The sequence below is a fragment of the Shimia sp. FJ5 genome (assembly GCF_032918335.1).
Classification (GTDB): domain Bacteria; phylum Pseudomonadota; class Alphaproteobacteria; order Rhodobacterales; family Rhodobacteraceae; genus Shimia; species Shimia aestuarii_A.
Map to the genome: position 1 here is coordinate 562,520 of NZ_JAWJUV010000002.1, position 109,907 is coordinate 672,426.

Annotated in this window: 115 protein-coding genes (2 of these 115 running past the window's edge); 53 read left to right on the plus strand and 62 right to left on the minus strand. The window is 63.1% G+C overall.

Translation table 11 applies throughout. From position 1 onward, the window contains the following. Window positions 1-416 carry the 3' portion of a hypothetical protein gene (locus R1W01_RS09205; protein ID WP_243614537.1) on the plus strand. It extends 142 nt beyond the left edge of the window, so the window shows 416 of its 558 coding nt (coding positions 143-558); its start codon lies beyond the left edge, outside the window; the stop codon is at window positions 414-416. 6 nt (window positions 417-422) lie between these two features. Here the strand turns inward: R1W01_RS09205 and R1W01_RS09210 are convergent, their stop codons facing one another. The 8 genes from R1W01_RS09210 to R1W01_RS09245 form a co-directional block, all read right to left on the minus strand. Next, the gene (locus R1W01_RS09210; protein ID WP_243614536.1) at window positions 423-989 is read right to left on the minus strand and encodes a DUF805 domain-containing protein; all 567 of its coding nucleotides are present in this window, start codon (window positions 987-989) and stop codon (window positions 423-425) included. Between the two features lie 110 nt (window positions 990-1,099). Further along, window positions 1,100-1,975, minus strand: coding sequence for a DUF6625 family protein (locus R1W01_RS09215; protein ID WP_297758375.1), 876 nt, complete (start codon window positions 1,973-1,975; stop codon window positions 1,100-1,102). 3 nt (window positions 1,976-1,978) lie between these two features. Continuing rightward, the gene (gene plsY / locus R1W01_RS09220; protein ID WP_243614534.1) at window positions 1,979-2,587 is read right to left on the minus strand and encodes a glycerol-3-phosphate 1-O-acyltransferase PlsY; all 609 of its coding nucleotides are present in this window, start codon (window positions 2,585-2,587) and stop codon (window positions 1,979-1,981) included. Beyond that, window positions 2,587-3,867: a dihydroorotase gene (gene pyrC / locus R1W01_RS09225; protein ID WP_297758379.1), complete on the minus strand. Its 1,281-nt coding sequence runs from the start codon at window positions 3,865-3,867 to the stop codon at window positions 2,587-2,589. The genes plsY and pyrC overlap by 1 nt, the downstream gene beginning before the upstream one ends. A gap of 3 nt (window positions 3,868-3,870) precedes the next feature. Next, the gene (locus R1W01_RS09230) at window positions 3,871-4,419 is read right to left on the minus strand and encodes an aspartate carbamoyltransferase catalytic subunit (RefSeq protein WP_243614532.1); all 549 of its coding nucleotides are present in this window, start codon (window positions 4,417-4,419) and stop codon (window positions 3,871-3,873) included. Further along, a complete protein-coding gene (locus R1W01_RS09235) occupies window positions 4,416-4,859 on the minus strand; it encodes a hypothetical protein (RefSeq protein ID WP_243614531.1) in 444 nt (147 codons plus the stop codon). The genes R1W01_RS09230 and R1W01_RS09235 overlap by 4 nt, the downstream gene beginning before the upstream one ends. A gap of 9 nt (window positions 4,860-4,868) precedes the next feature. Next, on the minus strand, window positions 4,869-5,444 hold the full coding sequence (locus R1W01_RS09240; RefSeq protein ID WP_317275206.1) for a hypothetical protein: 576 nt from the start codon (window positions 5,442-5,444) through the stop codon (window positions 4,869-4,871). Window positions 5,445-5,543: 99 nt separating this feature from the next. Next, window positions 5,544-6,500, minus strand: a complete 957-nt coding sequence (locus tag R1W01_RS09245; protein ID WP_243614529.1) for an aspartate carbamoyltransferase catalytic subunit — start codon at window positions 6,498-6,500, stop codon at window positions 5,544-5,546. 145 nt (window positions 6,501-6,645) lie between these two features. Between R1W01_RS09245 and R1W01_RS09250 the strand changes: the two genes are divergently transcribed. The 6 genes from R1W01_RS09250 to R1W01_RS09275 all read left to right on the plus strand — a co-directional run bounded on the left by R1W01_RS09250 (window position 6,646) and on the right by R1W01_RS09275 (window position 14,138). Continuing rightward, window positions 6,646-7,437, plus strand: coding sequence for a uracil-DNA glycosylase family protein (locus R1W01_RS09250; protein ID WP_297758384.1), 792 nt, complete (start codon window positions 6,646-6,648; stop codon window positions 7,435-7,437). After that, window positions 7,434-8,036, plus strand: a complete 603-nt coding sequence (locus R1W01_RS09255; RefSeq protein WP_297758387.1) for a metallophosphoesterase family protein — start codon at window positions 7,434-7,436, stop codon at window positions 8,034-8,036. The genes R1W01_RS09250 and R1W01_RS09255 overlap by 4 nt, the downstream gene beginning before the upstream one ends. Beyond that, window positions 8,033-8,650 (plus strand): LysE family translocator, encoded by a 618-nt coding sequence (locus R1W01_RS09260; RefSeq protein ID WP_297758390.1) that lies wholly within the window; start codon window positions 8,033-8,035, stop codon window positions 8,648-8,650. Before R1W01_RS09255 ends, R1W01_RS09260 begins: the two co-directional genes overlap by 4 nt. After that, entirely contained in the window at window positions 8,650-9,192 is a 543-nt protein-coding gene (gene moaB, locus R1W01_RS09265) for a molybdenum cofactor biosynthesis protein B (RefSeq protein WP_243614525.1), read from the plus strand. The genes R1W01_RS09260 and moaB overlap by 1 nt, the downstream gene beginning before the upstream one ends. 104 nt (window positions 9,193-9,296) lie before the next feature. Further along, on the plus strand, window positions 9,297-10,766 hold the full coding sequence (locus R1W01_RS09270; protein ID WP_297758392.1) for an efflux RND transporter periplasmic adaptor subunit: 1,470 nt from the start codon (window positions 9,297-9,299) through the stop codon (window positions 10,764-10,766). Window positions 10,767-10,772: 6 nt separating this feature from the next. Further along, window positions 10,773-14,138: an efflux RND transporter permease subunit gene (locus R1W01_RS09275; RefSeq protein ID WP_297758396.1), complete on the plus strand. Its 3,366-nt coding sequence runs from the start codon at window positions 10,773-10,775 to the stop codon at window positions 14,136-14,138. A gap of 44 nt (window positions 14,139-14,182) precedes the next feature. On the opposite strand, the gene R1W01_RS09280 is transcribed toward R1W01_RS09275, so the two are convergent. Next, window positions 14,183-15,007 carry a protein-disulfide reductase DsbD domain-containing protein gene (locus R1W01_RS09280; protein ID WP_297758398.1) on the minus strand — a complete coding sequence of 275 codons (825 nt, stop codon included), beginning with the start codon at window positions 15,005-15,007 and terminating at the stop codon, window positions 14,183-14,185. A gap of 193 nt (window positions 15,008-15,200) precedes the next feature. Here R1W01_RS09280 and R1W01_RS09285 point away from each other — a divergent pair, with 193 nt between their 5' ends. Then, the gene (locus R1W01_RS09285) at window positions 15,201-15,755 is read left to right on the plus strand and encodes a YqgE/AlgH family protein (protein WP_243614549.1); all 555 of its coding nucleotides are present in this window, start codon (window positions 15,201-15,203) and stop codon (window positions 15,753-15,755) included. 76 nt (window positions 15,756-15,831) lie between these two features. Here R1W01_RS09285 and R1W01_RS09290 read toward each other — a convergent pair whose 3' ends face one another. After that, window positions 15,832-16,773, minus strand: coding sequence for an L-threonylcarbamoyladenylate synthase (locus R1W01_RS09290; protein ID WP_317275207.1), 942 nt, complete (start codon window positions 16,771-16,773; stop codon window positions 15,832-15,834). A 133-nt stretch (window positions 16,774-16,906) separates the two neighbouring features. Here R1W01_RS09290 and R1W01_RS09295 point away from each other — a divergent pair, with 133 nt between their 5' ends. The 5 genes from R1W01_RS09295 to R1W01_RS09315 all read left to right on the plus strand — a co-directional run bounded on the left by R1W01_RS09295 (window position 16,907) and on the right by R1W01_RS09315 (window position 21,047). Then, window positions 16,907-18,625 (plus strand): acyl-CoA dehydrogenase, encoded by a 1,719-nt coding sequence (locus R1W01_RS09295; protein WP_297758404.1) that lies wholly within the window; start codon window positions 16,907-16,909, stop codon window positions 18,623-18,625. An 11-nt stretch (window positions 18,626-18,636) separates the two neighbouring features. Continuing rightward, window positions 18,637-19,668, plus strand: coding sequence for an MBL fold metallo-hydrolase (locus tag R1W01_RS09300; RefSeq protein WP_411028154.1), 1,032 nt, complete (start codon window positions 18,637-18,639; stop codon window positions 19,666-19,668). Between the two features lie 4 nt (window positions 19,669-19,672). Next, entirely contained in the window at window positions 19,673-20,131 is a 459-nt protein-coding gene (locus R1W01_RS09305; RefSeq protein WP_243614518.1) for a DUF6173 family protein, read from the plus strand. An 87-nt stretch (window positions 20,132-20,218) separates the two neighbouring features. Then, entirely contained in the window at window positions 20,219-20,353 is a 135-nt protein-coding gene (locus R1W01_RS09310) for an aa3-type cytochrome c oxidase subunit IV (RefSeq protein ID WP_297758410.1), read from the plus strand. 34 nt (window positions 20,354-20,387) lie between these two features. Next, window positions 20,388-21,047, plus strand: coding sequence for a hypothetical protein (locus R1W01_RS09315; RefSeq protein WP_317275208.1), 660 nt, complete (start codon window positions 20,388-20,390; stop codon window positions 21,045-21,047). Between the two features lie 110 nt (window positions 21,048-21,157). Here the strand turns inward: R1W01_RS09315 and R1W01_RS09320 are convergent, their stop codons facing one another. Together R1W01_RS09320 and R1W01_RS09325 are read right to left on the minus strand one after the other, a co-directional pair. Further along, window positions 21,158-21,484, minus strand: a complete 327-nt coding sequence (locus R1W01_RS09320; protein ID WP_297758413.1) for an AzlD domain-containing protein — start codon at window positions 21,482-21,484, stop codon at window positions 21,158-21,160. Next, window positions 21,481-22,194, minus strand: a complete 714-nt coding sequence (locus tag R1W01_RS09325) for an AzlC family ABC transporter permease (protein WP_297758416.1) — start codon at window positions 22,192-22,194, stop codon at window positions 21,481-21,483. Before R1W01_RS09325 ends, R1W01_RS09320 begins: the two co-directional genes overlap by 4 nt. 54 nt (window positions 22,195-22,248) lie before the next feature. Between R1W01_RS09325 and fdhD the strand changes: the two genes are divergently transcribed. Genes fdhD through glp form a run of 4 tightly spaced genes read left to right on the plus strand, consistent with a single transcriptional unit; the run spans window position 22,249 to window position 25,518 of the window. Then, window positions 22,249-23,142, plus strand: a complete 894-nt coding sequence (fdhD, locus tag R1W01_RS09330; RefSeq protein WP_297758419.1) for a formate dehydrogenase accessory sulfurtransferase FdhD — start codon at window positions 22,249-22,251, stop codon at window positions 23,140-23,142. A 6-nt stretch (window positions 23,143-23,148) separates the two neighbouring features. Further along, the gene (gene mobA / locus R1W01_RS09335; RefSeq protein ID WP_297758422.1) at window positions 23,149-23,766 is read left to right on the plus strand and encodes a molybdenum cofactor guanylyltransferase MobA; all 618 of its coding nucleotides are present in this window, start codon (window positions 23,149-23,151) and stop codon (window positions 23,764-23,766) included. Between the two features lie 4 nt (window positions 23,767-23,770). Further along, window positions 23,771-24,262, plus strand: a complete 492-nt coding sequence (gene mobB / locus R1W01_RS09340) for a molybdopterin-guanine dinucleotide biosynthesis protein B (protein ID WP_297758425.1) — start codon at window positions 23,771-23,773, stop codon at window positions 24,260-24,262. Next, a complete protein-coding gene (gene glp, locus R1W01_RS09345; protein WP_297758428.1) occupies window positions 24,259-25,518 on the plus strand; it encodes a gephyrin-like molybdotransferase Glp in 1,260 nt (419 codons plus the stop codon). Before mobB ends, glp begins: the two co-directional genes overlap by 4 nt. 3 nt (window positions 25,519-25,521) lie before the next feature. Here glp and R1W01_RS09350 read toward each other — a convergent pair whose 3' ends face one another. Both R1W01_RS09350 and R1W01_RS09355 read right to left on the minus strand, forming a co-directional pair. After that, window positions 25,522-26,274: a tRNA1(Val) (adenine(37)-N6)-methyltransferase gene (locus R1W01_RS09350; RefSeq protein WP_297758431.1), complete on the minus strand. Its 753-nt coding sequence runs from the start codon at window positions 26,272-26,274 to the stop codon at window positions 25,522-25,524. After that, window positions 26,271-26,486, minus strand: coding sequence for a DUF2007 domain-containing protein (locus R1W01_RS09355; protein WP_243614509.1), 216 nt, complete (start codon window positions 26,484-26,486; stop codon window positions 26,271-26,273). Before R1W01_RS09355 ends, R1W01_RS09350 begins: the two co-directional genes overlap by 4 nt. A 56-nt stretch (window positions 26,487-26,542) precedes the next feature. On the opposite strand from R1W01_RS09355, the gene R1W01_RS09360 reads away from it, so the two are divergent. Next, the gene (locus R1W01_RS09360) at window positions 26,543-27,544 is read left to right on the plus strand and encodes a polyprenyl synthetase family protein (RefSeq protein ID WP_297758435.1); all 1,002 of its coding nucleotides are present in this window, start codon (window positions 26,543-26,545) and stop codon (window positions 27,542-27,544) included. 86 nt (window positions 27,545-27,630) lie between these two features. Here R1W01_RS09360 and R1W01_RS09365 read toward each other — a convergent pair whose 3' ends face one another. The 4 genes from R1W01_RS09365 to R1W01_RS09380 form a co-directional block, all read right to left on the minus strand. Continuing rightward, a complete protein-coding gene (locus tag R1W01_RS09365) occupies window positions 27,631-28,446 on the minus strand; it encodes a 4-(cytidine 5'-diphospho)-2-C-methyl-D-erythritol kinase (RefSeq protein WP_297758438.1) in 816 nt (271 codons plus the stop codon). Further along, window positions 28,436-30,145 carry a tetratricopeptide repeat protein gene (locus R1W01_RS09370; protein WP_297758440.1) on the minus strand — a complete coding sequence of 570 codons (1,710 nt, stop codon included), beginning with the start codon at window positions 30,143-30,145 and terminating at the stop codon, window positions 28,436-28,438. The genes R1W01_RS09365 and R1W01_RS09370 overlap by 11 nt, the downstream gene beginning before the upstream one ends. A gap of 154 nt (window positions 30,146-30,299) precedes the next feature. Next, window positions 30,300-31,514: an MFS transporter gene (locus tag R1W01_RS09375; protein ID WP_297758443.1), complete on the minus strand. Its 1,215-nt coding sequence runs from the start codon at window positions 31,512-31,514 to the stop codon at window positions 30,300-30,302. A gap of 140 nt (window positions 31,515-31,654) precedes the next feature. Continuing rightward, window positions 31,655-33,304 carry an electron transfer flavoprotein-ubiquinone oxidoreductase gene (locus R1W01_RS09380; protein WP_297758446.1) on the minus strand — a complete coding sequence of 550 codons (1,650 nt, stop codon included), beginning with the start codon at window positions 33,302-33,304 and terminating at the stop codon, window positions 31,655-31,657. Between the two features lie 372 nt (window positions 33,305-33,676). Between R1W01_RS09380 and greA the strand changes: the two genes are divergently transcribed. From greA to R1W01_RS09395, 3 genes are all read left to right on the plus strand, one after another. After that, window positions 33,677-34,147: a transcription elongation factor GreA gene (gene greA / locus R1W01_RS09385; protein ID WP_243614503.1), complete on the plus strand. Its 471-nt coding sequence runs from the start codon at window positions 33,677-33,679 to the stop codon at window positions 34,145-34,147. 26 nt (window positions 34,148-34,173) lie between these two features. After that, a complete protein-coding gene (locus R1W01_RS09390; RefSeq protein ID WP_243614502.1) occupies window positions 34,174-35,196 on the plus strand; it encodes a hypothetical protein in 1,023 nt (340 codons plus the stop codon). Between the two features lie 305 nt (window positions 35,197-35,501). Then, window positions 35,502-35,666: a YdcH family protein gene (locus R1W01_RS09395; RefSeq protein WP_297758453.1), complete on the plus strand. Its 165-nt coding sequence runs from the start codon at window positions 35,502-35,504 to the stop codon at window positions 35,664-35,666. Window positions 35,667-35,749: 83 nt separating this feature from the next. Here R1W01_RS09395 and R1W01_RS09400 read toward each other — a convergent pair whose 3' ends face one another. Together R1W01_RS09400 and R1W01_RS09405 are read right to left on the minus strand one after the other, a co-directional pair. Next, on the minus strand, window positions 35,750-36,628 hold the full coding sequence (locus R1W01_RS09400) for a DMT family transporter (protein WP_297758768.1): 879 nt from the start codon (window positions 36,626-36,628) through the stop codon (window positions 35,750-35,752). Then, the gene (locus R1W01_RS09405) at window positions 36,628-37,578 is read right to left on the minus strand and encodes a transcriptional regulator GcvA (RefSeq protein ID WP_297758456.1); all 951 of its coding nucleotides are present in this window, start codon (window positions 37,576-37,578) and stop codon (window positions 36,628-36,630) included. Before R1W01_RS09405 ends, R1W01_RS09400 begins: the two co-directional genes overlap by 1 nt. Window positions 37,579-37,688: 110 nt before the next feature. On the opposite strand from R1W01_RS09405, the gene R1W01_RS09410 reads away from it, so the two are divergent. Then, a complete protein-coding gene (locus tag R1W01_RS09410; protein ID WP_243614499.1) occupies window positions 37,689-37,841 on the plus strand; it encodes a hypothetical protein in 153 nt (50 codons plus the stop codon). A gap of 86 nt (window positions 37,842-37,927) precedes the next feature. Here R1W01_RS09410 and phbB read toward each other — a convergent pair whose 3' ends face one another. The 3 genes from phbB to R1W01_RS09425 all read right to left on the minus strand — a co-directional run bounded on the left by phbB (window position 37,928) and on the right by R1W01_RS09425 (window position 41,035). Beyond that, window positions 37,928-38,650: an acetoacetyl-CoA reductase gene (gene phbB / locus R1W01_RS09415; RefSeq protein WP_243614498.1), complete on the minus strand. Its 723-nt coding sequence runs from the start codon at window positions 38,648-38,650 to the stop codon at window positions 37,928-37,930. A 200-nt stretch (window positions 38,651-38,850) separates the two neighbouring features. Next, window positions 38,851-40,026: an acetyl-CoA C-acetyltransferase gene (locus tag R1W01_RS09420; protein ID WP_243614497.1), complete on the minus strand. Its 1,176-nt coding sequence runs from the start codon at window positions 40,024-40,026 to the stop codon at window positions 38,851-38,853. A 151-nt stretch (window positions 40,027-40,177) separates the two neighbouring features. Further along, entirely contained in the window at window positions 40,178-41,035 is an 858-nt protein-coding gene (locus R1W01_RS09425) for an EAL domain-containing protein (protein WP_297758772.1), read from the minus strand. A 111-nt stretch (window positions 41,036-41,146) separates the two neighbouring features. Between R1W01_RS09425 and R1W01_RS09430 the strand changes: the two genes are divergently transcribed. Then, window positions 41,147-41,731 carry a DNA-3-methyladenine glycosylase I gene (locus R1W01_RS09430; protein WP_297758462.1) on the plus strand — a complete coding sequence of 195 codons (585 nt, stop codon included), beginning with the start codon at window positions 41,147-41,149 and terminating at the stop codon, window positions 41,729-41,731. Window positions 41,732-41,800: 69 nt separating this feature from the next. Continuing rightward, the gene (locus R1W01_RS09435) at window positions 41,801-42,673 is read left to right on the plus strand and encodes a glycosyltransferase family 2 protein (protein WP_297758465.1); all 873 of its coding nucleotides are present in this window, start codon (window positions 41,801-41,803) and stop codon (window positions 42,671-42,673) included. Window positions 42,674-42,682: 9 nt separating this feature from the next. Here the strand turns inward: R1W01_RS09435 and R1W01_RS09440 are convergent, their stop codons facing one another. From R1W01_RS09440 to R1W01_RS09450, 3 genes are all read right to left on the minus strand, one after another. After that, window positions 42,683-43,606: a sterol desaturase family protein gene (locus tag R1W01_RS09440; protein WP_243614493.1), complete on the minus strand. Its 924-nt coding sequence runs from the start codon at window positions 43,604-43,606 to the stop codon at window positions 42,683-42,685. After that, window positions 43,603-43,992, minus strand: coding sequence for a hypothetical protein (locus R1W01_RS09445; protein ID WP_297758470.1), 390 nt, complete (start codon window positions 43,990-43,992; stop codon window positions 43,603-43,605). The genes R1W01_RS09440 and R1W01_RS09445 overlap by 4 nt, the downstream gene beginning before the upstream one ends. 75 nt (window positions 43,993-44,067) lie before the next feature. Further along, window positions 44,068-44,670 (minus strand): TlpA family protein disulfide reductase, encoded by a 603-nt coding sequence (locus R1W01_RS09450; protein ID WP_297758473.1) that lies wholly within the window; start codon window positions 44,668-44,670, stop codon window positions 44,068-44,070. A 21-nt stretch (window positions 44,671-44,691) separates the two neighbouring features. On the opposite strand from R1W01_RS09450, the gene argH reads away from it, so the two are divergent. Together argH and R1W01_RS09460 are read left to right on the plus strand one after the other, a co-directional pair. After that, entirely contained in the window at window positions 44,692-46,080 is a 1,389-nt protein-coding gene (argH, locus tag R1W01_RS09455) for an argininosuccinate lyase (protein WP_297758476.1), read from the plus strand. Between the two features lie 38 nt (window positions 46,081-46,118). Beyond that, window positions 46,119-46,292: a hypothetical protein gene (locus tag R1W01_RS09460; protein WP_243614489.1), complete on the plus strand. Its 174-nt coding sequence runs from the start codon at window positions 46,119-46,121 to the stop codon at window positions 46,290-46,292. A 111-nt stretch (window positions 46,293-46,403) separates the two neighbouring features. Here R1W01_RS09460 and R1W01_RS09465 read toward each other — a convergent pair whose 3' ends face one another. From R1W01_RS09465 to R1W01_RS09475, 3 genes are all read right to left on the minus strand, one after another. Continuing rightward, on the minus strand, window positions 46,404-49,001 hold the full coding sequence (locus R1W01_RS09465) for a TIGR02302 family protein (protein ID WP_317275209.1): 2,598 nt from the start codon (window positions 48,999-49,001) through the stop codon (window positions 46,404-46,406). Between the two features lie 33 nt (window positions 49,002-49,034). After that, a complete protein-coding gene (gene lysA / locus R1W01_RS09470; RefSeq protein ID WP_297758482.1) occupies window positions 49,035-50,300 on the minus strand; it encodes a diaminopimelate decarboxylase in 1,266 nt (421 codons plus the stop codon). Window positions 50,301-50,384: 84 nt separating this feature from the next. After that, entirely contained in the window at window positions 50,385-51,500 is a 1,116-nt protein-coding gene (locus tag R1W01_RS09475) for a zinc-ribbon domain-containing protein (protein WP_297758485.1), read from the minus strand. 143 nt (window positions 51,501-51,643) lie between these two features. On the opposite strand from R1W01_RS09475, the gene R1W01_RS09480 reads away from it, so the two are divergent. Genes R1W01_RS09480 through R1W01_RS09495 form a run of 4 tightly spaced genes read left to right on the plus strand, consistent with a single transcriptional unit; the run spans window position 51,644 to window position 54,549 of the window. Further along, entirely contained in the window at window positions 51,644-52,321 is a 678-nt protein-coding gene (locus tag R1W01_RS09480) for a cell division ATP-binding protein FtsE (protein WP_243614485.1), read from the plus strand. Beyond that, window positions 52,318-53,220, plus strand: a complete 903-nt coding sequence (locus R1W01_RS09485) for a cell division protein FtsX (protein ID WP_411028155.1) — start codon at window positions 52,318-52,320, stop codon at window positions 53,218-53,220. The genes R1W01_RS09480 and R1W01_RS09485 overlap by 4 nt, the downstream gene beginning before the upstream one ends. Beyond that, window positions 53,217-53,957, plus strand: a complete 741-nt coding sequence (locus tag R1W01_RS09490; protein WP_243612686.1) for a lysophospholipid acyltransferase family protein — start codon at window positions 53,217-53,219, stop codon at window positions 53,955-53,957. Before R1W01_RS09485 ends, R1W01_RS09490 begins: the two co-directional genes overlap by 4 nt. Further along, a complete protein-coding gene (locus R1W01_RS09495) occupies window positions 53,944-54,549 on the plus strand; it encodes a pyridoxamine 5'-phosphate oxidase family protein (protein ID WP_297758489.1) in 606 nt (201 codons plus the stop codon). Before R1W01_RS09490 ends, R1W01_RS09495 begins: the two co-directional genes overlap by 14 nt. Window positions 54,550-54,668: 119 nt before the next feature. On the opposite strand, the gene lpdA is transcribed toward R1W01_RS09495, so the two are convergent. From lpdA to mdh, 11 genes are all read right to left on the minus strand, one after another. Further along, on the minus strand, window positions 54,669-56,066 hold the full coding sequence (gene lpdA, locus R1W01_RS09500; protein WP_317275210.1) for a dihydrolipoyl dehydrogenase: 1,398 nt from the start codon (window positions 56,064-56,066) through the stop codon (window positions 54,669-54,671). Window positions 56,067-56,113: 47 nt separating this feature from the next. Next, a complete protein-coding gene (locus R1W01_RS09505; RefSeq protein WP_243612683.1) occupies window positions 56,114-56,506 on the minus strand; it encodes an MAPEG family protein in 393 nt (130 codons plus the stop codon). 35 nt (window positions 56,507-56,541) lie between these two features. Further along, entirely contained in the window at window positions 56,542-56,811 is a 270-nt protein-coding gene (locus R1W01_RS09510; protein ID WP_243612682.1) for a hypothetical protein, read from the minus strand. A gap of 76 nt (window positions 56,812-56,887) precedes the next feature. Next, window positions 56,888-57,298 (minus strand): MAPEG family protein, encoded by a 411-nt coding sequence (locus tag R1W01_RS09515; protein ID WP_243612681.1) that lies wholly within the window; start codon window positions 57,296-57,298, stop codon window positions 56,888-56,890. Between the two features lie 118 nt (window positions 57,299-57,416). After that, entirely contained in the window at window positions 57,417-58,907 is a 1,491-nt protein-coding gene (gene odhB, locus R1W01_RS09520) for a 2-oxoglutarate dehydrogenase complex dihydrolipoyllysine-residue succinyltransferase (protein WP_243612679.1), read from the minus strand. A 3-nt stretch (window positions 58,908-58,910) separates the two neighbouring features. Beyond that, the gene (locus R1W01_RS09525) at window positions 58,911-61,871 is read right to left on the minus strand and encodes a 2-oxoglutarate dehydrogenase E1 component (protein WP_297758497.1); all 2,961 of its coding nucleotides are present in this window, start codon (window positions 61,869-61,871) and stop codon (window positions 58,911-58,913) included. Further along, complete coding sequence (locus R1W01_RS09530) at window positions 61,868-62,368, minus strand: DUF805 domain-containing protein (protein ID WP_297758500.1); 501 nt, start codon at window positions 62,366-62,368, stop codon at window positions 61,868-61,870. The genes R1W01_RS09525 and R1W01_RS09530 overlap by 4 nt, the downstream gene beginning before the upstream one ends. Window positions 62,369-62,462: 94 nt before the next feature. Further along, window positions 62,463-63,350 carry a succinate--CoA ligase subunit alpha gene (gene sucD / locus R1W01_RS09535; RefSeq protein ID WP_243612676.1) on the minus strand — a complete coding sequence of 296 codons (888 nt, stop codon included), beginning with the start codon at window positions 63,348-63,350 and terminating at the stop codon, window positions 62,463-62,465. A 63-nt stretch (window positions 63,351-63,413) separates the two neighbouring features. Then, window positions 63,414-63,926: a hypothetical protein gene (locus R1W01_RS09540; RefSeq protein WP_243612675.1), complete on the minus strand. Its 513-nt coding sequence runs from the start codon at window positions 63,924-63,926 to the stop codon at window positions 63,414-63,416. Further along, complete coding sequence (sucC, locus tag R1W01_RS09545) at window positions 63,926-65,119, minus strand: ADP-forming succinate--CoA ligase subunit beta (RefSeq protein WP_243612674.1); 1,194 nt, start codon at window positions 65,117-65,119, stop codon at window positions 63,926-63,928. Before sucC ends, R1W01_RS09540 begins: the two co-directional genes overlap by 1 nt. 294 nt (window positions 65,120-65,413) lie before the next feature. Continuing rightward, window positions 65,414-66,376, minus strand: coding sequence for a malate dehydrogenase (mdh, locus tag R1W01_RS09550; RefSeq protein ID WP_243612673.1), 963 nt, complete (start codon window positions 66,374-66,376; stop codon window positions 65,414-65,416). Window positions 66,377-66,538: 162 nt separating this feature from the next. On the opposite strand from mdh, the gene R1W01_RS09555 reads away from it, so the two are divergent. Beyond that, a complete protein-coding gene (locus R1W01_RS09555; protein ID WP_297758504.1) occupies window positions 66,539-67,279 on the plus strand; it encodes a sulfite exporter TauE/SafE family protein in 741 nt (246 codons plus the stop codon). Here R1W01_RS09555 and R1W01_RS09560 read toward each other — a convergent pair. Then, on the minus strand, window positions 67,276-67,596 hold the full coding sequence (locus tag R1W01_RS09560; RefSeq protein ID WP_243612671.1) for a hypothetical protein: 321 nt from the start codon (window positions 67,594-67,596) through the stop codon (window positions 67,276-67,278). The genes R1W01_RS09555 and R1W01_RS09560 overlap by 4 nt on opposite strands. 187 nt (window positions 67,597-67,783) lie before the next feature. On the opposite strand from R1W01_RS09560, the gene R1W01_RS09565 reads away from it, so the two are divergent. From R1W01_RS09565 to R1W01_RS09625, 13 genes are all read left to right on the plus strand, one after another. Beyond that, window positions 67,784-68,638, plus strand: coding sequence for an HpcH/HpaI aldolase/citrate lyase family protein (locus R1W01_RS09565; RefSeq protein ID WP_297758508.1), 855 nt, complete (start codon window positions 67,784-67,786; stop codon window positions 68,636-68,638). A gap of 32 nt (window positions 68,639-68,670) precedes the next feature. Then, entirely contained in the window at window positions 68,671-69,219 is a 549-nt protein-coding gene (locus R1W01_RS09570) for an NnrU family protein (RefSeq protein WP_243612669.1), read from the plus strand. Window positions 69,220-69,223: 4 nt separating this feature from the next. Next, entirely contained in the window at window positions 69,224-69,427 is a 204-nt protein-coding gene (locus R1W01_RS09575; protein WP_243612668.1) for a DUF1737 domain-containing protein, read from the plus strand. Beyond that, window positions 69,427-70,458 (plus strand): MaoC family dehydratase, encoded by a 1,032-nt coding sequence (locus R1W01_RS09580; protein ID WP_243612667.1) that lies wholly within the window; start codon window positions 69,427-69,429, stop codon window positions 70,456-70,458. The genes R1W01_RS09575 and R1W01_RS09580 overlap by 1 nt, the downstream gene beginning before the upstream one ends. Before the next feature lie 237 nt (window positions 70,459-70,695). Beyond that, entirely contained in the window at window positions 70,696-71,079 is a 384-nt protein-coding gene (gene sdhC, locus R1W01_RS09585) for a succinate dehydrogenase, cytochrome b556 subunit (protein WP_243612666.1), read from the plus strand. Window positions 71,080-71,093: 14 nt separating this feature from the next. After that, a complete protein-coding gene (sdhD, locus tag R1W01_RS09590) occupies window positions 71,094-71,465 on the plus strand; it encodes a succinate dehydrogenase, hydrophobic membrane anchor protein (protein ID WP_243612665.1) in 372 nt (123 codons plus the stop codon). An 18-nt stretch (window positions 71,466-71,483) separates the two neighbouring features. Then, window positions 71,484-73,289, plus strand: a complete 1,806-nt coding sequence (sdhA, locus tag R1W01_RS09595; protein ID WP_243612664.1) for a succinate dehydrogenase flavoprotein subunit — start codon at window positions 71,484-71,486, stop codon at window positions 73,287-73,289. Window positions 73,290-73,382: 93 nt separating this feature from the next. Then, a complete protein-coding gene (locus R1W01_RS09600; protein WP_297758515.1) occupies window positions 73,383-74,267 on the plus strand; it encodes a hypothetical protein in 885 nt (294 codons plus the stop codon). A 122-nt stretch (window positions 74,268-74,389) separates the two neighbouring features. Then, complete coding sequence (locus R1W01_RS09605) at window positions 74,390-75,169, plus strand: succinate dehydrogenase iron-sulfur subunit (protein WP_243612662.1); 780 nt, start codon at window positions 74,390-74,392, stop codon at window positions 75,167-75,169. A 196-nt stretch (window positions 75,170-75,365) separates the two neighbouring features. Next, complete coding sequence (locus tag R1W01_RS09610) at window positions 75,366-75,524, plus strand: hypothetical protein (RefSeq protein WP_243612661.1); 159 nt, start codon at window positions 75,366-75,368, stop codon at window positions 75,522-75,524. A gap of 122 nt (window positions 75,525-75,646) precedes the next feature. Then, a complete protein-coding gene (locus tag R1W01_RS09615) occupies window positions 75,647-77,287 on the plus strand; it encodes an FAD-binding dehydrogenase (protein ID WP_297758520.1) in 1,641 nt (546 codons plus the stop codon). A gap of 185 nt (window positions 77,288-77,472) precedes the next feature. Further along, window positions 77,473-78,648, plus strand: a complete 1,176-nt coding sequence (locus R1W01_RS09620) for a type III PLP-dependent enzyme (protein WP_297758523.1) — start codon at window positions 77,473-77,475, stop codon at window positions 78,646-78,648. A 69-nt stretch (window positions 78,649-78,717) separates the two neighbouring features. Continuing rightward, window positions 78,718-79,566 (plus strand): urea carboxylase-associated family protein, encoded by an 849-nt coding sequence (locus R1W01_RS09625; protein WP_297758526.1) that lies wholly within the window; start codon window positions 78,718-78,720, stop codon window positions 79,564-79,566. A 115-nt stretch (window positions 79,567-79,681) separates the two neighbouring features. Here the strand turns inward: R1W01_RS09625 and R1W01_RS09630 are convergent, their stop codons facing one another. The 3 genes from R1W01_RS09630 to cobU are packed head-to-tail and all read right to left on the minus strand — an operon-like array spanning window position 79,682 to window position 81,726. After that, window positions 79,682-80,563 (minus strand): glutathione S-transferase, encoded by an 882-nt coding sequence (locus R1W01_RS09630; protein WP_297758529.1) that lies wholly within the window; start codon window positions 80,561-80,563, stop codon window positions 79,682-79,684. 57 nt (window positions 80,564-80,620) lie between these two features. Further along, window positions 80,621-81,196 carry a histidine phosphatase family protein gene (locus R1W01_RS09635; RefSeq protein WP_297758531.1) on the minus strand — a complete coding sequence of 192 codons (576 nt, stop codon included), beginning with the start codon at window positions 81,194-81,196 and terminating at the stop codon, window positions 80,621-80,623. Next, entirely contained in the window at window positions 81,193-81,726 is a 534-nt protein-coding gene (gene cobU / locus R1W01_RS09640) for a bifunctional adenosylcobinamide kinase/adenosylcobinamide-phosphate guanylyltransferase (protein ID WP_317275211.1), read from the minus strand. Before cobU ends, R1W01_RS09635 begins: the two co-directional genes overlap by 4 nt. Before the next feature lie 65 nt (window positions 81,727-81,791). On the opposite strand from cobU, the gene R1W01_RS09645 reads away from it, so the two are divergent. From R1W01_RS09645 to R1W01_RS09670, 6 genes are all read left to right on the plus strand, one after another. After that, window positions 81,792-82,670 (plus strand): RNA polymerase factor sigma-32, encoded by an 879-nt coding sequence (locus tag R1W01_RS09645; RefSeq protein ID WP_243612655.1) that lies wholly within the window; start codon window positions 81,792-81,794, stop codon window positions 82,668-82,670. Further along, window positions 82,667-83,467, plus strand: coding sequence for a ChaN family lipoprotein (locus R1W01_RS09650; protein ID WP_297758540.1), 801 nt, complete (start codon window positions 82,667-82,669; stop codon window positions 83,465-83,467). The genes R1W01_RS09645 and R1W01_RS09650 overlap by 4 nt, the downstream gene beginning before the upstream one ends. 75 nt (window positions 83,468-83,542) lie before the next feature. Further along, a complete protein-coding gene (coaBC, locus tag R1W01_RS09655; RefSeq protein WP_297758543.1) occupies window positions 83,543-84,742 on the plus strand; it encodes a bifunctional phosphopantothenoylcysteine decarboxylase/phosphopantothenate--cysteine ligase CoaBC in 1,200 nt (399 codons plus the stop codon). Between the two features lie 19 nt (window positions 84,743-84,761). After that, a complete protein-coding gene (gene dut, locus R1W01_RS09660; protein WP_297758546.1) occupies window positions 84,762-85,223 on the plus strand; it encodes a dUTP diphosphatase in 462 nt (153 codons plus the stop codon). Continuing rightward, complete coding sequence (locus R1W01_RS09665; RefSeq protein ID WP_297758549.1) at window positions 85,223-86,263, plus strand: HesA/MoeB/ThiF family protein; 1,041 nt, start codon at window positions 85,223-85,225, stop codon at window positions 86,261-86,263. Before dut ends, R1W01_RS09665 begins: the two co-directional genes overlap by 1 nt. 58 nt (window positions 86,264-86,321) lie before the next feature. Next, window positions 86,322-88,334 carry a M3 family metallopeptidase gene (locus tag R1W01_RS09670; protein ID WP_297758551.1) on the plus strand — a complete coding sequence of 671 codons (2,013 nt, stop codon included), beginning with the start codon at window positions 86,322-86,324 and terminating at the stop codon, window positions 88,332-88,334. On the opposite strand, the gene R1W01_RS09675 is transcribed toward R1W01_RS09670, so the two are convergent. From R1W01_RS09675 to R1W01_RS09710, 8 genes are all read right to left on the minus strand, one after another. Beyond that, window positions 88,331-89,029 carry an NYN domain-containing protein gene (locus tag R1W01_RS09675; protein WP_297758553.1) on the minus strand — a complete coding sequence of 233 codons (699 nt, stop codon included), beginning with the start codon at window positions 89,027-89,029 and terminating at the stop codon, window positions 88,331-88,333. The two genes, R1W01_RS09670 and R1W01_RS09675, sit on opposite strands and share 4 nt — an antisense overlap. Before the next feature lie 8 nt (window positions 89,030-89,037). Continuing rightward, the gene (locus R1W01_RS09680; RefSeq protein ID WP_297758555.1) at window positions 89,038-90,534 is read right to left on the minus strand and encodes a phosphomannomutase/phosphoglucomutase; all 1,497 of its coding nucleotides are present in this window, start codon (window positions 90,532-90,534) and stop codon (window positions 89,038-89,040) included. 20 nt (window positions 90,535-90,554) lie between these two features. Further along, complete coding sequence (gene kdsA / locus R1W01_RS09685; protein WP_243612648.1) at window positions 90,555-91,388, minus strand: 3-deoxy-8-phosphooctulonate synthase; 834 nt, start codon at window positions 91,386-91,388, stop codon at window positions 90,555-90,557. Between the two features lie 22 nt (window positions 91,389-91,410). Continuing rightward, window positions 91,411-93,099: a capsule biosynthesis protein gene (locus tag R1W01_RS09690; RefSeq protein ID WP_297758558.1), complete on the minus strand. Its 1,689-nt coding sequence runs from the start codon at window positions 93,097-93,099 to the stop codon at window positions 91,411-91,413. After that, a complete protein-coding gene (locus R1W01_RS09695; RefSeq protein WP_243612646.1) occupies window positions 93,077-93,736 on the minus strand; it encodes an ABC transporter ATP-binding protein in 660 nt (219 codons plus the stop codon). The genes R1W01_RS09690 and R1W01_RS09695 overlap by 23 nt, the downstream gene beginning before the upstream one ends. Before the next feature lie 188 nt (window positions 93,737-93,924). After that, entirely contained in the window at window positions 93,925-95,172 is a 1,248-nt protein-coding gene (locus R1W01_RS09700) for a Na+/H+ antiporter NhaA (RefSeq protein WP_243612645.1), read from the minus strand. A 149-nt stretch (window positions 95,173-95,321) separates the two neighbouring features. After that, the gene (locus R1W01_RS09705; protein WP_243612644.1) at window positions 95,322-96,356 is read right to left on the minus strand and encodes a permease; all 1,035 of its coding nucleotides are present in this window, start codon (window positions 96,354-96,356) and stop codon (window positions 95,322-95,324) included. After that, window positions 96,349-96,693, minus strand: a complete 345-nt coding sequence (locus tag R1W01_RS09710; protein WP_297758565.1) for an ArsR/SmtB family transcription factor — start codon at window positions 96,691-96,693, stop codon at window positions 96,349-96,351. Before R1W01_RS09710 ends, R1W01_RS09705 begins: the two co-directional genes overlap by 8 nt. A gap of 107 nt (window positions 96,694-96,800) precedes the next feature. On the opposite strand from R1W01_RS09710, the gene R1W01_RS09715 reads away from it, so the two are divergent. Next, a complete protein-coding gene (locus tag R1W01_RS09715) occupies window positions 96,801-97,388 on the plus strand; it encodes a uracil-DNA glycosylase family protein (protein WP_243612642.1) in 588 nt (195 codons plus the stop codon). Next, window positions 97,385-98,176 carry an SseB family protein gene (locus R1W01_RS09720; RefSeq protein ID WP_297758569.1) on the plus strand — a complete coding sequence of 264 codons (792 nt, stop codon included), beginning with the start codon at window positions 97,385-97,387 and terminating at the stop codon, window positions 98,174-98,176. The genes R1W01_RS09715 and R1W01_RS09720 overlap by 4 nt, the downstream gene beginning before the upstream one ends. Before the next feature lie 144 nt (window positions 98,177-98,320). On the opposite strand, the gene R1W01_RS09725 is transcribed toward R1W01_RS09720, so the two are convergent. The 9 genes from R1W01_RS09725 to R1W01_RS09765 form a co-directional block, all read right to left on the minus strand. Continuing rightward, complete coding sequence (locus R1W01_RS09725) at window positions 98,321-99,250, minus strand: 2-hydroxyacid dehydrogenase (RefSeq protein ID WP_297758572.1); 930 nt, start codon at window positions 99,248-99,250, stop codon at window positions 98,321-98,323. Continuing rightward, window positions 99,247-99,657 (minus strand): VOC family protein, encoded by a 411-nt coding sequence (locus R1W01_RS09730; protein WP_317275212.1) that lies wholly within the window; start codon window positions 99,655-99,657, stop codon window positions 99,247-99,249. The genes R1W01_RS09725 and R1W01_RS09730 overlap by 4 nt, the downstream gene beginning before the upstream one ends. Before the next feature lie 232 nt (window positions 99,658-99,889). Next, a complete protein-coding gene (gene rodA, locus R1W01_RS09735) occupies window positions 99,890-101,029 on the minus strand; it encodes a rod shape-determining protein RodA (protein ID WP_243612638.1) in 1,140 nt (379 codons plus the stop codon). After that, the gene (gene mrdA, locus R1W01_RS09740) at window positions 101,026-102,972 is read right to left on the minus strand and encodes a penicillin-binding protein 2 (protein WP_243612637.1); all 1,947 of its coding nucleotides are present in this window, start codon (window positions 102,970-102,972) and stop codon (window positions 101,026-101,028) included. The genes rodA and mrdA overlap by 4 nt, the downstream gene beginning before the upstream one ends. Further along, window positions 102,969-103,511: a rod shape-determining protein MreD gene (locus R1W01_RS09745; protein WP_243612636.1), complete on the minus strand. Its 543-nt coding sequence runs from the start codon at window positions 103,509-103,511 to the stop codon at window positions 102,969-102,971. Before R1W01_RS09745 ends, mrdA begins: the two co-directional genes overlap by 4 nt. After that, window positions 103,504-104,424, minus strand: a complete 921-nt coding sequence (gene mreC / locus R1W01_RS09750) for a rod shape-determining protein MreC (protein WP_243612635.1) — start codon at window positions 104,422-104,424, stop codon at window positions 103,504-103,506. The genes R1W01_RS09745 and mreC overlap by 8 nt, the downstream gene beginning before the upstream one ends. A 55-nt stretch (window positions 104,425-104,479) precedes the next feature. Then, on the minus strand, window positions 104,480-105,520 hold the full coding sequence (locus tag R1W01_RS09755) for a rod shape-determining protein (protein ID WP_243612634.1): 1,041 nt from the start codon (window positions 105,518-105,520) through the stop codon (window positions 104,480-104,482). 250 nt (window positions 105,521-105,770) lie between these two features. Beyond that, complete coding sequence (locus R1W01_RS09760) at window positions 105,771-106,706, minus strand: asparaginase (protein ID WP_317275213.1); 936 nt, start codon at window positions 106,704-106,706, stop codon at window positions 105,771-105,773. 104 nt (window positions 106,707-106,810) lie between these two features. Then, window positions 106,811-108,385: a 2-isopropylmalate synthase gene (locus tag R1W01_RS09765; RefSeq protein ID WP_297758582.1), complete on the minus strand. Its 1,575-nt coding sequence runs from the start codon at window positions 108,383-108,385 to the stop codon at window positions 106,811-106,813. Between the two features lie 277 nt (window positions 108,386-108,662). Here R1W01_RS09765 and R1W01_RS09770 point away from each other — a divergent pair, with 277 nt between their 5' ends. Then, window positions 108,663-109,331 (plus strand): SDR family NAD(P)-dependent oxidoreductase, encoded by a 669-nt coding sequence (locus R1W01_RS09770; RefSeq protein ID WP_317275214.1) that lies wholly within the window; start codon window positions 108,663-108,665, stop codon window positions 109,329-109,331. A 134-nt stretch (window positions 109,332-109,465) separates the two neighbouring features. Here R1W01_RS09770 and R1W01_RS09775 read toward each other — a convergent pair whose 3' ends face one another. Next, a protein-coding gene (locus R1W01_RS09775) for an MORN repeat-containing protein (protein ID WP_297758781.1) crosses the window boundary here: on the minus strand, window positions 109,466-109,907 show its 3' portion. The gene runs 935 nt beyond the window's last position; the window shows 442 of its 1,377 coding nt (coding positions 936-1,377); the start codon falls outside the window, past its right edge; it ends in the stop codon at window positions 109,466-109,468.

Consider the following 109,907-nt stretch of genomic DNA (forward strand, 5'->3'; position numbering starts at 1 on the left):
AGGCGCTGACGCTTTGTTCCTCTGGCGGCGGGTTCGGGGGGATTGCCCTGTCGATGGCGGCAGGGATCGAGACCATCGCGGGCTATTCGGCCTTTACGACGCTCGACACAGCGGCGCGTGAGATCGACGGGCGCGGCAAGCGGTTGCACCGGTGGTTCGACAAATGGCTGCCGGACCCGGAGACGCAGAACCTCAAATGGCATATCGCGGAACAGGCCTTTGAGGGCCAGATCGTGCTGCACTACCCGGCGGAGAGTCCGAAGGATTCCTATCAGGCCGAGAACCTTCGGGGCTGTCCGGGGGTGACTCTCTTGCCGATGCCGACGAGCAAGCACGGGATGCGCGAATGCAAGGGCATGCCGTTCAGTGCGCTTGAGGCGCGGGGCCTCATCGCGCCGAAGGCCAAGCAGGACTAAGCCGGATCAGGATTGTAGCACCCGGCTGCGATAGTAGTCGCGGATTTCCTCTTTGCGGGCGGCGATGGCGGCCTCGTCGGGTTCGTCATGCAGACGGTCGAGGATCGCGTAGGCCTGCATGGGATCGCGGCGCTTGCGGGCGATTTGGGGCATGGTCGTGCCGTCCTCGTCCGAGAAGGCCGGGGCATGGCGCAGATAGGGGGCGGGGCCGTAGATGTTGTCGTCGCGTTCGGACGGCAGGAGCATCAGGATCAGGAACCAGATGCCGCCGATCAGGGGCACGAGGGTGATGAGATACCAAAAGCCCGAGCGGCCGCTATCGTGCAGGCGGCGGATGGTGACGCAGAAGTTGGCGGGAAGCGTCACCATGGCGAAAACGAAAGAGGCGTATTCGATCGGGTTCAGCGGCGGCGTTTGGGTCGCGAAATGGCGTGTGAAGTCGAGCCAGACGCAGGCGGTCAGGGCGCAGAACTGTACAAGACCCCACCACCAGTATTCGGCGCGCGTCGCGCGGCCACGGGTCTGAAAGGATTTGAAGACAACGGATTCAGCGGCGGCAATCGGACCCATCATGGGCGGCAACTCCTTGGGGCATGCGCGGGCAGGCGCAGGGTAAATGACCCGGCCAGAATTGCGGGGGAAGGCGGCACAAATGGGGCGAAGCGGGGACCGCTGCGGGGCGTTTAGACGGAATTGTGCGGCAAGAAACCTTGGCGTGTGATGTCAAAGCCGGTTTCGGCCGCTGCGGGCCATGCCACATGCATGAGTGTGTCGAGCGAGTCCCAAGGCGCAGGGCCCATGGCCTCGGAGCGGTAGCGTCCGGAGCGCCAGAACATGAAATGCAGGTAGGCGTATTCTTCCTTGGCGCCGCGCGCGTCGGTCAGGCGGCCCTTGTGCCAGTGATAGTGCTGCGGGCTTTTGCCGCCATCGGGCCATGTGCCGCCCCGGTCGGGCATGGAGAACATCTCGTGCCAGAGCACGGAAAAACGGCGCCACGGAGGATGCCAGCGGTTCGGATCAATGCGGCGACCAAAGGCGCGTTCGTCAAAGCCGGTATGGTCCGGTCTTTGGAGATGACGACGCCATTTCGGCGTGTGCCGCCATGCACGGCAGACGCGGCGCGTGTTCTGCATCACGGTCAGGTGACCGGCCTGTAGGTTGGCGTGGCTCGAGATGATTTCGTAGGTGGCGAGGCGTTCTGGGGTGAGTTCGCAGGCGAGCCGACCGTAGATGATGTCATTGTCGGTATAGCCAAAATGCGTGAAGGCGCGGAGTTCATCGGCAAACATCTCACCGGTCAGCGGTTTGAAGTCGCAAATCTTGTAGGGGTCACTTGGGACAAGAGGCAGGCCTGTCACGGCGGCGGCGCGGGCGGTGAACTCGGCCAGCGTCATGGACAGGAAGGTGACATTGGGCGGCTGGCAGGCAGGCGGATCTTGGTCCGTGGGGATGAGCCACGTGATCTCGGGGTTCCAGCGACAGCTTTCGAGGTAGAGGTTGATCCAGACGGGCCAAGGGCCGAACCACGGAGCAACGAGGGCCAGGCGCGGGTCAGGCATGGATCAGGATTTGGTGCCGAACTTGGGCTCGGTCCCGGCGCGCAGGCGGCTGATGTTGTCGCGGTGGCGCCAGAACACGAGCAACGTCGTGGCGACCGAAAGGAAGAAGATCGACGGGTGGCCGAGCAGCAGCACCCAGAAGGACGAGGCCGCGGCTGCGACGAGCGCGGCAAAGGAGGAGATGCGGGTGATGACGCCGATGACGAGCCATGTCAGGCAGGCGGCAATCCCGACAGGCCATGCCAGCGCCAGCAGCAGGCCGAGGAAGGTCGCCACGCCCTTGCCGCCCCGAAAGCGGAGCCAGACGGGATAGCAATGGCCGACAAAGGCGAGAAGGCCGGCGATCTGGGCCGCGTCTTCGCCTGCGAAATGGCGCGCGATCAGGACGGCGACCGCCCCCTTGCCACCATCGAGCAGGAGCGTCGCAACGGCCGCCGGTTTGGAACCCGTGCGCAGGACATTGGTGGCCCCGATATTGCCCGAGCCGATCTCGCGCAGGTTGCCGAGGCCGAAAACCTTGGTGATGAGCATGCCGAATGGCACCGCGCCGAGGAGATAGCCGAACAGCGCCCATGCGAGCAGGGCGGGAAGGGTATGGGCGATCTCGGGCATCAGTCTCTCCGGTATACGGCCGCGCCGGCCACGTAGGTCGCGAGCACCTTACCTTGCATGCGCGCGCCGTCAAACGGGGTGTTCTTGGATTTCGAGCGCAGGGCGAAACGGTCGAGGACGAAGGGCGCATCCGGGTCAAAGAGCACGAGGTCGGCGGGCGCGCCCGCATCGAGGCGGCCCGAAGGCAGACCAAGGCGATTGGCCGGGTTGAGGGCCATGGCGCGGAACAGGTCGGGCAGGGTCAGGAAGCCGTTGTGATAGAGCTGCATCGCGGCAGGGAGCAGGGTTTCGAGCGCCACCGCGCCGGAAGCGGCCTCTTCAAAGGGGAGGCGTTTGCTTTCTTCGTCCTGCGGTGTGTGCATGGAGGAAATGATGTCGATCAGGCCGGATTTCACCGCGCCGATGATGGCGAGGCGGTCGTCCTCGCTGCGCAGTGGGGGCTTGATCTTGAAGAAGGTGCGGTAGTCCGCCACGTCGAGATCGTTGAGCGTCAGGTGATGGATCGAGGTGCCTGCGGTGACGTCGAGGCCGTTCTTCTTGGCCCGTTCGAGCGCGGGCAGGGCGCGTGCGGCGGTGATCTGGTCGGCGTGGTATTTGACGCCGGTCATCTCGACGAGGGCGATGTCGCGGTCGAGCCCCATGCGTTCGGCCATCGGCGACACGGCGGGCAGGCCGCGCAGCGTTGCGACCTTGCTCGAGGTGGCGGCGGCGCCCGCAGAGAGGCCGGGTTCCTGCGGGTGGGAAATCACCAGCGCACCGAGGGCGCGGGCATAGGTCATGGCGCGCGAGAGCACCTTGGTGTCGGTCACCACGTGGTCGCAGTCGGTAAAGGCGACGGCGCCAGCATCGAGAAGAAAGCCGATCTCGGTCATCTCGCGCCCTTCGCGGCCCTTGGTCAGCGCAGCCATGGGCAGGACATTGACCGGCGTGGCCTCGTTTGCGCGGCGTTCCACGAATTCGAGCGCCTCGGGCGTGTCGATGGCGGGGAGAGTGTCGGGGCGGGTCACCATGGTTGTGACGCCCCCGGCGGCGGCGGCAAGGCCTGCGGTTTTGTAGCTTTCCTTGTGGCGCTCGCCCGGCTCGCACACTTTCACGCCGATATCGACGATGCCCGGCGCGAGGCACTGCCCGCCGCAATCGATCACCTCGGCCCCTTCCGGCACCTCGACCTCGGCACCGTGGGCGGCGATCTTGCCATCGACGATCAGCAGGCTTCCGAGCGTGTCGCTATCGCGTTCGGGATCAATCAGGCGGGCGTTGGTCAGGAGCAGGGAAGTCATGGGTCAGTGTCCTTTGCGGTTGCCGCGCGGCGTGTCGTCGGATTGGATTTGGCGCATCATGCGAAAGACCTCGCGGCCCTCAGCGATGCGTTCAAAACCGATCTTGGTATGGCGCTTCTTGCCATTGGAGCCCCGGCGCAGTCCAGCGGCGAAATAAATCGTCGTCGGTGGACCGTCGACAAGGCTCAGCGGTGTGTCGTTGGTGATTGGGTAACTGTCGAGGGATCTGCCCTTGAGCGGCAGGTCGGTGGCGATAAAGGCGCGTTGGTTGGTCAGGGTGTACCATGTGTGGCGGCGGCGGTAGGCGTCCCAGAAGAGCGGCCCGGCAGCGAGGCCGACACCGACCGAGAAATGCAAGAGGCCGAACATCCAGAAAAAGCCCCCCGCCTGCGAGGCCATGACCATCCAGAACAGGGCGAAGCCGGCAAAGGCAAGACCAAAGAGCGAAGTCATCACGCTGGCGACGCTCAGGGTCAGCGCGCCATCGGGGCGGCCTTGCCAGAGGATCGTCTCGCCATCGTCGAGGATACCTGCCCAGGGGTCGTGGCTCATACGGCGCCCCCGAGTTTGGCGGCGTTGATCTTACGGATCGTCTCCTGCGGATCGCCTTGGTATTTCACGAGATACTTGTTGCCGCTGCTTGTCACCACCTGCACCACCGAGCCGAGCTTGTTCAGCTCTTTGATCTCGCCAAGGCGGATGGCGCGGTCCATCGGGCCGAGAAGGCGCTGGTTGGTAAGATCCCAGCGCACGGAGAGTTCTTCGCTCATCAGGTAGAGCGCGCGCACCGAGACGGCGAGAAGCCCGCCCACGGCCCCCGTCCAGATATGGGCGTTGCCCATGAACCAGAGCACGGCCATGCCTGCGATCATGGCGATGGCGGCCATCCATGTGTTGGTGCGGATGTAGGTTGCGCGGTCGGCGCTGAACGAGGTCAGCACCTCTTCGCCGTCGGCGAGCGGGCTGTTGGGGGTCATGCGGTGTTCAGACATGGGGCGGTCCTAGTTCAGGTAGATGAAAAGCGCATAGAGCGTGCCGCCGAGCCCGAGAAGCAGGATCGGCAGGGCGAAGATCGCAAAGAGCACGCGGGTATGCGGCGTCATCTCGGGGCGGGTTTCGCCGCGCGGCTCCAGATGGGCTTCTGGGTCGGGGTTGGGCAGGGGTTTGTACTGCACCGGGGGTTTGTCCTCGGACCAAGTGCCGATCCAGCGCAGGGGCGCGGTGGGCGTCAGGGTCTGGGCGATGCCGTCGAAGGCGTTGGAATGGACGATGAGAACGTGGCCTTCGATCTTGGACAGGCGCGCGGCGTCGGCGGCGACATCGGCTTCGGCAATGCCAAGGCCTTCGGTCATGTAACCGGTGAGGCCGATTTCCTCGAGGTCGGCGACGTCGAAATATTCGATGAAATCCTCGTCGAGATAGCCCGCGCCGAGCGCGTCCCGAAGGGGCCAGCCGCTGTCGTCGTTGTCTTCGTCAAGACTACGGCTATTGAAGGCCGCGAGTTGCGCGGGCGGAAGATCGACCGAGAACAGCCGGATCAGGCCGTGTTCCCCGGATTTCACCTCCATCCGCGTCATCCCCCGATCCACACGATCAGGCCGACCATCGCGAACATCACGATCAGGGCCAGCATCGCCGCCCGTCCGCTCATCTTGGGGTCTTTGGGGTCTTCCATATCAGGCCTCCACAGGGGCGTTTGCCGCCTCGGCGCGCAGGTTGCGGGCGAGGAGGTCCATCGCGGCCATGCGCACGGCGACGCCCATTTCGACCTGTTCCTGAATGACCGAGCGGTTGATGTCGTCGGCGATCTCGCCGTCGATCTCGACGCCGCGGTTCATCGGGCCGGGGTGCATGACGATGGCGTCGGGCTTGGCGTAGGAGAGTTTCTCGGCGTCGAGGCCGTAGCGGTGATAATACTCGCGCTCGGAGGGGATAAAGCCACCATCCATGCGCTCTTTCTGAAGTCGGAGCATCATCACCACGTCCACATCGCGCAGGCCCTCGCGCATGTCTTCGTAGACCTCGGCCCCGAACTCGGCGAGATGCGGCGGCACGAGGGTCGGTGGGCCGACGAGGCGGATGCGGTTTTCCATCTTGCCGAGAAGGATCAGGTTTGAGCGGGCGACGCGGGAATGGGCAACGTCGCCGCAGATCGCGATATTGAGGCGATGCAACCGGCCCTTGGCGCGGCGGATTGTCAGCGCATCGAGAAGCGCCTGTGTCGGGTGTTCGTGGCGACCGTCGCCCGCGTTCAGCACCGCGCAGTTGACCTTTTGCGACAGCAGATCGACCGCACCGGAATGGGGATGGCGCACCACGAGGAGGTCAGGGTGCATCGCGTTGAGTGTCATTGCGGTGTCGATCAGGGTCTCGCCCTTTTTGATCGAGGAGGCCTGCATCGCCATGTTCATCACATCCGCGCCGAGACGTTTACCTGCGAGCTCAAAGCTCGCCTGTGTGCGGGTGGAGTTCTCGAAGAACATGTTGATCTGCGTCAGGCCGGTGAGGGCGTCGGCATGTTTCATGTCGCGCCGGTTCAGATCGACATATTGATCGGCAAGATCAAGGATGGCGGTGATTTCCTCGGGGTGAAGTGGCTCGATCCCCAGAAGGTGTTTTTGCCGGAAGCTCATGGCCCGCTCCTTTTGACGCCGCGTGTCCTGCTTATAGGTAGAGCGCCGGGTCGGGGCAATCCCGGCTGGGGGGTGTGGCTGTGACAAATCGGCGGGCGGCATGGGGCAACTTCCCCCGGTTCACGCGACAGGGTAGGGTAACGACATGGAATCGCACGCGCTTGACTCTCTCGACTTTCACACCGCCCGCGCCCTGCTTGAATGGCAGGTCGAGCTTGGGGCGACGGAGGCGTGTCTCGATGCGCCGGTGAACCGATACGAGACACCGAAGGCCGCGCCGAAACCGAAGGTGCAGGCCGAGGCCCCGGCCCCTGTCACGCGCCCCAAGGTCGATCCTGTTGCCATCGCGCGCGAGGCGGCGGGCGGGGCCAAGACGCTCGACGATCTGCGCGAGGCGATGGGGCGGTTCGATCATTGCAACCTCAAGAAGGGCGCGCGGAATCTTGTCTTTTCCGACGGCAACCCGGCGGCGCGCGTCATGCTTATCGGCGAAGCGCCGGGGCGGGACGAAGACCGCGAGGGCAAGCCCTTTGTGGGCCGTGCGGGGCATCTTCTCGACAAGATGTTCAGCGCGATCGAGATGGGCCGCACAGTGCCGCTTTCGGCGCAGTCGATCTATATCACCAATGTCTTGCCGTGGCGCCCGCCACAGAACCGCGACCCGGAGGCCGAGGAAATCGCCATGCTCAAGCCGTTTCTTGAGCGGCATGTGGAGATCGTCGCGCCAGAGGTCATCGTTCTCATGGGCAATATCGCCTGTCAGGCAGTGCTTGGGCGCAAGGGGATCACCCGGCTGCGCGGCAATTGGCAGGAGGCGTTCGGCAAGCCTGTGCTGCCGATGTTCCACCCGGCCTATCTCTTGCGTCAGCCTTCGGCCAAGCGCGAGGCTTGGGCCGATCTTCTAAGCCTTCAGGCCAAGCTACGAGATCTCGCATGAAGGTCTTGGCCTTTTCGGACCTGCATCTTGCCCGTGCCTATGCCGCCCGCATCGTCGAGAAGAGCCGGGAGGCCGATCTTGTTATTGCAGCAGGGGATTTCGCCCATGCGCGCACGGGGCTTGCGGCGGCGATGGCGCTTCTTGAGGGGATCGCCGCGCCGGTTGTCGCGGTGCCGGGCAATGGCGAGAGCGTTGACGAGTTGCGCGCGGCCGCGCCAGAGGGCTGGCACGTGCTGCACGGGCAGGGGTGCGAGATCGACGGGGTGCGGATTTTCGGGCTTGGCTATGGCGTGCCGGTGACGCCTTTCGGGGCGTGGTCCTGTGATCTGAGCGAGGCGCAGGCAGAAGAGATGTTTGCCGCCTGTGAGGATGTAGACCTGCTCGTGACCCATTCGCCGCCCAAGGGCATCGCGGATCGCACCAGCCGGGGGTTATCGGTCGGGTCTACCGCGATCCTTGCCGCGATTGAACGGCTTCAGCCGCAGCTTGCCGTCTTTGGGCATGTGCATGAGGGGCAGGGCAAGGAGGGGAGGGTCGGCGCGACACGGGCAGTCAACCTTGGCCCCGCAGGGCTTTGGTTCGAGGTTTCGCGGCAATGATCGACTGGCCGGTTCTGCTTGCCTTTGTGCCGGCGGCGCTGGCGCTGAACCTCACGCCGGGGGCGGATATGATGTTCTGCGTCGGTCAGGGATTGCGGGCCGGGCCACGGGCAGCACTCGCGGCGGATATCGGCATCGCGCTGGGCGCATTCGTGCATGTGACGCTGGCGGGGCTTGGCCTTGGGGCGTTGGTTGCGGCGCATCCGGGGCTGTTTCACCTGATCCGCTGGGTTGGTGTTGCCTATCTTCTTTGGCTTGCGGTGCAATCGGTGCGCGGCGGGGCGGTTCCGACCGAGATTCGCCCGGCCAGTGCGCGGCGCGCGCTTCGGGCGGGGTTCATCGTCAACCTGACCAATCCCAAGGTGATCCTCTTCGTGCTTGCCTTTGTGCCGCAATTCGTTGATCCCGCGCGTCCAGTTCTGCCGCAGTTCCTTGTCTTTGGTCTCGTGCTGGCCCTAGGTGGGCTTGTCATCAACGGCGCGGCGGGGGTCTTTGCGGGCGGGATCGGACGGCGTTTTGTCGCGGCAGAGGGGCCAAGGCGCGTCCTCGGCTGGATTTCTGCCGGAATTTTCACGAGTCTGGCCCTACGACTGGCCCTATTGGAGAAAACATGATGCCGCGTTTCGACGAGAGCAAAGACTTCATCCCTGTGCGCATTGCCGTTCTGACCGTTAGCGATACGCGCGGGTTGGACGAGGATCGGTCCGGCGATACGTTGGTGGGCCGGATCGAGGCGGCGGGGCATGTCCTTGCCGATCGCAAGATCATCCGCGACGAGCGCGACGAGATCGCGACGCAGCTGCGCAACTGGTGCGCCAACAAGGAGATCGACGTTATCATCTCGACAGGGGGCACGGGGCTCACGGGGCGCGATGTCACGGTCGAGGCGCATCGCGATGTCTATGAAAAGGAGATCGAGGCCTTTGGCACGGTCTTTACCATGGTGTCGATGCAGAAGATCGGCACCAGCGCGGTTCAGAGCCGCGCGACGGGCGGCGTTGCGAATGGCACCTATCTCTTTGCCTTGCCCGGATCGACCGGGGCCTGCAAGGATGCTTGGGACGAGATTTTGCAGTATCAACTCGATTACCGGCACCTGCCTTGTAACTTTGTCGAGATTTTCCCGCGTCTTGACGAACATTTGCGACGGAAATGATTGTCTGCGCCGTATTATGCGGGATGCCCTATATAAAGGGGTAGGCCGTGCTGCGGTGATGTGACGACATAGGTGCGATCAAGCCAGCTTAGGAAAGGCGAGCGATGCGATTTTTGAGACAGAGCCTGACCGGGGTGTTCCTTGCGGCCGTGATCGCCGGGGTTCTGATCTTTGCCGTGCAGATCCTTGTCGGCGCGATTTCCGAGAGCATGGCCAAGGATAGCCGCGCGCCGCAGGGGCGGGAGCGAATCCTGACGGTGCAGGTTCAGGAAGCCGTGCCGCGCCAGATCACGCCGCATCTCATTGCGTTCGGTGAGGTGCAGAGCCGCCGGAGCCTTGAATTGCGGGCGCGCACCGGCGGGATCATCGTCGACCTTTCGGAGAGTTTTGTCGAAGGCGGCGCGGTCGAGGAGGGCGAATTCCTTGTGCAGGTCGACCCGACCCGCCCGCAATATGCGCTCGATCGGGTGCGCAATGACCTTCTTGATGCCGAGGCCGAACAGCGCGACGCGGAGCGGGCCTTGGCCCTTGCGCGAGACGAATTGGCCGCGGCGGAAGATCAGGCAGCGCTGCGCCAGAAGGCCTTGGCACGTCAGACCGATCTTCAGGACCGCGATGTCGGTACTGCGGCGGCTGTCGAGACGGCGGAACTGGCCTTGTCTTCGGCGCGGCAGGCCGTTGTCACACGGCGCCAGGCGATTGCCAGCGCCGAGGCGCGGATTGATCAGGCGACGACGCAGATCGAACGCGCGCGGATTGCCTTGGCCGAGGCAGAGCGGACCCTCGCGGATACGGAAATCCGCGCCGACTTTGCCGGGATGCTTGCGGATGTGAATGTGGTGGAAGGCGGGCTTGTGTCGGCCAATGAGATGCTTGCGACGTTGATTGATGCGGATGCGCTCGAAGTGGCGTTCCGGGTCTCGACGCCGCAATATGCGCGCCTGATCGACGACGCGGGGGTGTTGCGACCGGCGGAAGTCAGCGTGCGGCTTGATGTGATGGGCGGCGATCTTGTCGCCGATGGCGTCATCTCGCGCGAGGGGGCGGTTGTCGGCGACGGCCAGACCGGGCGTCAGATCTTTGCGCGGCTCAATGCGCCGGGCGGCTTGCGACCCGGCGACTTTGTAACCGTACGTGTCGAGGAAGCGCCGCTTGAGGGTGCGGTCGAATTGTCGGCCAGCGCGCTTGATGCGACGGGGCGGGTTCTTGTCGTGGGCGAGGGCGAACGGCTTGAGGCGCTTCCGGTGACGCTCTTGCGGCGGCAGGGGGATCGTATCCTTGTCACCGGAGAGGGCCTTGCCGGGCGGCAGGTCGTGGCGCGCCTGACGCCGTTGCTTGGCCCCGGTATTCGGGTCAAACCGCTTAGCCTTGATGCCGTGCAGACCGAGGCTGCGGCACCGGCAACACAAGAGTTGATCGATCTCAGCGATGCGGATCGTGCACGCCTTGTCGCCTTTGTCGAAGGCAATGCGAAGATGCCAAAGCAGATGAAAGAGCGGCTTTTGGCGGCGCTCGCGGAGCCGAAGGTTCCGGCCGGTCTTGTGCAGCGGATCGAAAGCCGGATGGGGGGCTAGGGCACCATGCGGGGCATCACCGGGCCAGTTGGCGGACTGCTTTCCTATTTCACGCGCCATGGCACGGCGGCGAACCTGCTACTTGTGGTGCTTATCACCCTTGGCAGCCTCGCTTTTCCCAATATGCGGGCGCAGTTTTTCCCCGATGTGATCGTGGACAATGTCACGGTCTCGGTCGTCTGGGAGGGCGCAGGTCCGACGGATGTCGATGATGCGATCGTGCAGGTGCTTGAGCCTGCGCTACTGAGCGTCGAAGGCGTCGAAAGCACCGAGGCACGATCCACCGAGGGGTTCGCCAGTATTTCGCTCGAGTTCGAGCCGGGCTGGGACATGGGACGCGCCGCCGACGATGTGCAGACGGCCGTCGATGCGATCACCACCTTGCCGGAAGAGGCGGAAGAGCCGAGCGTGCGGCGCGGTGCGTGGCGGGACCGTGTGACGGATGTGGTCGTGACGGGACCGGTCGATCCCGAACAGCTTGGGCAATATGTTGATGAATTCGTGGTGCGCCTATTTGCAGAAGGCGTGACGCGGGCGACGATCCGGGGGCTGGCAGCGCCGGAAACCGTTGTCGAGGTCGCCTCGGTCGACCTCATGTCGCATGACGTGAGCATTGCCGAGATCGCTGAGGCGATTGCGCAGGAGGTCGATGCCGACCCGGCCGGCGATGTGGAGGGGGCGAACGCACGGGTGCGCACGGGCGTCGAAAAACGCGCCCCGGACCAGATCGCGGGGATCGTGCTTCGGTCGAACCCGGATGGGTCGGAATTGACCGTGGGCGACGTGGCGACGATCCGCATCGAGGGAGTCACCCGCGACCGGAGCTATTTCGTCGGTGAGGAACCGGCCATTTCCCTGCGCGTGGACCGCAGCGACAAGGGCGATGCGATCGCCATTCAGCGCACCGTCGAAGAGGTTGCGGCGGCGATGGAGGCGACCCTTCCGCAGGGTGTCGAGATTCAGTTAATCCGCACGCGGGCCGAGATGATTTCGGATCGTCTCAATATCCTTCTCGACAATGGCGCGGTGGGGCTTGTCCTCGTTGTGGTGCTTTTGTTCCTGTTTCTCAACGCGCGCACGGCGCTTTGGGTTGCCGCGGGTATTCCGGTCGCCATGCTGGCGACCATCGCGATCATGTTTGCCATTGGTTTGACGCTCAACATGATCTCGCTTTTCGCGCTCATCATCACTTTGGGGATCGTCGTCGATGATGCCATCGTGGTCGGCGAACATGCCGATGCGCGGGCGAGACGGCTTGGCGAGCCGCCAGTGATCGCCGCAGAGAACGCGGCACGGCGTATGGCGATGCCGGTCTTCTCGTCAACGCTCACCACAGTTATCGCGTTCTTTGGGATCACTGCCGTGGGAGGACGGTTTGGCGATCTGATCTCTGATCTGCCAATTACCGTTATTGTCGTCCTGTTGGCGTCGCTGGTCGAATGTTTCCTGATCCTGCCCAACCATATGTCCCACGCACTTGCCCACACGGCCAAGGAGCATTGGTATGACTGGCCGAGCCGGACGGTGAACAAGGGGTTCCGCTGGTTTCGGGAAACGCTCTTTCGCCCCTTCATGGCGGGGGTGCTTCGGTTGCGTTACCTCGTGATGGCTCTGGCGGTGCTGGTGCTTGCGTCGCAAGTGGCGCTTGTCATCAAGGGGGATGTGACATGGCGGTTCTTCAACGCGCCGGAGCGTCCCTCGGTGACGGGAAACTTCTCGATGCTGCCCTCGGCAACGCGGGAGGATGCGCTGGCGATGATGCGCGAGATGCAACGCGCGACGGAAGAGCTCGGCAAAGAGTATGAGGAGCGTTATGGCCGCAACCCGCTTGATTTCGTCATGGCCGAGGTGGGGGGCAATTCGGGCCGCGCGCTTCCGGGGGCCGAAAGGCTTGATCCGGACCTCCTTGGCGGAATCGCGATTGAGTTGATCGACCCGGACCTGCGGCCCTATGCGAGCTTTCAGTTCGTGGGCGAGTTGCAGGAAAAGGTTGGGCGCCATCCGCTCGCCGATACGATCAGTTTCCGTGGCTGGCGGTCAGGGCCGGGGGGCGATGCGCTTGACGTGCGGTTCTATGGCGCGGAGGCGGCGACGCTCAAACAGGCGTCCGAGGCGCTTAAATCCGCGCTTTCGGCCTATCCGGAAGTGTCGGCCATCGAGGATAACCTTGCCTATGACAAGGAGGAGCTTGTCCTTGAGTTGACGGCGCAGGGCCGGGCGCTCGGGTTTTCCATCGATACGCTTGGCCGTGTCCTGCGTCACCGTTTGAACGGGCTTGAGGCGGCGACCTACCCGGTTGGCCCACGTAGCGCGGAAATCCGGGTCCAGCTTCCGAAAAGCGAGCAGAGCGCGGATTTCATCGACGGCAGCATGATGCGCACGCCGGAGGGCACCTATGTGCCGCTCGCCGATATTGTCACCGTGTCGCGCAGCACCGGGTTCTCGACCGTGCGGCGCGAGAACGGCGTGCGGCTTATCAACGTCACGGGGGATATCTCAGAGGATGACCCGGTGCGGGCGCAGGAAATCACCGACACGCTTGTCGAGTCGATCCTGCCGGACATTGCCTCGCGGCTTCAGGTGAGCTGGGAGCTTGCGGGTCTGAAAGAGCAGGAAGAGGCGTTCTTCAAGGACTTGCGCGTTGGGCTGATCCTCTGTCTTGGCGGGATTTATGTCGTGCTGGTCTGGGTCTTTGCGAGCTGGACGCGGCCTGTGGTGGTGATGTCGGTCATTCCCTTTGGCCTCGTTGGGGCGATCTATGGCCACTACCTCTTCGACATACCGCTTTCGATCTTCTCGGTGGTCGGTTTGCTTGGCATGTCGGGGATCATCATCAACGACTCCATCGTTCTTGTTTCGACCGTCGATGAATACGCCAAGGAGCGGGGAGTCCTGCCGTCGATTATCGACGGGGCGGCGGATCGTTTGCGACCGGTGTTCCTGACGACGGCGACGACGGTGCTTGGCCTGACGCCGCTCCTCAGCGAAAAGAGCCAGCAAGCGCAGTTCCTCAAGCCGACGGTGGTCACGCTGACCTTTGGGCTTGGGTTCGGGCTTGTGCTTGTGCTGTTGGTGGTGCCGGCGCTGATGGCGATCCAGAGCGACGTGAGCCGCCAGATCAAGGCGCTGCGCTATGCGCGCCGGTTCCCGAAGCTGGCGCGGGTCGTGGTGCCAAGCATCGCCGGGGTCGGGCTTTGGGGCGTGATTTGCCTGCGCATGGCGTGGAGCGAGGGCGGCATGGGATCGTTCGGGGCGCTTGGCGTCTTTATCCTTGGCGCGGGGGCGATCTGTCTTCTGGCCTATGGGATCGGGGCCTACCTTCTTCTGCGGCAGGGCGCGGGCGCGTTGGCCGATGACCAAGGCGGCGCTTAAAGCGTTCTGAGAAAAACCAGTGGCTCTGTTTCGGGCGACGCGCTTTAGCGGGCGCTACAGCCACGGATATCGACAGCGTGTTTGCGGCCAATCACCGTCACCCGCAAGGCGGAGCGATCAAGCATGAACGGTTCGCCTGCAACATGCTGCATCCGGGTTTCGGCGAAGAGTGTCCCACCAGAGCGGCGGGTCTTGGCCTCGGCCACCCAGACACCGGACAGGCCGGTCTCGACTACGGCAACCTCGGGGGCGCCGGAGCTTGGCATGTCGATCTCGAGCGCGAGAGACAGGCCCTTGGGCGTTGGTGCAATACGGCAGCGCATGGTCTGTACCCCGGCCTCTCCGGCCGAGAAGGGGCGTTCGGCAAGCGCGGCGGCGATGCGCGCATCGCGGGTCGTCACGTCGGCGGGCAAGGTCGCGCGGACCTTGAGATGTTGTGGCACGCAGATGTCCTTGCAAACGCCGATATCCAGCGCGCCGCGCAGTTTCACCGCCCGTCCGTCCCGTTTGGGCGTGATGGCGAGCGGTAAGATGACCTCGTTCTTGTAACCGATGGAGCGCATGCCGTTCTGGTCAAAGACCACAGGTGTCGGCCAGGTGATCCGCGCCCCGGCAAGGTTGCCGGAATAACCCCAGTCGAGCCGCGGCGGGATGCCTGCATCGCCCGGCGCCCGCCAATAGGTTTTCCAGCCGTCCTGCAGCCGGATGCGCAGGGCCGCAATATGCGTGCCGTCCGGCGCGCGCCAGCCGGGCAGGATATCGGCCTCGGCAATGGCCCCAGACGTGGCATCGGCACGGGCCGAAAGAGGCACGGTAAGCGCCAGACCCAGCGCGACGAGAGAGGACAGGACGTATTTCTTAAGTTGCATAGTTTGTAGATGGGCGATTGCGCGGTGAAAGCCAACTCACTTTCGGGCGAGAAAAAGCGCGGCTTTTGTAACATCGTCGCGCGGATTTAAGCGCATGGGGCTTGCGGTGTCTTCGGCAGCGGCACATCTTGGAAGGAACAGCAACGGGAGAGAGACCGTGGACGAGGCCAAGGCAGGACAGGACGATTCCGAGATGGACCTCACGGGCAAGGTGTTGATTGCTATGCCGGGTATGGGGGATCCGCGGTTCGTCGGGTCGGTGGTGATTCTCTGTGCCTATTCGAATGACGGGGCGATGGGCCTTATCGTCAACAAGCCGGTACACGAGATGTCGATGCGCGATCTGTTTGAGCAGCTCGAGATCACGCAGGACGGTGACGCGAACCGTGCGCCGCTTTTCTTTGGCGGACCTGTCGAGACCGGGCGGGGGTTCGTACTGCACACGGACGAATATCATTCCGGCCTCTCATCGCTCCGCATTGGTGCGGGGTTTTCGATGACGGCAACGCAGGACATTCTCGAGGATATTGCGGCGGACCGTGGCCCGCGCGCCGCTCTTGTGGCGCTTGGCTATAGTGGCTGGGGACCGGGGCAACTTGAGGCGGAGATCGCGGAGAACGGCTGGCTTATCGGGGATGCGAGCGAGTCGCTTGTTTTTGAGACCGCACCCGAGGATATCTGGGCGCGGGCACTGAAGGCGCTTGGGGTTGATCCGCTGACGCTCTCGGCCACGGCAGGCCATGCCTAGGGCCGCAGTTGGGGGCGCTGCCCCCGCCGTCGCCAGAGGCGACGACTCCCCCGGAGTATTTTGACAGAGAAGAAGATCAGGGGCGCGGTGCGGCGGCGCGGCGCAGCCTGTCATTGATGGCGCGGCCAAGCCCGTGATCGGGGATGGGGGAGACGGCGATCGTCTCGGCCCCGAGGGCGTCCATGGCGTGCAGGTGATGAAACAGGTTGGCGGCGGCCTCGGTCAGGTCGCCCGCGGGAGAAAGGTTCAACTCTGCGTCGACCTTGCCGAACCCGAGGAGTTTCTCGCCCGGGCGCAGATCGGTGGCGTTGAGGCGCACGGGCGCGCCGGGGGCGTAGTGCGACGTCATTTGACCGGGTGCGGAGAGCGGATCGCCGGAGGCATGCAGGGCCAGCGGCGCACCGAGCGCAGCCTCGAGCGCCTCTTGTGGCAGGCCACCGGGACGCAAAAGGGTTGGTGCATCGGCAAGGCCGACGATTGTCGATTCAAGACCCACCTCACAGGCACCGCCATCGACCACCGCCGCAATACGGCCCGAGAGGCCGGCGGAGACATGGGCGGCGGAGGTCGGGCTGATGCGGCCGGAGGGATTCGCGGAAGGCGCGGCGACCGGGCCGTCGAATTGCGCCAGAAGCGCGCGGGCGACGGGATGGGCAGGCACGCGGACCGCCAGCGTTGGAAGCTCGGCAGTGACCAGCGGCGAAAGGCCGGCATCGGGGCGCAGCGGCAGGACCAGCGTCAGCGGGCCGGGCCAGAAGGCCGAGGCGAGGCGATCAGCGGTGTCATTCCATGTGACGTAGCGTTTAGCTGTCTCGACGCAATCCACATGCACGATCAGGGGGTTGAACTGGGGGCGGCCCTTGGCGTCGAAAATCCCCGCCACGGCGCGATCGTTGCGTGCATCGCCGCCAAGCCCATAGACCGTTTCAGTCGGAAAGGCGACGAGCGCACCTTCGGAGAGGAGCGTGGCGGCGCGGGCGAGGCCGTCGGGATCAGAGGGTAAGATTTCGATCTTCACAGCAGTGTCCGGCAAGGGTTTCAGTGACGCAGCGTTCTTGTTTGATAGGATGATACACGCTCTATACCCTAGAGCGAAAAGCTGCATACAAGCGCCGAACCGCAAAGCCAAGTCGCAAGATCAGGAGAGTGCCATGCCCTTTCGCGCCCCCGTCCCCGAGTACAAGTTCATGTTCGACCACGTCGTCGACCTTGGACAGGTGACCCAGACCGAGCGATTTGCAGAGGCGGATCAAGACGTGGTCGATGCGATCCTGACCGAAGCGGGGCGCATGTGCGAAGAGGTCATGTACCCGGTGCAGCGCAATGGCGATCTCGAGGGCGCGGTTCTTGAGAACGGCAAGGTGCGCACTTCGCCCGGTTTCGCAGACGCCTATCGCCAGATCGCTGAGGGCGGCTGGATTTCGACCAGCGCGGACCCGGAATATGGCGGCATGGGGCTTCCGCACTCGGTCACCACCGTGGTGAACGAGATGATGAGCGCGTCCTGCCTGTCGCTGCAACTCAACCCGCTGATGACGCAGGGCCAGATCGAGGCGCTTGAGCATCATGCCAGCGACGAGATCAAGGCGACCTACCTGCCGAAGCTGATCTCTGGCGAGTGGGCCGGGACGATGAACCTGACCGAGCCGCAGGCCGGGTCGGACGTCGGCGCGCTGCGCTCCAAGGCCGAGCCGAACGGGGATGGCTCCTATGCGATCAGCGGGCAGAAAATCTATATCTCCTGGGGCGACAACGACATTACCGAAAATGTCTGTCACCTCGTGCTTGCGCGTCTGCCTGATGGCGTGCCGGGGACCAAGGGGATCAGTCTTTTCATCGTGCCGAAGCTCATCCCGGACGAAAACGGCAATCCCGGCGTGGCCAACAGCCTCAAGGTCGTGAGCCTCGAGCACAAGATGGGCCTGCATGGGTCTCCGACGGCCGTGATGCAGTATGACGGGGCAACCGGTTGGCTCATCGGAGAGCCGCATGACGGGATGCGCGCCATGTTCACCATGATGAACAATGCGCGTCTTGGTGTGGGTGGTCAGGGCGTCGGCGTGGCCGAAGGGGCGTATCAGCATGCGCTGGCCTATGCGCAGGAGCGCAAGCAGGGCCGCACCCCGGTCGAGGGCGGCAGCGGCACGATCATTGACCACGCCGATGTGCGCCGGATGCTGGCGACGATGAAGGCGGATGTTTTTGCAGCGCGCGCGATCGAGCTTGCCTGTGCGGTGGCGATCGACATGACCACCGCGACGAAAGACCCGGAGTGGAAAGCGCGGGCCGCGTTCCTGACCCCGATTGCCAAGGCCTTTGGTACAGACACCGGCATCGCCGTCTCGGAAATGGGCGTGCAGGTGCATGGCGGCATGGGCTTTATCGAGGAAACCGGTGCGGCGCAGTATTCGCGCGATGTCCGGGTGACCGCGATCTACGAGGGCACGAACGGCATTCAGGCGATGGACCTCGTGGGACGCAAGCTCATGGATGGGGGCGAGGCGGCCTATCGGCTTCTCGACGAGATTGAAGCCAATGCCGAAGCCGCGCGTGGCACATTCCCAGAGTTGGCCGAGCCGGTGTGGGAGGCGACGGAAACCCTGCGTGAGACCACCGAGTGGCTTGTGGCGCAGGGCGACATGAACGACCGGTTCGCGGGCTGTGTGCCGTTCCTCAAGGGCTTTGCCCGCGTGCTTGGCGCGCATTATCACCTGCGCGCGGCGATGGGTGAAGGCGGCGCGGGTGCGCGCACGAAACTCGCGCGGTTCTATATCACCCGGCTGTTGCCGGAACATGCCGGGCTTCTTGCCCATGCAATGCGTGGGGCGGAGGATCTCTATGCGATTACCGTCGACGATCTGGCCGTGTGATGGACGGGGGCGTGTCAGGTATCCGATATCCGTGGGACGCAGCGCCAGAACATGGCGAGGCGATCGAAGTGGCCGAAGGTGTTCTTTGGATGCGCCTGCCGCTACCGATGACGCTCGATCATGTGAACATCTATGCGCTGGATGATGGCGATGGCTGGACCATTGTCGACACCGGCTTTGATTCCAAGACATCGCGGGAGATCTGGGAAAAGATCCTCGCGGGGCCTCTCAAGGGCAAGCCGATCACGCGCGTGATCGTGACCCACCATCACCCGGACCACGTGGGCCTTGCCGGTTGGTTCCAGGCGGATCACGGCGCGGCGCTCTGGACGACACGGACAGCATGGCTCTTTGCGCGGATGCTGCAGCTTGATGAACAGGCGGTGCCGACGCAGGAATCGCTCGATTTCTATCGTCGTGCGGGGATGGACGAAGAGGTGTTCCAGCAGCGTGCGAGTGAACGGCCCTTCAATTTCTCCGATGTGGTGGCGCCGATGCCCGTCGGCTTCAAGCGGGTCAAACAGGACGACGTGGTGCGGATCGGTGGGCGCGATTGGGATGTGCATATCGGCAATGGCCACGCGCCCGAACACGCGACGTTCTGGAGCCGGGATGACAATCTCGTGCTGTCGGGGGATCAGATCCTGCCGTCCATCAGCTCCAATATCGGTGTCTATGCGACCGAGCCGGAAGCGGACCCGGTGGGCGATTGGATGGAATCCTGCGCGCGGCTTTCGCAGTATGCGCGCGAGGATCACCTTGTCCTTGGGGGGCACAAGTTGCCGTTCACAGGCATGCCGCTTCGGATGAAGCAATTGATCGAGAACCATCACGGCGCGTTGGACCGCCTTATGGAACATCTCGACAGGCCACAGACGGCAGGGGAGTGTTTCCTGCCGATCTTCAAGCGTCAGATCGGCGGGCCGGCCTATGGGCTGGCGCTTGTCGAGGCGCTTGCTCATCTCAACCATCTCTACCATGTTGGCAAAGTACGCCGCACCCTGCGCGATGACGGGGCGTGGCTCTGGCAACGCGTGGAGTAGTGGAATGGGTGACGGGATCGAGACTTCGGTGGAACTTGCAGAAGCGGCCATCCTGCCACGACGACACGACGCCCATGCCGATCCGGATGCTGCGGGTGGCGAAGACAAACCGCAGGCGATCAATGCCAAGCCCGTGGCGCAGAAAAGCCCGGCGGAATGGGCCTATGAGCGGCTCATCCTCTATATCCAGAACTTCGAGGAACAGCTCGACAACGAGCACGAGGTCGCCATGGGCTTTACCGGCGGCGATGCGGGCGTGCTTCGGATCGAGGGCATGGGGTTCTTCGATCCCGACATGATCACTTTCTACGGAAGCGATTCGAGCGGTATCAAGACACAGCTCGTGCAGCATGTGAGCCAGCTTTCGGTGATGCTTCGGGCGCTGCCGAAAATGGCCAATGAAGAGGCGCCGACGCGGATTGGCTTTCGGCTTGCTGCCGATCTTGAGAAAGCGGGCGAGTAAACCCGGCCCGAGCGGCGTATTGACGTGGTGACAGGCGATTTCGAATCCGCTAATCAAGGATCAGGATTTACGGAAGGAAACGCTCTCATGGCTGATCACAAGCACGGAACTATGGATACCTCGGTTCAGGAAAAGACCTTTGCCGGTTTCATCAAGGCCTCGATCTACGTCGCCTGCACGGCGATCGGTATCCTGATCTTCATGGCGCTGGTGAACAGCTAAGCCTTTTCTTTTCTCTTGTCCGGGGGATATCCCGATGATGCGTGTGTTTCGCCTTTGTGTGGCGCTTTGTGCGGCTGTTCTTATCGCGGGATGCGCGGTCAACGAAGAGAATGCCTCGGACGAGCAGATCCGGCAGGTTGCCTATAGCCATGACGGCCCGCCGCGGCTGACCCTCTACACGATGGTCAGCAACGATACCGGTGCAGGCGCGCATACCTCGCTTCTCATCAATGGCTCGCAGCGCGTGGCCTGGGATCCGGCGGGGAGTTTCCGTGCCGAAAGCATCGTCGCGCGCGGCGATGTTGTCTACGGCATGACGCCGAAGATGGTGGATGTCTACACGCGCTTCCATGCCCGCGAGACCTATCACGTCATCATCCAGGAACTCGACGTGTCGCCAGAGGTGGCCGAGATTGCCCTACGCCGGGCGCAAGCCTATGGGGCCGTGCCGCAATCGCAATGCGCGCTCAGCACCGGGCGTCTGTTGCAAGGCGTGCCGGGGTTCGAGGACATGCCCGCGACCTACTATCCGAACAAGCTCATGGAAGCCTTTGCCAAGAAAGGGCCGCGCACGCGCGAATTGTTCGAATATGACGGCGACGACAAATCCAAGGTGCTTGCTGCCTTCAACGCCGAGCGCGTGGCAGAGACCCGTGCGCGTCGCCGGGCCGAGGCAGAAGCCGCAGACGAGTAAGGCGTCGTTTTCTTGCAACGACCACGGGTGAGGGGCCAGCCCCTCTTGCCTGCCAAGGCAGGCAATTCACCCCGGGATATTTCCGGCAAGAGGAAGAGCGGCGCCGGTCTCTAGCCGACGAGGTAGAGCCCGAGATAAAGCGTCGCGGCGCCGCCGAGAATTGCGTAGATCACGTTTTTCGCCAGGTAGCCGATCGTCAGCGTCACAAGCGCGGCGGCAAGGCGGGCCGGGTCGGGCTGGCCATCTGTGGCGGCGGGCCAAAGGACCAAGGGCGCGACGAGGCCCGGCAGCACCGCGACGGCGGTATAGCGCAGGTGGCGCAAGACCCAAGCTGGCAGTTCGCGATCGCCAATGATGCCGATGAAGAAGAACCGCAGCACGAATGTCCCGATGCCGAGCGCGAAGATGATAAACCAAGTGGTGGCTGTATCGGTCATGACCCGGCCTTTCGTGCGAACCAGAGTTCCGCCTGGGCTCCGGTCACCATGGCGCCGAGGGCCGCGATGATCAGGCCAAGATTATAAGGCACCCAGGCAAAGCCTATCGCCAGAGCGACCGAAACCACGGCGGCGGCGACGTGTGCAGGCGTGCGCAGCATTGGCCCGATCATCGCGATAAAGGTGATCGGCACGGCGAAATCGAGCGCCATTTCCGGCGGGATCGACTGGCCGACCATCGCGCCGACGAGGGTAAAGAGATACCAGAGCGGCACGATGGGGGTAACGACGCCGAAGTAATACGACACGCGCGCCGCAACGCTCATCTCGGGGCGGGTCTCGTAGGTGACGATGGACATGGCATAGGCCTGATCGACCATGAAATAGGCGATGAAGGCACGCTTCCAGATCGGCGCCTTGCCGACATAGGGCGTCAGGGAGGCGGAATACATCGCCATCCGCAGGTTGACCGCCAGCGCCGAGAGGATCACGATCAGGGTCGGCGCGTTGTCATTCATCAGTTGCAACGCCGTGAACTGCGACGCGCCAGCGATGACGACAATGGAAAACCCCATTGTTTCAACGAGATTGAGGCCGGATTCGGTCGCCACGACGCCGAAGAGCAGGGCAAAAGGCGTCACCACGAGGATAAAGGGAATCCCGTCGCGAAAGCCTTTCCAATAGGCGGAATTGGTGGTGGAGGCGGCCATGACTTGCCCCTAGATTGATGTATACCACAACCGACTATCCCGCTTGTGAAGGAGATGCAATTGGCGACGTCACGCGACATTGACGACTATCTTATCGCCCCTGACCCAACGGCCGCGCGGTTGCAACGGGTGGTTTCGGGGCGCGATCAGGCGGGTGTGCCGGTCGAGGTGCAGGTCGTGGAAGAACGCCCGCTGACGATTTTCCTCAACGCCCGCGAGATCGTGACGGCCATGACGATTGGCGACTATCCGGAGTATCTCGCGCTTGGGTTCCTGCGCAATCAGGGGATGCTATCGCGGACGGATAGAGTCACCGGGGTTGATTTCGACGAAGAGCTTGAGACGGTGGTCGTGCGCACTGCGCAGGAGACTGACCACGAGGAAAAGCTTGCCAAGAAGACACGGACTTCGGGCTGTGCCGTGGGGACGGTGTTCGGCGACATGATGGAGGGGCTCGAGGGGCTGGTGCTGCCGGAGGCCAGCCTACGCACCTCGGAGCTTTATACACTGGCGCAGAAGATCAATCGCACCCCGTCGCTCTATCTCGAGGCGGGGGCCATCCATGGCACGGTGCTGTGCCAGGGCGATAGGCCGCTTGTCTATATGGAGGACGTGGGCCGCCATAACGCGGTCGACAAGGTGGCGGGCTGGATGCTCGACACGGGCACGGAGGCCGCGGACAAGGTTCTTTATACAACGGGGCGGCTCACCTCGGAGATGGTCATCAAGACGGCGCATATGGGGATCCCGATCCTCGCTTCGCGCTCGGGTTTTACCGCCTGGGGCGTGGAGATTGCCGAGCAGGTCGGGCTGACGCTGATCGGGCGGCTCCGGGGGCATCGCTTCACCTGTCTTAGCGGCGATCACCGGCTGATCCGCGATGCGGACCCGGCGGATGTTCCGCAGGAGGATAAGAAACATCGTCGCAAATCGGCGGACAAGGACTAGACCGGGATGCAGAAACCATTGGGGATCATCCTTGCCGGGGGCAAGGCGACGCGGATGGGCGGCGGCGACAAGGGGCGGCTCGAGATCGGGGGGCAGAGCCTTTTGGATCGGGTGATTGACCGCCTTGGGGCGCAGGTTGCAGGGCTGGCGCTCAACGCCAATGGCGATGCGGCGCGGTTTGCCGATACGGGGCTGCCGGTCCTGCCCGACACGTTGCCGGATCATCCGGGGCCGTTGGCGGGTGTGCTGGCGGGGCTGGATTGGGCGGCGGAGCAGGGGGCGGATCGGATCGTGACCGCCGCCGCCGATACGCCGTTCTTCCCGACCGACCTTGTTGCGCGGCTTGAGGCGGAGGCCGTGGGCATGGAGGCGCCACTGGTCCTTGCGGCGAGCCGGGATGCGGAGACGGGCAAGATTTGGCGGCAACCGACCTTTGGCCTCTGGCCCGTCGAGCTGCGTGACGATCTGCGCGCGGCACTCGAAAGCGGTTTGCGCAAGGTCGTGCTTTGGACGGATCAGCATGGCGGGCGCGAAGCGATTTTTGAGAGCGCAGAACAGGACCCGTTTTTCAATATCAACACACCCGAAGACCTCGCCACGGCGCGGCGTCTCGTGCAAAGGTAGGCTCATGCGGATTTACGGCGTTACGGGATGGAAGAACGCGGGCAAGACGGGCCTTATGGAGCGGCTTGTCGCCGAGATCACGGGGCGGGGGTTCTCCGTTTCCACGGTCAAGCATGCGCATCATACGTTCGATGTGGATCAACCCGGTAAGGATAGCCACCGCCATCGCGTTGCGGGGGCGTCGGAGGTTCTTTTGGCGTCGGGAAATCGCTGGGCCTTGATGCATGAGTTGCGCGACGAGGAGGAGCCGACGCTTGAGGCGCTTCTGACGCAGCTTGCGCCTGTCGATCTCGTGTTGGTCGAGGGCTACAAGCGAGACCGCCATCCCAAGGTCGAGGCGTTCCGCGCGGAGACGGGCAACCCGCTCATCGCGCCGGAGGATGCCACGATCCGCGCTGTGGCGGCCGATAGCGCGGTCAAGGTTGACCGCCCGGTGTTTGATCTCAACGACACGGGCGCGATTGCGGATTTCATTCTGCGGGAGGTGGGGCTTTGACGCTGAAGCCGCCCCCCTTGCGCGACGATTGCTTTGCACTGCCTGCCGGGACGCATTGGACGCCGGTGGATGAGGCGCTTGGCTTGCTGCGCGAGAGGCTGGGGCCAGTGACCGGGGCGGAGACGGTGCCGCTCGCCGAGGCGCTGGACCGGGTGTTGGCCGAGGATGTGCGCGCGCTTCGGGCGAACCCGCCGGTCGCGAACACGGCGGTGGATGGGTATGGGCTGCGTCACGCGGATGTGGTCGAGGGGCCGCAGGTCATGCCGCTTGTGGAGGGGCGCGCGGCGGCGGGCGATCCATACGATGGCGTATTGCCTGCGGGCCACGCGGTGCGTGTTCTGACGGGGGCGGCGCTTCCCGAGGGTGTCGATACGGTGATCCTTCAGGAGGACGTGACGACGGACGGGGTAGAGATTGCCTTTCATGGGCCGCTGAAGAAAGGCGCGAATACGCGGCGCGCGGGAGAAGACGTGGACGCGGGCGATACGCTTTTCGAGGCGGGGCGTCGCCTTGGGCCTGCGGACCTCGCGCTACTGGCAGCGACGGGGCAGGACGCGGTGCCCGTGCGGGCGCGGCTTCGGGTTGCGGTGCTCTCAACAGGGGACGAGCTTGCCGAGGCGGGCTCCGATGCGCGGGCGGATCAGGTCTATGACGCGAACCGGCCCATGCTCCTTGCCATGATTACGCGGTTTGGCTTTGAGCCGGTCGATATGGGCCGCGCCCCAGATGATCGCGCGGCGCTGCGCAAGAGGCTCGACGAGGCGGCGGCGCGGGCTGATGTGATCCTGACCTCCGGTGGTGCGTCGGCGGGAGACGAAGACCACATGTCGGCGCTCTTGCAGGAAGCGGGCGCGATGAACCTCTGGCGGATCGCGGTGAAGCCGGGCCGCCCGCTGGCGCTTGGTCTATGGCAGGGCGTGCCGGTCTTTGGCCTGCCGGGGAACCCGGTCGCGGCGATGGTCTGCACCTTGGTCTTTGCGCGGCCCGCGATGGGCCTCTTGGCGGGGCAAGGTTGGCACGAGCCAATGCGGATCATGCTTCCGGCGGGGTTCAGCAAGTCGAAAAAGCCGGGTCGGCGGGAATACCTCCGCGCCCGCCTGCGCGACGGGCGGGCCGAGGTCTTTGCCTCGGAAGGCTCCGGGCGGATCAGCGGGCTAAGCTGGGCCGAGGGGTTGGTCGAGCTGCCGGATGGGGCGATGGAGGTCGAGATCGACACGCCCGTCGCCTTTATTCCCTATGCCGGGTTCGGCCTTTAGGCGCTATTTCGGAAATGGCAGCGCGGCCCCGTCGCGCAACACGGCGCTGATCTCTGGGGTGTAGTCGTCGCCGTCTTTCTCATGCGTGGCGCCCTCGTGCATCACCACGGGCGCATGGATGCGAAAAGCGGCGCGGCCATTCTTGCGTCCGCGCAGGAGGATCAGCTTGGCCTCGCGGCGGGCGCGCGGTTGCAGCGGGATGCACTCGAGAGAGCCGAGGCGCCCGCGCATCGCACAAAGCAGATCGGGCAGGCGTTCGGCGCGGTGGATGAAGGTCGCGATGCCCTTGGGGGCAAGGCGGCGCGCGGCGATGTCGACCCATGTCTCAAGCGGCAGGGCCTCTCCCATGGCTGTTTCGCGGCCCGCATCCGTCGCGGGGCTACCGGCGTTGCGGTCGAAATAGGGCGGGTTGGCGATCACTTGGGTGAACTGCTGCTGGCGCAGGGTTTCGGGCAGGGCGGCGATATCGGCGTCGATCACCTCAAGCGGCAGGCCATTGGCGGCGGCGTTCTCGCGCGCCAGCGCGGCGTAGTCTGCCTGAAGCTCGACCCCTGTGACCGCGAGGCCCGGCACCCGCGCGGCAAGGCAGAGCGCGGCTGTGCCGACACCACACCCCAGTTCGAGCACACGATCCCCGGCCCGCGCTTCGGTCGCGGCGGCCAGAAGCACCGGATCGACCCCGGCGCGATAGCCCTGCGCCGGTTGTCGGATCGTCAGGCGACCCCCAAGATAGGCATTCTCGCTAGTCCCACTCATCGGCCCAGAGGCACCTCGTTGTCGCGCATCACGGTTTCGGCCTCGTCGAGGTCGCCCTCGCGCACCATGAGGCGGCGCGGCATTATGCCGATGGAGCCCTCGAGAACGCTCATATTTACGTCCATTTCAAAGCAGGCTATACCCTCGCCTCGGAGAAGGGCCGAGGCAAAGGCGATGATTGTAGGGTCGTTGCTGCGCAGAAGCTCTTTCATGATTGGGGATGTAAAGGCAGGTGCACGGCAATGTCGAGACCTGCGACGGGGAAGTGATGGGTCTGGATCAAGCCGCTACCAAACCTCACGAGGCGCTGGCCTCGGTTCTGGCCGAGGATATGGAGGCCGTGAATACGCTTATCACGGAGCGCATGGCGAGCGAACACGCGCCGCGCATCCCGGAAGTCACGGCGCATCTTGTTGGGGCGGGAGGCAAACGCCTGCGCCCGATGCTCACCCTCGCGGCGGCGCAGCTCTGTGGCTATGAAGGCCCCTATCACGTCCATCTCGCGGCAACGGTGGAGTTCATCCACACGGCGACGCTCTTGCATGATGACGTGGTGGACGAGAGCGCACAGCGCCGGGGGCGTCCGACGGCGAACCTTCTTTGGGACAACAAATCTTCGGTTCTCGTCGGCGACTATCTCTTTTCACGCTCGTTCCAGCTTATGACGGAGACGGGCAATCTCGAGGTGCTGCGCATCCTGTCGAACGCCTCGGCGACGATTGCCGAGGGCGAGGTGCTTCAGCTCACCGCGGCGCAGGATTTGCGCACCGATGAGAGCGTTTACCTGCAGGTCGTGCGCGGTAAGACGGCGGCGCTTTTCTCGGCGGCGACGGAAGTCGGCGGGGTGATTGCCGGGGCCGATCCTGCCCATGTGCAGGCGCTATTCGATTATGGCGATGCGCTTGGGATCGCGTTCCAGATCGTTGATGATCTTCTGGATTATCAGGGCGATAGCAAGGCGACCGGCAAGAACGTGGGCGATGATTTCCGCGAACGCAAACTGACCCTGCCGGTGATCAAGGCGGTGGCCAAGGCCGATGAAGACGAGCGCGCCTTTTGGGTGCGCACCATCGAGAAGGGCAAGCAGGGCGAGGGCGACCTTGATCATGCGCTGACGCTTCTGGACAAACACGCTGCGCTTGTCGAGACGCGCAAGGACGCGCTGGCTTGGGCCGAGAAGGCCAAGGCGGCGATTGCGACCCTGCCGGAGCATGCCATTCGCCAGATGCTCATCGACCTTGCCGACTACGTGGTCGCGCGGGTGAACTAAAGCGTCACGCCGTATGGGGGAGGGGCCAGCCCCTCTGCCCGCCAAGGCGGGCATTCACCCCGGAGTATTTGTCACAGAGAAGAAGATCAGGAGAGGGTTGTTGCGGCGACCCACCAGCCAGGCTGTGCCGCACGGATGCGGGCGGCGGCGGCCTCTGCGGCGGATGGGTCCGGGTAAAGGCCGAAGCAGGTCGCGCCGGAGCCGGACATGCGGGTGATGAGCGCATCGGATAGGGCAGTGAGCGTGCTGTCGATGGCCGGCGCAAGGGTGCGGGCGGGCGGTTCGAGATCGTTGCGTTCAGTCGCGAGCCAGTCGCAGAACGTCCGGATATCCGTGCCTTGGGGGATCGCACGCATCGGCGGGTTGGTCTTTGAGGTGAGCGCGCGAAAAACCGCAGGCGTCGGGACTTCGACGCGCGGGTTCACAAGCACCGCAGGAAGCGGCGGCAGCCCCTCGACGGGTGCGATCTCTTCACCGATGCCGCGCATCGTGGCGGCACGCGCGAGGGTGCAGACAGGCACATCGGCACCAAGAGAAAGCCCAAGGTCGGCGGGTAGCGGTTTGCCGGAAAGGGCGGAAAGCGCCCGCAGTGTCGCGGCGGCGTCGGAAGAGCCTCCGCCGATCCCGGCCGCGGCGGGCAGGTGTTTGTCGATGAGAAGCGCAGCCGACACATCCATCATGGCCGCTGCGCGCAGGACGAGGTTCTCGGGCCCGGCCGGCACCCCCTCCGAGAGCGGCCCTGTGATCGCGAGAGAGGGGCCAGCGGCGCGTTCTGCGACGATCCGGTCCCCGATATCGGCAAAGACCACGAGCGAGTCGAGCAGGTGATAGCCATCAGCGCGTTGGCCGGTGACATGCAGGGTCAGGTTGATCTTGGCCGGGGCGAAGACCTCAGTCTTCATTGGCAACCTTCAGCGGCGCGGCCCCTTCTTCCTCGAGCACGGTATCGAGGCCGACCTCGAGCTTGCGGCGGATGCGGTCGGGTTTGGCCTCGGCGGCGCTATCTTCGTCGACGAAGGAGAGGGCGCGCTTCCATTGGAACTCGGCCTCGATAAAGCGGCCCACGGCCCAATAGACATCGCCGAGGTGGTCGTTCACCACCGGGTCGATCGGCTCGAGCTCGGCGGCGCGCTCCATGTGGCCAACGGCTTCTTCATAGCGCCCCAGGCGATAGAGCACCCAGCCGAGGCTATCCATGATGTAGCCAGAATCGGGGCGCGCGGCGACGGCGCGTTCAATCATGTCGAGCGCCTCGTCGAGGTTTTGCTCTTTCTCGACAAGGGTATAGCCGAGGTAGTTCAGCACCTGCGGTTGTTCCGGGCGCAGTTCAAGTGCGGCGCGGAAATCCTTTTCGGCAGTGCGCCAGTCGCCGAGCCGTTCGAAACAGATGCCGCGGGTGTAAAGGAGGAACCAGCGGGTGCGATCTTCCGGGCCGGACAATTCGAGTGCGCGGTCATAGGCCTTGGCAGCCTCGGCGAACTCCATCTCCTGTCGCAGCAGATCTCCGAGCGAGGAATAGACGACGGAGAGGTCGCCGTGGCTCCGGGTCAATTGCTCGAGCACTTCGATTGCGGCTTCGGTTTTGCCCTCGAGGCGCAGGGCTTCGGCGCGTCCGAGCTCTGCTGCGTGATAGGAGGGATGATCGGCGGGCACCTGTTTGTAGACCTCGGAGGCGAGGGTGAATCGTCCAAGGGTTTCAAGGAGTTCCGCCGTCAGAAGCAGGGATTCAAAATGATCGGGGCGCAGGTATTGCGCGGCGCGGGCGTAGAGGAGGGTGTAGTCGGGGGTGGCTTCGTTGCGCAGGGCGGAGGCGAGCGAGTAGAACACTTCGGCGATACCGTCGGTGGTATTGCGCACATGGGTGAACGGCAGTTTCTCGCCAGCGGCGAGTGCGGCGCGCATATTCTCGAGGTCGGGGTCGAGGCCAGTGCCGAACATGTCGGACAGGAGTTTTACCGCGTCTTCGTTGCGGCCAAGCTGGCTTAGGATTTCCACCAGCGTCAGGACGCCCCGGCGGGTCATCTGGATCGCGCCGTTGGACTTGTCGGAGTAGATTTCTTCGGCGCCCTCATAGTCGCCAACAGAGGCCAGCGCGAGTGCCTTGTGGTAGGCGGCAAAGCCCGCGAGGCCCGGTTCTTCGGCGACCTTGTCGAAGGCGGCGAGCGCAGCACTCATGTCGCCCGCACCGAGATTTGCCCAGGCGCGCAGCAGCCCATCCACCAGAGGGCCGATTCCGCGCAACTGATCCAGGTCGTTGAGAATATTGTCGAAATTCCCTTCGCGCGCATTGCCCGCGGCGATCACGAGATTGGCAAGCTGACTTGGGATTTCGTCGGAGAGCATCTTGCGCGCGATGGGGAGCGCCGTGTCGAGCCGTCCGAGCGAGAGATAGGACAGCACCGCGTTCTCAAGTAGTTTCGGGTTCGAGGGATCGCGGGCGATCGCGCGGGTATAGTACTGGGCCGCGGCGGCGTAATCACTCTCGAAACTGGCCTGTCGCGCGGCGAGATAGGCGCCGGAATTCCCTTGCGCAAATGCTGGGAGGGAGGCCGCGGCGAGAAGGGCGGACAGGGTCAGAGAACGAAGGAAGAATCTTGCCACGGGCGGCTCCTGAATTGGACGTCCCGAGGAGCGTAAGGGGTCCGTGATAGAAGGGCAATGGGCGCACGGAGAATTGAGCGCGGGTGGCGAAAATCAGCGAAAAACCCATGTCGGTATCACGTCGGTATTGCGTCTGTATCGCGGTGGTGCCCGATCAGGCGAGGCTCTGCGCGGCGCGGCGCACGCCCCAGCCCATCAGCAGGGAGGTCGCAACGAAAAAGGCGGCGACGCCGAAGAACTGGGTCTCCAATCCAACTCCAAGGTCGATCAACAATCCGGTCAGTCCCGGCCCGATGGCTGAGCCAAGCACCATCACCGCCGCCGCCAGCGCCTTGATCGCGCCGATATGAGCGGTGCCGTAGAATTCGGCCCAGAAGGCATTGGGGAGCGTCGCGTTGGCCCCGGTGGCGAGGCCGAGGAGGAGAATACCGAGGGCGAGGCCAAGCGGTGTTGTCGAGAGGGCGAGGGTCAGGAACCCGGCGGCGAGCGGCAGTTGATAGAACGGCATGAGCCGCGCCGTGCCGAGCCGATCAAGCGCCCAGCCCGCCGCCACCATCGCGGCAATAGAGGTCACGGTGTAGAGCGGGAAGAAGGCGACGAATTCCACATGGCTCCAGCCCTTGATCCCGGCGAGATGGACCTGATGGAAGAAGAAGGCGGTGATGAAGGCCGAAGGGCCAAGGATCGCGGGCACCATGCACCAGAACAGCGGATGGCGCAGCGCCTCGGGGCGACGCCAATGGCGCGCGTCCATGCCGGTGTTGCTTTCGCTCGCGGCGAGGGCCTGGGGGGTGCGTTCCTTGCCCAAGAGCCAGAACAGGATCGGACCGCCGAGCAAGCAGGCCCCGGCCCCGACAATCCAGAGGAGGTGCCAGTCGATCACCGTCATCAGCGAGACGAAGAGGAGCGGCAGCAGCGCCTCGCCCACCGAAAAGCCGAGCGCGGCGATGGCCAGCGCACGGCCCCGGCGGGCGATGAACCAGCGCGCCATGGCGACCACGGCGATGTGGCTTGTCATGCCTTGGCCGAAAAAACGCAGGGCGAAGATCACCACGGGCAAGAGCGCGGCATAGGGGTTCAGCGCCATGGCGACACAGGCGCAGGCAAGGCCGAGAAGGATCACTGGGCCAAGGCTGCGGACGCGGAAATGGTCGGTCAGGCTCCCGGCCCAGATCATCACGAGGGCAGAGGCCGAAGTGCCGATCATGTAGAGCCCGCCCCAAGCGCCATGGCTCAGGTTGAAGGTGGCCCGGATTTCGCCCGCAAAGATCGAGATAAAGAAGGTCTGGCCAAAGCTCGACAGGAAGGTCAGCAGGACGCCGACAGCAAGGAAGGGGGCATTGTCAAAGAAAAAGCGGGGCCGGATCATGGCCGCGAGGGTTGCCGCAGGGCGGAGGAAGGGCAAGCGGAATGTGGGCGGCGGCGGAACTTTTTGAAGTTTCCGGGGCGTTTTCTTCAAAAGAAAACGGGCCGCCCGAGGGCGACCCGTCAATGGCGATCCTGGGTGGATCACATGTTGGGATAGTTCGGGCCGTCGCCACCCTGCGGAGTGACCCAGTTGATGTTCTGGGACGGGTCTTTGATGTCGCAGGTCTTGCAGTGGACGCAGTTCTGGAAGTTGATGACAAAGCGCGGCTCGCTGCCTTCTTCCTGCACAACTTCATAGACACCCGCCGGACAGTAGCGCTGCGCGGGTTCGTCGTATTTCGGCAGGTTGACCGACACCGGCACGCTGGCGTCCTTGAGGCGCAGGTGGCAGGGCTGGCTCTCTTCGTGATTGGTCATCGCGAAGGAGACGTTGGTCAGGCGGTCGAAGGACAGTTTGCCGTCGGGTTTCGGGTAGTCGATCGGCTTGTGCTTGTCCGCCGGTTCGGTCGCTTCTGCGTCGGTCTTGCCGTGGCCGAGCGTGCCGAAGAGCGAGAAGCCGAGCGTGTTGGTCCACATGTCGAGACCGCCGAGCGCGAGCGAGGGCAGGAGACCCCATTTCGACCACATCGGTTTGACGTTGCGCACCTTCTTGAGGTCTTTGCCGATCGCGCCTTTGCGGACTTCTTCCTCATAGGCCGAAAGCTCGTCTGCGGCGCGGCCATCCTTGAGCGCGGCGGTGGCGGCGTCTGCGGCGGCGATGCCCGAGAGCATGGCGTTGTGGTTGCCCTTGATGCGGGGCACGTTGACCATGCCGACCGAACAGCCGAGCAGAGCCACGCCCGGCGCGACCATCTTGGGCATGGATTGGAAGCCGCCCTCGGAGATCGCACGGGCGCCATAAGCGACGCGTTTGCCGCCCTTGAGCAGCTCGGCAATCATCGGGTGATGCTTGAAGCGCTGGAATTCCATGTAGGGATAGAGGTGCGGGTTCTTGTAGTTCAGGTGCACCACGAAGCCGACATAGACCTGATTGTTTTCGAGGTGGTAGACAAAGGAGCCGCCGCCCGCCTTGGAGCCAAGGGGCCAACCCATCGTGTGGGTCACGGTGCCTTCCTTGTGCTTGGCCGGGTCGATCTCCCAGATTTCCTTCATGCCGATGCCGAATTTCTGCGGCTGGTGGCCTTTCTGGAGGTCGTATTTGGCGATGACTTCCTTGGCGAGCGAGCCGCGCACGCCTTCGGAGAGGAAGACATATTTGCCGTGCAGTTCCATGCCCGGCTCGGTGTTGGGGCCGTAGGAGCCGTCTTCTTCGAGGCCGAAGACACCGGCGACCACGCCTCTGACTTCGCCGTTGTCGCCATAGACGAGTTCCGAGCAGGCCATGCCGGGGAAGATCTCGACACCGAGGGCTTCGGCCTGTTCGGCCATCCAGCGGCAGACATTGCCCATCGAGACGATGTAGTTGCCGTGGTTGTTCATCAGCGGCGGCATGGGCCAGTTCGGCACGCGGATTTCGCCGCCTTCGCCGAGCATGTAGAAGTTGTCTTCTTTCACCGGCGTGTTGAGCGGGGCGCCCTTTTCCTTCCAGTCGGGGATCAGTTTGTCCAGACCGCAGGGATCGAGCACGGCACCCGAGAGGATATGTGCACCGACCTCGGAGCCTTTTTCGAGGACCACGACCTCGAGGTCCGGGTCGTTCTGCTTGAGACGGATCGCCGCCGACAGGCCGGCTGGGCCGGCACCGACGATGACAACGTCATATTCCATGGCTTCACGTTCGATCTCGGACATGCTGGCTCCCCTACAAATTGGCGCGCAAGATTATTTCCGAACGTGATTACCGCGCCGCAGCAATGCGCGTCAATTAGCGACACAGCGTTATATGGCGAATCTGCCTGTTTTCGTGCGGAATCCGGGCTTGTGGCCGGGTTTGGTGCCCGCCAGGTGAGGGGACCGGGCGCGCGGAGCGGCGGAGCGGCGGATCAAAGCGTGCGGGTGGGGCGTGCCTCTTTGGCAACCGGGCGCTTTGGGTGGTCTCTGTGGGCGGTCCAAAACGGCGGTTTCGCTTGTATTCGCTTGCATGATTGGGTCAGATACCTCAACTGCATGACTCCGGGCGATGCGCGCCGAAGCAGTAAAAAGACGAAAGAGAGCGACAGACTCATGGAGAAATTCCCAATGACGCGCGCCGGGTTCACGGCGCTCGAAACAGAACTGAAGCAGTTGAAAAGCGTGGAGCGCCCCGCGGTCATCGAGGCGATTGCCTCTGCGCGCGAGCTTGGCGACCTCAAAGAAAACGCAGAGTATCATTCGGCCCGCGAGAAGCAGGGCTTTATCGAGGGGCGCATCAAAGAGCTTGAGGGGGCGATCTCCCTTGCTGACGTGATCGACCCGACAAAGCTTTCCGGTGCGATCAAGTTCGGCGCGACAGTGACGCTTGTTGATGAGGACACGGACGAAGAAAAGACCTGGCAGATCGTGGGCGAGCACGAGGCAAATGTCGAGAAGGGGCTTCTCAACATCAAATCGCCAATCGCACGCGCCCTGATCGGCAAGGAAGAAGGCGATAGCGTCGAAGTGCGCACGCCGGGCGGAGAAAAGAGCTATGAGGTGCTGTCGATCGCCTATGTCTGAGGTGATCTGACGGGCGGAGGATCGAGATGAGCGAGGAAGCCCAGGACCAGTTCGCGACAAGCCTCGAGATCAATCGCAGGCCAGCGCGCCCGCGCGTGACCGGGGCCGAGATCGTGGCTTTGGTCCTGAGCCTTGTCTGGCTTGGTGCGGCGGCGCTTTTCTTTCTGGTGATGGGGCCGGGCGACGCGGAGGTGGACTCGCTTCGCTTTGTGATGACGCTCTTGGCGGTCTTCATGCCTGTCGCAATGATCTGGGTTGCAGCAGCCGCAGCGCGGTCGAGCCGGATCATGCGCGAAGAAAGTGAACGTTTGCAGGCCGCAATTGATGCGATGCGCCGCAGCTATCTTGCCCAGCAACAGGGTAAGGGCGCGCCCGGTGGCATGGAGCCGTCGGTGCAGCGCAAGCTCGACGAGATCGCCGCCGCGCAGCGCAAGACGGAATCCGCGCTCGCGACCTTTACCTCGAGCCGCGAACGCAGCAATGGTATTCGCAAAACCCCCGATCCTGTTCCGGTCGTCGAGACCGGCGAAGATCAGGGGCTTCTGGCACTTGGCACACCGGCGGATGCGCTTTCGCCGCCTCTTGAACGGGTCGATTTCATTCGCGCGCTGAACTTTCCGGAGACGGCGGACGACAAGGAGGGCTTTGCCGCCCTGCGCCGTGCACTCAAGGATCGGCAGGCGGCCCAGCTTATTCAGGCGGCGCAGGATGTGCTCACCCTGATGAGCCAAGACGGGATCTATATGGATGACTTGCGCCCCGATCTGGCACGGCCGGAGATCTGGCGTCGCTTTGCCGCTGGAGAGCGGGGGCGGATCGTTGCCCAGCTTGGCGGTATTCATGACCGGTCGTCGCTTGCCCTGACGGCGGGGCGCATGAAGCAAGACCCGATTTTCCGCGACACAGCGCATCATTTCCTGCGCCGTTTCGACAAGACCTTTGTGGAGTTTGAAGAGACCGCATCGGACGCGGAAATTGCCGCCCTTTCAGAGACACGCACAGCGCGGGCCTTTATGCTTTTGGGCCGGGTCATGGGGATCTTCGATTAACCCGAGGCGCGTTCGCACGGCGCGTGCGATGAGATGTTGGAGGCGCAACCGCACGGCTCTGGAAAGGCTTTGTTGGAAGAGCGCGCAGCGTCGTGTGTGCGCACAGAGCGAGCGGGATTTTTAGATTAACCTGTTAAGTCAATGGCTTGCGCCCCCTGCGGGGTGCCCGGCACGGTCGGGATGACGGCAAGTTTATGCCAAAAGGGTCCGTTTCAATGCAATTTCACGCGGTTGCAGCGTGACAGGATTGTAAAAGTGTGCTGCACTTGTGGGGCTGACAACATCACTTGAGAGGAGGACTGCCCATGAGCGTGAGCTCGCATCTGGAAGAACTGAAACGGAAACACGAAGCCCTCTCGGATAAAGTCGAGGCGGAACAGCGTTCCCCCGGTTCCAGCGATCTTGATATCGCCGAGATGAAGAAAGAGAAACTCCGCATCAAGGAAGAGATCGAACGCCTTTCGGTCTAGGACCGCACCGACAATCCCAAGACAAGGCCCGTATGTGGGCCCCGCCCAAGCTGTTTCCAGACGGCTTGGGCTTTTTGTTGCGATCAGGCAGAGGCGCGGGCGCTGCGAAAGCTTGCGCGGGCGGCGATGGCGGCGCCGCCGGTGATGAGAAGCGTCGCGATGGCGAGCATCCAGCTCGGCTCGGCGATGCCAACCCCGACAAGAACCAGCGTCGACAAGAGCGGCGCCGCATAGGAGGCGGTGCCGAGAAGTTGGATGTCGCCGCGTTTGACCCCGATGTCCCAGACATAGAAGGCAAGGCCGACCGGGCCGAGGCCAAGTGCCAGCGCCGAGCCCCAGCCAAGTGCGCCAACGGGCCAGACGGTCTCTTCAAAGGCGAGGTGCATGAGTGTGGAGAGGATCGCGGTGGCAATACAGAACACGGCGACCGTGTCGGTTGGGGCGCTGCCGAGGCGGCGGGAGAGGACGGAATAACCCGACCATGTCAGCGCGCAGGCAAGTGCGATCAGATAGCCGGGGAGGGCGTCTGCGTTGAAGCCAGTGCCACCGCCGCCGACGATCAGTGCCGCACCCGCAAAGCCACAGAGCGCACCGAGAAGATGGCCTGTGCGCAGGCTTTCGCCGGGCAAGAGGCCGGAAAAAAGCACGATCAGCAACGGCCAGAGATAAGCGATCAAACCGGCCTCGGCGGCGGGCGCGAGGCGCAGGGCGGTGAAGTAAAGCGCGTGGTAGCCAAAGAGACCGAGCGTGCCGAAGACGTAGATGCGCCAGTTGGTATAGAGCAGCCCCTTCAGCCCACCGCTCCGGGCGGTCCAGACAAGGCCGATCACCCCGCCGATGGAAAAGCAGATCGCATTGAGCAGGAGCGGCGGCGTGGGGGCAGTGCCGACGGTAAACAGTGCCAGCAACGCCCAGAGCAGAACAGCAATGAAGCCGATGGCCGTTGCGCGGGGACGGGTCATCATGGGGCGGGTATGTCCTCGACAGGGATCAGAGTCAGTTGATCGTGAACTGACGCTGTTTTGTCGATTTCCGCAAGGATCCATTCGCGGAAGGCGGCGATCTGTGGGCGGTCTTCGGTGCCGAGACGACATAGAAAGCGGAAATGCGCCTTGCTTTCGATGGCGATTTTGTAGGGGGCGACGAGGCGGCCTTCGTGCAGATCTTTGACCACCATGGCGCGACGGCCAAGGACAATTCCGGCGCCGGAAAGGGCCGCATCGACGGCATGGTCCGCCTGTGAAAAATGTGGGCCGTGGGTTGGGGTGAAGTCGATACCCACGGCGCGGAACCATGCGGGCCAATCACAGGCCGGACGCAGGAAGGCGATGGAATCATCAAACATCAGCGGTGCATCGCGCAGAGAGGCGGGTGTTGGATACTGCTCGGCAAGCTCTGGCGTCATGACGGGCGTGACCCATTCGCCGGGGTTGAGCGGGATCGACCAGAGGCCCTCGTCGGGGCCGTACCCGAAGCGGATCGCCACATCGACCTCATCCACGTCGAAATCAAGCATCCGCAGCGTGGCGGAGAAGCGCAGGTCGATCTCGGGGTGGGCGTGGGCGAATTCATAAAGGCGCGGGGCGAGCCATTTGGCGGTAAAAGCGGGCCCAGCGGTCACGTTGAGCGTCGTCGAATCCTGCAGGCGGCGCGCGGCGCGCCATGCGGCGGTGAGCCGGTCAAAGCCTTCGCTTGTGCCCGGGGCGAGGGTGCGGCCTGCCTCGGTCAGTTTTACCGCACGATTGAGGCGCAGGAAGAGGGGTTGGCCGAGAGTTTCTTCAAGCGACTTGATCTGAAACGACAGGGCGGCGGGGGTTACGGAGAGTTCCTCCGCGGCCTTGGCAAAAGACATGTGGCGCGCGGCGGCCTCGAAGGCGCGCAGGGCAGTGAGAGAGGGAAGGCGATCCGGCATATCGGTTAAGTATCACTTAAGTGAAGGCGGAAAAAGTCTCGTTTGTATGCATGTTTTGCGTGGTCCATATTGGGTGCAGTTCAGAAATGTTTGCCCAAGGAGGCCACAAGATGATCGAAGCGACCACATCCGCCCAAACCCGCGCTGGTTTTGCCGCGGCCCATGCGGCCCGTGGCGAGGCGTTCAAGTCTGTTTTGCGGTGGCTTTTCCGGCCTGGAGATGCCCCGCTGGCAGAGGACTGCCTTACGGAGCCGTGCCGCTGATCCTGCGTTTCGCGAGATCTTACGGCACCAAAAGAAAAGGGCCGGTCGCAAGGACCGGCCCTTTTTGATGTCTGGCTGTCTATGGCTCAGACGAAGAACTGTGCACCGTTGGCCGAGATGGTCGAGCCGTTGATGAAGCCCGCATCGTCGGAGGCGAGGAAGGACACGCAGCGCGCGATTTCTTCGGGTTCGCCAAGGCGACCGGCCGGGATCTGGCCGATGATCGATTCGCGGACCTTCTCCGGCACAGCCATGACCATTTCGGTCGCAATGTAGCCGGGGCAGATGGCGTTGGCGGTGATGCCGGCGCGGGCGCCTTCCTGAGCCAGCGACTTGACGATGCCGAGATCGCCCGCCTTGGTCGCGGCATAGTTCACCTGGGCGAACTGGCCTTTCTGGCCGTTGATCGAGGAGATCACGACGATGCGGCCGAATTTGCGCTCGCGCATGCCCGGCCAGATCGGGTGAATGGTGTTAAACACGCCGGTGAGGTTGGTGTCGATCACCTCGTGCCACTGCTGCGGGGTCATCTTGTGGAAGGGGGCGTCACGGGTGATGCCCGCGTTGGCGACGACGATGTCGATGGGCCCGAGTTCTTCCTCGACCTTGGCGATGCCTGCGGCGGAGCTTTCATAGTCGCCGACATTCCATTTGTAGGTCTTGATGCCGGTTTCCTCGGTGAACTTGGCGGCGGCCTCGTCATTGCCAGCGTAGGTTGCGGCGACGGTGCAACCGTCGGCTTGCAGGGCTTTGGAAATGGCTGCGCCGATGCCGCGCGATCCGCCGGTGACTAGTGCTACTCTTGCCATGGTGTTCCTCCAATTAGGCGTGTGTCGTTGGGTAATTCTGTTACGCATAAAATGCTGTATGTGCAACATTGTTGCGTGAATAATTTTGCCGCAGCGCGGCTATTTCTGCCGGAATGGTGTAAAAACTGCATGTCACGGCAACGAAAAAGGGGCGCCGGATTGGGCGCCCCTCTGGATCGTTCAAGCCATCAGGGCGCGTCTCAGGGGCGCTCAAGGCACATGGCAACGCCCATGCCGCCGCCGATGCAGAGCGTGGCGAGGCCTTTCTTGGCGTCGCGGCGCTTCATTTCGAAGAGCAGGGTGTTGAGGATACGCGCGCCGGAGGCGCCGATCGGGTGACCGATGGCGATGGCGCCGCCGTTCACGTTCACGATCGAAGGATCCCAGCCCATGTCTTTGTTCACGGCGCAAGCCTGTGCGGCGAAGGCTTCGTTGGCTTCGACCAGATCGAGATCCGACGCGGACCAGCCCGCCTTGTCGAGCGCTTTGCGCGACGCGTAGATCGGGCCAACGCCCATGATCGACGGATCGAGACCGGCGGTCGCGTAGGAGGCGATGCGCGCGAGCGGCTCGATGCCGCGCTTCTCGGCCTCGTCAGCAGTCATCAGAAGGGCGCCAGCGGCCCCATCATTGAGACCCGAGGCGTTGGCCGCAGTCACGGAGCCGTCCTTGGTAAAGGCCGGGCGCAGTTTCTGCATGGCTTCCATAGTGGCGCCGTGGCGGATGTATTCATCGGCATCGACGATGGTCTCGCCCTTGCGGGTCTTGACGGTGAACGGCGTGATCTCGTCGGCGAACTTGCCTGCCTTCTGGGCGGCTTCGGCCTTGTTCTGCGAGGCGACAGCGAATTCGTCCTGCTGTTCGCGGGAAATCTGCCATTGCTCGGCGACGTTTTCGGCGGTTTGGCCCATGTGATAGCCGTTGAACGCGTCCCAGAGGCCGTCCTTGATCATCGAGTCGATGTATTTGACGTCACCCATTTTGACACCAGCGCGCAGGTGCGCGACGTGGGGCGACAAGGTCATGTTTTCCTGACCACCCGCCGCGACGATGGCGGCGTCACCAAGTTGGATGTGCTGGGCGGCGAGGGCCACGGCGCGCAGGCCGGAGCCACAGACCTGGTTGATGCCCCATGCGGCGGCTTCCTTGGGGAACCCGGCGTTGATGTGGGCTTGGCGCGCGGGGTTCTGACCCTGGCCGCCGGTAAGGACCTGGCCGAGAATGGTCTCGGACACCTCGGAGGCATCGACACCGGCGCGTGCGATCAGGGCTTGCAGGACGGTGGCACCGAGATCGTGGGCGGGGGTGTTCGCGAAGGAGCCGCCAAAGCTGCCGACGGCGGTCCGGGCCGCGGAGGCGATCACTACGTTGGTCATGTTTCTATTCCTCTACCGTATGACTTGGTCAAAGGTGTTCGGATGTCGCCAGGAATTCAAGCAGTCACCCGCGCCTTCGTGGCGTTGCTTAACGGATTTGCCGCGCTGCGGCAACGGATATCCTGACGCAGGGCGAAACGATATTGCGTCGTTACGCGGCGTCCCGGTTATTTTTGTTATTTTTCTTGGATTTGGAAACCCAGGGCGGCGAGACGGTGGGGGCGCCGAAAAGATACCCCTGAAGACAATCGATCCCGACAGAGGCGAGGGTCTTTGCCTCGTCGGGGTGTTCAACCCGTCCCGCGACAGTCAGCATGCCGAGATTGCGGGCGATGGCGGCGGTGCCCGCGGCGATGGCCTGCGATTCGATGTCGGATTGCACGCCACGGATGAGGCCGCCATCAAGCTTCAGAATGTCGAAGAAGAAATCCTTGAAGCTGCGCAAAGCGCCGTGGCGCGCGCCGAAATCGTCGAGGGCAAAGGCAATGCCTTGCGGCTGAAGTTCGTCCATAAAGCCGCGCACGAGTTCCGGCACCTGAAGCACCGAAGGTTCCGACAGTTCGAGGATCAGGCGCCCGGCGATGTCCGCGCGCCGCGACAGGCCGCGCCGGAGCGTCGTCATCCAAGGGGCATAGCCGATGGAGCGGGCCGACATGTTCACGGAAAGACGCAGGTCGGGGTTGGTAAAAAGGCTCGCGAGGCTTTTCTCGAGGGCGCGGCAATCGAGCATGCGGCCAAGTTCGTCCTCTTCCACAGCGGCCATGAAATCCTTGGCCGGGATGACGCGCCCGGTTTCGTCAAGGGCACGGATCAGGGCCTCGTGAAACACCGGCGCATTGGGCGGTGCGGCCGCGACCACGGGTTGAAAGGCGAGGAGCACCTGTTTGTGGGTCACCGCCTCGCGCACCATGTCGAGCGTGCGCCGATCCCGCGAGGTTACGGCGGCGTCGAGCGGTGACTCTTCGCCGGGCGCGAGCCGCGCCAGATCGCGTTTGCGCATCCGTCCCATTGGCATGCCCCCCAGGCTTGCTATTGCAGTCGCCGTCAGAATGACGCCACAGTCGTAAACAGGTCGCTAAAGGCGGCATTTGAGGAAAAGGCGAAACAAGGGGTGCGCGCGATGGGGGAGAGATGTGGCTGGGCCGGGTCGGAGGAGATCTATCTCGACTATCATGACACGGAATGGGGGCGGCCCGAATATGACAGCCGCGCGCTCTGGGAAAAGCTTATCCTTGATGGGTTTCAGGCGGGGCTGAGCTGGATCACGATCCTTAAGAAACGGGACAATTTCCGCGAGGCTTTTGAAGGGTTTGATCCGAATATCATTGCCGAATGGGGCGAGGCGGATATGCTGCGCCTTCTCGGCAATCCGGGGATCATCCGGCATCGCGGCAAGATCGAGGCGACCATCGGCAACGCCCGCGCCTGGCAAGAGATCGAGGCGCGGGAGGGGTTTGACAGATTTCTGTGGAAATACGTCGATTTCGCGCCGCTGCAGAACCGGTTTGAGACCATGGCGGACGTCCCCGCACAGACCGAATTGTCGCAACAAATTTCAAAGGATTTGAAGAAAGCGGGCTTTCGTTTTTGTGGGCCGACCATTGTATATGCCTTCATGCAGGCAGTGGGGATGGTGAATGACCATCTCTTGACCTGCCCGGCCCATGCGCCTTGTGCGCAGGAAGGTCGCACGACGCCGTTTTGAGGCTTGGTGTGGGGACGGGCCCGTTTTAGGGTCGGGCCAAAGAAGGACGAGCAGAAGGAACCCCGCGACATGGCATTGAAGATCTGTGCCTTGACGATGGTCTACAGGGACTACTGGGCGCTATCGCGTTGGTACGCGCACCATGGGGCGGAGCTTGGGGCGCAGAACCTTTTTGTCATCAACCACGGCGACGACCCGAAGATCGCCGAGATCTGTCCGGGGGCGCAGATTCTTCCGATCGAGCGCGGCGACCTGTCGAACTTTGACCGGACCCGTAGCGAGATTATCGACCAGTTTCACGCCGAATTGGCGCGGGAATACGATTGGGTGATCCGCACGGATGCGGATGAACTCCTGCTCTATGACCCCGACCAGCACGAGAGCCTTGTGGCGCTCTTTGCCAAGGAAAGCGCGCCGGTTCTGACGGCGCTTGGATTTGACCTTGTGGAGATGCCCCGCAACGCACCGATGGCACGTGGCCCGGTTTGCAGGCAACGGCGCAATGTCCTTTTTACGGGGCATTATTCCAAGGCCGTCGCCGCGCGCGGTTTTCAGAAGTTCCGCCTGCACGGGGTCGAGGTTGCCCCTGAGGCGCTGGAGACCTTTCCCTACCACATGCCCCGCGGATTCTATCTGGCGCATCTGAAATACGCCAACCTTGAGGCCCTTTCGCAAGCCAATGTGGTGCGCCGTGAGGTTGTCGCGGCGGCCCACTCGGGCAAGCCGGGCCGCGCCTGGGCAGAGGCGGATGACGAGGCGATGGAATTTCTGAAGCAGTTCCACAGCTATTTCAAGCGCCCGTGGGAGAAGGCCGAGGCAAAGGCCTATGCGCGTCTGTCCGTGGATCCTGCGCGGGTGGCACGGTCCTCAGTGGTGCGCGCGCAAAAGTTCAAGCCGACCCATCGCACGAAGCTCCCGGATCGGTTTGCGGAACTCGGCTAGTCGCAAAGATCAGAAGCCGGGCGAGTCGCGATCCTCGGGGCGTTTGGAGAGGTGATGCGCCTTGATCTCGTCCGAGGTCATGCGGCTGCCATCATGGCTCCAGCCCGGAGGGGCGACGGCATACATGAGCCGTTGGCGCAGCGTCAGGCCGCGCTGGGTCATGTCGCGGAAGATGGCGATCCATTCATGGAAGGCGACGCGCAGCGGGTTGAACGTGCCGAGGTTATGCACGAGGCCGAAATCAACCTTTTCCTCCTCCTGTTCAGGCACGAAGGTGCCGAACATCTTGTCCCAGATGATGAACACCCCAGCATAGTTGCAATCGAGGTAGCGCGGGTTGCGGCCATGATGGACGCGGTGATGAGAGGGCGTGTTCATCACAGCCTCGAACCAGCGGGGCATCTTGCCGATCGCTTCGGTATGAATCCAGAACTGGTAGATCAGGTTCAGGCCACCGACGAAGAAGATCATCGCCGGGTGAAAGCCCAAGAGGACAAGCGGCGCGCGGACCACCATCATGAAGGTGAAGGTATAGGTCCATGTCTGGCGCAGGGCGGTGGTCAGGTTGTAATGCTGCGAAGAGTGGTGATTGACATGGCTTGCCCAGACCCACCGCACGCGATGGCCAAAGCGATGCACCCAGTAATAGCGCAGGTCATCAAGCACGAAGCAGAGCGCCACCACCCACCAAGAGGTGCCAAGGTCAAGTGGTGTCACCTCCCAGAGCATCATGAAGAAGCCCCATGCGATGAATCCAAGCGCCACGCCCGAAGCGACATTGCCCGCTCCCATAATGAGCGAGGTCACCGCATCGCGGGTCTCGTAGCGCCCGCCACGGCCCTTGATGTTGATCCATAGGAGTTCGATCAGGATGGCAGCGATGAAGAAGGGAACGGCGTAGTTCACCACGTCGGGGTAGGAAATATCGGTCATGCGCGGAGGGCTTCCTTCCAGCGGGGGCGGTCTTCGGGGGTAAGGGTCACGGTCACGCGGGGGGCACCCACATCGTGTAGGCGGATGTCAAATCCGGTCTCGGTCTCACGCAGGTTGGACCCGGCGAGGGGGCGGGCGACAGTATCGGCGCCAAAGCACCAGACGAGCCCGGCATCGCCAGTGTCCATGAGGATCAGGGCGGCGCGTTGATCGGCGCTCAATTGGGCGTCGGTGGCGGGGAGTTCGGGGAATTCGCGCGCCCATGCAGCGAGGGCCTCAGCCCTGTCGGCAAGGCGGCGCGGTGCGGTCAGGCCAAGTAAGTGCAGGATCACGGCGATTCCCGCGATCCCGATCACGACGACCGGTATAAGCACGCTCAGCGGCATGATGTCCTCCCTCGCGGCGATTAAGCCAAAGGCAGGCGTAGCTGTCAAAGCAGCCCTTACGTAAGCGGTCGGCGGCTAGCGTGTGGCGGCAATCACCTCGGCGAGGACGGCGCGGGCCGACTCGGCGGACCAGTCCGCCTCGCCGGTCAGGCGGGCAATTTCGCGCCCTTCGCGGTCGATCAACACAGTGATCGGAAGGCCAAGCACGACCATATCGCGGGCGATATCCTGTTGCGGGTCGCGGTATTGCGGCAGCGCCTCGACCCCGATTTCCTCAAAGAAGGCCTCGATGGCGGGCGGTGCATTGCGCCCGGTCGCCAGCGTCACCACGGCAAACTCGTCGCCACCAAGGTCTCGGGCGATTTCCTCGAGCATTGGCATTTCCTTGCGGCAGGGCGGGCACCACGTGGCCCAGAAATTCAGGAGCACCACCTTGCCCTCAAAGTCGGCGAGCGTCATCTCGCCGCCATCGGGTGTCACGAAAGGCTTTTCCGAGACCGCGCGCGGCGCGGGGTGGAAGTTCAATTTCTTCATATCGCCGGTTCGCAGGGCGGCGGCGGCGCTCATGTCTGCGCTTGAACCGACCGTGGCCGGGTTGCGTAGGGTGACAAAGGCGATTGCTGCAATTGCGCCAAGCGCGAGGGCCATGTAAACCAGCGCGGACTTCGATATTTTCATAACCCCTCCGAAGGGAAACCCATGACCAAAGATTCCTCGAACCAGATGTGGGGCGGCCGCTTTGCCGCCGGGCCGGACGCGATCATGGAGGCAATCAATGCCTCGATCGGGTTCGATCAGCGGATGGCGGCGCAGGACATTGCCGGCTCGCGGGCCCATGCGGCGATGCTCGGCGCAACGGGCATCCTGACAGATAGCGATGTGTCCGCCATTCGGGAAGGGCTCCTCACGGTCTTGTCAGAGATCGACGGCGGCACTTTCGCCTTTTCCACCGCGCTCGAGGATATCCACATGAACGTGGAAGCGCGTCTCAAGGACATCATCGGCGAACCGGCGGGCCGCCTGCACACGGGCCGGAGCCGCAACGATCAGGTTGCGACCGATTTCAAACTCTGGGTGCGCGATCAGATCGACGCCGCGATTTCGGGGCTCGAGGCGCTCATGCGTGCGCTTCTGACGCAGGCCGAGGCGGGCGCGGATTGGGTTATGCCGGGCTTTACCCACCTGCAAACCGCGCAACCTGTGACATGGGGCCATCACATGATGGCTTATGTCGAGATGTTCGGGCGCGACAAGTCCCGCTTTGAAGATGCGCGCCGCCGGATGAACGAATCGCCCCTCGGCGCGGCTGCCCTCGCAGGCACCTCTTTTCCCATCGATCGCCATATGACAGCCGAGGCGCTTGGCTTTGACCGGCCCGCGGCCAACTCGCTCGATGCGGTGTCGGATCGCGATTTCGCGCTGGAATTCCTCGCCGCGGCCTCGATCTGTGCCATGCACCTGTCGCGCTTTGCCGAAGAGCTTGTGATCTGGTCCTCGGCGCAGTTCCGTTTCGTGACCCTCTCGGACCGGTTCTCGACCGGCTCGTCGATCATGCCGCAAAAGAAGAACCCGGACGCAGCGGAATTGATCCGTGCCAAGATCGGACGGATTTTCGGGGCGAACGTGGCGCTGATGACGGTGATGAAGGGGCTGCCGCTGGCCTATTCCAAGGACATGCAGGAAGATAAAGAACAGGTCTTTGATGCCGCCGACAACCTGATGCTGGCGCTTGCTGCGATGGAAGGCATGGTCAAGGACATGAGCGCCAACCGCGAGAGCCTCGAAGCCGCCGCTGGCTCTGGCTTTTCGACCGCCACCGACCTTGCCGATTGGCTTGTGCGGGCGCTGGGCATGCCGTTCCGCGATGCGCATCACGTGACGGGCACGCTGGTCGCCATGGCCGAGGCGCGCGGCTGTGATCTGCCGGACCTGTCGCTGGATGATATGCAATCGGTACATGGTGCCATCACTGAGGATGTGTTCGGCGTGCTTGGCGTGCATAACTCGGTCGCCTCGCGCATGTCCTATGGCGGCACTTCGCCAGTGCGGGTGCGTGAACAGATCGCACGCTGGAAAGACGCGCTCTGAACCGCTATCCTTGGCGGCAACCTGAACGGAGAGATCCCATGCGTATCGCTGTTGTCCTTCTCGGTGCCGCCTTGTTGGCTGGCTGTGGTGTGGATGGCGCGCCGGAAACCCCGACCATGCACACGACGATCGGTGTTGGCACGGGCGGCGTCTTTGGCGCCACCCATGTGACCAAGGGACCGTTTACCATCACGCTTGGCACAGGGCTCTGACCCACCTGTCTTCTCCTTTGTAGAAATACTCCCGCCGGAGGCCACCCGAGGCGGCGCGCCGCAGGCGCAAAGACGAGAGAACATGGGCGCCCCTTGGGGCGCTCTTTTTGATTAGAAACGGTCGAGCAGGCGGCGCAGGTAGTTGCGTTCTTCCTCGCTGCGCTCTGTCTCGCCAGCGCGGCGGCGGATCTCGTCGAGAAGATCGCGGGCCTGCCGGTAGACGTCTTCGCCCTGCAACATGTCTTCGCCGGGGCCGGATTGGCGCCCGCCATTGCCCGGACGGCCAAGCGGATCGGTGCCTTGGGCGGCGCCACGCATGTCTTGGCCTTGCTGGCCTTGCCCCTGTTGCTGGTTGCGGGCCATCGCCTCGCCAAGGTTGCGCATGCCTTCGCGCATCTGATCCATGGCCTCGGCCTGTCGGTCGATGGCTTCGGCAAGATCGTCACCGCGCAGGGCCTGTTCGGCCCCGTCCATCGCGTCGCCCGCCCGGTCGAGCGCGTCGCCTGCGGCCTGACCTTCCTCGGTGTTCTGTCCCGGCATGTTGCGGCGCAGGGCATCAAGTTGTTCGCGCAATTGTTGCTGACGTTCGGCGAGGCTGCGTTCCTCCGCGCCTTCTCCGGGGTTTTGGCCCTGGCCTTGTTGACCCTCACCGCCATCGCCCGTGCCATCATGCGCCTGCCCACGGCCTTCGCCGCCGTTGCGGCCGGTGTTTTCGCCGGATTGGCCACGATTTGCATCGGGGTTGAAGCGCTCTTGCAACTGGCGGAAGGCCTCGTCCGAGAGCCCCTGCTGATTGCGCAGCGTATCGGCTAGATCGCGCATGGCGCGGTCGCCGGGGTTCTGTTCGCCATTGCCCTCGCCGTCCTGCGTGACGCGCATGTTCTCCATCATCTCTTGGAATTCCTGGAGCGCCTGCATGGCTTCGGCCATGCGGCCCTGTTCCATGAGTTCCTGAATACGGTCCATCATGCGCTGCAGATCGTCATTGTTGAGCGTGGTGCTGTTCTCGGAGAATTGCCGCTCGGTCTCGTCTCCGTTCTCGCGCTCTTGGTTCTGCTGACGGGCCAGTTCGCGCAGGTAGTCTTGTGTCGCCTCGCGTAATTCCTGCATCAGGCGGGCGATTTCCGAATCGGAGGCGCCGTTCTTCATCGCTTCGGCAAGGCGGTCGCGGGCGCGCTGCATCTTGGCGAGCGCGTCGTCGAGATTGCCTTCTTCGAGCAGGATGGCGAGATCCCAGAGTGCCTTGGCGTATTCCGTCTGCTGTGCGTCGGTGAGACCGTAGGGAAGGCTGTTCTCGAGGCGGCGCAGAATGGTGCGCATGCGCAGGTAGGTCGTCTCGGATTGGAAGACGCTTTCGCCGGGGCGGTGCGAAATGGCGCGCAGGAGTTGCGCGATACGGGGGGCGTTTTCCCGCGACCAGAGCAGGTCGCGGCGCAGTTCGATCACGGCTGCGGCGAGCGGATCAAAGAAACGCCGTGCCGGGAGCGGGATCGAAAGAGGTTCGGCCGCGCCGGTCTGGCTGGTGGCGTCTTCGACGGTGAGGGAGATGGTCACCGGAAGATGCGCCCAGGGGTGCTCGGAAAAATCCTCGATCAGGACTTCTTCGAAGTCGGCCCGGCTGCCGGAGATCGGGAGCGGCAGGGCAATCTCGATCGCATCGCGCGGTTCCGGTGCGAGGCGTAGGCCATAGCGTCGATCCACCGAGGCGAGATCAAGCGCGATGCGGGCGGTGCCGCCGGTGACGGCGAAATCGTCCGAGGCGGCAAAGGGCAGGCTCATCTCACCGCGCGCCGAGACCGTGGCCTCGCCGTTGACCGTGACGCGCGGCGCGGTATCGGGAATGAGCGCGACATCCCAGTGGCGCCCGCCGGGGCCATCAATCGTGATCGCGCCGGAGCGGGCGATGGTGAAGCTTTGTTCCGGGGCGGCGGCGCTTGGCACGTCATCGGTGCGGGCCGAGACGGTTTCCGTGAGCGTCAGCGCGCCGACCTCGCCATAGAGACGGATAATGACCTCGCTTCCCTCGACGATCTCGAGGCTGCCGGCTTTGAGGTCGGGCAGGTAGAGCGCCGGTTTGCCGGTATGGAGCGGCGGCTCGACCCAGCCTTCCCATGAGGGGCCGGAGAGCGTTGCGGTGCTGCCGGGGGCTTGGCCTGCAACCGCTGCACCGACGGTGCCGAGACGCGAGAGCGAGCCGAACAGAAGCGCCACCGCCAGCGCCAGAAGCGCGATGTGGCGCAGACCGAAGGGATCGAACCGCGCAAGGCGCAGGTCTGGTTCGGGAGCGGAGACGCTTGAGAGGGTTGCGGTCATACGTGCGCGGTGCGCGGCCCAGACGGCCTCGGACCCGGTATCGCCAGAGCCAATGGCGGGCGTATCGGCCAGTGCGGCCAGCGGACGGGCGGGCAGTGTCGCATCAAGGCGGCGAATCGCGTCGTCACGGCGCGGCCAGCGGAAGCGGCGTAGCCCATGCCAGAAGAGCCAAATTGCGGCGGTTGCAGAGATCAGGCCAAGCGACCAGATCAGTTCGAGAGACAGCTGTTCGTGTAGGCCCATCAGGGCGGCTGCGAGCAGGAGGATCAAGAGCGACCAAAGCGGCCAGAACCCACGCAGAAGCGTTTCGGCAAGAAGACCGGCGCGCGTCACAAAGAGCGCCCGCGCGACGCGGCGCGCGGTGGTCTGTGGCATATTCGAGCGTTGATCGGCCATGGGCTACCTCGACGAACTGCGAGGTCTATTGCCTCACAGCCATTCAGGAATGGTATCTCGGTTTATCATTTCGTCCAAGGTTGGGCGTCGGCGGATAACCGCGAATTGATCGCCATGCACAAGGACTTCGGGGATCAGCGGGCGGGAATTATACTCGCTCGCCATCACTGCACCATAGGCGCCGGCACTGCGAAAGGCGATCAGGTCGCCTGCTGCCACGGGCTCCATGTCGCGGGCCTTGGCGAACGTATCGCCGGTTTCACAGACGGGGCCGACGATGTCGTAGCGGGCCTTCTCGAGTCCGGGCGCGCCTTCGATCACAGGGACGATATCGTGATGGGCCTCATACATGGCAGGGCGGATCAAATCGTTCATGGCGCCGTCAACGATCATGAAGGCGCGGTCTTCGCCTTCTTTGACGTAAATGACGCGCGACACCATGATCCCGGCATTGCCCGCGATGAGGCGGCCCGGTTCGATCTCGATCTCGCAACCGAGATGGCCGAGCGTTTCCTTGATGAGTGCGCCATATTCGATCGGCAAGGGGGGTGCGTCGTTGGAGCGGGTATAGGGAATCCCCAGCCCCCCCCCGAGATCAAGGCGCGAAATCTCATGCCCATCGGCGCGCAGCGTTTCGGTGAGCGCGGCGACTTTCTCGTAGGCGAGACGGAAGGGCTCCAGCTCGGTCAGTTGCGAGCCGATATGCACGTCGATCCCGATCACCTTCAGACCCGGCAGTTCGGCGGCGCGGGCATAGACCTCGCGGGCGCGGGAAATCGGGATGCCGAATTTGTTTTCGGACTTGCCCGTGGCGATCTTGGCGTGGGTCTTGGCGTCGACGTCCGGGTTGATGCGGATGGTGATCTGCGCGGTGGTCGAAAGCTCGGTCGCAACGCGGCTGATGACCTCCATTTCCGGCTCGGATTCGACGTTGAACTGTCGAATGCCACCGGTGAGCGCGGCGCGGATTTCCTCGTCGGTCTTACCAACGCCGGAGAAGACGATCTTGTCGCCCGACACGCCTGCGGCGATGGCGCGGGCATATTCGCCGCCCGAGACCACATCCATGCCAGCGCCAAGCGCAGCGAGGGTCTTGAGGATGGCCTGATTGGAGGCCGCTTTCATGGCGTAGCACACGAGATGGTCCATCCCGTCCAAGGCCTCGTCAAAAAGGCGGAAGTGCCGTTCGAGTGTTGCGGTCGAATAGCAATAGAAGGGCGTGCCGACCTCGGCCGCGATGTCTTCGACGGCTACGTCTTCGGCAAAGAGCCGTCCGTCACGATAGAGAAAATGATCCATGTCGCCGCCCTTTTCCGCGAAAGCCGCGCCACTCATAGAGCCAGCGCCACAGGCAATCAATCACAATGCGCGGGGCAGGAGGGATTACTGGCTGATATCGTCGCCAAGATTGCCGCCGGCAGCGGCCGCCTTGTCATCCAGCCAGAGCATGGCATCGGTCATCTGCGCGTCGAGCCAAAGGCGGACCGTGTTCATCTTGTCGACGAACGCTGTCACAAAAGGCTCGCCCGCGGGCCATGCTGCGATGATTTCGTTATTGTAGACATAGGCCAACAGAACGAATGACGCGAACAACATGGTAAAGCCAAACCCAAGGCGGAAACCGACACGGCGGCGGCGGCGCGTGTTCATGGCGACGACCGGGTTGTCTACGCGGCTCGGCTCGTCGGTCGAGCGCAGGGTCGAGTTGATTTCGTCGATATCCGGCAGCAGATCGCGGCGCGTGCCGTGTTGATCGCTTTCGGTGTCGGAGTCGGCCTCGTCGTTCTCGTCCACGTCCGGCTGGCCACGCATCCGGCGCATGCGGGCGCGGGCCTCGTCGGCGCGCGGGTCTGACTTGGGGGTGGCCGCAGCGGAATCCAGGCCGAGATCGGGCTGCGTTTCGAGGGCGCTTTCCGTGTCGTTGGCGCGTAGGCGGGCTTCGTGCGCGGCTTCTTCGCGCAGCACGTCGACCACTTCGGGATCGATCTGGCGACGCGGGCGCGGCGATGGTGAAACCGGGAATCGCCCGTCTTCGTCACCCTCGCCAGCGGGCGGCGCGTAGCGTTCGCGGGGCGCAGGTTCGAGCCGGTCTTCCAGCACCGGTTCTGCGTCCTCGGACAGATCGTCCGGCGCGGACTCGTCGGTAGGAGGCGCAAAGGCGTCGCCTTGCCCTCCGACCACATTATGCACGGCGCTTGTGATGTCGTCTTCGGCACTGTCGTCGAAGGCCATTTCGGGCGGCTGGACCTCGGTTTCGTCGATGCCGTCTTCGGGATCTTGTGCTGCGTCGTCTGTCGCAGGCCCGGTCAGCGAGTCGGGGGTCCAGCCTTCGTCCGGGGCCAACGCACCAAGATCGGCGGACATCTCGGCATCATGGTCAGGATGGACCTGAAACCACGTGTGTCCGCAGTTCGAACATTGTACATCCCGCCCGTTTTCGGGAATGACCTCGACAGGCACCTCATATTGTGCGCCGCAATTCGGGCAACTCAGCCGCATCTTGTCTCTCTGGTGTCCCCAACCAACATTCCCTGCAGCATATGGCGGAACGCCGCGCAGCGAAAGGGCAAAGCCGCGTCGCGAAAGATTGCAACTATGGCGATGCTGCGGCACAACAGGTTGAAAGAAGCGAGGGACGGAATTTGATCGAGTTGGAGAATATCGCCTATAGCTATGGCGGGGGAGAATTGCTGAGCGATATCTCTCTCAAGCTGTCGCCGGGCTCGTTCCATTTTCTGACCGGCCCGTCCGGTTCAGGCAAGACCACCTTCCTTAAGCTATGCTATGGCGCGCTTGTCCCAACGGCGGGACAGGTGCGGATTTTTGATCAGGACGTGCGCGAGATGGATCGTGACGATCACGCGCTGGCGCGGCGGCGTGTCGGGGTCGTGCACCAGGATTGTCAGTTTCTCGATCACCTGCCGGTTGCCGATAATGTGGCGCTGCCGCTCATGGTGTCGGGGCGCGACGAACTTGAGAACGTGTCGAACCTCAAGGAGCTCATGCATTGGGTCGGGCTTGGCAATCGGGCAAGCGCCTTGCCGCCGGAATTGTCAGGCGGGGAACGGCAGCGCGCGGCGCTGGCCCGTGCGGTCATCATGTCGCCGGATGTGGTTCTTGCAGACGAACCGACGGGCAATGTCGATTGGGAAATGTCGCAGCGGCTTTTGCAGTTGTTGATCGAACTCAACCGCATGGGCAAGACGATCATGATCGCCACCCATGACCTCAACCTGATCCGCGCCGCCAAGTCCAAGGTGCAGGCGCGGGTTCTTCGGATCGCGGGGCGTAAACTTCAACTCGCGGGGGCGGATCTGTGAGCGCGGTGACCAAGATCATCGCCTTCGTGGCGGGCGACGTACAGCGCGACCGGGTCGTGCCGCCGTCCGGGATCACTGCGCGGCTCACGGCCTTTGCCGCGGCGGCGATGGCGTTTCTTGCGGTCTTTGCATTGGCCTTGTCACTGGCGTCGGGGCGGCTTGCGGCGCGCTGGGGCGACGAGCTGGCGCGCAGTTCGACACTGAGGATTTCCGCGCCCGAGGAGCAGATGGCGCAACAGACGACGGCGGCGCTTCGGGTGCTCGAGACCACGCCGGGTATCGCCTCGGCGCGTGCCCTATCGGAAGAGGAACAGCGGCTTTTGCTCGCGCCGTGGTTCGGGCCGGACCTGCCTGTCGATAGCTTGCCGATTCCGCAACTGATCGAGATCCTAGAGAGTGACGAGGGCTATGACGCCGCCGGGCTGCGCCTGCGGCTTCAGGCGGAGGTGCCGGGGGCGGTGCTTGATGATCACACGCGTTGGCGCAAGCCGCTGGAACAGGCGGCGGGGCGGCTTCGGATGTTGGGCTTGTTGTCGGTGGTGCTTATCGCGGCGACCACGGCGGCGATGATCACGCTGGCGGCGCAAGCGGCGCTTGCGGCCAACGCGCAGGTGATTGCAGTCTTGCGTCTTGTCGGGGCGCGGGATGGCTATATCGCGCAGGCCTTCGTGCGCCGGTTCACGCTACGCGCCCTTGGCGGGGCTGCGGCCGGGACGTTGATCGGTATGGGGGCGGTGATGCTTCTGCCTGCGGCCTCGGCGGAGGGTGGTTTTCTAACGGGGCTTGGGTTCCGGGGGGCGGGATGGTTCTGGCCGCTGCTGATCCCGCCACTGGCAGGGGCGGTGGCCTATCTCGCGACCGGGCAGGCCGCGCGGCGGGTCTTGAGGGAGTTGGCTTGATGATCGCAATACGCTGGGCTTTGTCCATTCTTTATGTGGTGCAGAATGCAGTGATGATGCTCGTGATGGGGATCGTGTTTCTGCCTTGGGCGATCTTCTCGCCAAAGGGCGCGATGATGGCCTGCAAGAGCTATGCACGCTGGGCGATCTGGACCGCGCGCTGGATGGTGGGTATCCGCAGCGAAGTGCGCGGCACGGTGCCTACAGATGCCGTGCTTGTCGCGGCAAAGCATCAGTCGTTCCTAGATATCCTGATGATCTTCAACGCGGTGCCTCAGCCGCGCTTCATCATGAAATACGAGCTGATGTTCACGCCGATCATCGGCCTTTACGCATGGCGGCTCGGCTGTGTGCCGGTGCGGCGCGGCAAGCGGGGCGCGGCGATCAAGGCCATGCTTGAGGATGTGGACAGCGGGCGCGTGGCGCCGGGACAGCTCGTGATCTATCCGCAGGGCACGCGGGTTCCGGCGGGGCAGTATCGACCCTACAAGGTTGGTCCCTACGTCCTCTACAAGGAAACGGGGCAGGCGGCGGTGCCTGTGGCGACCAACGCGGGGCTGTTCTGGCCCAAGGGCACCATGCTGCGCACGCCGGGGTTGGCCGTGGTTGATTTCCTCGACCCGATCGCGCCGGGCCGTGGCCAGGAGCCTTTCATGCAGCATCTCGAGACAGTGGTCGAAGACCGGTCCAATGCGCTTATGCGCGAAGCGGGGTTTGACGCAGATGCCATACGTTGAGGACATCGCAACGCTTGAGGCGCTCTATGGCACGCCGGGGGCGGCATCGCTCCGCAAGGTGGTGCATCGCCTGACGCCGCTCTATCGCGAATGGATCCTGTCTTCGCGCTTTTGCATCGTCTCGACCGTCGGGCCGGACGGCACGGATGGCAGCCCGCGGGGCGATGACGGTCCTGTGGTGCGGGCGCTGGATGATCAGACGCTTGCCCTACCAGATTGGCGCGGCAACAACCGTATGGACACGCTGCGCAATATCGTTGCCGATGGGCGCATTTCGCTTCTTTTCATGGTGCCGGGGTCAAACACCGTTGTGCGCGTGAACGGGCGGGCGAAGGTCACGACAGACACCGCGCTTTGCGAGAGCTTCGAGATCAAAGGCAAGCATCCGCGTTCTGTCATCGTGATCCGCATCGGCGAGATCTACAGCCAATGTGCCCGTGCGCCGATGCGGGCGCAGCTATGGGAGAGCGGCGACCAAAGCGCGGACCTGCCCACGGTGGGCGCGCTGCTTGCCGAAGCCTCGGACGGAGAAGAGGGTGGCGCGGCCTATGATGAGGGCTGGGCCGAGCGGGCGGCGAAGTCGATGTGGTAGCGCCGAAATAGTCTTTTGGAAGACTTTTTCGGCGGTAGAGTTTCCTAGAAAATTCTTGGGCTTGAAAGAAGAACGGCGGACCGAGAGGCCCGCCGTTTCTGATTTCTGAAGACCGGGGATCAGCTATGGATCGGGCCATCACCGCAGGCCAGCGCGGCCTCGCGCACGGCTTCGGAATAGGTCGGGTGGGCGTGGCAGGTCAGGGCGATGTCCTGCGCCGAGGCGCCGAATTCCATCGCGACGCAGATCTCGTGGATCATGTCGCCCGCGGCCGGGCCGATGATCGCAGCGCCAAGCACGCGGTCGGTTTCGGCGTCGGTGATGATCTTGACGAAGCCGCCCTCGGCCTGATGCACGGCTTTGGCGCGGGCGTTGCCCATGAACATGAACTTGCCGGTTTTGACCTTGCGGCCCTCTTTCTTGAGGTCTGCCTCGGTTGCGCCGACGGTGGCCACTTCGGGGGTCGTGTAGACCACGCCGGGGATCACGCCGTAGTTCACATGACCATGCTTGCCCGCGATGACCTCGGCGACGGCCATGCCTTCGTCCTCGGCTTTGTGGGCGAGCATCGGGCCTTCGATGACATCGCCGATGGCGTAGATGCCGGGCACGTTGGTCGCCCAATGGGCGTCTGTGGCGATCTGGCCGCGTTCGGTCAGCTTGACGCCAACCGTGTCGAGGCCGAGGCCTTCGACAAAGGGTTTGCGGCCCGTGGCGACGAGAACGACATCGGCGTCGAGCACCTCTTCATCGCCGCCGGCCTTGGGCTGATACTTGACCTTGGCCTTGGTCTTGGTGGCCTCGACGCCTTGCACGGCGGCGCCCATGATGAAGGAGAGGCCTTGCTTCTCGAGGATGCGCTTGAAGCTGCGCTGGACGTCTGCGTCCATTCCGGGGCAGACGGCATCCATGTATTCCACGACCGTCACCTCAGAGCCGAGGCGGGCATAGACGGAGCCAAGCTCGAGCCCGATGACGCCTGCGCCGATCACGACCATTTTCTTGGGCACTTTCGGCAGGTCGAGCGCGCCGGTGGAATCGACGACGATCCCCTTGTCGTTCTCGACTTCGACGCCCGGAAGCGCGGAGGGCACAGAGCCGGAGGCGATCACGATGTTCTTGGTCTCATAGGTCGTATCTCCGACCTTGACCTTGCCCGCGGCCTCGATGGTGCCATAGCCTTTGAGCCAGTCGATCTTGTTCTTTTTAAAGAGGAATTCGATGCCGCCTGTGTTCTGACCGACGACGTTCGATTTGTATTCCTTCATCTGTTTCCAGTCGACCGAGGGCGCTTTTCCCTTGAGGCCCATGTCGGCAAAATTGTGCTGGGCTTCGTGCAGGCTATGGGTCGCGTGCAGGAGGGCTTTGGAAGGGATACAGCCGACGTTCAGGCAGGTGCCGCCGAGGGTGTCGCGGGCTTCGACCACGGCGGTCTTGAGGCCGAGCTGAGCACAGCGGATGGCAGAGACGTAGCCGCCGGGGCCGGCGCCGATGATGATGACGTCATATTGGGACATGGGGATGGTCCTTTCTTGAAAACGCGGGGAGACGCGTGGCGTGTAATTCAGAAGAAACTCGCGATGATCATTGCAAAAGTGGCAGCGAGTCCAATGAGATAGAGATAAGAGCGGCCGGGCACCCAGGCGTTGGCGTAGGCCGGGAGATAGAGGGCGCGGGCGGCGACGAAGATCCAGGCGCAGGCGGCGGTGAAGAGCGAGTTGCTCTCGGTCAGGGAGACCAGCACGACAGCGATGATGAAGGGGCCGATATTCTCGGTATGGTTCGAGAGCGCGCGACGCAGGCGGCCCGTGGTCTCGGAGCAGCGGTCTTCGATGCCTTCACGGGTGCCGACATTGGCCTTGCGGCCGATATCGGACTCGAGCGATTTCTGCGACCACATCACGGCAACAAGGTGGATCAGGGCGGTTGCGGCCAAGGCGGCGAGTTCGAGTGTCATACGCGTTTCTCTTTTCTTTTCCGTCGGTTGCCGGGTCAGGCCGGGGTCAGCATCTTGAGGCTCACATGGGTGACGCCATCGCGTTCAAGGTGCATGGCGAGTTCTTCGGAGTCAAAGAAAGCGCGCGCCTTGTCGAGATCGGCTACGGCGAAAAGGGCAACGGCGTGGTTCGGCTGATCCGGGTCGCGCCAGACATTGAGATCGACAATGCCAACGGCCTTGCGGGAGCGGGCATCGGCCTTGAACACGTTGAGCCAGGCGTCGAAATCGGCGACATCGGCTTGCCAGAGGATATGCGTTGCCATGGGTCTTGTCCTTTGGTGCGGGGCGAAAACAGGGGTCTGTATCGCGTCGGTATTGCGTCGGTGCGGTTTCAGTGTGTCACAGGAGTGCCGCCACGAGAAGAAGGAGCGTCGCCAGAAGCCCCACGGCCCAGAATAGCGAGCGCCACGGCACCCAGCCGAAGGCATAGGCCGGGACATAGAGGACGCGGGCGACAAGGTAGGTATAGGCGCAGGCGGCGGTGAACGGAGTCGATTTCTCGGCCAGCGTGACCACCAGCACGGCGATGGAAAACAGGATCAGCCCCTCGAAATGATTGTTCATCGCCCGGTGCAGCCGCGCGGTGCGGCGCGAGACCTGCTCCATCAGCGGCTTCTTGAGCCGGTCCGGATCGCGGGGTGAGAGCGTCTTGCCCGTGCCAAGCTCGAGATTGGCAGGGACCGCCATGAGGACGATCTGGCCGATCTGGAGGATCGCGGCGAGGGTAAGGGCGGTGAGTTCGGGGGTCATTGGGTCACCGGGTGGGGTGGGTGACGCCCGCCCGGAGAGGCGGGGGCCGGTCTTTGCATTTGGTGGGTTGAAAACCCACCCTACGGGTTTGGCGCAGGGTGGGGATTTGATCCACCGATTACAGATCCATCAGCAGGCGGCGCGGGTCTTCGAGCGCTTCCTTGACGCGAACGAGGAAGGTCACGGCGCCTTTGCCGTCGACGATGCGGTGATCGTAGGAGAGCGCGAGATACATCATCGGGCGGATTTTGATCTCACCGTTGATGACCATCGGGCGGTCTTGGATCTTGTGCATGCCGAGGATACCCGACTGCGGCGGGTTGAGGATCGGCGAGGACATCAGCGAGCCGTAGACACCACCGTTGGAGATGGTGAAGGTGCCACCCTGCATTTCGGCCATGGAGAGCTTGCCGTCGCGGGCGCGGCGGCCTTTCTCGCCGATGGCTTTCTCGATCTCGGCAAAGGACATCTTGTCGGCGTCACGGATGACCGGCACGACGAGGCCTTGGGGCGTACCCGCAGCGATGCCCATGTGGACATAGTTCTTGTAGACGATGTCGGTGCCGTCGATCTCGGCGTTGACCTCGGGCACCTCTTTGAGGGCGTGGCAGCAGGCCTTGGTGAAGAAGGACATGAAGCCGAGACGCACGCCGTGCTTTTTCTCGAACTCGTCCTTGTACTGCTTCCGGAGCGCCATCGCCTCGGTCATGTCCACCTCGTTATAGGTGGTGAGGATCGCGGCGGTGTTCTGGGCGTCCTTGAGGCGGCGCGCGATGGTCTGACGCAGGCGGGTCATCTTCACCCGTTCCTCGCGTGCGGCATCGTCGGCGGCGACCGGTGCACGCGGCGCAGCAGCCGGGGCCGGTGCGGCGGCGGGCGCGATGGCGGCCTTGAGCACATCTTCTTTCATCACGCGACCGTCGCGGCCCGAGCCTTGGACGGTTGCCGGGTCGATGCCCTTCTCGGCCATCAGTTTGTTTGCCGAGGGCGCGTTCTCAACGTCCTTGCCGGTCGATGCGGCCGGGGCAGCGGCCGCCGGGGCCGCGGCAGGCGCCGCGACGGCGCCGGAGGACGAGATCACCGCGAGTTTCGCGCTTGCGTCCACGGTGGTGCCTTCGGCGGCTACGATTTCGGCCAGAACGCCAGCGGCGGGTGCAGGCACCTCGACGGAGACCTTGTCGGTTTCCAGTTCGCAGAGCATTTCGTCTTGGGCGACGCTATCGCCGACAGCCTTGAACCAAGTCGAGACGGTGGCCTCGGACACAGATTCACCAAGCGAGGGCACCATCACATCGACGCTATCACCGCCGGACTCTGCCGGGGCTGCGGCGGGGGCCGCTTCGGCCTTGGGCGCGGGGGCTGCTGCGGCACCGTCACCTGCGTTGATGACGGCGAGCAGGGCATCGACACCGACGGTTTCGCCTTCGGCGGCCACGATCTCGCCCATGACGCCAGCGGCGGGGGCGGGCACTTCGACGGTCACCTTGTCGGTTTCCAGCTCGCAGAGCATTTCGTCGGCGGCAACGGCGTCACCGGGTTGCTTGAACCATGTGGCGACGGTGGCCTCGGTCACGGATTCACCGAGGGTAGGGACGCGAACTTCGGTCATGGGTTAGTTTCCTTCCATGCTCAGCGCGGCATCCACCAGCGCTGCTTGTTGTGCTTTGTGTTGGCTTGCGAGGCCCGTTGCGGGCGAGGCCGAGGCCGGGCGACCGGCATAAACCGGGCGGGTGTGCTTGGCCTTGATGCGGGTCAGGGCCCATTCGATATTCGGCTCGATGAAGGTCCAGGCGCCCTGGTTCTTCGGCTCTTCCTGACACCAGACCATCTCGGCCCCTTTGAAGCGGTCGAGCTCCTGAATGAGGGAGTGGGCCGGGAACGGGTAGAATTGCTCGATCCGCAGGATGTAGATGTCGTCGATGCCGCGGGCATCGCGTTCTTCGAGGAGATCGAAGTAGACCTTGCCCGAGCACATGACGACGCGCTTGATGTCCTTGTCGGCCTTGAGTTTGGTATCGGAGTTGCCCTTCTGCGCATCGTCCCAGAGGACGCGGTGGAAGGAGGAGCCTTCGATAAAGTCCTCGGCCTCGGAGATGCAGAGCTTGTGACGCAGGAGCGATTTCGGCGTCATCAGGATCAGCGGCTTGCGGAACGAGCGGTGAATCTGGCGACGCAGGATGTGGAAGTAGTTCGCAGGCGTCGAACAGTTGGCCACGATCCAGTTGTCGCCACCGCACATTTGCAGGAAGCGTTCGAGGCGGGCGGAAGAGTGTTCCGGTCCCTGACCTTCGAAGCCGTGCGGCAGGAGGGTGACGAGGCCCGACATACGCAGCCATTTGGCTTCGCCCGACGAGATGAACTGGTCGAACATGATCTGTGCGCCGTTGGCGAAGTCGCCGAACTGGGCTTCCCAGAGGGTCAGGGCGTTCGGTTCGGCCAGCGAGTAGCCATATTCAAAGCCAAGCACCGCGTATTCCGAAAGGGCGGAGTCGATCACTTCGTATTGCGACTGGCCTTTGCGGATGTTGTTGAGCGGGTAGTAACGCTCTTCGGTGTCCTGGTTGATGAGGCCGGAGTGGCGCTGCGAGAAGGTGCCTCGGGTGGCATCCTGCCCGGCGAGGCGCACGGGGTAGCCCTCGGTCAAGAGCGAGCCAAAGGCCAGGGACTCGGCGGTGGCCCAGTCAAAGCCCTTGCCGGTCTTGAGCATCTCTTTCTTGGCTTCAAGAAGGCGACCCACGGTTTTGTGCAGCGGGAAGCCCTCGGGCGCCGTTGTCAGAGCGGTGCCAACATCCTTGAGCGTCTCTTCGGAAATCCAGGTCTGGCCACGCTGATAATCGCCGTCTTCGCGGTCAAGATGCGCCCAGCGACCGTCGAGCCAATCGGCTTTGTTCGGCTTGAACTCTTTGCCCGACTCGAACTCGTCGTTGAGCTTGGCTTGGAAGGCGGCCTTCATGTCCTCGATCTCGCCCTCGGGGATGAGGCCGTCTTGAACGAGGCGCTCGGTGTAGAGCGTCAGGGTCGTCTTGTGCTTCTTGATCCGCTTGTACATCACCGGGTTGGTGAACATGGGCTCGTCGCCCTCGTTGTGACCGAAGCGGCGGTAGCAGAACATGTCGATGACCACGTCCTTGCCGAATTTCTGGCGGAACTCGGTCGCGACCTTGGCGGCGTGCACCACGGCCTCGGGATCGTCGCCATTGACGTGGAAGATCGGGGCTTCGACGACGAGCGCGTTATCCGTCGGGTAGGGCGAGGAGCGCGAGAAGTGCGGTGCGGTGGTAAAGCCGATCTGGTTGTTGACCACGATATGCATGGTGCCACCGGTGCGGTGGCCGCGCAGGCCCGAAAGGGCGAAACATTCGGCCACGACGCCCTGACCGGCAAAAGCCGCGTCGCCGTGCAGGAGGATGGACATCACCTTGCGGCGTTCGGCATCACCGAGCTGATCCTGTTTGGCGCGGACCTTGCCGAGCACGACCGGGTTCACCGCCTCGAGGTGCGAGGGGTTGGCGGTCAGCGACAGGTGCACCTTGTTGCCGTCGAATTCGCGGTCAGAGGAGGCCCCGAGGTGGTATTTCACGTCGCCCGAGCCGTCCACGTCCTCGGGCTTGAAGCTACCGCCCTGGAATTCGTTGAAGATCGCGCGGTAGGGTTTCTGCATCACGTTGGCGAGCACCGAAAGGCGACCACGGTGCGGCATGCCGATCACGATTTCCTCGAGTCCGAGGTTGCCGCCGCGCTTGACCACCTGTTCCATCGCCGGGATCAACGCCTCGCCGCCATCAAGGCCGAAACGCTTGGTGCCCATGTATTTCACGTGCAGGAATTTCTCGAAGCCCTCGGCCTCGACAAGCTTGTTCAGGATCGCCTTGCGGCCCTCGCGGGTGAAGGTGATTTCCTTGTCATAGCCCTCGATCCGCTCTTTGAGCCAGCCAGCCTGTTCGGGATCGGAGATATGCATGTACTGGAGCGCGAAGGTGCCGCAATAGGTCCGCTTCACGATCTCAACGATCTGGCGCATGGTGGCGATCTCGAGGCCGAGCACCTTGTCGATAAAGATCGGGCGGTCCATGTCGGCGTCGGTAAAGCCGTAGGACTTGGGATCAAGTTCGGGGTGCGGGGTCTGGTCGCGCATGCCGAGCGGGTCGATGTCGGCAATCAGGTGGCCGCGAATGCGGTAGGCGCGGATGAGCATGAGGGCGCGGATCGAGTCCAGCACGGCGCGCTGAATCGCGTCATCGGTCACCTCGACGCCCTTCTCGGCGGCCTTGGATTTGATCTTGTCGCCTGCGGCTTTGGCCTCGACGGGTTCGGGCCATTCGCCGGTCAGGGCGGAGGTCATTTCATCGGCGGGCTGCGGCGGCCAGTCGGCGCGCTGCCAGGACGGACCGGCGGCCTCGCGTTTGACCGACATGTCGTCATCCCCAAGCTGGCGGAAGAAGTCGCGCCACGCCTCGTCCACCGCGTTCGGGTCGTTGGCATAGCGGGCATACATCTGTTCGAGATATTCCGCGTTATGCCCCTGCATGAAGGAGGAGGCATGGAAGATGTCGTTTGGGCTTTGGTCGGTCATGATGACACCTCATTAGGGTTGGGACCGTATTTATTGGGGCCTGGCTCGGAGGGACGGGTCAAGCGGAACACCAGCCGTGCCATGGTGATAAGGAAAGCGAGCGACAAGAGAGCATTCAGAGCCAGGATGCCGATCAGCCATCCTGCTGCGTCAGAGTCTTCGGAATTGAGAAAACCCATTGCAGTGATGACAAAAACCGCACCGTAGATTGCAAACACAAGGAGCGGCTCAAATGCCTGAAACCCACTCCGCCCCGTGTCATGCAGGCGTCGGAAGGTTGAGGACAGATACAAGACAGTAAAAACCACCAAGCCGAGAAGCCAGAGTTTGTAGGCGACGGTCTGCGTGCCGGGGGGGAGGCTGTCCACCAGTATGGCAGTTCCAAACAGGGTCAGGGTAGTAAAGCCGGAAAACCACCAGTATTCGGCCCGGCTGTCTCGTCCGGAAAAGGACAGTGCTTTCCGGAAGCCGTTTGCTATTGATTTCGTAGGTGCCATTAGACCTCCTCCGCCCGACGGCATAGCCGGACAGCACCCGCCCCATGAGGGACAGGCGCTGCCGTAGATGCATATGCCGGACGGATCGTCATGCTTAGCCGATCTCGATCGCTTTGAGCATCGCTTCGCCGAGGCCAGCGGGGCTATCAGCGACGACGATACCAGCCGACTTCATGGCTTCGATCTTGTCTTCGGCACCGCCTTTGCCGCCGGCGACGATGGCGCCTGCGTGGCCCATGCGGCGGCCCGGAGGCGCCGTGCGGCCTGCGATGAAGCCAGCGGTCGGTTTCCAGCGGCCTTTTTTCTTCTGTTCCTTGAGGAATTCGGCGGCTTCTTCTTCTGCGGAGCCACCGATCTCACCGATCATGATGATCGACTTGGTTTCGTCGTCGTCGAGGAACATGTCGAGCACGTCGATGTGTTCGGTGCCCTTGATCGGGTCGCCACCGATGCCGACGGCGGTCGACTGGCCTAGGCCGATGTCGGCGGTCTGCTTCACGGCTTCATAGGTGAGCGTGCCCGAGCGCGACACAACGCCGACCGAGCCACGCTTGTGGATGTGGCCGGGCATGATGCCGATCTTGCAGGCGTCCGGCGTGATGACACCGGGGCAGTTCGGGCCGATCAGCTTGGAGGTGCTGTCTTCGAGGGCGCGCTTGACCTTCATCATGTCGAGGACCGGGATGCCCTCGGTGATGCAGACGATCAGTTCCATCTCGGCGTCGATGGCCTCGAGGATCGAGTCGGCCGCGAAGGGCGGCGGCACGTAGATCACGGAGGCGTTGGCCTCGGTCACGTGCTTGGCTTCGTGCACGGAGTTGAAGACAGGCAGGTCAAGGTGGGTCGTGCCGCCTTTGCCGGGGGTGACGCCGCCGACCATCTTGGTGCCATAGGCAATCGCCTGCTCAGAGTGGAAGGTGCCTTGCGAGCCGGTGAAGCCCTGACAGATGACTTTGGTGTTTTCGTCTACGAGGATTGCCATTTTGGCGTTCTCCTTAACAATGTGTCGGACGCCGCTATGCGCCCATGATTTGATTTCGAGGGCCTAGGGCTTGTAGAGGGTGATGGAAGCACCGTCAGCTTTCAGGCGGGCGTTGTTCCCGACAATGACGCTGCCCTTGGCCGTCTTGAGGCTGATCTGGCCGCCGCCTTTCTTGCCGCCGATGCTCTTGGCCTTGACCTTGGGAAGCAAGATCTGGGCCGCTTGCGCACCAGCGTTGGCATTCGGGATGCCCGCGTCGAACATGACCGCGCAGATACCGGTATCAAGCCGCATGACGCTTATGGAGCGGGACGGGGCACGTGCGGTGAAGAACAGGTCGTCATCGCTCGTGATCTCGTAACCGTTCCGTTTGGCATAGGCTTTGACCCCGTTGCGCGACCCGGACGTTTTATAGCAAGCGTCCAGGAATGCCTGCGAGGCCGTTGCTGCGGACACCACGGCGCGACCGTCTTTGTCGGTCGTGCGTGGGTTCTCGAGCGTACCATTGGACGGCCCCATGCAGCCAGCGAGGGCAGCACAGGCGATCGCTCCGAGAAAGGCGGTTGCGCGCCGCATCAGCCCTTGACCGCCTTCACGATCTTCTCGGCGCCGTCGCTGAGGTTGTCGGCGGCGATGACGTTGAGGCCGGAGGTCGAGATGATCTCTTTGCCTTTCTCAACGTTGGTGCCTTCGAGGCGGACAACGAGCGGAACCTGCAGGCCGACTTCTTTCACCGCGGCGATGACGCCCTCGGCGATGATGTCGCAGCGCATGATGCCGCCGAAGATGTTCACGAGGATGCCTTTGACGTTCGGGTCCGAGGTGATGATCTTGAACGCTTCGGTGACTTTCTCTTTGGTCGCGCCGCCGCCCACGTCGAGGAAGTTGGCAGGCTCTGCGCCGTAGAGTTTGATGATGTCCATGGTCGCCATGGCAAGGCCCGCGCCGTTCACCATGCAGCCGATCTCACCGTCGAGCGCGATGTAGTTCAGGTCGTACTTGGAGGCTTCGAGTTCCTTGGGATCTTCCTCGGTCGTGTCGCGCAGTTCGGAGACGTCCGGGTGACGGTAGACCGCGTTGCCGTCGAAGCCGAGCTTGGCGTCGAGCAGTTTGAGGTTGCCATCAGGCATAACGATCAGCGGGTTGATCTCGAGCATCTCCATGTCCTTCTCGACGAAGGCGCGGTAGAGCTTGTCGAGGAGTTGGACGCATTGCTTGACCTGCCCGCCGGTCAGGCCGAGGGCAAAGGCGACGCGGCGGCCGTGGAACGGCATGTAGCCGGTGGCCGGGTCGATCGAGAAGGAGAGGATCTTCTCCGGGGTCGAGGCGGCAACTTCTTCGATGTCCATGCCGCCTTCGGTCGAGGCCACGATGGAGACGCGCGAGGTCACGCGGTCGACGAGGAAGGCGAGGTAAAGTTCGCGTTCGATGTCGGAGCCGTCTTCGATGTAGATGCGGTTGACCTGTTTGCCCGCCGGGCCGGTCTGGTGGGTCACAAGGGTGCGGCCCAGCATCTTCTTGGCTTCTTCGGCGGCTTCTTCCACCGACTTGGCGAGGCGGACACCGCCTTTTTCGCCCGCGTCGGCCTCAACGAAAGAGCCTTTGCCGCGACCACCTGCGTGGATCTGCGCTTTGACGACCCAGAGCGGACCGTCGAGTGCGCCTGCTGCGGTCTTAGCGTCTTCTGCCTTGAGAACGACACGGCCCTCGGAAACAGGGGCGCCATAGGAGCGAAGCAGAGCTTTCGCCTGATATTCGTGGATGTTCATGGAACTGTCCCATCTTGCTGCGATTTGTCGCGCGTTGTGGCACAGGCCGCCTAGGTTTCTAAGCGTTTTCTTCGATTCAGGGGATTTTTCCGCCATTTGTGATCACAGGTAAAAATATAGTGATCACAAATCGGAAGTTGGCGTTACATTCGAGGGAATCAATGCTTTGCGCCTAGAACGGCGTCAACCTGGCCTGTCGCGGCTTGTGCGCCGTGGCCGACGGTGACGCAGGGGCAAGGAAAAAGCCCGGCCAAAGGGGCCGGGCTTTCTCGTAAGGGCTTGGTCGGTCGCGGTTTATGCGAGCGAGCTGTCGATGCCTTTGCAGGCGTCCACGAGGCCTTTGACAGCGTTGACCGAGGTGTCGAACATCTCTTGCTCTTCCTTGTTGAGCTTGATGTTGACGATACGCTCGATGCCGCCTGCGCCGATCACGGTCGGGACGCCGACATACATGTCCTTCACGCCAAGGTCGCCATCGCAATAGGCGGCACAGGGCAGAACGCGTTTCTGGTCTTTGAGGTAGGCTTCGGCCATTTCGATCGCCGAGGCAGCCGGTGCATAGAATGCCGAGCCGGTTTTCAGCAGGCCGACGATTTCGGCGCCACCGTCACGGGTACGCTGAACCATGGCGTCCAGTTTCTCTTGCGTGGTCCAGCCCATCTTGACGAGGTCGGGGAGCGGGATGCCTGCAACGGTCGAGTAACGCACCGACGGCACCATGGTATCGCCGTGGCCACCCAGAACGAACGCGGTTACGTCGCGCATCGAAACGTTGAATTCTTCTGCGAGGAAGTGACGGAAGCGCGCGGAGTCAAGAACGCCAGCCATACCGCAGACCTTGTGCGCGGGCAGGCCCGAGAACTTCTGCAGAGCCCAAACCATCGCGTCGAGCGGGTTGGTGATGCAGATGACGAATGCGTCCGGTGCGTGGGCGGCGATGCCTTCACCAACCGATTTCATCACTTTCAGGTTGATGCCAAGAAGATCGTCACGGCTCATGCCGGGTTTGCGGGCCACACCTGCGGTCACGATGCAGACGTCTGCGCCAGCGATGTCAGCATAGTCGCTGGTGCCGGACATGGCGGCGTCGATTTTCTCGACGGGGCCGGATTCTGCGATGTCCAGTGCCTTGCCCTGGGGCAGGCCGTCAGCGATATCAAAAAGAACAACGTCGCCAAGTTCTTTGAGGGCTGCGAGGTGGGCGAGGGTGCCGCCGATGTTGCCTGCGCCGATAAGGGCAATCTTGGGTCTGGCCATGGAATTTTCTCCGGTCCGGTTGAAATATCGCCGGTGGCTTAGGCCTTAAACACCCGCAACGCAAGGTTTTTGCGCCGCAGCGCAGCGGGAAGCAGGCTCTGGGCAGAGCAGGCAAAGCCCCGTAAGGTCGCGCAGATACGGGACTTTCGAGGGGTCTGTAGGGTGAATTTCGATCTTGGCTTTTTTGCGATTGCCGCGCCTGCAGTGGTTTTTGCGGGCGTATCCAAGGGCGGTTTCGGCTCGGGTGCGGCCTTTGCCAGCGCGGCGATTCTGGCGCTCGTGCTGCCGCCAACAGAGGCGTTGGGGTTGATGCTGCCGCTCTTGATGTTGATCGATCTCGCCACGCTACGACCCTATTGGAAGAGGTGGAGCTGGCCCGATGCGAAGGTGCTGATTGCGGGCGGGTTGCCTGGTGTGGCGCTTGGCGTGGCGCTCATGGCGGTGGCGAATGAGGATGTGCTGCGCTTTCTGATCGGAGCGGTGGCGCTCGGCTTTGTGATTTGGCGCCTTTGGCCGGGCGAGGCGCGGCACAAGGCGTTGCCGGTCTGGGCGGGGGCGCTGGCCGGAGTCGCGGCGGGGTTCACGAGTTTCATCAGCCATGCGGGTGGGCCGCCCGTCGCCGTCTATCTTTTGTCGCGCGGTGTTGGAAAGACGGCCTATCAGGCGACGACGGTGCTCATTTTCTGGATCATCAATATCGCCAAGGCGGTGCCATATGCTGTGCTTGGGGTGTTCACGCTCGAGACGCTCTGGCTCGATCTGTGGCTCGCACCTTTCGCGCTTATTGGGGCGTGGCTTGGGGTCAGGGCGCATGACATGGTCTCAGAGCGCGTGTTCTTTGGCCTGACCTATGTGCTGCTCAGCCTCACCGGGGCGAGGCTGATCTGGGATGCGGTCATCTAGACCTTGTCGCCCTTCGCGGGGAGCGGCTCTACGATCATCTCAAAGGCTTCGCCGGAGGCGACGAGGCAGGTTGCGCCGTTGGGGAAGGTGACGATGATTGACCAGCTTCCGCTTGTGGCGGCGAAGATCTCGACCACGACATTCTCGGCGCCAAGGCCGATGGCGCGGCGGGTCTCGGAGAAGTCCTCGGCCAGCTTTTCAAGCACCACGTCGCGCGGGGCGCAGTTCTGGGTCTGTGCCTTGACCTGCGCGGCGGCGAGGACGAGGAGGCCGAGGCCCATCGTGGCGGCGAGGAGTTTAGACGACTTGTTTTTCATGAGGCTGCCCTTTCGGTTTTTTATGGCCCGAGGTTCAGCAAAAGCCGCGAAAACAGCGTTAAACGGGCGGGCGGACCCGGTTTGTTCTCGTCGAGACGCGGGGTTTCTTCTGCACTGCGGCAAATTCAGGCTTGAAGTTTTCGGGAAATAATGGCCCATTCCGCGCAACAAAATTACGGAGAGACTCATGGATCAGCGCGCACGCCCCTATCGTTCGGTTTTGTACATCCCCGGCTCGAAAGAGCGGGCCTTGGAGAAAGCCAAGACCCTGCCGGTCGATGCGATCATCTTTGACCTCGAGGATGCGGTGTCGGTCGATGAAAAGGACAATGCCCGCGAGACGCTCAAGGCGGCGCTTGCGGCGGGGGGCTATGGCTCGCGTATGCGGATCGTGCGGATCAACGGGCTTGATACCCAATGGGGCGAGGCGGATGCCAAGGCCGCAGCCGAGATGGATTGCGATGCAGTCCTGTTGCCGAAGGTCGAGAGCGCGGCACAGGTTGATGCGCTTGCCGCTCTGGTTGGGGACAAGCCGATCTGGGCCATGATGGAAACCCCGCGGGGTATGCTCAACGCGGTCGAGATCGCGGCGCATCCGCAGCTGACGGGCTTTGTGATGGGCACCAATGACCTTGCCAAAGAGCTTCAGTGCCGGTTCCGTCCGGATCGTCTTCCGATGCTGACCTCGCTTTCGATGTGCCTCCTTGCCGCGAAGGCCGAGGGGATCGTGATCGTGGATGGCGTTTATAATGCGTTCAAGGATGCCGAGGGCCTCAAGGCGGAATGCGATCAGGGCCGCGATATGGGGATGGACGGTAAGACACTCATCCACCCGGCGCAGGTTGACGTTGCCAACGCAGCCTTTGCTCCGACCGAGGACGAAATCGACCTTGCCCGCCGTCAGATCGCGGCGTTTGAGGAGGTCGAGGCCGCCGGGCAGGGCGTTGCCGTCGTGGACGGGAAGATTGTCGAGAACCTGCACGTGGCGACGGCGAAGGAAATTCTTGCCAAGGCAGATGCAATCGCCGCGCTTGAGGGCTAAGTTTCTCCCAACGCGAAAACAGGGAGACGGATATGGCACTTCTTATACTAGGCGTTCTGCTTTGGGCCGGGGCGCATTTCTTCAAGCGGCTCATGCCGGAGGCGCGGGCCAAGCTTGGCAATGGCGGCAAGGGGCTTGTGGCACTGGCGCTGGTCGCGGCGGTGGTTCTCATGGTGATCGGCTATCAGCGTGCCGAGATCATCGACCTTTGGGGTAAGCCCGGTTGGGCGGTGCATGTGAACAACTTCCTCGTGTTGATCGCCATCTTCATGATGAGCCCGGCGCCAAAGCGCGGGCGTATCCTTGCGGGAATGCGGCATCCGATGCTTACAGGGTTCAAGGCCTGGGCCTTTGCGCACCTGTTGGTGAATGGCGACGTGGCCTCCGTGATCCTCTTTGGCGGGCTACTGGCCTGGGCCGTGGCCGAGGTCATCGTCATCAACCGGACCGAGCCGAACTGGACCCCGGGGCCGAAGGGCACCTATGCCAAGGACGGGATGTTCCTTGTCGGCTCTCTCATCCTCATGGTGGTGATCGGCTATGTGCATTTCTGGGTCGGCCCCTGGCCATATCCGAGCTAACGCCATGAAACTCTACAGATTTCTAAGCGAAGACGACACATCGGCCTTTTGTCACAAGGTGACGGAGGCCCTCAACAAGGGCTGGGAGCTTCACGGCTCGCCGACCTATGCGTTCGATGCCGCCAAGGGCATTATGCGTTGCGGTCAGGCAGTGGTGAAGGAGGTCGAAGGAACCTACACGCCCGAGACAAAACTAGGAGAGCACTAATGGCCAAGACCAATCCGGGCCGGTTTTTCGAAGACTACACGCTGGGGCAGGTGATCGAGCACGCGGTGCCGCGCACCGTCTCGGGCGGCGAGCGGGCGCTTTATCATGCGCTCTACCCGGCGCGTCACGCGCTCTATTCGTCGGATGAATTCGCGCGGGCGAGCGGCCTGCCGAAAGCGCCGATCGACGATCTTGCGGCGTTTCACGTGGTCTTTGGCAAGACGGTCCCGGATGTGTCGCTCAACGCGGTGGCGAACCTTGGCTATGCGGAAGGGCGCTGGCTCAAGCCGGTCTACGAAGGTGATACGCTGCGCTCGACCTCGGAAGTGATCGGGCTCAAGCAGAACTCGAATGGTAAGACCGGCGTCGTCTATGTACGCACGCGCGGCATGAACCAGAACGACGAGGTCGTGATGGAATATGTGCGCTGGGTCATGGTGCGCAAACGTGATGTGGATGCACCGGCGCCGGAAACGGTTGTGCCGGAGCTTGCCAAGGTGATCGCGGCAGAGGATCTCGTGATCCCCGAGGGCCTCGATTTCTCCAACTATGATTTCACGCTGGCGGGCGAGGCGCATCGCTGGGGCGACTATGAGATCGGCGAGACGATTGACCATGTGGATGGTGTGACACTTGAGGAAGCCGAGCACATGATGGCGACGCGGCTTTGGCAGAATACGGCCAAGGTGCATTTCGACGCGACCTTCCGCCCCGATGGCCAACGGCTCATCTATGGCGGTCATATCATCAGCCTCGCGCGTGCGCTCTCGTTCAATGGTCTTGCCAATGCGCAGATGATCGTCGGTCTTAATGGTGGCGCGCATGCCAACCCGGCGTTTTCGGGCCTGACGGTCAAGGCGTGGTCGGAAGTTCTCGACAAGGCAGAGACCAATGTGCCGGGCGTCGGCGCAATCCGTCTGCGTCTCGTGGCGACCAAGGGCGGGGCGCCTTTCGCGCTCAAAGGCGAGGACGGGAAATACCTGCCGGATGTGCTCCTCGATCTGGACTATTGGGCGTTGATGCCGCTCTGACAAAGCGCGGCGGCGCGGGTCTTCCTGCGCTGCCGTTTCGCGACTCGTCGCAAATCCAATTATTTTAGTCGGATTTGAATGTGTGATCACGGCTAAGAAAAACGTGATCACATATCCCGTTCTTTTCCCATTTTTCGCCCTCTCAGATCAAAAAAACGATGTGTTTGCGCTGTCACTACAGTGACATAGGGCAAAAAAGCGTTAGTAAGAACGCAAGGAAAACTGAGAGGATTCAGTATGGCTGATGTGAACAGGGGCAATCGCCCGCTTTCGCCGCACTTGTCGATCTACCGCCCACAGCTCACCTCGGTATCGTCGATTTTTGCCCGTATTACCGGCGTGGCCCTGCTGGGCGCGGCGGTTCTTGTTGTTTGGTGGTTCCTGGCCGCCGCATCGGGGCCGGAATATTTCGCCTTCGTCAACGGGCTCATGACCTCGTGGTTCGGCGATCTTGTGATGTTCGCCGCGCTCTGGGCGGTCTGCTATCACTTCCTGTCGGGGCTGCGTCACCTGTATTGGGACACGGGCCGGGGTTTTGAACTCAAACAGGCCGAGCGTCTTGGCTGGATGGTGATCTTCGGGTCCGTCATCCTTGCCGTTCTCGGCGCGCTGGTTCTCTGAGGAGGGATCGGACAATGGCATTTCTTACCGACCGCAAACGCGCCGAATATCGCGGCTCTTCGCGTCACGGCACCGAGCATTTCTGGGGCCAGACGATCAGCGCCGTGGGCCTTGCCGTGCTCATCCCGCTTTTCGTCATCACCTTTGGCTGTGTGCTCGGCTCGTCCTATGAAGAGGTTCTGGCCTATTACCAGCGCCCCTTCCCGGCGATTGTCGCGGCTCTGACGATCCTCGTTGCCATGGTGCATTTCCGCCATGGCATCCAAGTGGTGATCGAGGATTACTCCCGCGGGCTTCAGAAGAAGTTCCTCATCATCGCGTTCACCTGCATCGCATATGGCATCGCGGGCGTTGGCCTCTTCGCGCTGGCGCGCATCGCCCTTTAAGACTCGGAGCTTCGACAGATGGCTGCTTACGAATACGAAACACATGAATATGACGTGGTCGTGGTTGGCGCCGGTGGCGCTGGTCTGCGGGCCACGCTCGGTATGGCCGAACAGGGCCTGCGCACCGCTTGCGTGACCAAGGTCTTCCCGACCCGTTCGCACACTGTGGCCGCTCAAGGCGGGATCGCCGCCTCGCTTGGCAACATGGGGCCGGATAGCTGGCAGTGGCACATGTACGACACCGTGAAGGGGTCGGACTGGCTTGGCGATACGGACGCGATGGAATACCTCGCCCGTGAAGCGCCCAAGGCGGTGTATGAGCTCGAGCACTATGGCGTGCCGTTCTCGCGCACCGAGGAAGGCAAGATCTATCAGCGCCCCTTTGGCGGTCACACCACCGAGTATGGTGAAGGCCCGCCGGTACAGCGTACCTGTGCTGCGGCCGACCGGACCGGACACGCGATCCTGCACACGCTCTATGGGCAGTCCCTCAAGAACAACGCTGAGTTCTACGTCGAATATTTCGCCATCGACCTCATCATGAGCGACGATGGTCAGTGTCAGGGTGTGGTTTGCTGGAAGCTTGATGATGGCACCATGCACATCTTCAACGCCAAGATGGTTGTTCTGGCGACCGGCGGGTATGGCCGTGCCTATTTCTCGGCCACGTCGGCCCATACCTGCACCGGTGACGGTGGCGGCATGGTGGCCCGTGCGGGCCTTGCGCTTCAGGATATGGAGTTCGTGCAGTTCCACCCGACCGGCATCTACGGTTCGGGCTGTCTCATCACGGAAGGCGCGCGCGGTGAGGGCGGATATCTGACCAACTCCGAAGGCGAGCGTTTCATGGAACGTTATGCGCCGACCTACAAAGACCTCGCGCCGCGGGACTATGTTTCGCGCTCGATGACGATGGAAATTCGCGAAGGTCGTGGTGTGGGCGCCGATGGCGATCACATCCACCTGAACCTCAGCCACCTGCCTGCCGAAGCGCTTGCAGAGCGTCTGCCGGGGATTTCGGAAAGCGCGAAGATCTTCGCTGGCGTGGATGTCACCAAGGAACCGATCCCGGTCATTCCGACGGTGCACTACAACATGGGCGGTATTCCGACCAACTATTGGGGCGAAGTGCTCAACCCGACCGCAGACGATCCGACCGCCGTTGTGCCGGGCCTTATGGCCGTCGGCGAAGCGGGCTGTGCGTCTGTGCACGGGGCGAACCGTCTCGGGTCCAATTCGCTCATCGACCTCGTGGTCTTTGGCCGCGCCGCTGCGATCCGTGCCGGCAAGGTTGTCGATGCAGAGGCGCCGAACCCGGTTCTCAACCAAGCGTCGGTCGACAAGGCGTTTGACCGTTTCGACGGGCTGCGCAATGCCAAGGGCAATGTGCCGACCGCCGAGCTGCGCCTTGAGATGCAGAAGACGATGCAAGCCGATGCTGCCGTGTTCCGCACCGACAAGACCCTCAAGGAAGGCGTCGAGAAGATGACCGCGATCGCGGCCAAGCTTGACGATCTGAAGGTGACGGATACCTCGCTCGTGTGGAACAGCGACCTGATGGAAACGCTCGAACTCACCAACCTGATGCCGAACGCGCTTGCCACGATTACCGGGGCAGAGGCGCGCAAGGAATCGCGCGGGGCCCATGCGCATGAGGACTTCTCGGAACGTGACGACAAGAACTGGCGTGTGCACACCGTCAGCCGCGTCGAAGGCAACAAGGTCGATCTTACCTATCGTCCGGTGATCGTTGATCCGCTCACCACCGAGGACCAAGGCGGGATTTCTCTCAAGACCATCGCGCCCAAGGCGCGGACGTTCTAAGGAGACGCGTTTGTTGCGGACCCGGAGCATATCACGCTTGATCGGCCATTGGCCGTGCGGGTCCGTGCGCAAATGTGGCGCGGGAGAGGAGCGATGAACGCGATGGCGGACGGCCTCATGGGCAAACCGGCACTTCGGGCGCGTCTCGGCTTTGAGCCGGGTCTCGTGCTGCGGATGCATGGGATGCGCCGGTCGGGCAATCATGCGATCGCCTCGTGGCTTCAGCGCAATGCTCCGGAGGGCGGCGCGCTTTTCCTCAACAACTGCCGTCGCGGCGCGCATCCGCTTGATGCATTCGCCTCGGCCGAGGTCAACGACCGCAAGCTTGCGACCGACAAGGCGCAAGCGGATCTTGCCGCCTATGGTGCAGAGGTTGGGGACGGGGGGCTTCTCCTGATCTCCTACGAGGACCATTCGCCGGCACAGGACCGCCCGCGTAAACCGCTTTCGGGGCATTTCGATCGGGGCCTCATTGACCATGAGGTGCTTGTCTATCGAGGCTTCCTGAACTGGGCGGCGTCGCTCACCAAGAAGCTCGAGCCGAACGAAGGCTATAGCGTGTCGCGTCGCATGGCGGTGATCCTGCGTGGCGTCGATCTATATGCCGACCTGCTTGGCGAGGTGATCGAGGGCGGGGATGCAGTCACGATCTGCTATGATCGCTGGGTCGCGGACGCAGGTTATCGCGCCGAGCGTCTTGCCGCGCTTGGTCTGGACCTTCGCGACAACGGTCTGGGGCAGGTCACGCGCTATGGGGGCGGTTCGTCCTTTCAAAAAGAGGCGGCAGAGAGCGGCGAGCTTGCAACGGATCGACGGTTCGTCGAGATGATGCAGAACCCGCTCTATCAGGCCGTTCTACAGATTGCCGCGCGCGACGAGACGCTTGTCGCCCGCATCCAAACCCTTTTCCCTGCCGACGCCGAAATCCTCGGTCGGATCGCACGGGAGAACCCGATTTCAGGGGAGGTCGTCCTGTGACGTGCTCTCTTAATCCCAACCCAGCCTGCCGCGCGGATGCGACAGGCCCCAGCAACGCACGCAATGCGGGACGGCAGGTGCTTTCCCACGAGCGCACCGCGGTCAAGCAAGGAGACTGAGCCATGGTTGAATTTGCACTTCCGAAGAACTCCAAGATTACCACCGGTAAGACTTGGCCCAAGCCCGAAGGCGCAACCAATGTGCGCAAGTTCCAGATCTATCGCTGGAACCCCGATGACGGGAAGAACCCGCGGGTGGACACCTATTTCCTCGACATGGATACCTGTGGTCCGATGGTTCTTGATGCGCTTATCAAGATCAAGAACGAGATCGACCCGACGCTGACTTTCCGCCGCTCTTGCCGCGAAGGGATCTGTGGCTCCTGTGCGATGAACATCGACGGGATCAACACGCTGGCCTGTATCTACGGCATGGACGAGATCAAGGGCGACGTAAAGATTTACCCGCTGCCGCATATGCCGGTGGTGAAAGACCTTATCCCGGACCTTACCCATTTCTATGCTCAGCACGCGTCGATCATGCCGTGGCTTGAGACCAAGACCAACCGTCCTGCAAAGGAATGGCGCCAGTCGATCGAGGACCGCAAGAAGCTCGACGGGCTTTATGAATGCGTGATGTGTGCTTCGTGCTCGACCTCCTGCCCGAGCTACTGGTGGAATGGCGATCGTTATCTTGGCCCGGCGGCGCTCTTGCATGCGTATCGCTGGATCATCGATAGCCGCGACGAGGCGACCGGCGAGCGTCTTGACCAGCTTGAAGACCCGTTCAAGCTCTATCGTTGCCACACGATCATGAACTGCGCGAAGACCTGCCCGAAGGGTCTCAACCCGGCCAAGGCCATCGCGGAGATCAAGAAGATGATGGTTGAGCGCAACATCTGATCGCGCCCACAAGCCAGTTTCAGAAACCCCCGACGCCGCGCGCGTCGGGGGTTTTTCTTTGGGGCTACCCTATTGCTGACCCAAGGGAAATTTGCGCTCGACGCATAGCGAGGATGCAGTTTTTGACAGGTGTCTTTCGTATCTGGTGTCGTTAGGTTCCAGGCAAGGGAGGAGTTCTGACACAACGGAGAGACCCATGTCGAACTCGCAAAACACGCCGGAAAACATCGCGGAACGCGCGCTGGAACTTCTTGAGCAGGCCTATGCCTACTACACCCCGCCGCTCAAGCCGGTTGCCAAGGCCCAAGCTCCGCAGGATGCCGAGACCTACTACGAATACGTCAAGGCGGCCTGATCTTCCCCTTCCATTCGGTTTTCGAAAGGCGCTCCGCTTGCGGGGCGCTTTTTCTTTACGTCAGGTTTCATTTGGCGATCGACCCGTGCCTTGGGTAGCCTTCCGGCAAGGGAGGACACGGTATGGCAGATGTGATCGTCGTCGGGGCCGGTTTGGCCGGGTTGGTGGCCGCGAGCGAGGCCGCCGCGCGCGGGCGCAAGGTTTTGCTTCTCGATCAGGAGGGCGAACAGAGCCTTGGCGGGCAGGCGTTCTGGAGCCTTGGCGGTTTGTTCATGGTCGACACGCCCGAGCAGCGCCGGATGGGGATCAAGGATAGTCCTGCGCTTGCCCTTGGTGACTGGATGGGCTCGGCACAGTTCGACCGACCAGAGGATGCCAATCCCCGAAAGGTGGCCGAGGCCTATGTCGATTTCGCCGCCGGGGAAATGCGTGGCTGGCTCAAGTCCTTGGGGATGCGCTGGTTTCCCGTGGTCGGCTGGGCCGAGCGGGGCGGGGAGATGGCGCATGGGCATGGCAATTCCGTGCCGCGGTTTCATATCACCTGGGGCACTGGGCCGGGCGTTGTCGCGCCATTCGAGCGACTCGTGCGGCAGGCGGCAGAGGCCGGGCAGGTCCGCTTTGGGTTCCGGCACAAGGCGACAGGGCTGATCGTCGAGAACGGCGCGGTCAAGGGCGTGCGGGGCGATGTTCTCGCCGAAGACGGCGCAGAGCGGGGGCGGTCAACCAATCGAGAGGTCGTGGGGGATTTCGAGCACCGGGCCGAGGCCGTGATCGTGACCACGGGCGGGATCGGGGGCGACCATGACATGGTGCGCCACTATTGGCCCGAAGACCGCCTTGGCCCTGCGCCCAAACGCATGGTTGCCGGGGTGCCGGATTACGTTGATGGACAGATGCAGCGCGTCGCGGAAAGCGCGGGCGCGGGCCTCATCAACGGGGATCGCATGTGGCACTATACCGAGGGCGTCGCGAACTGGGATCCGATCTGGCCGAACCATGGGATCCGCATCCTGCCGGGGCCGTCCTCGATGTGGTTTGATGCAATTGGGGAGCGGATGGAAGCGCCGTTCCTGCCGGGGTTCGATACGCTCGGCACGCTGCGGCGTATCCTTGCGACGGGGCATGAGCATAGCTGGTTCGTTCTCACGCAGAAGATCATCGAGAAGGAGTTTGCCCTTTCGGGATCGGAGCAGAACCCGGATTTCACCTCGGGCAAGTGGTCAGAGGTCATCCGGGGGCGGGTGCTCAAGAAGGGGGCACCGGGGCCTGTGGAAGCGTTCAAGGACCATGGTGAGGATTTCGTCGTCGCCGATACGCTGGAGGCGTTGGTCGCGGGGATGAACAAGATTACGCCGGATGTGCCGGTAGCTCTCGACCACATCCGGGCGCAGATCGAGGCGCGGGATGCGCAGATCGAAAACCCTTTTGCCAAGGACGCGCAGGTTACGGCGATCCGTGGCGCGCGCGCCTATCGGGGCGACCGTCTCATTCGCACGGCCAAGCCGCATCGCATCCTCGACCCAGAGGCCGGGCCGCTCATCGCGGTGCGCCTCAATATCCTGACGCGCAAGTCGCTTGGTGGGTTGCACACGGACGAGACAGGGCAGGTTCTGCGCCCGGATGGTCGCCCGTTCGAGGGGCTTTTCGCGGCAGGCGAGGTCGCCGGGTTCGGCGGCGGGGGGTATCACGGGTACAACGCCCTTGAAGGCACGTTCCTTGGCGGCTGTATCTTCTCGGGGCGCGCGGCGGGGCGGGCGGTCTGAGGCCTGTGCAGATTTTTTCACGGCCATGCAGAAAAGGGATTGATCGACTCATCGTTTGGCCCCATATGCGCGATCAGACGCCAACGCACGCGCCTCTGTCGTAGGGGCCCTCTCCATGATTACGCAGCGACGGTAACGTCTCCTTTTGCAATTTGGTCGGACGCTCCGGCCGGGTCCTTTTGGAGATGACCATGACTGCTCACCTGACCTCAGTGGCTGGCGCCGCTGTTTCTACCCGTTCGCGACTCGAAGATTTCATTTGGCAGAATACGTTCGATCAACCGACCCTCGTGATTGATACCGCGCAGGTCGCGGAGAACTATCGCGCACTCAAGGCCGGGCTTGGCCGGGCGCGGATTCACTATGCCGTCAAGGCGAACCCGGCGCGTGAGGTGCTTGCCACGTTGGTGGCGGAAGGCTCGTCCTTCGACGCGGCGAGCCGGGGTGAGATCGAAGCCTGTCTTGCCGTGGGTGCGCGGGCCGAGAGCATTTCCTTTGGCAACACCGTGAAGCGGGTGGCGGATATCGCTTTTGCGCATCAGGCGGGCGTGACGCAGTTCGCATTCGACGCGGAGGAAGAGCTTGAAAAGATTGCAGAACATGCGCCGGGCGCGAGCGTCGTGCTGCGCCTCATCGTCGAGAATAGCGAAGCGGATTGGCCGCTGACGCGCAAGTTTGGTTGTGCGCCGAGCAAGGCGCTTGCGCTTTTGAACTTGGCGCGCGATCTCGGGCTCGATGCGGCGGGCCTGAGCTTTCATGTCGGCTCGCAGACCCGCCGTGCCGCCATGTGGGCACCGGTTCTGGAGCGCGTCGCGACTGTTTGGCACGCGGCGAAAGCGGCGGGGCATGACCTGCGCGTCCTTAATATCGGCGGTGGCTTCCCGGCCTTCTATGGCGACCCGGTTGAGGCCCCGACGCCCTATGCGGCGAATGTGATGAAACAGGTGCGCAAACGCTTTGGCGAAGTGCCGGAAATCATGGCCGAGCCGGGCCGTGGCATGGTCGCCTCGGCGGGTGCGATTGCGGCGGAAGTCCTTCTGGTTTCACGAAAATCTGACTGTGAGCTGCATCGCTGGGTCTATCTCGATATCGGGAAATTCTCGGGGCTTGCTGAAACCATGGACGAGGCGATCCGTTACCAATTTGCGACCGCGAAAGACATGCAGCCCGCCGGGCCGTGCGTGCTTGCGGGGCCGAGCTGTGACAGCGCGGATGTGCTATACGAGAAACAACCGGTGCAGCTTCCGTTGGGGCTTGCGGCGGGCGACAAGATCATGATCCGCAACTGCGGGGCCTACACGTCGAGCTATTCCTCGGTCGGCTTCAACGGGTTCCCGCCCCTGGCAGTTGAGATCATCTGAGGAGCGCGAGAGCGCTTTTCATCGGCGGGCGTTCGGGGCAGGGTGGCAGGGAGTTGAAGGAGGCCGCCCATGACCCGAACCCCGCCACCAGATGCAGACGAGCGCCGCGCGATCCGGCCGGTGATTTGTTATCCGAACGAGACCCTGCCGGAGCCGCCGATGGCGCTTTATCGGGCCGCGCGGGAGGGGGCCGAAAAGGTTAATGAAGTGTTAATGCCAGCGCGGGATGCGAAGTGTTTTCACGTTCCGGCGGGTGCCTTTTTCCGGATTTCAAGCGTTGAGGGGCCGCAGGTCGGTGATCTCAACCTGTGGAATGCCAATGATCTTGCAGAGCGATTTTACTCTGGAAAATCAAGAGCTTTGCACGGAACGCACCTGACAGAAGGGGAGCGGATGTGGTCCTCTTTCCCGTATCTGAGGCCGATGGCGACGATCACGGAAGATACGCTCGGCTGGTACGGGATGGACGCGTTCGGCGGCTCGGTGCATGACGTGATTGGGACGCGGTGTGATCCTTATACGGGGAATCTCTTGAGTGGGTCACAATACCATCATTGTTGTCACTCGAACCTGACGCGGGCGCTCGCAGAGGAGAGGGGGCTGTCGCTGGCCGAGGCCGAGACCCATGTGCATGACGTTCTCAATGTCTTCATGTGCACCGGGTTCACGCGGGACACAGGGCAATATTTCATGAAGGCCTCACCGGTGCGGCCCGGTGACTACCTTGAATTCTTTGCAGAAATTGACCTTCTTGGTGCGTTGAGTGCCTGTCCCGGCGGCGATTGTTCGAGCGAGCATTCCTCGGATACGGCGGCCTGTTATCCGCTTCTCGTGGAAGTGTTTCAGCCCCGTGAGGGTGCGCTCGCGGGGTGGGAAAGCCCGGCTGTGAATGGCTATGATCGGAGCCACGGGGCCTGAAGAACCTCGTTGAAAAGCAACGTCGGTATCACGTCGGTATTGCGTCTGTATCGCGGTGGTGCGGAGTGCGAGGACCAAGCGATTTCGCAATCGCCTGGTCCATGATTGTCGAAAATTATTGGCCCTCGACCAAGGCCATGAAAGCGGGCCATGCCGTCGGATCGGCGACCGTCTTGTCGCGGCAGAAGGCATTGCAGAAGCCAAAGCGCCGTCCCTCCATTTCGAGCACATGGGTGATCGGTTTGCCGGAATAGGGGCAGGCGTCATTCTCGGCCTCTGTTCCGTCGACGGCCTTGGCGACGCGCGGCGTTGGACCGGGCCAATCGCGCGTCGGGTAGTCCTTGGCATACCACGGCAGGTATTCCTTTTTCGCGAGTCCCATGGCGCGCCAGCGGCGGAAGGCCGGGTCGGCGAGATGCGCGGCGACATAGGCGCGGGCGGTTTGTCCCATCGGTAGGTTATACCCGGCAAGCCGTGCGGCGACCGGGGCATAGAAGGCATCGACGATGCTATAGTCGCCGCAGAGCCAAGGGCCATTGGGACGGCATGTTGCGCGGGCGTGGCTCCAGATGGTTTCGAGCCGGGCAAGATCGGCGAGCACCGCGTCAGAGGGATCTGAGTCAAGATAGGCGGTGGCGAGGTTCATCGGACAGTCGCCGCGCAAGGCCGTAAACCCGGCGTGCATCTCGGAGGTCAGGGTGCGGGCCGTGGCGCGGGCCAGCGGGATCGAGGGCCACAGATGCGCCTCGGGGTGGCGGCTTGCCAGTTCCTCGGCGAGGGAAAGGGATTCCGAGAGGATCGCGCCATCCTCGGTTACGACAGTCGGAACGGTGCGGGCCGGGGGGCAGAGCGCGGCAAGCTGATCGGCCACGGAGTCATCGGTGTTGAAATCAATGCGGACCTCGCGGCGGGGGATGCCGAACTTCTCAAACAGAAGCCAGCCACGCAGGGACCATGAGGAATAGGTGAAGTCACCAATATAAAGCGTATATGTCATGCTCTCAGGCTAGCGTGGCCGTGGGCCCCGACAAAATGAAACTTTCTGAGAGGTCCATCACGGGCAGTGATTGATCCCCTCCGCACCCCAATTGGGCAGGGTGCGGATCGTGGTGACGGAAAGGTTGTCGATCTTGTGGGCGAAGGCCTCGGCGCCGGAGAGGGCACCCGCGCGGGCGACTTGGGTCAAGATGGCGCCGAAATGGGCAACGATGACCAGGTCGTGGCCCGGATGTGCGGCCAAGAGGCGGTCTACGGCGGCATCGACGCGGGCGCAGACGCTGTTCCAGCTTTCGCCGCCGGGAGGGGCCGTATCGCCCGGTGTTTCCCAGAAGGCACGAGCGAGGCCGGGGTCTTCGGCGTCGATATCGGGGAAGCGTTTGAGTTCCCAGTCACCGAAATGAATTTCGCGCAGGTCGGGATCATGCGGCAGGCGCGTGCGGGCGCCCGCGATGGCGTCGGCAGTCGTCACGGCGCGCGACAGGTCCGAGCTTATCACGAGGGCGTTGTCGGGGAGGTGCGCGTCGAGCCGAGCCAGGGCGGCGGTGTCGGAAAGATCGGCGGGCAGGTCGGACCAGCCGACCATGGAGCGCGCATGGGTCGGGCCATGACGGACGAGGAACAGGCGGCTCATGCCGGGGCTTTCATGGTGAGCGGCAGGCCCGCAGCGACAAACAGCACGGTATCTGCGGCGGCGGCGAGGCGTTTGTTGAGGCGTCCCTGCACATCGCGGAAGCGGCGGGCGAGGGCGTTTTCGGGCACGATCCCCATGCCGACCTCGTTAGAGACCACGACGACCTTGCCCTTGCAGGCGACAAGCGCCTCGAGCAGGCGGGCGGTTTCGGTCTCAAGATCGTTTTCGGCAAGCATCTGGTTCGACATCCACATGGTTGCACAGTCGAGCAGGGCGACTTCGTCCTGGGACACCGAGGCCAGCGCCGGGGCAAGATCAAGGGGCGCCTCGATCGTGCGCCAGCCGGGGCCGCGCTGATCCACATGGGCGGCGATCTTGGCGCGCATTTCTTCGTCCCAAGCCTCGCCCGTGGCGATATAGACGCGTGGTGCGCCGGTCCCTGTCACGAGGGATTCCGCGTAGAGCGATTTGCCTGAGGCCGCGCCGCCGAGCACGAAGGTGAAGTTCGAGAGCATCTTTTCTGTCGCCAAATGTGATCCAATCCGGCGCAACCTGCGTAATTCCCCATGAAAGCGCAAGGAGGAAGGATGCCAAGATGGGCCTGCAATCCAATGTGAACAGGGAATTGACGCGCAATGCGATGCGTCAGGAAATGCTTGATGCCGAGACCGAGCTCGCGCTTGCCAGCGCATGGCGGGACAAGCGGGATGCGGCGGCGCTGCACCGTTTGATCCGGGCCTACATGCGGCTTGCGATCTCGATGGCGGGCAAATTCCGGCGTGCCGGGGTGAGCCAGAATGATTTGATCCAAGAAGCGATGCTTGGCCTGATGAAAGCGGCCGACAAGTTCGATCCAGAACGCGGTGTGCGGTTCTCGACCTATGCTGTGTGGTGGATCCGAGCCGGGCTTCAGGATCATGTGATGCGCAACTGGTCCGTGGTGCGTACCGGCTCTACGACGTCGCAGAAATCGCTTTTCTTCAACATCAACCGCGTGCGTGCGCAGTTCGAGCGCGAGGCGATGGCGCGGGGCGAGAGCCTCGATACGCATCAGATTGTTGAGAAGATCGCCAGCGAGATTGGCGTGAGCCGAACAGACGCCGAGATGATGCTTGGCCGGATGTCGGGGAGCGACATGTCTCTCAATGCGCGTCAGAGCACGGATGAGAGCGGGCGTGAATGGCTCGAGCTTTTGGAGGACGAGGCCGCGGCGGGCGCGGAAACCGTTGAGGCGCGGCGCGATGTCGAGTCGCTTCGGGGGCAGCTTCTAGATGCGATGGAGGGCCTGAGCCAACGCGAACGCCATATCCTTGCGGCGCGGCGGCTTGATGATGAGCCGCGCACATTGGCGAGCCTTGGGGACGAGATGGGCCTGTCGAAAGAGCGGGTGCGTCAGCTTGAGGCGGCAGCGCTTCAGAAGATGCGGCGTCGTCTTGAACAGCAGGGAGTGGGCGTGCATGACTTCGTGTCATGAAACGCATGATTCTGGCTCTCGCGCTTGCCGCGGCCCCCGCACTCGCAGAAGAAATCACCATCGACAAGATCACCACGCTGCCCGGCGCAGACGTGGTGTTTCTTGGTGAGTTGCATGACAACCCGTGGCACCACGCCAATCAGGCCGAGGCCGTCGCGGCGCTTGGACCGAAGGCCGTGGTGTTCGAGATGATCACCGCAGAGACAGCGGCCAAGGTCACGCCGGAGCTTCTTCAGGATAAGGCGGCATTGTCGGAGGCGCTGGGCTGGGCCGAGAGCGGTTGGCCGAGTTTTGACATGTATTACCCGATTTTCGCCGCTGCGAAGGATGCGCAGATCTATGGCGCGCTGGTACCGCGAGAGGCGGTGCGCGAGGCGATCATGGGCGGCGACGCGACGGCCAGTTTTGGCGAGGGTGCGGATCTCTATGGTCTCGCAGCCCCCCTTGCAGAAGAAGAACAGGCCGAGCGCGAAGCGGCGCAGATGAGGGCGCATTGCGATGCGCTTCCCGAAACGCTTTTGCCGGGGATGGTGCTTGGTCAGCGGTTGCGTGATGCGACCATGGCGCGGGAAATCGTGCGTGCCCATGACGAGACTGGCGGACCAGTTGTTGTCATTACTGGCAATGGCCATGCGCGGCTCGACTGGGGTGCGCCGCGTCTTTTGCCGGAACGTCTCAGCGTCACCAGCATCGGCCAGCTTGAACGCGCGCCGGAAGACACGCCGCCGCATGATGCATGGATCGTAACGCAGGAAGCGGAGCGCGAAGACCCCTGTGCAGGGTTCAAGAAGGACTAGGAAAGATGCGCATCGCTTGTTTCCGTCGCCCCCACGGCATAGTCTCCGGAAAACCCTGAAGAAGCGGGCGCTCATATGCTGACCGACAAACGAATTCTCCTCATCATCGCGGGCGGTATTGCCGCCTATAAGTCACTCGACCTGATCCGGCAGTTGCGCAAGCGCGGCGCTTGGGTCACGCCGGTGTTGACCAAGGCGGGGGCGGAATTCGTCACCCCGCTGGCCGTGTCGGCATTGGCGGGGGAGAAGGTCTATCGCGACCTCTTTGACCTCACGGACGAGGCGGAGATGGGCCATATTCAACTTTCACGCTCTGCCGATCTTGTCGTGGTGGCCCCGGCAACGGCGGACCTTATGGCGAAGATGGCGGGCGGTCACGCGAATGACCTTGCTTCGACCCTTCTCATGGCGACGGATACCCCGGTTCTTATTGCGCCGGCAATGAATGTGCGCATGTGGGAGCATCCGGCGACACGGCGCAATATCGCGACGCTCCGCGGGGATGGCGTCATGGTCGTGGGGCCGAACGAGGGCGATATGGCCTGTGGCGAATACGGGCCGGGGCGGATGTCGGAGCCTGAGGAAATCGTCAACGCAATCGAGACTGCGCTGGCCGAAGGGCCGCTTGCGGGGCGACGGATTCTTGTCACCTCGGGGCCGACGCATGAGCCGATTGACCCGGTGCGCTATATCGCCAACCGATCCTCGGGTGCGCAGGGCACGGCGATTGCTCGTGCGCTTGCCGTGATGGGGGCAGAAGTTGTCTTTGTCACAGGCCCAGCAGATGCGGAGCGCCCCGAAGGGGTGCACATCGTCGAAGTTCAAACCGCGCAGGAGATGCTTGAGGCGGTGCAGGGTGTGCTGCCGGTTGATGCGGCGATCTTTGCCGCCGCCGTGGCCGATTGGCGCGTGGCAAGCGCATCGGACAGCAAGTTGAAGAAAACCAAGGGCGGGATTCCGGCGCTTGAGTTTGCGGAGAATCCCGACATCCTCGCCACGGTGAGCCAGATGGAGGCGGGACGGCCCGGCCTTGTCATTGGCTTTGCCGCCGAGACCGACGACGTGATCGCCAACGCGACATCCAAGCGGGCGCGCAAGGGGTGTGATTGGATCGTGGCCAATGATGTCAGCCCGGAAACCGGGGTCATGGGCGGGCATGAGAATGCTGTGACGCTCATTTCAGACGAGGGTGCAGAGCATTGGCCGCGCATGGGCAAGCACGAGGTTGCGCATCAGCTTGCCGAGCGGATCGCGACAGCGCTCGGCTCACTATAGCAAAAACGGAGGGAGTGCCGTGGTGCAAATCCGGCTCAACTGGCTTGAGGGGGCGGACCGGGAGGTCGCGCTGCCTTCCTACGAGACCGCTGGCGCGGCAGGGGCGGATATCCGTGCCAATTTTCCACAAGACGCCCGCGAGGGGGTGACGCTTGCCCCCGGAGAGCGGGCGCTTGTGCCGACCGGGCTTCGGATCGGGATTCCTTCGGGATATGAAGTGCAGATCAGACCGCGTTCGGGGCTTGCCCTCAAGCACGGGATCACCTTGCCCAATACCCCGGGCACCATCGACAGCGATTATCGCGGGCCGCTTGGGATCATCGTGATGAACGCAGGCCAAGAGCCGTTTCACATCGCCCATGGCGCGCGCATTGCGCAGATGATCGTTGCCCCTGTGGTGCAGGCCACGTTCGAGACGGTCGAAAGCCTAGACGAGACCGCGCGCGGCGCGGGCGGGTTCGGGTCAACGGGGACGGCCTGATGGCGTTGGTGTTCATCATGGCGGCGGTTCTTTGGGGGATCGGGGCCTTTATGGGGGCGCCGCACCGGGCGCGCTGGTCCATGGTGGCGCTATTGTGGGCTGCGGTGTTGGGCGCGCATCTCGTGCTGCCGGATGGGCATCCGTTACGCATGGCGACGGGAGAGAGTCCGGCGCTCTGGGCTATCGTGGGCGGTGCTGCGGTGATCGTGGCGTTCTACCGCGCAGGTCTTCGCTGGCTTCGGGCTCGGGTGCGGGAGCCGGAAGGCGAGTCCAGCGCACAGGAAGGACCGTTCAGCGACACCGAGCTCAACCGCTATGCGCGCCATATCGTGCTCCGCGAGGTTGGTGGTTTGGGTCAGAAAAAGCTCAAGGATGCCAAGGTCTTGGTGGTCGGAGCCGGGGGGCTAGGCTCGCCCGCGCTCTTGTATCTTGCGGCGGCGGGTGTGGGTACGATCGGTGTTGTCGATGATGACGATGTCGACAACTCGAACCTCCAGCGGCAGGTGATCCATCGCGATGATGCGATCGGCATGCCCAAGGTGTTTTCGGCACAGTCCGCCATGGAAGCACAGAACCCGTTTGTTATCGTGAAGCCCTACCAGCGGCGTCTCGATGAAGAGACGGCGGCGGCGCTTGTGGCAGAGTATGATCTTGTCCTTGACGGGACGGACAATTTCGAGACGCGTTACCTTGTGAACCGGGCCTGTGTCGCGGCGGGGGTGCCGCTTGTTTCCGGCGCGCTTTCACAATGGGAAGGGCAACTCAGCGTATTCGACCCGAAGGCGGGGGCGCCCTGTTATGAATGCGTCTTTCCCGAGGCCCCGGCGGCGGGACTTGCGCCATCCTGTGCAGAGGCAGGGGTGATCGGGCCGTTGCCGGGGGTGGTTGGCACGATGATGGCGGTCGAGGCCGTCAAGGTCATCACTGGCGCGGGCGCGGCGTTGCGCGGCGAGATGCTCATCTATGACGCGCTTTATGGCGAGAGCCGGAAGATCACGCTCAAGCGGCGCGAGGGGTGCCCGGTTTGCGGTAAAGCGTAGGTCGGCCATTGCGCATCCCGTAGGCAGGCTTAGGTTAGGCGCAAAGGAGAAAACGCCCATGACCAACCCGATCCTGTCCCCGTGGGACACCCCGTTTGAGATCGCCCCGTTTGACGCCATTTCCGACGCGGATTTCGCGCCTGCGCTCGACGCGGCGCTGGCGGCGCATGATGCCGAGATCAAGGCGATTGCCGAGGACTCGCGCCCGGCGGATTTCGCCAACACGGTCGAGGCACTCGAGGCGGCGGGCGAGGCGCTCGACAAGGTGCTTTCGGTGTTCTTTACGGTGGCGGGCGCGGATAGCAATCCCGAGCGGCAGGAATTGCAGCGGGCGTTTTCGCCCAAGCTCGCAGCGCATTTCTCGGCGATTTCGTCGAATAAGGCGTTGTTCGCGCGGGTGGCCGAGGTCTGGGAAAAGCGAGATGCGCTTGACCTCACGGAGGAACAGGCGCGGGTTCTGATGCTGACGCATCGCGGGTTCGTGCGCTCGGGCGCGGCGCTGACTGGTGCGGCGGACCAACGGATGCAGGAGATCATGGGGCGGCTGGCCGAGTTGGGCACGGCGTTCACGCAGAACCTTCTTGCGGATGAAAGCGGTTGGTTCATGCCGCTCACCGAAGCGGATCTCGAAGGGCTTCCCGGTTTCGTCGTCAATGCCGCGCGGGCAGCGGGCGAAGAGAAGGGACAGGAGGGGCCAGTCGTGACGCTCTCGCGGTCGCTCATCACGCCGTTCCTGCAATTTTCCCCGCGCCGTGACTTGCGTGAACAGGCGTTCAAGGCCTGGGCCGCACGAGGCGCGAACGGGGGCGAGACCGACAACCGCGAGATCGCTGCTGAAATCCTCAAACTGCGCGAGGAGCGGGCCAAACTTCTCGGCTATGAGAGCTTTGCCGACTACAAGCTCGAGACGCAGATGGCAGGCACGCCCGAGAAGGTACGCGAGTTGCTTATGGCGGTTTGGGGGCCGGCCAAGCGCCAAGCCGAAGCGGATGCAGAGGTGCTGACCGAGATGATGCGCGAGGATGGGATCAATGACGATCTCGCGCCGTGGGACTGGCGCTATTACGCGGAGAAGCGACGCAAGGCGGAGCATGATCTCGACGAGGCGGAGGTCAAACCTTACCTGCAACTCGACCGGATGATCGAGGCGTCTTTTGCCTGTGCCAACCGCCTGTTCGGGCTGGAGTTCAAGCCGCTCGACGTGCCGCTTTACCATCCCGATTGCCGGGCGTGGGAGGTCACGCGGGGAGGCAAACATGTGGCCGTGTTCATCGGAGACTATTTCGCACGGGGATCGAAGCGGTCGGGCGCGTGGTGTTCGGCGATGCGGTCTCAGGCGAAATTCCCCAAGGAGCAGGGGCCGGTGGTCATCAACGTGTGCAACTTTGCCAAGGGCGATCCGGCGCTTCTCTCCTATGACGATGCGCGCACGCTCTTCCACGAGTTCGGCCATGCGCTCCACCAGATGTTGTCGGACGTGACCTATGAATCGATTTCCGGCACGTCCGTGGCGCGCGATTTCGTCGAGCTTCCTTCGCAGCTCTATGAGCATTGGCTCGAGGTGCCGGAGGTGCTTGCGGAGTTCGCAACCCATGCAGAGACCGGTGCGGCGATGCCGAAAGAGATGCTCGACAAGGTGCTTGGCGCGGCGAATTTCGACATGGGGTTCCAGACGGTAGAGTATGTGGCCTCGGCGCTGGTCGATCTGGCGTTCCATGAGGGCGCGGCCCCGGCGGATGTGTTGGCGATGCAGGCGGAGGTCTTGGAGGGCCTCGGGATGCCCGCCGCGATCACCATGCGCCATGCCTCGCCGCATTTCGCGCATGTGTTTTCCGGCGATGGGTATTCGAGCGGGTATTATTCCTACATGTGGTCCGAGGTCATGGATGCCGACGCGTTCGAAGCCTTCGAGGAAGCAGGCAATGCGTTTGACGCCGAGACCGCCAAGGCGCTCGAGGCGCATATCCTGTCGACCGGGGGATCGGTCGAGGCGGCGGACCTCTACAAGCGGTTCCGCGGACGGCTTCCGGGGGTGGAGGCGCTCTTGAAAGGGCGCGGGTTGGCGGCCTAACCCGAGTTGGATTCGAGATACGGGGCGTCTTTGCGATAGCCGCCCTGTATCAGCCGACCGGGTGCTGCAAACTCGGGGAAGTCTTCGATCCAGTCGCGAAAACGATCATTGGTGACGATGGCGGCCCCCATATCGCGGGCGGCCTTCAGCAGAAAGATATCGGCCGGTTCACCCTTGGGGGAGACGAGCACCTGATCCTCGGGGAGGCCGAGAGCCTTTGCCAGCGGGGCGTCATCAAGGTAGCGGTCAAAGAGTATGTATCCGACGTTGGCATCGAAGATCACACCGGGCTGGTAGCCGCGTTTGTCGAGCGCCTTCACCAGCTTCTGCACCACCTGAATGTCTGGCGCGTTGTCCTTCCAATACATCACGTTGGACCCGTCGATCAGGATCGGGCGGGTATGTTTCGTGGCTTTCTCTTGGCGGGGCGGCGCGGTGGGGGGCGACCCGCGAGTTTTCTTCGGTTTTTTGCGGCGTGGCGGGGCGGTGTTCGACCGGTGGGCTTGCTTTGATTTTTTGCGGCGGGAGGTGGGTTTTCTCTGGCGTTTTCGTTCCTCAAGCCCCCACAGGAAAAGGAACAGACACGCCAGAACCAACAGGCCGGTCTGTTGTATTTCCTCGACGCCGACCTGGGGCGGCGCGACAAAAGCCGCGCCGAATGCCAAGAGGCCGAGGATCAGCCAGATAACCGCCATGCGTGCCCTCAGATCGTCTGGTCGTAGTCACCAACCGAGGGTTCGGTGCGGATCACGGCGTCGATGTCGGCGAAGATGGCGCGCATCTCGGCCTCGCTCTCAGAGCTTTCGCAGACCACGACGAGGTTCGGGGTATTGGACGATGCACGCACGAGGCCCCAAGAGCCGTTGTCGAGGATGACGCGCGCGCCATTCACTGTCACGACCTCTTGGATCGGGCGACCGGCAAGGGGTTCGCCCGCGTCGTGCTTGGCGACGAGTTTCTGCACAAGACGATCGAGCACCTCGTATTTCTCGGTGTCGGCGCAATAGGGCGACATGGTCGGTGTGGACCATGTTTTCGGCAGCGCCTTGCGCAGGTCGGACATTTTCATATCCGGGTTGCGGTCCATCAGTTTGCAGATTTCCACAGCGACGCGCATGCCGTCGTCATAGCCACGACCCACGTCTCCTGCGAGGAAGTAGTGGCCCGATTTCTCGAATCCCGCGAGCGCGCCGATCTCGTGGACGCGGCGTTTCATATGGCTATGGCCGGTTTTCCAGTAGTCGGCCTTGGCGCCGAGTTTCTGTAACTCGGGGTCGGAGGCGAAGAGGCCGGTGGATTTCACATCGGCCACGAAGGTCGAGCCCGGGTAGAGCTTGGACAGGTCGCGGGCCATGATCACACCGACCTTGTCGGCAAAGATCTCTTCGCCCTCGTCATCGACCACGCCGCAGCGGTCGCCATCGCCGTCAAAGCCAAGCGCCATGTCGGCGCCGGAGGCCTTCACGCTATCGGCCATGTCATGCAGCATTTCCATGGCTTCGGGATTCGGGTTGTAGTTGGGGAAAGTGTAGTCCAGCGTGGTATGGCTATCGACCACCTCGACGCCGAGACGTTCGAAGAGGGCGGGCGCATAGGCGGCGGCGGTGCCATTGCCCGTTGCACAGACGACCTTGAGCTTGCGGGTCATTTTGAAATCGCCCACGAGGTCGTCCATATAGGCGTCCCAGACCCCTGCGACGGGCTCATAGAAGCCGCCCGGCTGGGGCGCGCCCTTGCCGTTCAGAACGATGTCCTTGAGCTCGGCCATCTCGTCTGGGCCGTGGGTCAGGGGCATGTCAAAGCCCATCTTGACCCCGGTCCAGCCGTTGGGGTTGTGCGAGGCCGTGACCATGGCGACGGCGGGCGTGCCGAGGTGGAAGGCCGAGAAGTAGCACATCGGTGTGATGCAGGGGCCGATATCCTTGACGTGGATGCCTGCCTGCATGAGGCCGATGATGAGGGCGTTCTTGATGGCGAGCGAGTAGTCGCGGTAGTCGTTGCCGACCGAGATTACGGGGTCGAGTCCGTGGGCGCGCATCTGGGTGCCGATGCCGAGGCCGAGGGCCGTCATGCCGGGGAGGTTGATTTCATCCGGGTATTTCCAGCGCGCGTCATATTCGCGGAAACCGGTCGGCGTCATCATCGGGTCGCGCAGGAATTCCCAGGTGTTCGGGGTCACGGTCGCGGCAGGTTTGGTCATGGGGGGTCTCACCAAATAGATCAGATTTGAATTGGGTTAGCCTTAGCCAGACGATCAAAGGCCATCAATGTGTCTATTAGGGTAGGCATGTGGTGCAAATGTATCATGTTCGGCCCGTCGGAGGGGGCATTGTCCGGATCTTCATGGGTTTCGATGAAAACTCCGGCAATTCCGAGAGACACGGCAGCACGGGCCATGACCGGGGCAAATTCGCGTTGACCGCCAGAAGAGCCGCCCTGGCCACCCGGCTGTTGCACGGAATGGGTGGCGTCCATGATGACCGGATAGCCGGTTTGCGCCATGCGGGGCAGGCCGCGCATATCGGCGACAAGGGTGTTGTATCCGAAGGACGTGCCGCGGTCGGTCAGCATGATGCGCTCGGTGCCGGAGCCTTCGAGCTTGGCCACGACATTGTCCATGTCCCACGGTGCGAGGAACTGGCCTTTTTTGACGTTGACCACGGCGTCGGTCGCAGCGGCGGCGACGAGGAGATCGGTCTGGCGGCAGAGGAAGGCCGGGATTTGCAGGATGTCACAGACCTCGGCCACGGGGGCGCACTGGGCCTCGGTATGGACATCGGTCAGCACCGGCACGCCGATCGCCTCTTTGACGCCTTGCAACACCTTGAGCCCTGCGTCGAGACCAAGACCGCGCTTGCCGGACAGGCTCGTGCGGTTGGCCTTGTCGTAGGAGGCCTTGAACACGTACTGCGCCCCGGCGGCGTCACAGGCCTCTTTCATGGTGCCCGCGATCATCTGCGCGTGGTCGGCGCTTTCGAGTTGGCAGGGGCCGGCGATGACGGTCAGCGGCAAGTCGTTGGCGACCGTGAGGCCGGCGATATCAATCTGTTTCATCAGGTGGACGAGTCCATTTGGATTAGGAGGAGACCTGTTCCCGAAGGATCGAGGCCGTGAGCGAGATCATCAGGTAAATGCCCGAGAAGATCAGGAAGGCAAGCATCGTATCCTCGAAGGCGCGCGGATAGGACGGATCCTGCGAGGCGACAGGCTCGACGCTCGTTGTCAGGTAACGCACTTGCCGGTTGGCCTCGAGTTCGGTCTGCTTGAGTGTCTGCAGCGCTGTCTGCATCAAGAGATCAGCGGTGGCGAGATCGGCCTGCGCCATCTGGATCTGCGCCGTTTTCTGGGCCAGAGATGAGCCACCGGCAGTGGCGTCGGTCATCTTGGCCTCGAGTTGGGCTTGCAGATCCTGAAGGCGGCGCACATCGCCCTTCACCCCCTCAACACGCGCACGGTTGGGGCGCGGGTTGTCTTCGAGCGCGGCGAGTTGCAGCTCTTTTTCCTGAAGCTGGATCTGCACGTTGGAGATCTGCGAGCGTAGCGACGCGATGAGGCCCTCCGGGTCCACCAGCGAGCCTTCCTGTAGTGAGACAAGCTGTGCCTGCGCTTCGCGGCGCTCTTTCTTGGCTTTCTCGAGCCCCCTGCGGGCGTCGCGCATCTGGTCTTCGCGCTTGCGCTGGGAAAGGTCATCGACGCGCTGTTCCGCGTAGGAGATCAAGGCACGCGAGAAACGGGCCGCGACCTCAGGATCGGCGGCGGAAACCTCCATGCGGATCACACCCTCGGTCGGGTCGTACCCCACCTTCACGTATTTCTTGTAGAGGCTGTAGGCTTGTTCGTTGGTCGGGTTTTCCGGCAAACGCTGAATTGGGTCGATCGAGGGATCGGCGAAATGCTCTTTGAAATTCTCGTCCTTGTCGAGCCGCACCAAGGCGTCCTTGGAGACGAGGAAGGATTGGGTCGCGATGGAATCCTGATTGGTGGCGAACTGCGTGCCAGACAGGAAAGACCCGATGCCCGAACCGCCCGCATTGTCGGCCTGAAGGATGAGGAATTCCGACTTGGTCGCATACATCGGCGTGGCGATGGAGAAGAAATACCACCCGGCAATGATCGTCGGCAGGAAGACGAAGACCGCGAGGCGTGTGAACAAGAGCGCGAGACGGCGGCGGCGGCGCTTGGCGATGTCGCGCTGGATCTCGCCAATTTCACGGGCGCGCTTCTCTGCGGGGGATTGCGAATAGGTCTCGGTCGACGGCAGGGTATTGCCGCCCATCGGCAGGGTTTGGGGCAGTTGTACGCGGCCCCCGTCGCCGCCGCCGGTGCCGCCATCCGGCACCACCAGCTCGAGCATGTTGGTGCGTTGGAACGGGTCGAGACCGTTGGCGCGCAACAGGCGCACCGCGTCATAATCGGAGGTTGCGGCAAGGCCATTCTTCTGGGCCATGCGGCGGGCCATGCGCAGCTGTCGGCCGGTCAGGCCTTCGCGTTTGATCGCGTCGATTTCCTGATCCGGGCTTGTCGCGCCTTGAGCCGGGCTTTGCGGTGCGCCCTGCGGGGCGCTTGGCTTGAGCGGCGGTTGCGGCGCGGGTGGTGTGGCTGTGGTCTGTGGCGGGGTTTGTCGAGACGGCGTCGTCTCTGGCATCTCGCCGGTAAAGCGATGCGCCGGCAGATCATTGCCTTGCTCGGCCTCGGGGGTGCCGGTGCCGGAGGTCGGCGCACTGCGCCGGATACGGAACTTTTTAGCCTTGGGTTTGGTAGTCATAAAGCTGCGCGGCCTCTTCCAAGGTATCAAACATGTACAATTGGCCATTCAGGAGAACGGCCGCAGAACGGGCGAATTTTTCAAGCACTTTGGGTTTGTGCGAAACGATGATGATCGTCGTGGTGCGCAGGCGTTCCTTGAGGACGTCACCGGCGCGCTTGTTGAACTCCACATCCGTTGAAGACGGCATGCCCTCGTCGATCAAGTACATGTCGAAATCGAGAGCCAAAAGCAACGAGAAGGTGAAACGAGAGCGCATCCCCGAGGAATAGGTTCCGAGGGGTTGCTCGAAATACTCACCCAGCCCACAGAGCCAGCGGCAGAAGGCCTCGACATAGTCGGGGTCGAGACCATAGAGGCGCGCGATATAGCGGCTATTCTCGACGGCGGAGTGTTTGCTGACGACGCCGCCCATGAAACCGAGCGGGAAAGAGATCCGGCAAGAGCGGCGAATCTCGCCCTCGTCGGGTTTCTCGAGGCCCGCCATCATGTTGATCAGGGTTGTCTTGCCGGTGCCGTTCGGGGCGAGGATGCCAAGGGAGCGGCCAAGTTCAACGCGAAAGGACACGCGATCAAGGATGACCTTGCGCTGACTCCCAGTCCAGAAGGACTTACTCACGTTGTCGAATTCGAGCATTGGACGCTCCGGCTCTGCTCCGGCCAACCTTTTAACGGGTTTGGATTAACGCTCTGTACGGCGTCTTGGGCCTCAATAATGTTGTTTATATAGGTTTTTAGCAACTCTCTGCGGCAAGAATTTGACGATAAGAGACAAAAAACCGGCACGATGGTGCCGGTTTCTTGCGGTTTTCAGGGGGATTGGCCTTAGAAGTCCTGCTTTTCGACGCGGAAGAGTTTTCCCGAGAAGATCGCGATAAGAGCCGCCCCGAAGGACAAGAGCGCGCCCATTTTGGCCGCATCCTGCACCGGCCCGGCGTCGAAGGCGACAGAGGCCACAAAGAGCGAAACGGTAAAGCCGATAGCGGCGACAAAGCCGATCACCACGAGGTCGATGATGCGCATGCCCTCCGGTATCCCGAGCCGCAATGGCACGGCGGCGAGCCAGCCGAAGATGAGGATACCGACAGGTTTGCCGATCAGGAGACCTGCGAGCACAAGCCATGTGGCGTCGCCCATCGAGGAGAACTGCACCCCCGCATTGCAGAGGCCGAAGAAGAACAGGACGACTTCGACCGGGGTTTTCAGAGCGTGTTCGATCTCGTTCAACAGGTCATGCAGGTGGGTTTCGGCCTCGGAGAAAATCCCGAAGGCGCGGTCTGCGTGGGGGATCGTCGGCACGATGGGCAAGAGGCCAAGCGCCGGGTGAAGCCCCGAGCGCATGAAGGCATACCAGCTTACGGCGGCGGCGATCAGGTAGGGCAGGAACGAGAGGGTCTTGCGCACGAAGGTCGAGTTGGGGCGGTGTTGCTTGCCCCGGTCGAGGTGACGCGGGAGCCAGTTGGCGAGGACAAAGACACTCACCGCGGCGGCCAGCGACACAAGGAGCCATTCCGGCGCGAGATCGCCCGAAGGATAGAAGATCGCGAGGATAATGAGGCCCGCAGCGTCATCGGCAATCGCCAAGAGCAGCAGGAAGCGCACCGCCGGGTGGCCTGCGCCAAAGACGAGGCGACCGACGAGATAGGAGAAGGCGATATCTGTCGCGGTTGGGATGGCCCAGCCATTGGCGACAGCGTTGTAGGTATCTGAGCCAAGCACCATCGCAAGGCCGAGATAGACGGCGATCGGACCGAACATGCCACCTGCCGTGGCAAAGAGCGGCGTCGCGGCGCGTTTTCCGCGTAGGCTGCCGTTCTCGAGGATCACGGCCTCCCAGACTTCCTTGGCCGCGATGGCAAAGAAGAAGGCCATGAGGAGGTCATTGACGAGGTAGTGCAGCGTCAGGGTGCGATACTCGCCATGAGCATGGCCAATCGGGGCGTGGTCCCAGAGGACCATTTCAACGAAGTCATGATAGCTCGTGTAGTCGACATTGGCCCAGACCAGCGCGATCACCGCGCCGAGAATAAGGAGCAGCGAATACTCGGTCAGAAAATTCCAGACGCGATACATGGGGCCTCCACTGTTGGTCTTCTTTGTTTTTATCGTTCAACAGGGAGTAGCCGAAATTCGCCATTCGGGCAACGAAACCCGGTGCAAAGAAAGCCATGTGCGGCAAAAAGAGTATTTTGCCGCACATGTTTGTTCTGTCTCAAAGGGACTTAGGCGAGGGATTGCCAGGCCAGACCGGCAAGGAAGGCGCCGAGCATGGCAAAGCCGATATAGGCGGCAAAGACCCGAGGTTTCACCAGTGCCCAGACCGCGATGGCGGCGGGGATACAGCTCACGCCGCCTGCTATCACGAAGCTCATCGCGGCACCGTTCGACATGCCCTGTTGCAGGAGCGCATCGACAAGCGGCACGGCGGCATAGCCGTTGAGGTAAGCCGGCGCCCCGACAAGTGCGCCGAGCATGATCGGCACGACGCCCGCGCCCCCGAGGATCCCCGCGACAAGGTCTGCCGGGACATAGCGGATCATGATCGCTTCGATGACATAGGCGATGGCAAGCCACTTGAGCAGGAACACTCCGTTCTCAACCACCGCTTCGCGGAAGCTCTCGCGGCGCTCTGCCTCGCCCCAGAATTTCCAAACCGGTGCACCCGAGAAGGGTTTCTTGACGCCACAGCAGCCCCCGACCTGTGGTTTCTCACGCAGCGGATCGGCAAAGACCACGGATTTGGCAAAGAGCATGGTCAGCGCCCCGCCCATGAGGCCAAGGCCGACGGCGGCGAAAGTCTTGGCGATGGCGAAGTCAAGGCCGAGGGTGCCTGCGGTGATCGAGAACATCGCGGGGTCCATCAGGGGCGATGCAAGCCAGAAAGCCATGACCGCCGAGAGTGGCGCGCCCACAGCAAGAAGGGCGGCAATGAAGGGGATGACCTGACAGGAGCAGAAGGGCGAGAGGCCGCCCAGAAGCGCAGCGAAGACGATCATGCGCAGCTCGCGCCCCTCAAAAGCCTTGGCGAGCAGGTTCTCGGCGCCTGAGGCCTTGAGATAGCCGATGGCAAGCACGGCAAAGAGGATGAAAGGCGCGGTGCTAAGCAAGGCCTCGAGCGCAAAGCGGATCGTGTCGCCGAGATGGGCGAAATCAAAGATGGCCTGCAAGGCGAGGATGACGACAAGCGCGAGCCACGCCTTGTCGATCTGTTTCCAACGACTCGAAAGCGGGGTGTGTCCGTGGGTCGTGTCAGCCATGGTCGTGGTCCTTGTTCGGAGACGCGCAATCGGCGCAGCATTCCTTGAGCAGAAATGCGGAAAGCGCGCGGATTTCATCGTAAGCGACCGCTGCGCAAATGATCGAGCGGCCATGCTTCTGTTGGGTGACGAGGCCCGCCTGGGCCAGGATCTTCATGTGGTGGGTCAGCGTCGAACCGGTCACGCCGGTGCGGTTGCCCAACTCGCCGATGGACAGCCCCTCTTCGCCGGCACGCACAAGCACGCGCAGCACCGAGAGCCGTTGTTCAGAACCGAGCGCCGCAAAGGTCGAGGCGGCGACGGTGAGCGAGATATCGTCTGTTGATTCGTGTTTCATATTTTTAGAAATATCGAAATGATTTCCGGTGGGCAAGAATTATTTCGACGATGTTCGAAATGACTGCCTCTTCCCGTTCGGCCGCGTTTGACGCACACTCGCACATCATGAGCAACGATCTGGTTCAGGAAATTCGCGCCTGCCGTCTTTGCGCCGAGCGGTTCAAGGACACTGCGACGGCGCATAGTCCGCGGCCTGTGGTCTGGTTCCGGCCCGGCGCGCGGGTGTTGATTGTCGGGCAAGCCCCCGGCGCGCGGGTGCATGAGAGCGGGCGACCGTTTACGGATCCATCTGGGGATCGGCTTCGGGCGTGGCTCGGGATTGACGAGGCCCTGTTCTATGACCGCGACATGTTTGCGATCCTGCCGATGGGGTTTTGCTTTCCGGGCTATGATGCCAAGGGCAGTGACCTGCCACCGCCGCCGATTTGTGCCAAGACATGGCGGGCAAGTGTGATGGCAGCACTTGGCGAGGTGCGGTTGACGCTGGTTGTCGGGGGCTATGCGCAGAAATGGCATCTGGGTGGCAAACTTGGTGTGACCGAGACGGTGCGACGCTGGCGCGACCATGCGCCGGAGCTCTACCCCTTGCCTCATCCGTCGTGGCGCAATACGGCATGGCTCAGGAAAAACCCGTGGTTCGAGGCAGAGCTTCTGCCCGACCTGCGCCAGAGGCTCGAAGAGGTGTTGCGATGAGTGAAGAAACCCCGCTGGACCGCGCGCATGCGGCGATGGAGGCCGCAGCGCAGGATGATGCCGCCCGCCTTCGGTTCTTTGAACGGCTGGCGGATGTGGAGCTTTTCCTGCTGCTGAGCAAGGAAGCGGCGGATGACAAGATCGCGCCGGAGGTGTTCGACCTCTCGGATCACCGCTTTGTCCTCGTGTTTGATACCGAGGAGCGCCTGTCGCAATTTGTTGGCAAGCCCGCGCCCTATGCGGCGCTCTCAGGGCGGATCATCGCCTCGATGCTGGGCGATCAGGGGATCGGTCTTGCGGTCAATCTCGAGGTGGCGCCGTCGTCGATCCTGATCCCGCCAGAGGCGCTGGGCTGGCTGACGGAGACGCTGACGCATGCGCCGGACGAGATCGCGGCACGGGCCGAGAGTTTCGAGCGCCCGACAGGATTGCCGGAGATCTTGCTCAGCGCTCTGGATCAGAAGCTTGCCACGGCGGCGGGGTTGGCGAAATCCGCTTACCTTGTCGGTGTGACCTATGAGAGCGGCGCCAAGGGCCATCTTCTTGGGGTCGTGGATGCGGTGGATGCGGCGCAGGGGGCCTTGGCCAAGGCGGTGTCTGAGGCGCTGACGTTCTCCGGGATCGAAGCGGGGGCGCTTGATGTGGCGTTTTTTGCCAGCAGTGACCCGGTCTCGGCACAGCTCGCGCGGGTGGGGTTGCGCTTTGACCTGCCCGAGCCGGAACAGCCGCGCGACTACTCGCCGGTAATGCCCGGTAGCGATCCCGACAATCCCCCTAAGCTCCGGTAGTCCAGCGGCGCGCCGCCACGGCGGCGCACAGGATGAGCGCCTTTGGCGCAGATCAGGGGCCAGCCCCTCACGTTGCTTTTGCCGCGGCAAAAGCAACGCTCACCCCGAGATATTTCCGGCAAGAGGAAGAGGGGGCAGCGCGCCCTAGTAGCCGGCCTCGCGATTGACGAGGTGCAGGAAAGGTTCGCCCGCCTCACCGCGGCGGATATTCTCGGCGATGACCTCGCTTGCCGTGCCGGGGCGGGTTTCCGAGGCGATATGCGGCGTGACCGTGACCTTGGGGTGGGCCCAGTAGGGATGGTCCGACGGCAGGGGTTCTGTGCGGAAGACATCAAGTGTCGCATGGCCTATCTGGCCCGTATCGAGCGCCGCGAGGAGCGCGCCGTCGTCGATCAGGGGGCCACGTCCGGGATTGATGATGCAGGCACCTTTGGGCATGAGCGCGAGGGTTTCGGCCTTCAGCGTGTTCTCGGTCGCGGGGGTGTTGGGCAGGAGCAGCACAAGGATTTCTGCGGTGGAGAGCGCGGCGCGCAGGCCATCCGCGCCGTGAAGGCAGGTCAGGCCTTCGATCTCCTTCGGGTTGCGGCTCCAACCGGTGACCGGGAACCCGAGACTTGCCAGTGTCTCGCCACAGGCGCGCCCGAGAGCTCCGAGGCCGAGGATCGTCACGGGGCGGTCTTCGGCAAGCGGCGGTACGAAGCTGCGCCATTCGCCATCCTGGCCGTGAATGTGCAGGTCCATGCCGAGGTGATGGCGCAGCGTGTGGCCCGTCACCCACTCGCGCATGCCTTGGGTTAAGCCGTGATCGACCATACGGGCGAGCGGTTGGGTCAGGGTCGGGTTAGTGACCACGTCTTCAACCCCGGCCCAGAGGTTCAGCACGGCCTTGCAGCGGCTGTAGGGGGTGAAATCTTGCACGTCGCCATTGGGGGCATAGACGATATAGTCGACCTCTTCCGGCGCGAATGCCGTGCGCAAGTCAGCGTCCAGACCGGCCTGCGAGAAGGCCTTGCGCAGCGGGGCTTCATAGGTGGCCCAGCGTTCGGGGCGGGCGGCGAAAAGGACGTTGATCATGTGGCGAATACTCCGGACATATCGGCGAAGCCCTTGATTTCGATCGGATTGCCGGAGGGATCGCGGAAGAACATGGTGCTTTGCTCGCCGGGTTCGCCGGCGAAGCGGGTGAAAGGCGCAAGGACGAACTCGACGCCGGCGGCCTTGAGCCGCTCTGCAAGGGCGTCCCACTCGGCCTTGGAGAGGATCACGCCGAGATGCGGCATCGGTACGAGGTGGTCGCCGACATGGCCCGTCGCGGCGGTGGAGAAGGGCGTGCCTAGATGAAGCGAAATCTGGTGGCCGAAAAAGTTGAAATCGACCCAGGTCTCGGTACTGCGGCCCTCGGTGCATCCCAGGAGATCGCCGTAAAACGCCCGCGCTTCGGCAAGGTCGGTGACGTTATAGGCCAAGTGAAAAATCGACATGGAGGTTCCCTTCGCTGCGTTTCGCCAGTGAGGCCATATCTGGCGCGCGGTGGCAACCCGTTCTCCCGAACTTCACCTTTGCGAAAATACTCCGGGGTGAGCCATGCTTTGGCCGAGGCAAAAGCATGGCGAGGGGCTGGCCCCTCGCGGGCCCCGCGCGCGGAGCGCGTGGGGCAACGCCCAACGCTTTGAGGCGCGGCTTTGCCGCGTCGAAAAGGGGCGGGAGCGCGCCTTAGCGCGGGCGATGCACGTGGGCGCTCTGCACAAGTCCGAAGGCGACGAGCAGCACCAGCATGGCCGAACCGCCGTAGCTCACGAGCGGCAATGGCACGCCGACGACGGGGGCCATGCCCATGACCATCGACATGTTGACGGCGAAAAACAGGAAGAAGGTGGCCGCAATGCCCAGCATGAGGAGCGAAGAAAAGCGGTCTCGATTGCGCAGGGCAGCGATGACACAAAAGACGATGATGAACCCATAGAGCGTCAGGAGGGACATCCCCCCGACAAAGCCAAATTCCTCTGCCAGTGTCGTGAAAATAAAGTCAGTGTGTTTCTCGGGCAGGAAGTTCAGCCGCGATTGTGTGCCTTGCATGAAGCCGCGCCCGGTCCAGCCGCCAGAGCCGAGGGCGATCTTGGATTGGGTGATGTGATAGCCTGCGCCGAGCGGGTCGCTTGAAGGGTCAAGAAACGTGTCGATGCGGCGATATTGGTAGTCCTTAAGGAGCTGCCACGTCGTGCCGCGCGATTGGAAGACGGCGGTCACGAGGCCGACGCCCATGGCGATCACGGCGGCGAAATAGCCCCAGTGGACGCCCGCCATGAACATCACCATGCCACCCCCCGCGAGCAGGAGGATCGAGGTGCCGAGGTCCGGTTGGCGCAGCACGAGGGCTGTGGGCAGGAGGATGAGCGCGATCGGTGGCAAGAGCCAGAGCGGGCGCGACGTGCGATTGGGCGAGAGCCAGTCGTAATAGGCCGCAAGCGCCATCACGAGGGTGATCTTCATCAGTTCCGAGGGTTGTAGGCGCATGAAACCAAGGTCAATCCAGCGTTGCGCGCCCATACCGACGCTGCCCATCACTTCGACGAGGATGAGCAAGAGGATCGTGCCACCATAGGCAATCCACGAGAGGCTGCTCCAGAACCAGATCGGCACCATGGCCACGATGAGCATCAGGGTCAGGCCCATGCCGAAGCGTTTGAGCTGAGGTTCGGCCCATGGATCCGGATTGCCGCCTGCGACCGAGTAGAGCATCAGGAAGCCAACCCCGGCGACGGCACAGAGCAAGAGGATCAGCGGCCAATGCAGGTAGAGGAGTTTGCGCGGGCCGGTGGGGACATGTTTGATCGAATACTCGAGATAGCTCATACCCGATCGCCCCCGACATTGCCGTCGCGATCAGGGATCAGGGCGTTGAGGCGCTCCTGCTGGCTCTTGATGCGGTCGCGGTCTTTCCTCGGGTAGGCCTCGAGCGGCGGTGTGCTGCCATGCAAGGCGCGTAGCGTAATGTCACGGGCGATGGGCGCGGCGGCGGTCGAGCCGCCCCCGCCGTGTTCCACCACGACGGCCACGGCAATGCGCGGCGCATCGTAGGGCGCGAAGTTCACAAAGAGCGCGTGGTCGCGGCGCTCCCACGGCAGGTCTTCGTTGCGAGTCACCCCGGCGGCCCGTTCGGCGGCGGTAATGTTGCGGACCTGGCTGGTGCCGGTCTTGCCTGCCATGCGGTAGGCATCGTCGATGATGCGGCTACCGTAGGCGGTGCCGCGGCGGTTGTTGGACACGTCGAACATCGCCTTGCGGATATGGCGCAGGTTGTTCTCGTTCACGCCAAGAGGCTCAGCGGGACCGCCGCCTGTCTCGACGCCATCAATGGATTTCACGAGGCGCGGCATGATCTCGCGTCCGGTGGCGAGGCGGGCGGTCATCACCGCCAGTTGCAAGGGCGAAGCGAGGACAAAGCCCTGTCCGATCGACGCGTTGACCGTATCGCCGACCAGCCACTGTGCGCCGCGCACGGTTTCTTTCCATTCGCGAGACGGGTTGAGGCCGCTGGCGATCCCGGAGAGCGGCAGGTCAAAGCGTTGGCCAAGACCAAGGCGTTCCGACATGGCCGAAAGCCTGTCGATGCCAAGCTCGAGCGCCACCTTGTAGAAAAAGACATCACAGCTTTCGCGGAGGGCTTGTTGCAGGGTCATGTGCCCGTGGCCGACCCGTTTCCAGCAGTGGAACCGGCGGTTGGAGACCTCGAGGTGGCCCGGACACCAGACGGTGTCTTCGGAATCGATGACTCCCGCTTCGAGCGCGGCCAGCGCGGTGACCATCTTGAAGGTCGAGCCGGGCGGGTAGGTGCCTTGAACGGATTTGGCGGCCAGCGGGCGATAGGTATTCTCGGTCAGGGCGCCGTAGTCGGCGACGGAAATCCCGGTGACAAAGAGGTTGGGGTCGAAACTCGGCGCGGAATTCAGGGCGAGAAGGTCGCCGGTTTCGCAATCCATGACGATGGCGGCGGCGCTTTCCTCTCCGAGGCGGGCCTGCACATAGGATTGAAGCGTTTGGTCCAGCGTCAGTTGCAGGTCGGCGCCGGGCTGGCCCTCGCGGCGGTCAAGCTCGCGCATGACGCGGCCCACAGAGTTCACCTCGACCCGCTTAGTCCCGGCCTTGCCGCGCAACAGGTCTTCGTGTTTGGCCTCGACGCCGACCTTGCCAAGCTGGAAGCGCGGGATGCGCAGGAGCGGGTCCGGGTCCTCGATCTTGGAGAGATCATAGTCGGACACTGGGCCGACATAGCCGACGACATGGGCAAAGTCGCCTTTGATCGGGTAGCGCCGCGACAGGCCGACCTCGGGCGTGATGCCGGGCAGGGCGGGGGCATTGACGGCAACGCGGCTCATCTCTTCCCAGCTCACGTGATCGGCGAGTGTCACCGGTAGGAACGGCGCCGACCGGGCCATCTCGGTGCGGGCGCGTTCGAGTTTTACCGGATCGAGAGATACGAGGGTCGACAGGTGGTCGATGACCTTGTCCACGTCGCCTGCGTCTTCTCGGACGATGGTGATGCGGTAGGAGGGTTGATTGACGGCGAGGGGCGTGCCGTTCCGGTCGAAAATCTCGCCACGTGTCGGCGGCAAGAGGCGGATGTTGATCCGGTTTTCCTCGGCCAGAAGGCGGTATTGATCGGCCTGATCGACCTGCAGATGCCGCATGCGCAGGCCGAGCATGGCCATGAATCCGATCTGCGCGCCACCAAGGAGAAGCGCGCGCCGGGTCAGGCGACGATGGCTTTCTGCCGTATCTGCAACGGGGCGTTTCATGGCTGCCTCGCAAAGGTGTCTCCGTCGCCAGGTTGTGGTTTGCGCAGGCCAAGCAGGAACTGCGAGGCGAAGACCACAACCGGGTAGGCGACGATGCTTGTCACAAGGCGCATGAGGGCAAGGCCAAGTGGCGGCTGATCAAGCAGGAAGATAGCATAGGCGAGCCGTTCTGCCAGCGCGATGGCAATCATCAGCGCAGCAATGGTCAGCCATTCATTGGGGAAGGAGGCATCGCGCAGTGCGATGGTTCTTTTGCGCAGGGCCTGGCGGGCGATGACCATGAACGCCGCGAGCAACCCCGGCGGGCGCATCAGGAGGAAATCGGCCAAGAGCACCACGGCGCCCACAGCAAGCACCGGCACATAGTCCGGGCGGCGCGCGGCCCATGCAAGGGTCAGGACCATGATCCAGTCAGGCCCGGCCCAGCCACGCGGCACGGTCTGAAACGGCAGCAGCGCCAGCGCAAGGCACAGGAGCGACAGCCCGATATAGGCAAGCCGCATGGGCCATTTCGGAGAGCGTGCGCCGGACTCAGCCATTGTCCCCCTCCGTGGCCTCGGACGACGGGGCAGGGGCAGAGGAGGCAGCGGGCAGTTCGGGACCAATCAGGGCGCCGGGATTGTGGATGCGTTCGCGTCCGTGATGGCGCAGCACGCGCAGGTATTCGAGCCGCTCGTAATCGGCGGCAAGGCGGACACGCAGGCGACCACCGGGATCGCTGGCCACCTGACCGACGAGGAGGCCGGGCGGGAAAACCCCTCCGTCGCCAGAGGAAATCACCCGGTCACCAGGCCGCACCAGTTCGCGGTTCTCGAGAAAGTCGATATGCGGCGCGGGGGTGTTGTCGCCGACCACGAGGCCGCGTTGGCCTGAGGGTTGGACGATCACCGGAATACGCGAGGAACTATCGGTGAGCAGGATCACGCGGCTTGTATTGTCACCAGTGCCAGAGACGCGACCGACGAGCCCGATGCCATCCATCGCCGCCCAGCCATCCACCAACCCGTCGCGCGACCCGATATTGAGCAGCACGGACTGGCGGAACGGAGAGCCGCTATCAGCCAGAACAACGCCGGTGATGAAGGTCAGACGCGGATCAAGGCGCACGTTGTTGAGATCGAGCAGGCGGGCGTTTTCCTGTTCGAGTTGAAGCGCGGCCTCTTTCCAGGCTTTCATTTGCTGCAACTCGCGGCGCAGTTCGCGGTTCTGCTCGGCAAGGCGTTGATAAGATTGCAGGTCTCTGAAGAGCGCGACGGTTGTCGTAACCGGGGTCATGGCCCAGTCAAACGAGGGCATGACGCGGTCGACGACTTGGGCGCGGAAGCGTTCAACGCGGGGAGAATCGATGCGCCAGACGAGGAAGATCCCGAGCAGAACAACGATCAGCACGCCCAGAAGAAGCCGCTTGAGCGGCGCGATATAGTCTTCGCCTTGTGTCCGATCCCGGGCCAAGCTTTCCCCTACTCAGGTTCGTTGCGCATGGTGCGCCAGACGGGCGGCGCGGGCCTCAGCTATCGTAGTCGATGGCGTGGCGCAGTTGCTTTTCGTATTCAAGCGCCTTGCCGGTGCCCATGGCAACACAGTTCAGCGATTCATCGGCGATGGAGACGCCGAGGCCGGTCTGTTCGCGCAGGGCGAGGTCGAGGTCGCCGAGGAGGGCGCCACCGCCAGTCAGCATCACGCCACGATCGACGATGTCGGCGGCGAGGTCCGGTGGCGTTGCTTCGAGCGCGGTCATCACGGCTTCGCAAATCTGCTGCACCGGTTCGGCAAGCGCTTCGGCCACCTGGGCCTGTGAAATCTCGGTCTCTTTGGGCACGCCGTTCAGAAGGTCGCGGCCGCGGATTTGCATCGAGGTGCCACGCCCGTCATCGGGCATGCGGGCGGTGCCGATCTGGGTCTTGATGCGTTCCGCGGTCGACTCTCCGACAAGGAGGTTCTGGTTGCGGCGCAGGTAGTTGATGATCGCCTCGTCCATGCGGTCGCCACCGACGCGGACAGAGCGCGCGTAGACGATATCGCCAAGCGAGAGAACGGCGACTTCGGTCGTGCCGCCGCCGATGTCGACGACCATGTTGCCGGTCGGATCGGTGATCGGCATGCCAGCCCCGATGGCGGCTGCGATGGGTTCGGCGATGAGGCCTGCGCGGCGGGCGCCAGCGGACAGAACCGATTGACGAATAGCCCTTTTTTCAACGGGGGTTGCGCCGTGGGGCACGCAGACGATGATCTTGGGCTTGGAGAAGGTCGAGCGTTTGTGGACCTTGCGGATGAAGTGTTTGATCATCTCTTCGGCCACGTCGAAATCGGCGATCACGCCGTCGCGCATCGGGCGGATGGCCTCGATGGAGCCGGGGGTTCGACCAAGCATCAGTTTGGCGTCTTCACCGACGGCGAGAACCTTCTTGACGCCGTCCTTGACGTGATAGGCGACCACGGAGGGTTCGGACAGGATCACGCCCTTCCCCTTGACATAGACCAGCGTGTTCGCCGTTCCGAGGTCGATGGCCATGTCGGAGGTGAACAGACCGCCCAGATTTCCCAGCATACGTATTTCTTCCCACAGAAATTCCATTTGGGCCCGCGACTCTGCAAATCCCGGGCCGATGCCCCTTATAGTCATGGGAGGGGGCGACGGAAAGGCCACATGAGGGGAAATCAGCGTGTTTCCGCCCGTGATTCATGGGTCAGGTTAACGCATTGGCAGACCGGGAAACGCGGATCGGTATCACGTCGGTATTCCGTCGGTATCGCGTCTGTGCGGTTTCGCGCGGCGGCGAGGTGAACGGTACGCGCGCTCAGGGAGTGAATTCGCCGCAAAGAGAGCGTTCGAGGTGGGCGCGGCGGGTGGCTGGATCGGGGCTTTCGGCGAGGGTATAGGCGAGTTTGGCATAGGCGGCCTCGACCGTCATGTCGCGCCCGTCGACCACGCCATGATCGAGGAGGATCGCGGCGGCGGCGTAGGTGCCAAGGACCATGCCGCCCTCGGGACATTGAGACACGGCGAGCACGGGGATGTCGCGGGCGCGGGCGGTGGCGAGCGCGCGGGCGAGGCCAGGGGTTCCGGGGGCGGTGCCCGAGCCGTAGCAACGCAGGATCAACCCGTCACAGGTCTCGGCAGCATGTTGGAAGAGGTCGGTTGGGACGCCGGGTGCGACCGAGAGAAAGGCCGTTTTGGCCGGGCCGGTCGTATGGCGAAGGAGCGTATCCCCAAGGCGGCGCGGAGCGATGTCGGAGGGATCGGCCGCAAAGGCATCCAAGGCGCGGGAATGGGATTTGCGCACCCGCGCGCCATGCAAGAGGCGTCCTGCAAATTGCACCCAGACCCCGGCGGGCGCGCCATGCGCCGCAACGATCGCGTCGAGGAGGTTCTGTCCGCCGTCCGAGCCCTCGACCGTGAGCGGCAACATTGCTCCGGTCAGGATCACCGGCTTGCCTAGCCCCTCAAGCGCGAAACAGAGCGCGGCGGCGGTATAGGCGAGCGTGTCGGTGCCATGGGTGACGAGGAAGGCGTCATAGGCGGCGTACTGGTCCGCGATGGTCGCGGCGATGCGGTCCCAGTCGGCGGGCGTCGCGTTGGCGCTATCGATGAGCGGGGAGAGCAGGCAGAGGTCGACGGTATCGGGTGCATGGGCGGCGAGAAACCCCTCGACCACACCCTCGGCCGGGGCAAATCCCGCGTCGGTCGCCACCATGCCAATCGTGCCGCCTGTATGGATCAGAAGGGTTTTCATGGGTGTATCTCCTTCTGAGGGGCGACCAAGGCCCTTCGAGGGGCCTTGGGGACCGTGTTTCGCAGCACGTCTTTCAAGCGGTTTTGAAACCGCTTGGCGCTGGCTCAGCCCATATCGCGATAGGAGATCTCGCGCGTGTCAGCGCCTTCGCCCATCTTGGCGCGCCGCACCAGCAGGCGGTTCAGCGCGTTGATATAGGCCTTGGCCGAGGCGACCACGGTATCGGTGTCGGCGGATTGGCCGGTCACGACATTGCCGTTCTCCTCGAGGCGGACCGAGACGGTCGCCTGTGCGTCCATGCCTTCCGTCACGGCGTGCACCTGATAGAGTTGCAGGCGCGCCTCGTTGGGATGGATTTCGCGCACGGCCTTGAAGGTCGCGTCCACCGGGCCATCGCCATAGGCGGTGGCCGAGATGTCCTTGCCGTTGATCTCCATCTCGACGGTCGACTCGGCCTGACCACCAGTGCCGCAGATCACTTTCATCGACACCAGTTTGAGCGCATCGCTCTCGTCGTCCCCGCCCACACGCATCAGTGCGATGAGGTCGTCGTCCATCACCTCTTTCTTGCGGTCAGCGAGATCCTTGAAGCGCACGAACACGTCCTTGAGCTGGTTGTCGCCCAGTTCAAAGCCCAGATGCTCGAGCTTGTCGCGCAGCGCGGCGCGGCCGGAGTGTTTGCCCAAGGGCAGCGACGTGCCTGCGAGACCGATATCCTCGGGGCGCATGATCTCGAAGTTCTCGCGGTTCTTCAGCATGCCGTCCTGGTGGATGCCGCTTTCGTGGGCGAAGGCGTTCTTGCCGACGATGGCCTTGTTGAACTGCACCGGGAAGCCCGACACGGTCGCGACGCGGCGCGAGATGGCCATGATCTTGGTGGTGTCGACGCCGGTCGTCCACGGCATGATGTCGTGGCGGGTCTTCATCGCCATCACCACCTCTTCGAGGGCGGTGTTGCCGGCGCGTTCGCCGAGGCCGTTGATGGTGCATTCGATCTGACGTGCACCGCCTGCGACGGCGGCCAGCGCGTTGGCTGTCGCCATGCCGAGGTCGTTGTGGCAGTGGGTCGCGAAGATGACCTCGTCGGCGCCCGGCACGGTTTCGATCAGGCGGCGGATCAGGTCGGCCGATTCCTCTGGCGCGGTATAGCCCACGGTGTCGGGGATGTTGATCGTGGTGGCGCCCGCCTTGATGGCGATCTCGATCACGCGGCAGAGATAGTCCCATTCGGTGCGCGTCGCGTCCATTGGCGACCATTGCACGTCCTCGCAGAGGTTGCGGGCGCGGGTCACGGTCTCGTGGATCTTGTCGGCCATCTCGTCCATGGTCAGGTTCGGGATCGCCCGGTGCAGCGGCGAGGTGCCGATGAAGGTATGGATGCGGTTCTTCTCGGCGTGTTTGACCGCCTCCCAGCAGCGGTCGATATCGGCGAAATTGGCGCGCGCGAGGCCGCAGATGCGGCTATTGACGGCGTTCTTGGCGATCTCGCTCACGGCGGCAAAGTCGCCCTCAGAGGCGATCGGGAAGCCCGCTTCGATGATGTCGACGCCCATCTCGTCGAGCATGCCCGCGATCTCGATCTTCTCGTCGTGGGTCATGGTGGCGCCGGGGGATTGCTCGCCGTCGCGCAGGGTCGTGTCGAAAATCAGGACGCGGTCCTGGGGTTTGGTATCAGTCATGTCGATTGTCTCGTGTTCTTCTGGGGTCGGCTATTCGGGGTCGGCGCTGTCCATACTGAGCGGCCCGCGCCGAAGCGCGCTCAGCGGAGGCTGAGAAGAAGAAGGAGGTCACGGGGACGCAGGTCGCGCGCGGCAACCTGTGCATTGTGGATATGAGAAACCCGTGTCATGGGGGCGGACTATACGGAACATGGTCCAAAAGGGAAGAGGCTTTTTGCAGATCGCGGCAAAGCAGGAGCGATTGACTTCCACGCGTCCTGCGCCACCTTTGCCCCCCATGACAGGAACACGGGCATTGGTCATCGGCGCCTCGGGCGGTATTGGCGGCGCGCTTTGTGCGGCGCTTGCGGCGCGAGGCGTGGCGGTGACCGGGTTATCGCGGCGCGAAAACGGTCTGGAGATCACCGACGAGGCCTCGGTCGAGGCCGTGCTCGGCGGGGTGACACCGGGGGTCGACATGATCCTCGTCGCGACCGGGGCGCTTCATGGTGCGGGCCAGCCGCCAGAGAAATCCCTGTGCAGTCTGAGCGCGGCGGCGCTTGCGGATCAATACGCGGTCAATGCGATCGGCCCGGCGCTGATCCTGCGCCATGCGCCGCGCCTTTTGCGTCGCGACCGGCGGGCGGTCTTTGCGGCGATCTCGGCGAAGGTCGGGTCCATTGGGGATAACCAGTTGGGCGGTTGGTATAGCTACCGTGCGGCCAAAGCGGCGTTGAACCAGATCGTCCACACCGGCGCCATCGAACTGGCGCGTTCTCACCGCGAGGCGATCTGTGTGACGCTGCATCCGGGCACCGTGGCGACGCAATTTACCGCGGATCACAAGGCGCACCGGAAGCATAGCCCGGAGGAAAGCGCCGAGAACCTTCTTACAGTGCTCGAAAACCTCACTCCGGACGACACGGGTCAGTTCTATAGCTGGGACGGCACGCGTCTTCCTTGGTGAAGCGCCTTGTCTTCTTCTTGGTGAAAATACCTCAGGGGGTCTGGGGGACAGCGTCCCCCAGCTACGCCCAACGCTTTCGGGTGCAGCTTTGCTGCGCCGCGAAAGGGGCGGGAGCGCCGCCTCTCGATTAGGAATTACCCGTCGGTCTTGAGGGCGTTGTTTTCCCAGGTGCCGGAGCTTTCGTCGCCATTGGCATAGCGCATCGTGCCTTCGCCCTGACGTTTGCCGGACTTGAACATGCCCTCATAGACATCGCCATTGGCATAGGTTGCGACGCCGCGGCCGCTGATCTCGCCGTTTTGCCATTCACCGGCATATTTGAACCCGTCTTCCATGGTGATCTCGCCGACACCGTGGCGCTGGCCGTTGGCGAACTGGCCTTCATAGACCGAGCCATCCGGGTAGGAGGCGGTGCCGATGCCATGGCGCTGGCCGTCGACCCATTCGCCCTCGTAGCGATAGTCGCCGGTCTCTGTCGAATAGGTCATCACGCCCTGCCCGTGGTTGCGGGCATTGTGGAACTGGCCGACATAGGTCAGCCCGTTGGCGAAGGTCGCAGTGCCGGACCCTTCGATC

Coding starts and splice junctions, on each gene's coding strand:
- R1W01_RS09210 (WP_243614536.1), bottom strand. CDS start 989: ATGATGGGTCCGATTGCCGCCGCTGAATCCGTTGTCTTCAAATCCTTT.
- R1W01_RS09215 (WP_297758375.1), bottom strand. CDS start 1,975: ATGCCTGACCCGCGCCTGGCCCTCGTTGCTCCGTGGTTCGGCCCTTGG.
- plsY (WP_243614534.1), bottom strand. CDS start 2,587: ATGCCCGAGATCGCCCATACCCTTCCCGCCCTGCTCGCATGGGCGCTG.
- pyrC (WP_297758379.1), bottom strand. CDS start 3,867: ATGACTTCCCTGCTCCTGACCAACGCCCGCCTGATTGATCCCGAACGC.
- R1W01_RS09230 (WP_243614532.1), bottom strand. CDS start 4,419: ATGAGCCACGACCCCTGGGCAGGTATCCTCGACGATGGCGAGACGATC.
- R1W01_RS09235 (WP_243614531.1), bottom strand. CDS start 4,859: ATGTCTGAACACCGCATGACCCCCAACAGCCCGCTCGCCGACGGCGAA.
- R1W01_RS09240 (WP_317275206.1), bottom strand. CDS start 5,444: ATGACGCGGATGGAGGTGAAATCCGGGGAACACGGCCTGATCCGGCTG.
- R1W01_RS09245 (WP_243614529.1), bottom strand. CDS start 6,500: ATGAGCTTCCGGCAAAAACACCTTCTGGGGATCGAGCCACTTCACCCC.
- R1W01_RS09250 (WP_297758384.1), top strand. CDS start 6,646: ATGGAATCGCACGCGCTTGACTCTCTCGACTTTCACACCGCCCGCGCC.
- R1W01_RS09255 (WP_297758387.1), top strand. CDS start 7,434: ATGAAGGTCTTGGCCTTTTCGGACCTGCATCTTGCCCGTGCCTATGCC.
- R1W01_RS09260 (WP_297758390.1), top strand. CDS start 8,033: ATGATCGACTGGCCGGTTCTGCTTGCCTTTGTGCCGGCGGCGCTGGCG.
- moaB (WP_243614525.1), top strand. CDS start 8,650: ATGCCGCGTTTCGACGAGAGCAAAGACTTCATCCCTGTGCGCATTGCC.
- R1W01_RS09270 (WP_297758392.1), top strand. CDS start 9,297: ATGCGATTTTTGAGACAGAGCCTGACCGGGGTGTTCCTTGCGGCCGTG.
- R1W01_RS09275 (WP_297758396.1), top strand. CDS start 10,773: ATGCGGGGCATCACCGGGCCAGTTGGCGGACTGCTTTCCTATTTCACG.
- R1W01_RS09280 (WP_297758398.1), bottom strand. CDS start 15,007: ATGCAACTTAAGAAATACGTCCTGTCCTCTCTCGTCGCGCTGGGTCTG.
- R1W01_RS09285 (WP_243614549.1), top strand. CDS start 15,201: ATGGACCTCACGGGCAAGGTGTTGATTGCTATGCCGGGTATGGGGGAT.
- R1W01_RS09295 (WP_297758404.1), top strand. CDS start 16,907: ATGCCCTTTCGCGCCCCCGTCCCCGAGTACAAGTTCATGTTCGACCAC.
- R1W01_RS09305 (WP_243614518.1), top strand. CDS start 19,673: ATGGGTGACGGGATCGAGACTTCGGTGGAACTTGCAGAAGCGGCCATC.
- R1W01_RS09310 (WP_297758410.1), top strand. CDS start 20,219: ATGGCTGATCACAAGCACGGAACTATGGATACCTCGGTTCAGGAAAAG.
- R1W01_RS09315 (WP_317275208.1), top strand. CDS start 20,388: ATGATGCGTGTGTTTCGCCTTTGTGTGGCGCTTTGTGCGGCTGTTCTT.
- R1W01_RS09320 (WP_297758413.1), bottom strand. CDS start 21,484: ATGACCGATACAGCCACCACTTGGTTTATCATCTTCGCGCTCGGCATC.
- R1W01_RS09325 (WP_297758416.1), bottom strand. CDS start 22,194: ATGGCCGCCTCCACCACCAATTCCGCCTATTGGAAAGGCTTTCGCGAC.
- fdhD (WP_297758419.1), top strand. CDS start 22,249: ATGCAATTGGCGACGTCACGCGACATTGACGACTATCTTATCGCCCCT.
- mobA (WP_297758422.1), top strand. CDS start 23,149: ATGCAGAAACCATTGGGGATCATCCTTGCCGGGGGCAAGGCGACGCGG.
- mobB (WP_297758425.1), top strand. CDS start 23,771: ATGCGGATTTACGGCGTTACGGGATGGAAGAACGCGGGCAAGACGGGC.
- R1W01_RS09350 (WP_297758431.1), bottom strand. CDS start 26,274: ATGAGTGGGACTAGCGAGAATGCCTATCTTGGGGGTCGCCTGACGATC.
- R1W01_RS09355 (WP_243614509.1), bottom strand. CDS start 26,486: ATGAAAGAGCTTCTGCGCAGCAACGACCCTACAATCATCGCCTTTGCC.
- R1W01_RS09360 (WP_297758435.1), top strand. CDS start 26,543: ATGGGTCTGGATCAAGCCGCTACCAAACCTCACGAGGCGCTGGCCTCG.
- R1W01_RS09365 (WP_297758438.1), bottom strand. CDS start 28,446: ATGAAGACTGAGGTCTTCGCCCCGGCCAAGATCAACCTGACCCTGCAT.
- R1W01_RS09375 (WP_297758443.1), bottom strand. CDS start 31,514: ATGATCCGGCCCCGCTTTTTCTTTGACAATGCCCCCTTCCTTGCTGTC.
- R1W01_RS09380 (WP_297758446.1), bottom strand. CDS start 33,304: ATGTCCGAGATCGAACGTGAAGCCATGGAATATGACGTTGTCATCGTC.
- greA (WP_243614503.1), top strand. CDS start 33,677: ATGGAGAAATTCCCAATGACGCGCGCCGGGTTCACGGCGCTCGAAACA.
- R1W01_RS09390 (WP_243614502.1), top strand. CDS start 34,174: ATGAGCGAGGAAGCCCAGGACCAGTTCGCGACAAGCCTCGAGATCAAT.
- R1W01_RS09395 (WP_297758453.1), top strand. CDS start 35,502: ATGAGCGTGAGCTCGCATCTGGAAGAACTGAAACGGAAACACGAAGCC.
- R1W01_RS09400 (WP_297758768.1), bottom strand. CDS start 36,628: ATGACCCGTCCCCGCGCAACGGCCATCGGCTTCATTGCTGTTCTGCTC.
- R1W01_RS09405 (WP_297758456.1), bottom strand. CDS start 37,578: ATGCCGGATCGCCTTCCCTCTCTCACTGCCCTGCGCGCCTTCGAGGCC.
- R1W01_RS09410 (WP_243614499.1), top strand. CDS start 37,689: ATGATCGAAGCGACCACATCCGCCCAAACCCGCGCTGGTTTTGCCGCG.
- phbB (WP_243614498.1), bottom strand. CDS start 38,650: ATGGCAAGAGTAGCACTAGTCACCGGCGGATCGCGCGGCATCGGCGCA.
- R1W01_RS09420 (WP_243614497.1), bottom strand. CDS start 40,026: ATGACCAACGTAGTGATCGCCTCCGCGGCCCGGACCGCCGTCGGCAGC.
- R1W01_RS09425 (WP_297758772.1), bottom strand. CDS start 41,035: ATGGGACGGATGCGCAAACGCGATCTGGCGCGGCTCGCGCCCGGCGAA.
- R1W01_RS09430 (WP_297758462.1), top strand. CDS start 41,147: ATGGGGGAGAGATGTGGCTGGGCCGGGTCGGAGGAGATCTATCTCGAC.
- R1W01_RS09435 (WP_297758465.1), top strand. CDS start 41,801: ATGGCATTGAAGATCTGTGCCTTGACGATGGTCTACAGGGACTACTGG.
- R1W01_RS09440 (WP_243614493.1), bottom strand. CDS start 43,606: ATGACCGATATTTCCTACCCCGACGTGGTGAACTACGCCGTTCCCTTC.
- R1W01_RS09445 (WP_297758470.1), bottom strand. CDS start 43,992: ATGCCGCTGAGCGTGCTTATACCGGTCGTCGTGATCGGGATCGCGGGA.
- R1W01_RS09450 (WP_297758473.1), bottom strand. CDS start 44,670: ATGAAAATATCGAAGTCCGCGCTGGTTTACATGGCCCTCGCGCTTGGC.
- argH (WP_297758476.1), top strand. CDS start 44,692: ATGACCAAAGATTCCTCGAACCAGATGTGGGGCGGCCGCTTTGCCGCC.
- R1W01_RS09460 (WP_243614489.1), top strand. CDS start 46,119: ATGCGTATCGCTGTTGTCCTTCTCGGTGCCGCCTTGTTGGCTGGCTGT.
- R1W01_RS09465 (WP_317275209.1), bottom strand. CDS start 49,001: ATGGCCGATCAACGCTCGAATATGCCACAGACCACCGCGCGCCGCGTC.
- lysA (WP_297758482.1), bottom strand. CDS start 50,300: ATGGATCATTTTCTCTATCGTGACGGACGGCTCTTTGCCGAAGACGTA.
- R1W01_RS09475 (WP_297758485.1), bottom strand. CDS start 51,500: ATGCGGCTGAGTTGCCCGAATTGCGGCGCACAATATGAGGTGCCTGTC.
- R1W01_RS09495 (WP_297758489.1), top strand. CDS start 53,944: ATGCCATACGTTGAGGACATCGCAACGCTTGAGGCGCTCTATGGCACG.
- lpdA (WP_317275210.1), bottom strand. CDS start 56,066: ATGTCCCAATATGACGTCATCATCATCGGCGCCGGCCCCGGCGGCTAC.
- R1W01_RS09505 (WP_243612683.1), bottom strand. CDS start 56,506: ATGACACTCGAACTCGCCGCCTTGGCCGCAACCGCCCTGATCCACCTT.
- R1W01_RS09510 (WP_243612682.1), bottom strand. CDS start 56,811: ATGGCAACGCATATCCTCTGGCAAGCCGATGTCGCCGATTTCGACGCC.
- R1W01_RS09515 (WP_243612681.1), bottom strand. CDS start 57,298: ATGACCCCCGAACTCACCGCCCTTACCCTCGCCGCGATCCTCCAGATC.
- odhB (WP_243612679.1), bottom strand. CDS start 58,907: ATGACCGAAGTTCGCGTCCCTACCCTCGGTGAATCCGTGACCGAGGCC.
- R1W01_RS09525 (WP_297758497.1), bottom strand. CDS start 61,871: ATGACCGACCAAAGCCCAAACGACATCTTCCATGCCTCCTCCTTCATG.
- R1W01_RS09530 (WP_297758500.1), bottom strand. CDS start 62,368: ATGGCACCTACGAAATCAATAGCAAACGGCTTCCGGAAAGCACTGTCC.
- sucD (WP_243612676.1), bottom strand. CDS start 63,350: ATGGCAATCCTCGTAGACGAAAACACCAAAGTCATCTGTCAGGGCTTC.
- R1W01_RS09540 (WP_243612675.1), bottom strand. CDS start 63,926: ATGCGGCGCGCAACCGCCTTTCTCGGAGCGATCGCCTGTGCTGCCCTC.
- sucC (WP_243612674.1), bottom strand. CDS start 65,119: ATGAACATCCACGAATATCAGGCGAAAGCTCTGCTTCGCTCCTATGGC.
- mdh (WP_243612673.1), bottom strand. CDS start 66,376: ATGGCCAGACCCAAGATTGCCCTTATCGGCGCAGGCAACATCGGCGGC.
- R1W01_RS09560 (WP_243612671.1), bottom strand. CDS start 67,596: ATGAAAAACAAGTCGTCTAAACTCCTCGCCGCCACGATGGGCCTCGGC.
- R1W01_RS09565 (WP_297758508.1), top strand. CDS start 67,784: ATGGATCAGCGCGCACGCCCCTATCGTTCGGTTTTGTACATCCCCGGC.
- R1W01_RS09570 (WP_243612669.1), top strand. CDS start 68,671: ATGGCACTTCTTATACTAGGCGTTCTGCTTTGGGCCGGGGCGCATTTC.
- R1W01_RS09575 (WP_243612668.1), top strand. CDS start 69,224: ATGAAACTCTACAGATTTCTAAGCGAAGACGACACATCGGCCTTTTGT.
- R1W01_RS09580 (WP_243612667.1), top strand. CDS start 69,427: ATGGCCAAGACCAATCCGGGCCGGTTTTTCGAAGACTACACGCTGGGG.
- sdhC (WP_243612666.1), top strand. CDS start 70,696: ATGGCTGATGTGAACAGGGGCAATCGCCCGCTTTCGCCGCACTTGTCG.
- sdhD (WP_243612665.1), top strand. CDS start 71,094: ATGGCATTTCTTACCGACCGCAAACGCGCCGAATATCGCGGCTCTTCG.
- sdhA (WP_243612664.1), top strand. CDS start 71,484: ATGGCTGCTTACGAATACGAAACACATGAATATGACGTGGTCGTGGTT.
- R1W01_RS09600 (WP_297758515.1), top strand. CDS start 73,383: ATGAACGCGATGGCGGACGGCCTCATGGGCAAACCGGCACTTCGGGCG.
- R1W01_RS09605 (WP_243612662.1), top strand. CDS start 74,390: ATGGTTGAATTTGCACTTCCGAAGAACTCCAAGATTACCACCGGTAAG.
- R1W01_RS09610 (WP_243612661.1), top strand. CDS start 75,366: ATGTCGAACTCGCAAAACACGCCGGAAAACATCGCGGAACGCGCGCTG.
- R1W01_RS09615 (WP_297758520.1), top strand. CDS start 75,647: ATGGCAGATGTGATCGTCGTCGGGGCCGGTTTGGCCGGGTTGGTGGCC.
- R1W01_RS09620 (WP_297758523.1), top strand. CDS start 77,473: ATGACCATGACTGCTCACCTGACCTCAGTGGCTGGCGCCGCTGTTTCT.
- R1W01_RS09625 (WP_297758526.1), top strand. CDS start 78,718: ATGACCCGAACCCCGCCACCAGATGCAGACGAGCGCCGCGCGATCCGG.
- R1W01_RS09630 (WP_297758529.1), bottom strand. CDS start 80,563: ATGACATATACGCTTTATATTGGTGACTTCACCTATTCCTCATGGTCC.
- R1W01_RS09635 (WP_297758531.1), bottom strand. CDS start 81,196: ATGAGCCGCCTGTTCCTCGTCCGTCATGGCCCGACCCATGCGCGCTCC.
- R1W01_RS09645 (WP_243612655.1), top strand. CDS start 81,792: ATGGGCCTGCAATCCAATGTGAACAGGGAATTGACGCGCAATGCGATG.
- R1W01_RS09650 (WP_297758540.1), top strand. CDS start 82,667: ATGAAACGCATGATTCTGGCTCTCGCGCTTGCCGCGGCCCCCGCACTC.
- coaBC (WP_297758543.1), top strand. CDS start 83,543: ATGCTGACCGACAAACGAATTCTCCTCATCATCGCGGGCGGTATTGCC.
- R1W01_RS09665 (WP_297758549.1), top strand. CDS start 85,223: ATGGCGTTGGTGTTCATCATGGCGGCGGTTCTTTGGGGGATCGGGGCC.
- R1W01_RS09670 (WP_297758551.1), top strand. CDS start 86,322: ATGACCAACCCGATCCTGTCCCCGTGGGACACCCCGTTTGAGATCGCC.
- R1W01_RS09675 (WP_297758553.1), bottom strand. CDS start 89,029: ATGGCGGTTATCTGGCTGATCCTCGGCCTCTTGGCATTCGGCGCGGCT.
- R1W01_RS09680 (WP_297758555.1), bottom strand. CDS start 90,534: ATGACCAAACCTGCCGCGACCGTGACCCCGAACACCTGGGAATTCCTG.
- kdsA (WP_243612648.1), bottom strand. CDS start 91,388: ATGAAACAGATTGATATCGCCGGCCTCACGGTCGCCAACGACTTGCCG.
- R1W01_RS09690 (WP_297758558.1), bottom strand. CDS start 93,099: ATGACTACCAAACCCAAGGCTAAAAAGTTCCGTATCCGGCGCAGTGCG.
- R1W01_RS09695 (WP_243612646.1), bottom strand. CDS start 93,736: ATGCTCGAATTCGACAACGTGAGTAAGTCCTTCTGGACTGGGAGTCAG.
- R1W01_RS09700 (WP_243612645.1), bottom strand. CDS start 95,172: ATGTATCGCGTCTGGAATTTTCTGACCGAGTATTCGCTGCTCCTTATT.
- R1W01_RS09705 (WP_243612644.1), bottom strand. CDS start 96,356: ATGGCTGACACGACCCACGGACACACCCCGCTTTCGAGTCGTTGGAAA.
- R1W01_RS09710 (WP_297758565.1), bottom strand. CDS start 96,693: ATGAAACACGAATCAACAGACGATATCTCGCTCACCGTCGCCGCCTCG.
- R1W01_RS09715 (WP_243612642.1), top strand. CDS start 96,801: ATGAGCAACGATCTGGTTCAGGAAATTCGCGCCTGCCGTCTTTGCGCC.
- R1W01_RS09720 (WP_297758569.1), top strand. CDS start 97,385: ATGAGTGAAGAAACCCCGCTGGACCGCGCGCATGCGGCGATGGAGGCC.
- R1W01_RS09725 (WP_297758572.1), bottom strand. CDS start 99,250: ATGATCAACGTCCTTTTCGCCGCCCGCCCCGAACGCTGGGCCACCTAT.
- R1W01_RS09730 (WP_317275212.1), bottom strand. CDS start 99,657: ATGTCGATTTTTCACTTGGCCTATAACGTCACCGACCTTGCCGAAGCG.
- rodA (WP_243612638.1), bottom strand. CDS start 101,029: ATGAGCTATCTCGAGTATTCGATCAAACATGTCCCCACCGGCCCGCGC.
- mrdA (WP_243612637.1), bottom strand. CDS start 102,972: ATGAAACGCCCCGTTGCAGATACGGCAGAAAGCCATCGTCGCCTGACC.
- R1W01_RS09745 (WP_243612636.1), bottom strand. CDS start 103,511: ATGGCTGAGTCCGGCGCACGCTCTCCGAAATGGCCCATGCGGCTTGCC.
- R1W01_RS09755 (WP_243612634.1), bottom strand. CDS start 105,520: ATGCTGGGAAATCTGGGCGGTCTGTTCACCTCCGACATGGCCATCGAC.
- R1W01_RS09760 (WP_317275213.1), bottom strand. CDS start 106,706: ATGAAAACCCTTCTGATCCATACAGGCGGCACGATTGGCATGGTGGCG.
- R1W01_RS09765 (WP_297758582.1), bottom strand. CDS start 108,385: ATGACTGATACCAAACCCCAGGACCGCGTCCTGATTTTCGACACGACC.
- R1W01_RS09770 (WP_317275214.1), top strand. CDS start 108,663: ATGACAGGAACACGGGCATTGGTCATCGGCGCCTCGGGCGGTATTGGC.